Origin of the sequence: Lacrimispora amygdalina (genome assembly GCF_900205965.1) — a bacterium.
GTDB classification, from domain to species: Bacteria; Bacillota; Clostridia; order Lachnospirales; family Lachnospiraceae; genus Lacrimispora; species Lacrimispora amygdalina_A.
The window spans coordinates 57,672-173,014 of record NZ_OAOF01000001.1; the positions used below are offsets into that span (position 1 = coordinate 57,672).

The 115,343-nt window shown below is 42.1% G+C and carries 116 protein-coding genes, 5 pseudogenes and 1 riboswitch (2 of these 122 cut by a window edge); of the genes and pseudogenes, 47 read left to right on the plus strand and 74 right to left on the minus strand.

Annotated elements, in window-relative coordinates:
- The 9 genes from CRO04_RS00260 to modA form a co-directional block, all read right to left on the minus strand.
- Nucleotides 1–73, minus strand: the 5' portion of a protein-coding gene (locus CRO04_RS00260) for a nitrogenase component 1 (RefSeq protein WP_097002234.1). 1,301 nt of this gene lie to the left of the window's left edge; the window shows 73 of its 1,374 coding nt (coding positions 1–73); its start codon is at nucleotides 71–73; its stop codon lies beyond the left edge, outside the window.
- The gene (locus CRO04_RS00265) at nucleotides 73–1,671 is read right to left on the minus strand and encodes a nitrogenase component I subunit alpha (RefSeq protein ID WP_097002235.1); all 1,599 of its coding nucleotides are present in this window, start codon (nucleotides 1,669–1,671) and stop codon (nucleotides 73–75) included. The genes CRO04_RS00260 and CRO04_RS00265 overlap by 1 nt, the downstream gene beginning before the upstream one ends.
- Before the next feature lie 15 nt (nucleotides 1,672–1,686).
- Nucleotides 1,687–2,070 carry a P-II family nitrogen regulator gene (locus CRO04_RS00270; RefSeq protein WP_097002236.1) on the minus strand — a complete coding sequence of 128 codons (384 nt, stop codon included), beginning with the start codon at nucleotides 2,068–2,070 and terminating at the stop codon, nucleotides 1,687–1,689.
- A 14-nt stretch (nucleotides 2,071–2,084) separates the two neighbouring features.
- Nucleotides 2,085–2,408: a P-II family nitrogen regulator gene (locus tag CRO04_RS00275; protein ID WP_097002237.1), complete on the minus strand. Its 324-nt coding sequence runs from the start codon at nucleotides 2,406–2,408 to the stop codon at nucleotides 2,085–2,087.
- A 25-nt stretch (nucleotides 2,409–2,433) separates the two neighbouring features.
- Nucleotides 2,434–3,258, minus strand: a complete 825-nt coding sequence (nifH, locus tag CRO04_RS00280) for a nitrogenase iron protein (protein WP_346919204.1) — start codon at nucleotides 3,256–3,258, stop codon at nucleotides 2,434–2,436.
- A gap of 288 nt (nucleotides 3,259–3,546) precedes the next feature.
- Nucleotides 3,547–3,756 (minus strand): TOBE domain-containing protein, encoded by a 210-nt coding sequence (locus CRO04_RS00285; protein ID WP_097002239.1) that lies wholly within the window; start codon nucleotides 3,754–3,756, stop codon nucleotides 3,547–3,549.
- An 89-nt stretch (nucleotides 3,757–3,845) separates the two neighbouring features.
- Nucleotides 3,846–4,916 carry a sulfate/molybdate ABC transporter ATP-binding protein gene (locus CRO04_RS00290; RefSeq protein WP_242974295.1) on the minus strand — a complete coding sequence of 357 codons (1,071 nt, stop codon included), beginning with the start codon at nucleotides 4,914–4,916 and terminating at the stop codon, nucleotides 3,846–3,848.
- Nucleotides 4,897–5,595 carry a molybdate ABC transporter permease subunit gene (modB, locus tag CRO04_RS00295; RefSeq protein ID WP_242974296.1) on the minus strand — a complete coding sequence of 233 codons (699 nt, stop codon included), beginning with the start codon at nucleotides 5,593–5,595 and terminating at the stop codon, nucleotides 4,897–4,899. Before modB ends, CRO04_RS00290 begins: the two co-directional genes overlap by 20 nt.
- Nucleotides 5,596–5,623: 28 nt before the next feature.
- Nucleotides 5,624–6,481 carry a molybdate ABC transporter substrate-binding protein gene (gene modA, locus CRO04_RS00300; protein ID WP_097002242.1) on the minus strand — a complete coding sequence of 286 codons (858 nt, stop codon included), beginning with the start codon at nucleotides 6,479–6,481 and terminating at the stop codon, nucleotides 5,624–5,626.
- Nucleotides 6,482–6,759: 278 nt separating this feature from the next.
- Here modA and CRO04_RS00305 point away from each other — a divergent pair, with 278 nt between their 5' ends.
- Nucleotides 6,760–7,737: a helix-turn-helix transcriptional regulator gene (locus CRO04_RS00305; RefSeq protein ID WP_097002243.1), complete on the plus strand. Its 978-nt coding sequence runs from the start codon at nucleotides 6,760–6,762 to the stop codon at nucleotides 7,735–7,737.
- On the opposite strand, the gene CRO04_RS00310 is transcribed toward CRO04_RS00305, so the two are convergent.
- Complete coding sequence (locus CRO04_RS00310) at nucleotides 7,734–8,888, minus strand: MFS transporter (RefSeq protein WP_097002244.1); 1,155 nt, start codon at nucleotides 8,886–8,888, stop codon at nucleotides 7,734–7,736. The two genes, CRO04_RS00305 and CRO04_RS00310, sit on opposite strands and share 4 nt — an antisense overlap.
- Nucleotides 8,889–9,181: 293 nt before the next feature.
- On the opposite strand from CRO04_RS00310, the gene CRO04_RS00315 reads away from it, so the two are divergent.
- The 5 genes from CRO04_RS00315 (at nucleotide 9,182) to CRO04_RS00335 (ending at nucleotide 15,020) form a co-directional block, all read left to right on the plus strand.
- On the plus strand, nucleotides 9,182–10,423 hold the full coding sequence (locus CRO04_RS00315; protein WP_097002245.1) for a cation:proton antiporter: 1,242 nt from the start codon (nucleotides 9,182–9,184) through the stop codon (nucleotides 10,421–10,423).
- 112 nt (nucleotides 10,424–10,535) lie between these two features.
- Nucleotides 10,536–12,080: a DUF1538 domain-containing protein gene (locus tag CRO04_RS00320; RefSeq protein WP_097002246.1), complete on the plus strand. Its 1,545-nt coding sequence runs from the start codon at nucleotides 10,536–10,538 to the stop codon at nucleotides 12,078–12,080.
- The gene (locus CRO04_RS00325; protein ID WP_097002247.1) at nucleotides 12,064–12,774 is read left to right on the plus strand and encodes a P-II family nitrogen regulator; all 711 of its coding nucleotides are present in this window, start codon (nucleotides 12,064–12,066) and stop codon (nucleotides 12,772–12,774) included. Before CRO04_RS00320 ends, CRO04_RS00325 begins: the two co-directional genes overlap by 17 nt.
- Nucleotides 12,775–12,852: 78 nt before the next feature.
- A complete protein-coding gene (locus CRO04_RS00330) occupies nucleotides 12,853–13,236 on the plus strand; it encodes a BlaI/MecI/CopY family transcriptional regulator (protein ID WP_097002248.1) in 384 nt (127 codons plus the stop codon).
- On the plus strand, nucleotides 13,233–15,020 hold the full coding sequence (locus tag CRO04_RS00335; protein WP_097002249.1) for a BlaR1 family beta-lactam sensor/signal transducer: 1,788 nt from the start codon (nucleotides 13,233–13,235) through the stop codon (nucleotides 15,018–15,020). Before CRO04_RS00330 ends, CRO04_RS00335 begins: the two co-directional genes overlap by 4 nt.
- 52 nt (nucleotides 15,021–15,072) lie before the next feature.
- Here CRO04_RS00335 and CRO04_RS00340 read toward each other — a convergent pair whose 3' ends face one another.
- From CRO04_RS00340 to CRO04_RS00355, 4 genes are all read right to left on the minus strand, one after another.
- Nucleotides 15,073–17,196, minus strand: coding sequence for a penicillin-binding transpeptidase domain-containing protein (locus tag CRO04_RS00340; RefSeq protein ID WP_097002250.1), 2,124 nt, complete (start codon nucleotides 17,194–17,196; stop codon nucleotides 15,073–15,075).
- 12 nt (nucleotides 17,197–17,208) lie between these two features.
- Nucleotides 17,209–20,067 carry a penicillin-binding transpeptidase domain-containing protein gene (locus CRO04_RS00345; RefSeq protein ID WP_097002251.1) on the minus strand — a complete coding sequence of 953 codons (2,859 nt, stop codon included), beginning with the start codon at nucleotides 20,065–20,067 and terminating at the stop codon, nucleotides 17,209–17,211.
- Between the two features lie 145 nt (nucleotides 20,068–20,212).
- Nucleotides 20,213–20,848, minus strand: coding sequence for an ABC transporter ATP-binding protein (locus tag CRO04_RS00350; RefSeq protein ID WP_097002252.1), 636 nt, complete (start codon nucleotides 20,846–20,848; stop codon nucleotides 20,213–20,215).
- 478 nt (nucleotides 20,849–21,326) lie between these two features.
- Nucleotides 21,327–22,691 (minus strand): alanine/glycine:cation symporter family protein, encoded by a 1,365-nt coding sequence (locus CRO04_RS00355; RefSeq protein ID WP_097002253.1) that lies wholly within the window; start codon nucleotides 22,689–22,691, stop codon nucleotides 21,327–21,329.
- 101 nt (nucleotides 22,692–22,792) lie between these two features.
- A riboswitch (glycine riboswitch) is annotated at nucleotides 22,793–22,887 on the minus strand.
- Nucleotides 22,888–23,188: 301 nt separating this feature from the next.
- Here CRO04_RS00355 and CRO04_RS00360 point away from each other — a divergent pair.
- Entirely contained in the window at nucleotides 23,189–24,088 is a 900-nt protein-coding gene (locus tag CRO04_RS00360; protein ID WP_166432433.1) for an alpha/beta hydrolase, read from the plus strand.
- 58 nt (nucleotides 24,089–24,146) lie between these two features.
- Here the strand turns inward: CRO04_RS00360 and CRO04_RS00365 are convergent, their stop codons facing one another.
- Together CRO04_RS00365 and CRO04_RS00370 are read right to left on the minus strand one after the other, a co-directional pair.
- Entirely contained in the window at nucleotides 24,147–25,097 is a 951-nt protein-coding gene (locus tag CRO04_RS00365; protein WP_097002255.1) for a 4Fe-4S binding protein, read from the minus strand.
- 26 nt (nucleotides 25,098–25,123) lie between these two features.
- Nucleotides 25,124–26,749 carry an FAD-dependent oxidoreductase gene (locus CRO04_RS00370; protein ID WP_097002256.1) on the minus strand — a complete coding sequence of 542 codons (1,626 nt, stop codon included), beginning with the start codon at nucleotides 26,747–26,749 and terminating at the stop codon, nucleotides 25,124–25,126.
- A gap of 137 nt (nucleotides 26,750–26,886) precedes the next feature.
- On the opposite strand from CRO04_RS00370, the gene CRO04_RS00375 reads away from it, so the two are divergent.
- Nucleotides 26,887–27,765: a LysR family transcriptional regulator gene (locus tag CRO04_RS00375; RefSeq protein WP_097002257.1), complete on the plus strand. Its 879-nt coding sequence runs from the start codon at nucleotides 26,887–26,889 to the stop codon at nucleotides 27,763–27,765.
- Nucleotides 27,766–27,789: 24 nt separating this feature from the next.
- On the opposite strand, the gene CRO04_RS00380 is transcribed toward CRO04_RS00375, so the two are convergent.
- Nucleotides 27,790–28,644, minus strand: a complete 855-nt coding sequence (locus CRO04_RS00380) for an MBL fold metallo-hydrolase (protein ID WP_097002258.1) — start codon at nucleotides 28,642–28,644, stop codon at nucleotides 27,790–27,792.
- 121 nt (nucleotides 28,645–28,765) lie between these two features.
- Here CRO04_RS00380 and CRO04_RS00385 point away from each other — a divergent pair, with 121 nt between their 5' ends.
- Nucleotides 28,766–28,957 (plus strand): 4Fe-4S binding protein, encoded by a 192-nt coding sequence (locus tag CRO04_RS00385; RefSeq protein WP_097002259.1) that lies wholly within the window; start codon nucleotides 28,766–28,768, stop codon nucleotides 28,955–28,957.
- Between the two features lie 140 nt (nucleotides 28,958–29,097).
- Here CRO04_RS00385 and CRO04_RS00390 read toward each other — a convergent pair whose 3' ends face one another.
- From CRO04_RS00390 to bcp, 5 genes are all read right to left on the minus strand, one after another.
- Nucleotides 29,098–30,084 (minus strand): helix-turn-helix domain-containing protein, encoded by a 987-nt coding sequence (locus tag CRO04_RS00390; RefSeq protein ID WP_166432434.1) that lies wholly within the window; start codon nucleotides 30,082–30,084, stop codon nucleotides 29,098–29,100.
- 208 nt (nucleotides 30,085–30,292) lie between these two features.
- A complete protein-coding gene (locus CRO04_RS00395; protein WP_141400926.1) occupies nucleotides 30,293–31,051 on the minus strand; it encodes a DUF3307 domain-containing protein in 759 nt (252 codons plus the stop codon).
- A gap of 7 nt (nucleotides 31,052–31,058) precedes the next feature.
- Nucleotides 31,059–31,733 (minus strand): SatD family protein, encoded by a 675-nt coding sequence (locus CRO04_RS00400; RefSeq protein ID WP_097002262.1) that lies wholly within the window; start codon nucleotides 31,731–31,733, stop codon nucleotides 31,059–31,061.
- A gap of 80 nt (nucleotides 31,734–31,813) precedes the next feature.
- The gene (gene yaaA, locus CRO04_RS00405; RefSeq protein ID WP_097002263.1) at nucleotides 31,814–32,560 is read right to left on the minus strand and encodes a peroxide stress protein YaaA; all 747 of its coding nucleotides are present in this window, start codon (nucleotides 32,558–32,560) and stop codon (nucleotides 31,814–31,816) included.
- Nucleotides 32,561–33,013, minus strand: coding sequence for a thioredoxin-dependent thiol peroxidase (gene bcp / locus CRO04_RS00410; protein WP_097002264.1), 453 nt, complete (start codon nucleotides 33,011–33,013; stop codon nucleotides 32,561–32,563). It lies immediately after the preceding gene.
- 329 nt (nucleotides 33,014–33,342) lie between these two features.
- On the opposite strand from bcp, the gene CRO04_RS00415 reads away from it, so the two are divergent.
- Together CRO04_RS00415 and CRO04_RS00420 are read left to right on the plus strand one after the other, a co-directional pair.
- Complete coding sequence (locus tag CRO04_RS00415) at nucleotides 33,343–33,804, plus strand: LytTR family DNA-binding domain-containing protein (RefSeq protein ID WP_097002265.1); 462 nt, start codon at nucleotides 33,343–33,345, stop codon at nucleotides 33,802–33,804.
- Between the two features lie 18 nt (nucleotides 33,805–33,822).
- A complete protein-coding gene (locus tag CRO04_RS00420; RefSeq protein ID WP_097002266.1) occupies nucleotides 33,823–34,536 on the plus strand; it encodes a LiaF transmembrane domain-containing protein in 714 nt (237 codons plus the stop codon).
- A gap of 59 nt (nucleotides 34,537–34,595) precedes the next feature.
- On the opposite strand, the gene CRO04_RS00425 is transcribed toward CRO04_RS00420, so the two are convergent.
- The 9 genes from CRO04_RS00425 to trxA all read right to left on the minus strand — a co-directional run bounded on the left by CRO04_RS00425 (nucleotide 34,596) and on the right by trxA (nucleotide 41,686).
- The gene (locus tag CRO04_RS00425; protein ID WP_097002267.1) at nucleotides 34,596–35,540 is read right to left on the minus strand and encodes an MOSC domain-containing protein; all 945 of its coding nucleotides are present in this window, start codon (nucleotides 35,538–35,540) and stop codon (nucleotides 34,596–34,598) included.
- Between the two features lie 13 nt (nucleotides 35,541–35,553).
- Nucleotides 35,554–36,534, minus strand: a complete 981-nt coding sequence (gene moaA / locus CRO04_RS00430; protein WP_097002268.1) for a GTP 3',8-cyclase MoaA — start codon at nucleotides 36,532–36,534, stop codon at nucleotides 35,554–35,556.
- On the minus strand, nucleotides 36,531–37,019 hold the full coding sequence (gene moaC, locus CRO04_RS00435; RefSeq protein WP_097002269.1) for a cyclic pyranopterin monophosphate synthase MoaC: 489 nt from the start codon (nucleotides 37,017–37,019) through the stop codon (nucleotides 36,531–36,533). Before moaC ends, moaA begins: the two co-directional genes overlap by 4 nt.
- A gap of 113 nt (nucleotides 37,020–37,132) precedes the next feature.
- Nucleotides 37,133–37,444 (minus strand): nucleoside triphosphate pyrophosphohydrolase, encoded by a 312-nt coding sequence (locus CRO04_RS00440; RefSeq protein WP_097002270.1) that lies wholly within the window; start codon nucleotides 37,442–37,444, stop codon nucleotides 37,133–37,135.
- A gap of 140 nt (nucleotides 37,445–37,584) precedes the next feature.
- On the minus strand, nucleotides 37,585–38,436 hold the full coding sequence (locus CRO04_RS00445) for an Mrp/NBP35 family ATP-binding protein (RefSeq protein ID WP_097002271.1): 852 nt from the start codon (nucleotides 38,434–38,436) through the stop codon (nucleotides 37,585–37,587).
- 115 nt (nucleotides 38,437–38,551) lie between these two features.
- Entirely contained in the window at nucleotides 38,552–39,028 is a 477-nt protein-coding gene (locus tag CRO04_RS00450) for a DUF134 domain-containing protein (protein WP_097002272.1), read from the minus strand.
- A 120-nt stretch (nucleotides 39,029–39,148) separates the two neighbouring features.
- On the minus strand, nucleotides 39,149–39,733 hold the full coding sequence (locus CRO04_RS00455; RefSeq protein ID WP_097002273.1) for a class I SAM-dependent methyltransferase: 585 nt from the start codon (nucleotides 39,731–39,733) through the stop codon (nucleotides 39,149–39,151).
- Nucleotides 39,730–41,301, minus strand: a complete 1,572-nt coding sequence (locus tag CRO04_RS00460) for a putative bifunctional diguanylate cyclase/phosphodiesterase (RefSeq protein ID WP_166432435.1) — start codon at nucleotides 41,299–41,301, stop codon at nucleotides 39,730–39,732. The genes CRO04_RS00455 and CRO04_RS00460 overlap by 4 nt, the downstream gene beginning before the upstream one ends.
- Nucleotides 41,302–41,374: 73 nt before the next feature.
- Nucleotides 41,375–41,686, minus strand: a complete 312-nt coding sequence (gene trxA / locus CRO04_RS00465; RefSeq protein ID WP_097002275.1) for a thioredoxin — start codon at nucleotides 41,684–41,686, stop codon at nucleotides 41,375–41,377.
- A gap of 194 nt (nucleotides 41,687–41,880) precedes the next feature.
- Here trxA and CRO04_RS00470 point away from each other — a divergent pair, with 194 nt between their 5' ends.
- The 4 genes from CRO04_RS00470 to CRO04_RS00485 are packed head-to-tail and all read left to right on the plus strand — an operon-like array spanning nucleotide 41,881 to nucleotide 43,937.
- Nucleotides 41,881–42,189, plus strand: coding sequence for a PadR family transcriptional regulator (locus tag CRO04_RS00470; RefSeq protein ID WP_097002276.1), 309 nt, complete (start codon nucleotides 41,881–41,883; stop codon nucleotides 42,187–42,189).
- A 20-nt stretch (nucleotides 42,190–42,209) separates the two neighbouring features.
- Nucleotides 42,210–42,848: an ABC transporter ATP-binding protein gene (locus tag CRO04_RS00475; protein ID WP_097002277.1), complete on the plus strand. Its 639-nt coding sequence runs from the start codon at nucleotides 42,210–42,212 to the stop codon at nucleotides 42,846–42,848.
- A gap of 3 nt (nucleotides 42,849–42,851) precedes the next feature.
- Nucleotides 42,852–43,637, plus strand: coding sequence for an ABC transporter permease (locus CRO04_RS00480; protein ID WP_097002278.1), 786 nt, complete (start codon nucleotides 42,852–42,854; stop codon nucleotides 43,635–43,637).
- 48 nt (nucleotides 43,638–43,685) lie between these two features.
- Nucleotides 43,686–43,937 carry a hypothetical protein gene (locus CRO04_RS00485; RefSeq protein ID WP_097002279.1) on the plus strand — a complete coding sequence of 84 codons (252 nt, stop codon included), beginning with the start codon at nucleotides 43,686–43,688 and terminating at the stop codon, nucleotides 43,935–43,937.
- Here CRO04_RS00485 and CRO04_RS00490 read toward each other — a convergent pair.
- From CRO04_RS00490 to CRO04_RS00570, 17 genes are all read right to left on the minus strand, one after another.
- Nucleotides 43,923–45,146: a nitrogenase component 1 gene (locus tag CRO04_RS00490; RefSeq protein WP_097002280.1), complete on the minus strand. Its 1,224-nt coding sequence runs from the start codon at nucleotides 45,144–45,146 to the stop codon at nucleotides 43,923–43,925. The two genes, CRO04_RS00485 and CRO04_RS00490, sit on opposite strands and share 15 nt — an antisense overlap.
- Nucleotides 45,133–46,416 carry a nitrogenase component 1 gene (locus tag CRO04_RS00495; RefSeq protein WP_097002281.1) on the minus strand — a complete coding sequence of 428 codons (1,284 nt, stop codon included), beginning with the start codon at nucleotides 46,414–46,416 and terminating at the stop codon, nucleotides 45,133–45,135. Before CRO04_RS00495 ends, CRO04_RS00490 begins: the two co-directional genes overlap by 14 nt.
- Nucleotides 46,413–47,168: an AAA family ATPase gene (locus CRO04_RS00500; RefSeq protein ID WP_097002282.1), complete on the minus strand. Its 756-nt coding sequence runs from the start codon at nucleotides 47,166–47,168 to the stop codon at nucleotides 46,413–46,415. Before CRO04_RS00500 ends, CRO04_RS00495 begins: the two co-directional genes overlap by 4 nt.
- A gap of 15 nt (nucleotides 47,169–47,183) precedes the next feature.
- A complete protein-coding gene (locus tag CRO04_RS00505) occupies nucleotides 47,184–47,966 on the minus strand; it encodes an ABC transporter ATP-binding protein (protein WP_097002283.1) in 783 nt (260 codons plus the stop codon).
- A 64-nt stretch (nucleotides 47,967–48,030) separates the two neighbouring features.
- Entirely contained in the window at nucleotides 48,031–49,074 is a 1,044-nt protein-coding gene (locus CRO04_RS00510) for a FecCD family ABC transporter permease (RefSeq protein ID WP_097002284.1), read from the minus strand.
- A complete protein-coding gene (locus tag CRO04_RS00515) occupies nucleotides 49,074–50,108 on the minus strand; it encodes a FecCD family ABC transporter permease (protein WP_097002285.1) in 1,035 nt (344 codons plus the stop codon). Before CRO04_RS00515 ends, CRO04_RS00510 begins: the two co-directional genes overlap by 1 nt.
- Entirely contained in the window at nucleotides 50,105–51,073 is a 969-nt protein-coding gene (locus CRO04_RS00520) for an ABC transporter substrate-binding protein (RefSeq protein ID WP_097002286.1), read from the minus strand. The genes CRO04_RS00515 and CRO04_RS00520 overlap by 4 nt, the downstream gene beginning before the upstream one ends.
- A 174-nt stretch (nucleotides 51,074–51,247) precedes the next feature.
- Nucleotides 51,248–52,069: an AraC family transcriptional regulator gene (locus CRO04_RS00525; RefSeq protein ID WP_166432436.1), complete on the minus strand. Its 822-nt coding sequence runs from the start codon at nucleotides 52,067–52,069 to the stop codon at nucleotides 51,248–51,250.
- A 186-nt stretch (nucleotides 52,070–52,255) separates the two neighbouring features.
- The gene (locus tag CRO04_RS00530) at nucleotides 52,256–52,711 is read right to left on the minus strand and encodes a hypothetical protein (protein WP_097002287.1); all 456 of its coding nucleotides are present in this window, start codon (nucleotides 52,709–52,711) and stop codon (nucleotides 52,256–52,258) included.
- A 159-nt stretch (nucleotides 52,712–52,870) separates the two neighbouring features.
- Complete coding sequence (locus tag CRO04_RS00535) at nucleotides 52,871–53,665, minus strand: SDR family NAD(P)-dependent oxidoreductase (RefSeq protein ID WP_097002288.1); 795 nt, start codon at nucleotides 53,663–53,665, stop codon at nucleotides 52,871–52,873.
- 33 nt (nucleotides 53,666–53,698) lie between these two features.
- The gene (locus tag CRO04_RS00540) at nucleotides 53,699–54,262 is read right to left on the minus strand and encodes a class I SAM-dependent methyltransferase (RefSeq protein WP_166432437.1); all 564 of its coding nucleotides are present in this window, start codon (nucleotides 54,260–54,262) and stop codon (nucleotides 53,699–53,701) included.
- A 94-nt stretch (nucleotides 54,263–54,356) separates the two neighbouring features.
- On the minus strand, nucleotides 54,357–54,920 hold the full coding sequence (locus CRO04_RS00545; protein ID WP_166432438.1) for a TetR/AcrR family transcriptional regulator: 564 nt from the start codon (nucleotides 54,918–54,920) through the stop codon (nucleotides 54,357–54,359).
- Between the two features lie 136 nt (nucleotides 54,921–55,056).
- Complete coding sequence (locus CRO04_RS00550) at nucleotides 55,057–56,079, minus strand: FkbM family methyltransferase (protein ID WP_097002291.1); 1,023 nt, start codon at nucleotides 56,077–56,079, stop codon at nucleotides 55,057–55,059.
- Nucleotides 56,080–56,168: 89 nt separating this feature from the next.
- Nucleotides 56,169–57,614, minus strand: coding sequence for a sensor domain-containing diguanylate cyclase (locus CRO04_RS00555; RefSeq protein WP_097002292.1), 1,446 nt, complete (start codon nucleotides 57,612–57,614; stop codon nucleotides 56,169–56,171).
- A gap of 849 nt (nucleotides 57,615–58,463) precedes the next feature.
- Nucleotides 58,464–59,369, minus strand: a complete 906-nt coding sequence (gene metA / locus CRO04_RS00560) for a homoserine O-acetyltransferase MetA (RefSeq protein ID WP_097002293.1) — start codon at nucleotides 59,367–59,369, stop codon at nucleotides 58,464–58,466.
- 3 nt (nucleotides 59,370–59,372) lie between these two features.
- Complete coding sequence (gene ligA / locus CRO04_RS00565; RefSeq protein WP_097002294.1) at nucleotides 59,373–61,331, minus strand: NAD-dependent DNA ligase LigA; 1,959 nt, start codon at nucleotides 61,329–61,331, stop codon at nucleotides 59,373–59,375.
- Nucleotides 61,321–62,109 carry a pseudouridine synthase gene (locus CRO04_RS00570; RefSeq protein ID WP_097002295.1) on the minus strand — a complete coding sequence of 263 codons (789 nt, stop codon included), beginning with the start codon at nucleotides 62,107–62,109 and terminating at the stop codon, nucleotides 61,321–61,323. Before CRO04_RS00570 ends, ligA begins: the two co-directional genes overlap by 11 nt.
- A gap of 184 nt (nucleotides 62,110–62,293) precedes the next feature.
- Here CRO04_RS00570 and CRO04_RS00575 point away from each other — a divergent pair, with 184 nt between their 5' ends.
- Nucleotides 62,294–62,692: a bacteriohemerythrin gene (locus CRO04_RS00575; protein WP_097002296.1), complete on the plus strand. Its 399-nt coding sequence runs from the start codon at nucleotides 62,294–62,296 to the stop codon at nucleotides 62,690–62,692.
- Nucleotides 62,693–62,744: 52 nt separating this feature from the next.
- On the opposite strand, the gene CRO04_RS00580 is transcribed toward CRO04_RS00575, so the two are convergent.
- The 4 genes and pseudogenes from CRO04_RS00580 to CRO04_RS00595 all read right to left on the minus strand — a co-directional run bounded on the left by CRO04_RS00580 (nucleotide 62,745) and on the right by CRO04_RS00595 (nucleotide 65,618).
- A complete protein-coding gene (locus CRO04_RS00580) occupies nucleotides 62,745–62,972 on the minus strand; it encodes a hypothetical protein (RefSeq protein ID WP_097002297.1) in 228 nt (75 codons plus the stop codon).
- Nucleotides 62,973–63,036: 64 nt separating this feature from the next.
- Nucleotides 63,037–63,789: pseudogene (locus tag CRO04_RS00585) on the minus strand (nucleoside recognition domain-containing protein); the annotation flags it as partial.
- Nucleotides 63,790–63,824: 35 nt separating this feature from the next.
- Entirely contained in the window at nucleotides 63,825–65,450 is a 1,626-nt protein-coding gene (locus CRO04_RS00590) for a recombinase family protein (protein ID WP_097002299.1), read from the minus strand.
- A gap of 3 nt (nucleotides 65,451–65,453) precedes the next feature.
- On the minus strand, nucleotides 65,454–65,618 hold the full coding sequence (locus tag CRO04_RS00595; RefSeq protein WP_242974297.1) for a ribbon-helix-helix domain-containing protein: 165 nt from the start codon (nucleotides 65,616–65,618) through the stop codon (nucleotides 65,454–65,456).
- A gap of 93 nt (nucleotides 65,619–65,711) precedes the next feature.
- On the opposite strand from CRO04_RS00595, the gene CRO04_RS00600 reads away from it, so the two are divergent.
- The 25 genes and pseudogenes from CRO04_RS00600 (at nucleotide 65,712) to CRO04_RS00725 (ending at nucleotide 89,064) form a co-directional block, all read left to right on the plus strand.
- Complete coding sequence (locus CRO04_RS00600; RefSeq protein WP_097002301.1) at nucleotides 65,712–66,248, plus strand: MT-A70 family methyltransferase; 537 nt, start codon at nucleotides 65,712–65,714, stop codon at nucleotides 66,246–66,248.
- A 7-nt stretch (nucleotides 66,249–66,255) separates the two neighbouring features.
- Nucleotides 66,256–66,549 carry a hypothetical protein gene (locus tag CRO04_RS00605; RefSeq protein WP_141400927.1) on the plus strand — a complete coding sequence of 98 codons (294 nt, stop codon included), beginning with the start codon at nucleotides 66,256–66,258 and terminating at the stop codon, nucleotides 66,547–66,549.
- Between the two features lie 168 nt (nucleotides 66,550–66,717).
- On the plus strand, nucleotides 66,718–67,926 hold the full coding sequence (locus tag CRO04_RS00610) for an SIR2 family protein (RefSeq protein WP_097002303.1): 1,209 nt from the start codon (nucleotides 66,718–66,720) through the stop codon (nucleotides 67,924–67,926).
- Nucleotide 67,927: 1 nt separating this feature from the next.
- Nucleotides 67,928–69,544, plus strand: a complete 1,617-nt coding sequence (locus CRO04_RS00615) for an ATP-binding protein (RefSeq protein WP_097002304.1) — start codon at nucleotides 67,928–67,930, stop codon at nucleotides 69,542–69,544.
- Nucleotides 69,545–69,830: 286 nt separating this feature from the next.
- On the plus strand, nucleotides 69,831–70,712 hold the full coding sequence (locus CRO04_RS00620; RefSeq protein ID WP_097002305.1) for a hypothetical protein: 882 nt from the start codon (nucleotides 69,831–69,833) through the stop codon (nucleotides 70,710–70,712).
- Between the two features lie 317 nt (nucleotides 70,713–71,029).
- Nucleotides 71,030–71,344: a YdcP family protein gene (locus CRO04_RS00625; RefSeq protein WP_097002306.1), complete on the plus strand. Its 315-nt coding sequence runs from the start codon at nucleotides 71,030–71,032 to the stop codon at nucleotides 71,342–71,344.
- 20 nt (nucleotides 71,345–71,364) lie between these two features.
- Nucleotides 71,365–71,748, plus strand: coding sequence for a YdcP family protein (locus tag CRO04_RS00630; RefSeq protein WP_097002307.1), 384 nt, complete (start codon nucleotides 71,365–71,367; stop codon nucleotides 71,746–71,748).
- Nucleotides 71,749–71,800: 52 nt separating this feature from the next.
- Nucleotides 71,801–73,204 (plus strand): FtsK/SpoIIIE domain-containing protein, encoded by a 1,404-nt coding sequence (locus tag CRO04_RS00635; protein WP_097002308.1) that lies wholly within the window; start codon nucleotides 71,801–71,803, stop codon nucleotides 73,202–73,204.
- Nucleotides 73,205–73,208: 4 nt separating this feature from the next.
- A pseudogene (locus tag CRO04_RS00640) lies at nucleotides 73,209–73,283 on the plus strand (conjugal transfer protein); the annotation flags it as partial.
- Nucleotides 73,284–73,378: 95 nt separating this feature from the next.
- On the plus strand, nucleotides 73,379–74,596 hold the full coding sequence (gene mobT, locus CRO04_RS00645; RefSeq protein WP_097002309.1) for a MobT family relaxase: 1,218 nt from the start codon (nucleotides 73,379–73,381) through the stop codon (nucleotides 74,594–74,596).
- Nucleotides 74,597–74,625: 29 nt separating this feature from the next.
- Entirely contained in the window at nucleotides 74,626–74,847 is a 222-nt protein-coding gene (locus CRO04_RS00650; RefSeq protein WP_097002310.1) for a hypothetical protein, read from the plus strand.
- Nucleotides 74,848–74,910: 63 nt separating this feature from the next.
- Complete coding sequence (locus CRO04_RS00655; RefSeq protein WP_097002311.1) at nucleotides 74,911–75,819, plus strand: DUF4238 domain-containing protein; 909 nt, start codon at nucleotides 74,911–74,913, stop codon at nucleotides 75,817–75,819.
- Nucleotides 75,820–75,907: 88 nt separating this feature from the next.
- A complete protein-coding gene (locus CRO04_RS00660; protein WP_097002312.1) occupies nucleotides 75,908–76,408 on the plus strand; it encodes an antirestriction protein ArdA in 501 nt (166 codons plus the stop codon).
- Nucleotides 76,409–76,493: 85 nt separating this feature from the next.
- Nucleotides 76,494–76,886, plus strand: a complete 393-nt coding sequence (locus CRO04_RS00665) for a conjugal transfer protein (RefSeq protein ID WP_097002313.1) — start codon at nucleotides 76,494–76,496, stop codon at nucleotides 76,884–76,886.
- Nucleotides 76,870–79,323, plus strand: coding sequence for an ATP-binding protein (locus tag CRO04_RS00670; RefSeq protein ID WP_097002314.1), 2,454 nt, complete (start codon nucleotides 76,870–76,872; stop codon nucleotides 79,321–79,323). The genes CRO04_RS00665 and CRO04_RS00670 overlap by 17 nt, the downstream gene beginning before the upstream one ends.
- On the plus strand, nucleotides 79,320–81,620 hold the full coding sequence (locus CRO04_RS00675; protein WP_097002315.1) for a CD3337/EF1877 family mobilome membrane protein: 2,301 nt from the start codon (nucleotides 79,320–79,322) through the stop codon (nucleotides 81,618–81,620). Before CRO04_RS00670 ends, CRO04_RS00675 begins: the two co-directional genes overlap by 4 nt.
- A complete protein-coding gene (locus CRO04_RS00680) occupies nucleotides 81,617–82,615 on the plus strand; it encodes a lysozyme family protein (RefSeq protein WP_097002316.1) in 999 nt (332 codons plus the stop codon). The genes CRO04_RS00675 and CRO04_RS00680 overlap by 4 nt, the downstream gene beginning before the upstream one ends.
- Before the next feature lie 16 nt (nucleotides 82,616–82,631).
- On the plus strand, nucleotides 82,632–83,537 hold the full coding sequence (locus CRO04_RS00685) for a conjugal transfer protein (protein WP_097002317.1): 906 nt from the start codon (nucleotides 82,632–82,634) through the stop codon (nucleotides 83,535–83,537).
- A gap of 85 nt (nucleotides 83,538–83,622) precedes the next feature.
- Nucleotides 83,623–83,991, plus strand: a complete 369-nt coding sequence (locus CRO04_RS00690; RefSeq protein WP_166432439.1) for a BlaI/MecI/CopY family transcriptional regulator — start codon at nucleotides 83,623–83,625, stop codon at nucleotides 83,989–83,991.
- Entirely contained in the window at nucleotides 83,984–85,396 is a 1,413-nt protein-coding gene (locus CRO04_RS00695; protein WP_097002319.1) for a M56 family metallopeptidase, read from the plus strand. Before CRO04_RS00690 ends, CRO04_RS00695 begins: the two co-directional genes overlap by 8 nt.
- Before the next feature lie 388 nt (nucleotides 85,397–85,784).
- On the plus strand, nucleotides 85,785–86,591 hold the full coding sequence (locus tag CRO04_RS00700; RefSeq protein WP_097002320.1) for a hypothetical protein: 807 nt from the start codon (nucleotides 85,785–85,787) through the stop codon (nucleotides 86,589–86,591).
- Nucleotides 86,592–86,652: 61 nt separating this feature from the next.
- The gene (locus tag CRO04_RS00705; protein ID WP_097002321.1) at nucleotides 86,653–87,351 is read left to right on the plus strand and encodes a hypothetical protein; all 699 of its coding nucleotides are present in this window, start codon (nucleotides 86,653–86,655) and stop codon (nucleotides 87,349–87,351) included.
- Nucleotides 87,352–87,685: 334 nt separating this feature from the next.
- Nucleotides 87,686–88,108, plus strand: coding sequence for a sigma-70 family RNA polymerase sigma factor (locus tag CRO04_RS00710; RefSeq protein ID WP_097002322.1), 423 nt, complete (start codon nucleotides 87,686–87,688; stop codon nucleotides 88,106–88,108).
- Complete coding sequence (locus tag CRO04_RS00715; protein WP_097002323.1) at nucleotides 88,105–88,335, plus strand: helix-turn-helix domain-containing protein; 231 nt, start codon at nucleotides 88,105–88,107, stop codon at nucleotides 88,333–88,335. Before CRO04_RS00710 ends, CRO04_RS00715 begins: the two co-directional genes overlap by 4 nt.
- A gap of 519 nt (nucleotides 88,336–88,854) precedes the next feature.
- Entirely contained in the window at nucleotides 88,855–89,064 is a 210-nt protein-coding gene (locus CRO04_RS00725; RefSeq protein ID WP_097002325.1) for a hypothetical protein, read from the plus strand.
- Here CRO04_RS00725 and CRO04_RS27360 read toward each other — a convergent pair.
- The 8 genes and pseudogenes from CRO04_RS27360 to CRO04_RS26680 all read right to left on the minus strand — a co-directional run.
- On the minus strand, nucleotides 89,035–89,148 hold the full coding sequence (locus CRO04_RS27360; protein WP_420323204.1) for a hypothetical protein: 114 nt from the start codon (nucleotides 89,146–89,148) through the stop codon (nucleotides 89,035–89,037). The two genes, CRO04_RS00725 and CRO04_RS27360, sit on opposite strands and share 30 nt — an antisense overlap.
- Nucleotides 89,149–89,312: 164 nt before the next feature.
- Nucleotides 89,313–89,432: pseudogene (locus CRO04_RS27365) on the minus strand (ferrous iron transporter B); the annotation flags it as partial.
- Nucleotides 89,433–89,444: 12 nt separating this feature from the next.
- Nucleotides 89,445–91,064, minus strand: coding sequence for a recombinase family protein (locus tag CRO04_RS00740; protein WP_097002327.1), 1,620 nt, complete (start codon nucleotides 91,062–91,064; stop codon nucleotides 89,445–89,447).
- Nucleotides 91,061–91,216, minus strand: coding sequence for a hypothetical protein (locus CRO04_RS26040; RefSeq protein WP_166432440.1), 156 nt, complete (start codon nucleotides 91,214–91,216; stop codon nucleotides 91,061–91,063). The genes CRO04_RS00740 and CRO04_RS26040 overlap by 4 nt, the downstream gene beginning before the upstream one ends.
- Nucleotides 91,217–91,351: 135 nt before the next feature.
- Nucleotides 91,352–92,854, minus strand: coding sequence for a VanW family protein (locus tag CRO04_RS00745; RefSeq protein WP_242974298.1), 1,503 nt, complete (start codon nucleotides 92,852–92,854; stop codon nucleotides 91,352–91,354).
- Nucleotides 92,855–92,858: 4 nt separating this feature from the next.
- Nucleotides 92,859–94,190, minus strand: a complete 1,332-nt coding sequence (locus tag CRO04_RS00750; RefSeq protein WP_097002328.1) for a cytochrome c biogenesis protein/redoxin — start codon at nucleotides 94,188–94,190, stop codon at nucleotides 92,859–92,861.
- 171 nt (nucleotides 94,191–94,361) lie between these two features.
- Nucleotides 94,362–95,114 (minus strand): hypothetical protein, encoded by a 753-nt coding sequence (locus CRO04_RS26675; RefSeq protein WP_242974318.1) that lies wholly within the window; start codon nucleotides 95,112–95,114, stop codon nucleotides 94,362–94,364.
- A gap of 27 nt (nucleotides 95,115–95,141) precedes the next feature.
- A pseudogene (locus CRO04_RS26680) lies at nucleotides 95,142–95,510 on the minus strand (FeoB small GTPase domain-containing protein); the annotation flags it as partial.
- A 303-nt stretch (nucleotides 95,511–95,813) separates the two neighbouring features.
- On the opposite strand from CRO04_RS26680, the gene CRO04_RS00760 reads away from it, so the two are divergent.
- On the plus strand, nucleotides 95,814–96,161 hold the full coding sequence (locus tag CRO04_RS00760; RefSeq protein WP_097002329.1) for a hypothetical protein: 348 nt from the start codon (nucleotides 95,814–95,816) through the stop codon (nucleotides 96,159–96,161).
- 36 nt (nucleotides 96,162–96,197) lie between these two features.
- Here CRO04_RS00760 and CRO04_RS26045 read toward each other — a convergent pair whose 3' ends face one another.
- The gene (locus tag CRO04_RS26045) at nucleotides 96,198–96,365 is read right to left on the minus strand and encodes a hypothetical protein (protein WP_166432441.1); all 168 of its coding nucleotides are present in this window, start codon (nucleotides 96,363–96,365) and stop codon (nucleotides 96,198–96,200) included.
- 109 nt (nucleotides 96,366–96,474) lie between these two features.
- Here CRO04_RS26045 and CRO04_RS00765 point away from each other — a divergent pair, with 109 nt between their 5' ends.
- The gene (locus tag CRO04_RS00765) at nucleotides 96,475–97,872 is read left to right on the plus strand and encodes a recombinase family protein (protein ID WP_097002330.1); all 1,398 of its coding nucleotides are present in this window, start codon (nucleotides 96,475–96,477) and stop codon (nucleotides 97,870–97,872) included.
- A gap of 23 nt (nucleotides 97,873–97,895) precedes the next feature.
- Here CRO04_RS00765 and CRO04_RS00770 read toward each other — a convergent pair.
- Nucleotides 97,896–98,057: pseudogene (locus tag CRO04_RS00770) on the minus strand (FeoB small GTPase domain-containing protein); the annotation flags it as partial.
- Nucleotides 98,048–98,362, minus strand: coding sequence for a FeoA family protein (locus CRO04_RS00775; RefSeq protein WP_097002703.1), 315 nt, complete (start codon nucleotides 98,360–98,362; stop codon nucleotides 98,048–98,050). The gene CRO04_RS00775 and the pseudogene CRO04_RS00770, both read right to left, overlap by 10 nt.
- Nucleotides 98,363–98,517: 155 nt before the next feature.
- Here CRO04_RS00775 and CRO04_RS00780 point away from each other — a divergent pair, with 155 nt between their 5' ends.
- The 3 genes from CRO04_RS00780 (at nucleotide 98,518) to CRO04_RS00790 (ending at nucleotide 101,356) form a co-directional block, all read left to right on the plus strand.
- Complete coding sequence (locus CRO04_RS00780; protein WP_097002332.1) at nucleotides 98,518–98,937, plus strand: metal-dependent transcriptional regulator; 420 nt, start codon at nucleotides 98,518–98,520, stop codon at nucleotides 98,935–98,937.
- Between the two features lie 72 nt (nucleotides 98,938–99,009).
- Entirely contained in the window at nucleotides 99,010–100,206 is a 1,197-nt protein-coding gene (locus CRO04_RS00785; RefSeq protein WP_097002333.1) for an NADP-dependent isocitrate dehydrogenase, read from the plus strand.
- Between the two features lie 271 nt (nucleotides 100,207–100,477).
- The gene (locus tag CRO04_RS00790; protein WP_097002334.1) at nucleotides 100,478–101,356 is read left to right on the plus strand and encodes a LysR family transcriptional regulator; all 879 of its coding nucleotides are present in this window, start codon (nucleotides 100,478–100,480) and stop codon (nucleotides 101,354–101,356) included.
- 63 nt (nucleotides 101,357–101,419) lie between these two features.
- Here CRO04_RS00790 and CRO04_RS00795 read toward each other — a convergent pair whose 3' ends face one another.
- The 8 genes from CRO04_RS00795 to CRO04_RS00825 all read right to left on the minus strand — a co-directional run bounded on the left by CRO04_RS00795 (nucleotide 101,420) and on the right by CRO04_RS00825 (nucleotide 109,618).
- Nucleotides 101,420–102,709, minus strand: coding sequence for an aminotransferase (locus CRO04_RS00795; protein ID WP_097002335.1), 1,290 nt, complete (start codon nucleotides 102,707–102,709; stop codon nucleotides 101,420–101,422).
- Between the two features lie 28 nt (nucleotides 102,710–102,737).
- Entirely contained in the window at nucleotides 102,738–104,171 is a 1,434-nt protein-coding gene (gatB, locus tag CRO04_RS00800) for an Asp-tRNA(Asn)/Glu-tRNA(Gln) amidotransferase subunit GatB (protein ID WP_097002336.1), read from the minus strand.
- On the minus strand, nucleotides 104,172–105,668 hold the full coding sequence (gene gatA / locus CRO04_RS00805) for an Asp-tRNA(Asn)/Glu-tRNA(Gln) amidotransferase subunit GatA (protein ID WP_097002337.1): 1,497 nt from the start codon (nucleotides 105,666–105,668) through the stop codon (nucleotides 104,172–104,174).
- A gap of 11 nt (nucleotides 105,669–105,679) precedes the next feature.
- Nucleotides 105,680–105,973, minus strand: a complete 294-nt coding sequence (gatC, locus tag CRO04_RS00810; RefSeq protein WP_097002338.1) for an Asp-tRNA(Asn)/Glu-tRNA(Gln) amidotransferase subunit GatC — start codon at nucleotides 105,971–105,973, stop codon at nucleotides 105,680–105,682.
- 26 nt (nucleotides 105,974–105,999) lie between these two features.
- Nucleotides 106,000–107,331: an aspartate--tRNA(Asn) ligase gene (aspS, locus tag CRO04_RS00815; protein WP_097002339.1), complete on the minus strand. Its 1,332-nt coding sequence runs from the start codon at nucleotides 107,329–107,331 to the stop codon at nucleotides 106,000–106,002.
- Nucleotides 107,332–107,813: 482 nt separating this feature from the next.
- Nucleotides 107,814–108,953 carry an MFS transporter gene (locus tag CRO04_RS00820; RefSeq protein ID WP_330400742.1) on the minus strand — a complete coding sequence of 380 codons (1,140 nt, stop codon included), beginning with the start codon at nucleotides 108,951–108,953 and terminating at the stop codon, nucleotides 107,814–107,816.
- Nucleotides 108,883–109,170, minus strand: coding sequence for a hypothetical protein (locus tag CRO04_RS27090; protein ID WP_330400743.1), 288 nt, complete (start codon nucleotides 109,168–109,170; stop codon nucleotides 108,883–108,885). Before CRO04_RS27090 ends, CRO04_RS00820 begins: the two co-directional genes overlap by 71 nt.
- Before the next feature lie 13 nt (nucleotides 109,171–109,183).
- Nucleotides 109,184–109,618 carry a MarR family winged helix-turn-helix transcriptional regulator gene (locus CRO04_RS00825; protein ID WP_166432442.1) on the minus strand — a complete coding sequence of 145 codons (435 nt, stop codon included), beginning with the start codon at nucleotides 109,616–109,618 and terminating at the stop codon, nucleotides 109,184–109,186.
- A 392-nt stretch (nucleotides 109,619–110,010) separates the two neighbouring features.
- Between CRO04_RS00825 and CRO04_RS00830 the strand changes: the two genes are divergently transcribed.
- The gene (locus tag CRO04_RS00830; RefSeq protein ID WP_097002340.1) at nucleotides 110,011–110,574 is read left to right on the plus strand and encodes a manganese efflux pump MntP family protein; all 564 of its coding nucleotides are present in this window, start codon (nucleotides 110,011–110,013) and stop codon (nucleotides 110,572–110,574) included.
- A gap of 13 nt (nucleotides 110,575–110,587) precedes the next feature.
- Here CRO04_RS00830 and CRO04_RS00835 read toward each other — a convergent pair whose 3' ends face one another.
- The 3 genes in view from CRO04_RS00835 to CRO04_RS00845 are tightly spaced (at most 41 nt apart) and all read right to left on the minus strand, a layout consistent with a single transcriptional unit that may run on beyond the window.
- Nucleotides 110,588–111,397, minus strand: coding sequence for a polysaccharide deacetylase family protein (locus CRO04_RS00835; protein WP_097002341.1), 810 nt, complete (start codon nucleotides 111,395–111,397; stop codon nucleotides 110,588–110,590).
- Nucleotides 111,394–112,443, minus strand: coding sequence for a glycoside hydrolase family 88/105 protein (locus tag CRO04_RS00840; RefSeq protein ID WP_097002342.1), 1,050 nt, complete (start codon nucleotides 112,441–112,443; stop codon nucleotides 111,394–111,396). The genes CRO04_RS00835 and CRO04_RS00840 overlap by 4 nt, the downstream gene beginning before the upstream one ends.
- 41 nt (nucleotides 112,444–112,484) lie before the next feature.
- Nucleotides 112,485–115,343 carry the 3' portion of an SGNH/GDSL hydrolase family protein gene (locus CRO04_RS00845; protein ID WP_097002343.1) on the minus strand. The gene runs 270 nt beyond the window's last position, so only the last 2,859 of its 3,129 coding nucleotides appear in the window; its start codon lies off the right edge, out of view; its stop codon occupies nucleotides 112,485–112,487.

Genomic DNA, 115,343 nt, shown 5'->3' on the forward strand with positions numbered 1-115,343 from the left:
GTTCACAGGTCTTACAGGGATTGATGGTCATGTGGCGGTTTTCCATAATTTCTTTTGGTGTTAATTCAAGCATCAGCCAGCACCTCCTAACGTTCCTTCTAGCATCGGCATGGTTTTCCACGGCGGTTTCACCAGTGACCAGGCGTTTGTATAAAGACTCATGGTTATATCTCTTCCAAAATTCACTGCTCCCCGAAAGCCTGCATACGGTCCGGAGTAATCATAGGAATGCATCTGACGGGATACAACTCCGCTATGCTGTATCGCATATTTATCTTTAATTCCGGAAAAGAATATGTCTGGTTTAAACGCTTCAATCAGCTGGTCTGTTTCAAACATGTTATAGTCATCCACCACCATGTAACCTTCTTTCATATCTTTTATCATTCCCCTGTAGGTATCCAGCTCCACGCCTTCCTTCCGCAGAATATCCAGCTCTTCCACAGTGTATCTGTCTTCATACCCCACGGCTCTCTCCACCGTAATCTCCTCGATGTTTTTAGAATCAGCATCTGCTTTAATCTGAGGAATAATTTCCCGTCCCTCATAATCATCCCGGTGGGCAAATTCATAGCCTGCAATGGTTGTTTCCATACCAAAATCCTTTAAAAGCATCTGATAATGATGGGAACGGGAGCCTCCTACAAAGATTCCGGCTGTTTTACCCTTTAATTTTGATTTGTAATACTCCATATCCTCACTGATTTCCGCCAGTTCCTCTGCAATCACCTCTTCCGTGCGTCTGGTAAGCTCCGGATCATTGAAGTATTTTGCCATCATGCGCAGTGATTTGGACGTAGCCCCTATTCCAATAAAATTCACCTTCAGCCAGTCAATTCCATATTTGGTTTTCATCATCTGTGCTATGTAATTGATGGACCGGTGGCACATAACCAGATTCAAATCCGCCAGATGGGAATTTTTTAAAGTCTCGTAAGATCCGTCACCGGTAAATACGGAAACCACTTCATAACCAATCTTTTTAAGGATCCGTTCCTGTTCCCAGCCGTCACCTCCGATGTTGTACTCACCTAAAATATTTACACTGTATTTACCCTTGGGCGCCTCTTCCCCTTTTCCGATTACATAACGCATCAGTCCGTTGTTGGCAATGTGGTGACCGGATGACTGGGAAACCCCCTTATATCCCTCGCAGGAATATCCAATGGCTGTAATGCCGTATTTTTCTTCCACTCTTCTTGCCACAGCCTGCACATCATCACCAATCAGACCGATGGGGCAGGTTGAGCAGATGAAAATACACTTGGGATGGAACAGCTGCATAATCTCATCGATTCCAGCTTCTAACTTCTTCTCGCCTCCAAATACAATATCCGATGCCCTCATATCCGTGCAAAAGGAATAAGGTACAAAATTTTGCTCGCCTTCATAGGAAGGTTTTGCTTTATTCCTTCTGGTTGCCCAGGAATAGAAGGCACAGCCAATGGGTCCGTGTGTAATAACAACGGTATCCTTCACAGGTCCTACCACAACGCCTTTGCAGCCTGCATAGCAGCAGCCTCTTGCAGTGATAATTCCCGGTATCGCCCTGGTATTAGCCGCAATCTCATCCGGATTTTCACCAAATTCCAGCTGAGTGATGTGACTTTTTCTATTTTTAAATACTCTGGATGAATATTTATCCAACAATGAATCTCGTTCCTTTGACATCTCCCTCACCTCCTGTCAATATGCTTCTTTTGTGCATTCTCCGCTTCTGACCGTATAAGCTTCATAAATGGGAAGCACAAATATTTTTCCGTCCCCGGGATTTCCTGTCTGGTTGGTTTTTATCAGTATATCCACCACATCTTTTACCTGCTGATCTTCTACAATCAGGGTGACCAGCCGTTTTGGAATCCAGCGGAAAGACTCTGTTAAATATTCTCCTTTGGGAGTCATGGGAAGCTCTCCGGATTCCAGAACCAGCGTCAGAAGCTCCGGATCAATCCGTTTCTTTCCTCTTCCTAATACCGGTCTGCAGGTTAATGCAGGGAATCCGCCTTCTGCCAGAGCTTTCTTCGTGGGGTTTATTTTATTTACCCGGATAAATGCCATTACCTCTTTCATAGCAATCGTTCCTCCTAAAGTCCCTGCTTACCTGTACTGATCGTATAGGCATCCTCTACGGGAGATACAAAAATACGTCCATCTCCATAATTACCCTCTCCAGTTCTGGCGGTTCTCATAATCACTCTCACCAGATCCTCCTTATCTTCATCATTACAGAAAAATAACAGCATTTCTTTTGGAATCTCATCGTAATGGACATCTCCTACCGTGATTCCTTTTTGTTTGCCCCGTCCATATACATCCATCTTGGTCACTGCCTGAAATCCAGCTTCTGAGGCTTCCTTCATAACAATATCCGCTTTTTCCGGCCTGATAATCGCTCTCACCAATAACATAATATTTTCTCCTCTCCCTGACTGCTTAGTCCATCACTCCGTACTGCATCAAAATTTCTTCCAGCTCATCAATCTTCATAGGATTGGGAATGACAAACATCTCATTGGAATCCACTTTTCTTGCCAGAGTACGGTATTCATCTGCCTGAGGCTCATCAGGAGAAAAATCAATCACCGTTCTTTTTCTGATCTCTGCCCTCTGCACCGCATTGTCACGAGGTACAAAATGTATCATCTGGGTGCCGATTTTCGCTGCCACAGCTTCTACAAGATCCTGCTCCTTATCTACCTTTCTGGAGTTGCAGATCAGACCGCCAAGCCGGACACCTCCGGTCTTTGCATATTTGGTAATTCCTTTGGAAATGTTATTTGCTGCATAAAGCGCCATCATCTCGCCGGAGCAGACAATGTAGATTTCCTGTGCTTTTCCTTCCCGGATCGGCATTGCAAACCCTCCGCATACTACATCACCAAGAACATCATAGAATACATAATCCAGATCGTCGGTATAGGCTCCCAGCTGTTCTAACAGATTAATGGAAGTGATAATTCCGCGGCCTGCACAGCCAACGCCTGGTTCCGGTCCCCCGGATTCCACTCCCTTGATATTGCCGTAGCCTTCCTTTAAAACTGCATCCAGCTCAATGTCATCGCCTTCATCACGAAGCGTATCAAGTACCGTCTTCTGTGCCAGACCTCCCAAAACCAGTCTGGTGGAATCTGCTTTCGGATCACACCCTACGATCATGATGTGCTTTCCCATCTCTGCCAGACCTGCCGTTAGATTCTGTGTCGTTGTGGATTTTCCTATACCGCCTTTTCCATAGATTGCAACCTGTCTCATAGCCAATTCCTCCTTACATGAAAAAAGAGGCGGAAGGCAGATCTCTCGCAGATCCTGCCATTCCACCTCTTTGTGAATAGAAAATGAAAAAGTAACACTGAAGTTTTGTCGACGACTTCGGTTGCTATCACTATATATGCTTTTACAGTTGAATTCAATACAACACAATGCACAAATATTAAAAGCTGAAACTCCATATTTGCAGTATTTTAATACAAATCAATCGTTTTATCTAAAAATTATACTGGATAAGTAAAAAAGAGCCGTATTTCCGGCTCCCTCATTTGTTCTGTCTTAATCAATTCCAACCATAACAGACGTTGCCTTTATAATGGCATATGCATCCGACCCTACTTCCAGCTTCAGATTCTTTACTGAGGCCATGGATATTGTAGCAGATATGAAATTCCCCCCTCCAATGTCTATGGTCACAATCCCGTTCACTGCACCGGTTTCAATCTCTACCACTTTTCCCTTTAACTGATTTCTGGCACTTATTTTCATACGATCAGCCTCCCCCTCAATGTCTTATTTTAATTATAATAATTTTTTGTCCGGTATTTGTCAATTTATTTCATTAATACCTTATAAAATTAAGACAAAAGTAACAGATCTTCTTTGGGAAATTTTAAATATAATGGAATCGACTCTGATTCTTCCGTATCGTATTTGCTTTTTTCCCTGATCCACCAGATCTTTGCAGACGATCCTTTTGCATTCTGAACTAAATACTGGTGCTGAAAGGTTGTATGGGCACTTCCTGCCAGAGAAACCTTCATTGTATTCTCTTCTCCGAATTTCTCTGCCGGCACTAGATTGTGACCTCTGATTCCGATATAACGAATGGAATCTCCAATCAGTTCATCTGTTTTCAGTTTTATGTTCCAGTCAAGTGCAAAAAGTTCATGATCACTGATTCGTTCTATAGGGGAGATATTCTTACACCCAGTCAGTCTGGCAGCCTCCAGCTTTTCCGGTTTCCTGAAAATTTCCTTAGTAAATCCATTTACAACACGTTCCCCATTCGCCAGCAGGATCATACGGTCACAGAACCGGAAAATCTCATCTCTGGAATGGGAAACAAACAGCACATCCTGGTTAAGTTCGTTTAACAGTTCCAGCATTTCCAACTGAAGAGTGTCTTTTAAAAATCCGTCCAGAGCAGAAAAAGGTTCATCAAGTAAAATCATCTCTGGTTTACATAAAAGCATCCGTGCCAGGGCCACGCGCTGCTGCTGGCCTCCTGACAGCTGGGACGGAAGACGTTTTTCCAGCCCCTTAAGCTGAAACCGACTGATCTGTTCTAAAACCTGACTGCCAGTTTCCTTTCCCTTTCCTGTCAGGGCTATTTTCAGATTTTCCTCCACTGTCATGGTGGGAAACAGTGCATAATTCTGAAAGAGATACCCGACGTGGCGGTCTCTTGCCGGCAGATTGATTCCTTTTTCTGAATCAAACAGCACTCTTTCGTTATGAATGATCCTGCCGCTGTCCGGTTTTTCAATGCCTGCCACACATTTTAATGTCATGCTTTTTCCGCAGCCGGAAGCCCCTAGTATTCCCATACAGCCGCCGTTTGTTTCAAATTCCACATTGAGATGAAAACCGTGAAATTTTTTGTCTATCTTCACCTTCAGGGCCATATTACATCCACCCGCTTCCATTCTTTCTATTTTTCCCTGCAATCAGGTTCATAACAGCTACGATTACAAATGATAAAAGAATAATAACCACAACCCAGAATCCTGCTTTGTCCCAGTTTCCGGCTGTCACCTCCGTGGCAATGGCCACTGATACCGTTCTCGTCTTTCCCAGAATATTTCCTGCCAGCATGGTGGTGGCTCCGTACTCTCCAATGGCTCTTGCAAAGGAGAGCACAGTTCCGGACGCCAGCCCGGGGGCTGCGATGGGAACCACAATTTTCCAGAAGATGGTTCTTTCCGACAGCCCCAGCGTTCGTCCTGCGTAAATCATTGTTATATCTACCTGCTCAAATGCAGCTCTGGCGTTGCGGTACATAAGGGGAAAGGCTATGACAAATGCTGCCATAACACAGCCGGGCCAGGTCTGCACCAGCTTGATATCAAACCCTTCCAGAAGATACCTTCCAAACGGTCTTCGAAGGCTGAAAATTAAGAGAAGAAAAAATCCCGCCACAGTTGGAGGCAGCACGAGAGGGAGTGTAAGAATCCCATCTGCAATGGCTTTTGCCGTATTATTTAACTTCATAATCTGCCTGGCTGCCCCCACACCTAAAAAGAAAGTAAGTACAGTAGCCACAATTCCTGTTTTTATGGACAGATAAAGAGGACTCCAATCGATAGTTCTAACTAATTCCCCCAATGGTTCCCACCTCCTTTTTGCCAATCTTCTATTGTGTATATTTAGAGAATCCCGCATCTGTAAAAAGCTTCATGACGCTCTCATCCTGCGTTAAATATTCCTTAAATTCTGCTGCCGCTTTCTTCTGATCTTCACTGGCTTCCTGATCTTTGATTAAACCTACCGGATAAACAGCCGGATCAATCTTTGCTTTGTCCGCTTCTGCTATAATCTCCACTTTGTCCGCCATGGAAGCAGCATCAGTGGCATAAACCACTCCCACCTCATTGCTGCCTTCCGCAACTGCGGTTAAAACTGCGGTAACATTCGTACCTTCGTTAATCTCCATTTTCATCACCTGATCCAGGATTCCCATATTTGTAAAGAGCTTTCTGGCATACTGTCCCACCGGTACATCTTCTCCTGCCAGTGCAAGGCTGGAAGCTGCCGTGATGTTGTCAAAACCTGTAACTGCTGTTTTTTCTCCCTTTGGTTTAATTAGAACAATCCGGTTCATAAGAAGGCTGGTATCGGAACCGTCCTCTACAAATCCTCCGTCTTTTAAAGCATTCATCTGTTTTGGTGCGGCGGAAAAGAAAACATCACACTGGGCACCTTCCTCAATCTGTTTCTGGAGCGTGCCTGAGCTGTCTGCATTGTAAATAATTGTTACACCTGGGTGTCCGCTTTCATAACTCTCTTTTACTTTATCCATAGTGTTTTTCAGACTGGCCGCAATAAATACGTACACATCAACAGACTCTGAATCCCCTGACTTAGTGCTCTGAACCGCAGCGACCGGTTCACCGGAAGCCGATTTGTCTCCTGCCGGACTGCATCCTGACAGGATTCCAGCCATCAGTGACGCTGCCACCAGAACCTGCAGCATGTTTTTTCCTCTTTTCATATTTTTTCCTCCTATTTTTAAGACAGACAATCCACAAAGGGATTCCCTGATTCTTTAGTGCTCTGTTTTGTTCTGTTTCGTTCGGTTTTGTAATTATTTGTATATTTTAAACGAACCATAATTAAAAGTCAATATCCCACATTCTTTAGATTATTTCTTATTTTCCATATATTATTAGATAATTTTTTTAAACATATCAACTCTTCATCATGATTGACAAAAAATTAGTCCTGTTATAACATATCAAATAATGAGTACAGAAAAAAAGAGGTTCAGGCATGGAAAAAATATACAGGCCACAGGAAGTGGCGGATCAGCTGAAAATCAAGAAAACAACCGTATACGAATTAATAAAACGGGGAGAATTAAAATCTTCAAAAGTGGGCAAACAGATCCGCATCAGCCAGGAACAGTTAGATGAATATCTCACAAGAACAACCCAGTCCGGTCAGGACTCCGGCCTTACCGCCGTGCTTCCTCCCGTCATGGACATCCCCAGATTCCACGCCGACCAGGCCAGCAGACAGGTGGATTACCTTCTTAACTCAAACGGGCTGATTATAAACAGCCAGGAATCCAGAATGGTAGAACTGCTCCGCAGTCTGTTAACCAGTAAGGTAAACAGCCTTCCACTCCTTCATTCCTATATGAATGATTACAACAGCCTGTATTCCCTGTATTATGGGAAAACCCATATGGCACTGACCTGCGTTTGTTTTCAGCAGTTCGAGGAACGAATCAGCCAGATCAGTCATTTTCTGCCCGGTACCGAGGCTGCTGTTATTCATATCTGCACGTTAAAAACAGGCTTTTATGTTCAAAAAGGTAACCCGAAAAATATAAAAAGCGAAATGGATTTATGCCGACCTGACATCAGATTTTTAAACCGTGAGAAGGGCAACGGCTTACGGATTTATCTGGATCAGCTTTTGTCAGAGCAAAAAACAGACAGGTCCTTCAATCCGGATTCCCGAGATGAAAGCCTGTCCCATATGTCTTCTGCCAATGCTGTTGCTTCCGGACTTTATGATATCAGCATGGGAGATCTTTCCCATCTGACTTCCTATCCGCAGCTGGATTTTATACCGTTCAAGGATGCATCCATGGATCTTGTAATCGTTAAGTCCTCGTTAGAGCAGCCGGCATTTTCAGCTATCCTTGAAACAATTAATTCCAGGGAATTTAAAGACAGTCTCCTGCATTTTAACGGTTATGAAAACAGACACACAGGAGACATCCTTTTTACAACCCCTTAGACCGATGCTTTCTTTAATCGGAAGATCACAAAGAATACGCCTCCCAGGGCACACAGTCCCCCGCCCCAGAGCATGGCGCTGGAAAGACTGGCTGCTGCTGCCTTTCCAAATATAAGGTTCGTTCCTACTCCACAGGCCTCTCCTATTACTGCATAGATGCTCAGTACCGTGGCACGGTCTGCCAACGTGACCTGGCGGTTTTGCAGCTCTGCCTTAAACGGTCCGAAAAGAGAAGAAGCAAGCCTTAGAAGAATAATGCAGAGAACGGAAAGAACACCGCTCCTGGTCCCGGAAAGAATCAGGCAGGAGATCCCACCGCCAAAAAACAGGGTGATAGCAAATGAAAGGATTCCCATTTTCCTGTTCAGCCAGAACGACCATACACCGCCTGCCATTCCTGCCAATGTAACCAGGATATAGACGATGCCCATTGTCTTTGGTTCCATCCTGCATTTTACATACTGCAGCTGATTTAGAAATACAGTAATTGTCTGATTCGTCTCCTCAAGGAGTGTAATCCCCACCATCCCCAGCAGAAAATACCGGTCTTTTATCACTTCCAGAAAGACAGGAATAAAACGGGTTCTGCTTCTTCTCTCTCTCTCCTGCTCTTTCACCTCTTTTAATCCAAATACAAGTACGGCTGCCGCACCATAAGCAGCCATGGTAAGAAAGCCTGCCAGTCTGTAATTCGTTCCAATGAAAAGTGAGTAGGAAAGAGAGGCAGTCAGAAGCCCTGCCATGCCAAAAGACTGATAAATACCAAATACCTTCTGGCTTTCCCCTTCCCGGCTGGAAAGATAAAGGATACTTATGTCACAGCCTGACATCCCTGCCATAACAACACTGAGCAGCACCCTCTCAAGCAAAAATCCCCCGAATCCATCCGCTTTCCAGAACACCACCTTGGAAACAAAATAAACAGCACAGGTGATAATCATGGTTTTTCTATAGCCGATCCGGTCCGCCAACACTCCCCATGGCATCTCCAGTGCGATACAAAGAGCAAGGGAAATGCTTTCAATAATAGTAATCTCAAATACACTGACACCCGCTGCCTGTCTGTAAAGAGTTGCCACGGGTCCATAAAATACCAGTCCCTGTAAAAAGGAAATGGCATAAAGCAAATATATATTCTGTCTATATTTCATATTTTCTCCAATAATCCATATTTAGTAGTTAAAAGCATTAAAAATAAGCTCTGCCTGGACAGCGCCTTTTTAATCAATATTTATTCAACTTTTTCTACGTGGGATCATATGATGAGAAAATAGATAACGGCATATACATGCCCTCCGGCTTTCGTGAATTTTAATTGCAGACAGTATATCATAAAACCTGATTACTGTAAAGAATCTGCCGTCTTTATTGACATTTGACAGTAATGTAAAACAGGAGTAATATGTTTTTGTTAATCTTATATAAATTATAAGGAGGGGTTTGTATGAATTACAGTTTCTTACTGAATCTAACCATGATTCTTTTAAGCACAAAGGTTTTAGGTCTTGTTACAAGGAAATTCCATATGCCTCAGGTGGTGGGTGCACTCTTAGCCGGAGTCATTCTTGGACCTGCCATGCTGGGCACGCTTCATGAAACCGAATTTCTTGATAAACTGGCAGAAATCGGTGTAATTGTTCTCATGTTTTGTGCCGGTCTGGAGACAGATACCAAAGAATTAATGAAAAGTGGAAAATCAGCATTTATCATCGCACTTATTGGCGTCATCGTGCCTTTGATCGGTGGCTTTTGGGTGGCTGAATACTTTAACCGGCCCGACAGAATCCCTTCCGATGCCTCCTGCCCGCTTTTTTTGCAAAATATGTTTATCGGGGTCATTCTGACTGCCACTTCCGTAAGCATTACAGCCGAAACCCTAAAAGAGATCGGTAAAATTAAAACTCATTCAGGCAATGCCATACTGGGAGCAGCCATCATTGATGATGTGCTGGGAATTATTGCACTCACCATTATTTCCAGTACAACTGATCCGAACGTCAATCTGTTTGCTGTTTTATTTAAAATTGCCGCATTCTTTGTCTTTTCTGCTGTTGGCGGTGCACTGATCTTTCATGTTTATTCCCGCTGGAGCAACCATGCCGAACGCGGGTTACAGCGTCATGTCATAGCCGCTTTTTCTCTCTGTCTTCTCATGTCTTACATAGCGGAACACTTTTTTGGTGTCGCTGATATTACAGGCGCCTATATCGCAGGCATTATCATTTCCAACACCCAGAAATCCCACTTTTTGACTTCAAAATTTGACACTTTATCCTATCTTCTGCTCTCACCGGTATTCTTTGCCAGCATTGGTCTGAAGGTAGAACTTCCTCCCATGACACCTGCTATCGTTCTTTTTGCTATATTTCTTACCCTTACTGCTATTTTAACAAAAGTAATCGGCTGCGGAATCGGGGCAAAAATTGGCGGGTATAAGAATTATCAGAGCATCCGGATCGGAGTGGGAATGATCTCCAGAGGGGAAGTTGCCCTCATTGTGGCAGGAAAAGGACAGCAGCTTGGTCTTTTAAGCGGAGATTTTATTGGCCCGGTAGTTCTTGTTGTCATTATCACTACTGTTATCACTCCGATCTTGTTAAAACCGGTCTTTCAGATTGGACCCTCAGTCCCCTTTACAGAAACACGGCTGGGCGAAAGTTACGAAGAAGTTTCTAAATACCGGTGAATGATTTTCACCGCTTTGGCCGATTTTAGTTGCAATCGCAACTATCTTTATGATACACTTAATATGGTCTGACCAAAAAGGTCAAATAAAACGGTCAACAGGAGGTATTCACTTGAATCAAAAATTAAAGGAAAAAATTATTGAATCCCTTTCATCTGTACTGCCCGTTACATGCATTGTGCTGATTTTGTGTATAACAATTACACCTATGCCGCTTGATCCGCTGATGCTGTTTCTGGTAGGTGCAGCCTTACTCATTGTCGGAATGGGCTTATTTACACTGGGTGTGGATATGTCCATGATGATCATTGGAGAGAAAGCAGGAAACCAGCTGGCAAAATCAAAAAAAATTCCCCTGATTATTTTCGCATGCTTTATGATTGGTTTTATCATTACAATCGCGGAACCAGACCTACAGATTCTGGCAGGACAGACTCCTGCCGTGCCTGATCTGGTGCTGGTTGTTTGTGTAGCAGCCGGTGTGGGACTTTTCCTTGCTCTGGCTTTTTTAAGAACCTTGTTCGGATGGAATTTATCCAGACTTCTTTTGATTTGCTATGGAATCCTGTTTATTATGGTATTCTTTGTTCCCAAGGATTTTCTGGCCGTAGCCTTTGACTCTGGAGGGGTAACCACCGGGCCAATTACCGTTCCATTTATCATGGCTCTGGGAGTGGGACTTTCCTCCATCGGCAGAAGCAGTAAGAATTCAGGCAGTAACAGCTTTGGACTGGTGGCACTCTGCTCAATAGGTCCAATTCTCTCCGTGATGATACTGGGGATATTCTATGGCTCCTCAGCCAGCAGTTATGAGCCTGCGGTAATCCCTGCCATCAGCAATTCCCAGGATTTGTGGCTGGCTTTCCAGCATGAATTTCCTGATTATGCAAAAGAAGTTTTTCTGGCCCTGTTACCTGTATTTGCTTTTTTTATGATCTTCCAGATATTCCTTTTAAAGCTCAGGAGGAGACAGATGATTAAAATACTGATGGGAATGATGTATTCCTATCTTGGACTCACACTTTTTTTAACCGGCGTTAACGTAGGATTTATGCCGGCAGGAAATTACCTGGGAAAACAGCTTGCCGCTCTTACCTATAACTGGATTATGGTTCCCATCGGCATGCTCATCGGTTACTATATTGTCAAAGCAGAACCCGCTGTTCTAGTATTAAATAAACAGGTAGAGGAAGTAACAGGAGGCGCCATTTCCGAAAAAACCATGATGACCGGATTATCCATGGGTATGGCTATTTCCCTTGGATTATCCGTTATCCGAATTTTAACAGGACTTCCCCTTCTTGCAGTTTTAATTCCCGGATATGCATTGGCTTTAGGTCTTTCCTTTGTTGTACCGCCTATCTTTACATCAATTGCATTTGACTCAGGAGGTGTGGCTTCCGGTCCCATGACAGCCACCTTCCTGCTGCCCTTTGCAATGGGTGCATGTGAAGCAACCGGCGGAAATATCGTGACGGATGCGTTTGGTATCGTTGCCATGATCGCCATGACACCATTAATTACCATTCAATTAATCGGCGTAATGTATTATTTTAAAACCAAAAGATCCAATTCTCTTGCTGATACTCCAGCCATTGATATGGATCTGGAATTTATAGAACTGGGAAAGGAGGAGGCAGATGACTTCCAATCATAAAGTTTACTGGATTACTGCTATTGTGGACCGTGGAAAAGGGGAAAAAGCAGCTTCCGTTTTTAAAGAATATCAACAGGAACTGCTCCTTCATGTCCGTGGACACGGAACAGCAAGCTCTGCAATTAAAGATTGTCTGGGACTTGACGAACCCGAGAAAGATCTGATAATCGGGATAGTTGATCAATCAGCAGCCGGAGCACTGTTACCCAAGCTTCATAAAAAAATGGATCTTGATAAACCGGGTGCCGGCATTGTATTTACCCTCTCTCTTTCCGGAATCAGCGCCGCGGCTTCTGCTCTTTTAACGTCCAGTGAAGCCGGCAGCACAAACCATTTATCTACAGAATATTACAAGGAGGAACATCCGATGTCAGATACAAACGCATATGAATTAATTGCATCCGTCATTCAGGCAGACCTTTCAAATCCCATTATGGATGCAGCCCGGAATGCAGGCTGTAAAGGTGGTACACTCATCAAAGCAAGAGAACTTGGCAGCGATTCCAGCAAAAGGCTGTTTGGATTAACCTTATCAAATGAGAAAGAGATTCTTCTTATGCTGGTACCTAAAAAAGACAAACAGGCGATACTGAAATCCATATGCGAAACTGTGTTAAAGGAAACAGGAGAACATGCCATCGCATTCTCTCTCCCCGTCGATACGGTGGCAGGAATCAACACTCTGATGAAATAACAGTCCTCCATTTCTTGACACTGCGGCTTTCTGCTTTTATAATATATGTATTACATTTGTAAGAACAGGAGAATGAGTATGAACCGCCTTCCGCAAATTTCTGAAGCAGAATATGAAGTGATGAAGGTACTTTGGAGGTATGCTCCAATCAGCACCAACGAAGTAACCGAAAAGCTGACCCAGACAACTGACTGGAATCCCAAGACGATTCACACGCTGTTGAAAAGGCTGGTTCAAAAGGGGGCTGCTACCTATACCAAAGAAAGCCGTGTGTTTATTTATACCCCTCTTATTCAGGAAAAGGACTATCTGAAAAAGGAAAACAACCATTTTTTAAACCGGTTTTACAATGGCAAACTATCCGGTATGGTTTCCAGCTACATTAATAGCAATCATTTATCTGAAGAGGACCTGGCGGAGCTTAAAAAGCTTCTTTTTAAAGAACAGGAGGAAGAATCATGATGCTGCTGTCTTCCCTTATGGAACGCCTGATGATTAACAGCATTGTCATATTCGCATTAACCGGAATCATTGCGCTGATAAAACGGCTTTTAAAAAATCATCTTACCTACAAAGCCCAGCACAGAATCTGGTATTTGCTGTTGTTCGTACTGGCCATTCCATTTCTCCCCCTTCCCCTCCTCGAAGCCGGACACGGACTGGGGCTGTTTGGCAGGCTGGGCGGCGCCTTCACTCCGGCAAATGCCCCGGCGTCATCTCCCTCATATGGAACAGGAATCACCGGTCTTTTAGAAGATTTTTCTATCTCGGTCAGCCGCAGGACTTCCCTGCCTTTTCAATGGTGCCTTCCATATCTATGGGTGCTTGGGATTGGTGTCACATCCCTTGTGAATATAATCTCTGAGATTAGAATCAGACAAGTCCGGCAGGTTTCTCTTCCCCTTCAGAACAGGCAGATAAAAGCAGTATTTGACAGCTGCCTCAGGGAGATGGGTATAAAAAAGGAAATTCCGGTTTACAGCAGTGCCTGTTTAAGTTCCCCTGTAGCTGCCGGTTTTATAAAACCGGTGATCATAATTCCCATGCATATGCTGTCGGAATTTACAGAAAGAGAAATACGCTATATTCTTCTTCATGAGCTGACTCACATTAAACACAGGGACCTTTACCTCAACCGGCTGCTGGCTCTTGCCCAGGTCCTGTACTGGTTTCACCCTGCCGTATGGCTGGGTCTTAGAGAGATGCGTAAAGACCTGGAAGTTTCCTGTGATTTATCGGTTCTGTCCATGCTGGAAGAGAGCAGCTATCTGGATTATGGCAAAACCCTGATCCGGTTTGCTGAAAAAGTGAACAGTCTCTTCTCTCCTGCTGCTGGAATCGGTGGTACCAAAAAGGAGATTTTCAAGAGAATCCTCTGTATCGCAGCTTACCGGAAAGAATCCGTATGGGTGCAGTGGAAAAGCCGCATTATTCTGGTCCTTTGCGGAGTACTGCTTCTTGCTATTACGCCTGTTATATCTTCTCATGCAGCTGGCAGTTCTTATCAGTTTCATTCCGATCATGTGACGCAATTGGATTTAAACCCGTATTTTTACGGATACAATGGAAGTTTTGTTCTGTATGAAATCCATTCCGGGAAGTACTATATCTATAATCAGGAGGCCGCAGCAACCAGAGTTTCTCCTGACTCCACCTATAAAATTTACAGTGCTTTGTGTGCCCTGGATCATGGAATCATTACTCCTGATTCGTCAAATCTGAAGTGGGATGGATCACCTTACCCCTTTAAGGCCTGGAACAGAGATCAGACTCTGGATACAGCCATGAGCCACTCTGTAAACTGGTACTTTAAAGCTCTGGACGAGAAAAACGGAATCACTTCCTTAAAGAACTGCATCGCAGGATTAAACTACGGGAATCAGGATTTATCCGGCGGACTGGGAAACTACTGGCTGGAATCTTCTCTGAAAATTTCGCCGGTGGAACAGGCAGAGTTATTAACACGCCTTTACCAGGGAACACTTCCCTTTAAACCAGACCATATAAAAGCAGTAAAGGACTCCCTTTACTTATCCTCCAGCCAGGGCGTTTCTCTATATGGCAAAACCGGAACCGGAACCATAAACGGAAAGAACAGAAACGGCTGGTTTATCGGCTTTGCAGAATCCGGGGAAGAGACCTATATATTTGCCACCAACATACTAAATGACCACTCTGCCAACGGTCCTGCCGCTGCTGCGATTACACTGAATATTTTAAAGGACCAGAATATCTACCAACAGTAAAACAGAGCCAGAGGATTAAGAATTTTCTTAAGCCTCTGGCTCTGTTTTTTACTTATTGAACCGGAATATAGGAATCAAGTACCAGTTTATCTTTTCTCACCACATACCCGCTCCCGCCACGGTTCTTCACATCCTCCACCATACTGACCAGTAAAATGGGAGTCTTTGCAGCGGGGTCTGCCGTAAATACTGAAAACCAGCCAAGCTCCGTTCCTGTGGTATCACCTTTGGAGGCTTTGATTTCTGCTGTTCCTGTCTTTCCTGCAAGCACCAGATCCGATCTCTTAATGGCACGGCCAGTTCCATGTTCTGAGCTGACAACCTTTATTAAATCATCCCGGACCAGATTGGCATGTTCCAAAGAACAGGCTCCGGAAAACCATACCTTTGCTGCCAGATTTTCTTCTTTTCGCATTACCGGCTGAATAACATTTCCTTCATTGGAAAACATCGTGTAAAGTGCTGCTAAATGAATGGGATTTACAAGCATCTGTCCCTGTCCATAACCACTGTCAGCCAGCTGCACTTCCGACTCAATCCGGTCTGAATTGGAATACTGGGACTTGGCAACAGCAATTTCAAAAGGAAGGGCCTGGTTAAATCCCAGTTTATCCATTCCTGCCATAAAATCATCGTAACCAATCTTTAAGGCTGCTTTAGCAAAATAGATATTGTTGGAATAAATAAAGGCATTTTCCAAATTGAGCGGGCTGCTGTCATGAAGGGTCGTTATGTAATAATTTCCCCAGCTCTCATCCTTTCTCCAGCTTAAACCGGTGCTTATGTAATCCTCATTGGGATCTATGGCACCGCTTTCAAGTCCAATCACCGCAGTAATAGGTTTAAAGGAGGAACCGGGAGCAAACTTCTGGCGGAAACGGTTAAAAAGCGGTTTCCTCTCGTCGTTATTTAACGAGTTCCATTGATCCGCCGGCATTCCCAGAATAAAATCATTGTCATCATAGGAAGGTGTGCTTACAAGAGCCAGAATCTCTCCTGTATTTGGATTCATGGCTACGCTGCAGCTTTTGTCTTCCTGAAATGCATCATAGATCATACCCTGAAGCTTGCTGTCAATGGTAAGTGTGATATCCGTTCCGTCGGATCTCGGTTTTACTGCAAGGGCTTTCTTTTTATTCCCTGATGAATCCGCTATGAGAATAGTCCTGCCGTTCGTTCCCTTTAATTCCTTTTCAAAAAGCGCTTCCATACCGCTTCTTCCAATGACACTGTCTGTTAAATAATCTTCTCCCTCATGTTTTTGAAGATCTTCAGACGTCACATTCTGGACATATCCGATGAGATGGGCTCCCTTTTCTCCCAACGGGTAAAATCGCACAGAAGTATCTGTAATCAGCACTCCCGGAATGGTAAGCAGCTGATCCTGAAGCTCTTTGTTCTTTCTGTCTTCCTCACGGACATCGTCTGACTGCAGCTGGAACTCATCCACCTTTTTTAAGGTTTTTAACGGAACAAAGGAATCCTCCTTTACCCAGCCTGCAGACAATTTTTTTTGTATTGTCTCCGGAGACATGGAAAGAAGCTCTCCCAGCTTTTCCACATCCTGACCGGAATCCTGGCTCATTTTCCCCGGAACCAGTCCAACTGAGGAAGCAGTTCCTTTTCCGGCCAGCATCAGACCGTTCCGGTCATAGATGGATCCCCGGCTGGCCTTGTCTGTTAAGACTCTCACTTTATCTGTCTTCGTAAGCTCCGGGAAAATCATGCCGTCATTCCATTCCAGCTTATAACCGGTTTTATCTTCTTTGTTAAAAACTGCATGACTGGTAAAGCTGATTTCTCCTGCCAGACTGTTTAAACTCATCTGATAGGCAACGTCTGCTTCCTCATCCTTTAAATCTACACCTGTTACTTCGGTCTTTATGGCCTCAGCTTCGATTCCTTCGTAAATATTCTTATTTCTGGCAGTAAAATCCTCCAGACTGATATTTAACTGGCTTTGCTGGTCCAGCAGCCCGTACATGGCTTCATAGTCTCCTTTTTGTAAAGAGGACACATAATCCGTCCAGAGCTCTTCCGGCTTCTTCTGAGCCGGCACCTTCTTCCCCAGCCGGAGATATAAGAATCCTCCGGCCAGACCGATGATCAGTATCAATAAGGTGCAGGCAGTGCTGAACAAAAAACGCTTCATTCCCCGTCTTGCTCCCCGTCTCATTGCATTCCTCCTTTAATCAGTACGCAGATTGTTGGATACACCGGAAGCCTTACCGGTCAGAATCTGATCCGTATCTTCCAGATGGAAATAGTAATTAAATATACCTTTTCCCACCCCTACTACATTACCGGAGCTGTACCCGTTTGCAATCCTTACCGTGATGGCAATCTGGGGATTGACTAACGGAGCGTATCCAATAAACAGTCCATGGTTGGGCTTGGTTTTTGACTCCTCTGCAGTACCGGTCTTCCCTGCTGCATCTATTTTTATGTCTTTTAATGTGGCATTGGACTTCACCAGCTCATTCATGCCTTTGGCAACATCATTCCAGACAAACTCCGGTAAATCAACCGAACTGCTTAAAGAAGGAGTAAAGGATTTCACTACGGTGCCGTTACTGTCTGTGATCTTACCGATCATGGACAACTGATAGCTTTGTCCATGGTTTGCCAGAGTGGCCGTATAACGGGCAATCTGGGAGGTGGTATAGTTATGGGTTCCCTGGCCGATGGATGAAGGAATCGCAAACTGGTCGGTTACATGGGGCTTCGCCTCTCCGATCTCTATTCCGGTGTTCTTATCCAGATCCAGAAGTTCTGCATATTTGATTAAGGTATTTAAGCCCTTATCCTCGGAAAAGCTTCCGTCCGCCCCTGATCCCAGCCGGTAGGTAATTTCTGATAAATAAACATTACAGGAGTTTTTAAGTGCATCTGCACTGGAAGAAATCACTCCATGCCCTGCCCGCTTCCAGCAGCGCAGTGGCGGTTCCACCTTATCGAAAATACCGGTACATAATACACTGGTATCGGTCTGAATCACGCCTTCCGTAAGGCCTGCAATCACGGTAACAGGTTTAAATGTGGAGCCAGGCGCCGTCAGCTGGCTGGTCGCCCGGTTAAAAAGCGGAAGGGATAAATCCTGCTCCAGCTGCTGGTAATAGGACGTATCCATCTGGTTTGCCAGCCGGTTGTTATCATAGCCCGGATAACTGACACAGGCAATCACCTCCCCGTTCTGGGGGTTGACCACAACTGCAGAGCCGGAACATGGATTTAAAGCCAGCTGCGCCGGTGTGATCTCCAGATTGCCGATTTTCCTGCGGATAAACTGCCAGGCACTTAACTGGCCATTCATCAGAAGCGGATAATCCGGATCATTCTTCGAAAGAACTCCCTGCTCGTAAAGGAGCTCCTCAATCTCCTTCCCGCTTAAGGACCCCTCTCCGATCATTGCCTGATAGATCTTCTCTTCAAACTCACGGTTTTCTGCAATATCCTTTAACATCTTATCTTCTGCAAGACGCTCTGCATCCTGGATCTCCGTATACTTTTCATTATTGTCCAGACGGCTTAAATCCATTTGGCCTGCAGCAATGGATTCGGTCAGATACTGTCTCAGGCTCTTTTCCTTCCAGTCCCATGTGCCGCTGCCGTTAAGCAGAAACTGGTCCTTGCGTGCCTGGCTGACCAGGAAATCCAAATATCCCTGTACTTCCGGACCAAGTGCCTGATAAGCAGCACCAGTCGCATCAAAGGCACCGGAAATCTGGCTGGTCACGGTCTCCTTTTTCTGCTTGAACGCTTCGTAGACACGCTTTTCTAACTCCGACGCATTCTCCCCCTTTAACCGCTCCGTATCGATGACATGGTTCTGAATCAGCGCATAATACACTTCGTCAGATGAAATACGGATCTGGGAGGCATCGTTGGCTTTTGGCATCTCCGCCCTTCTGGTCTCCACCATATTAGCCAGCAGGATTCCTGCAATCTGCTGCTTTAACATCTGATAAACCGCATCCTGCAGCCCTTTGTCCAGGGTTAAATAAACGTTTTCCCCTGTCCCCGGGCTGCTGGTGATTACCGGGTCTGTTTTGGGATTTCCAACCACATCGGTATAGAATTGCTGGGTTCCGTCCTTTCCCCTCAGCCATTCTTCCATGGACTTTTCAATCCCGCTTTTTCCAATCACCGACTGATTAGAGTAAATATCGTTATTCTCACCTAACGCTTCCAGCTCTTCAGCAGAAATACCGCCTGTATATCCCAGAATGGAAGACATGCTCTCCCCTCCATAATATACACGGATACTGCTGTTCTCCACATCGGCTCCCTGGAGACTGTGCTTTTGCTCCATTACACCTACCATGGCCTTGTCCGATACGTCAGAAGCAACCAGATATGGGAGGTATTTCCGGTATGAGTTCAAAGAGAGACCGTAACGTATATTGGCAACCTGTAAGATCTCTTTGGGAGACAAGGACTCCGGAAGACCGTACGTTTTCTGGTCTTCTTCTGAATAGGATGAATCTATCATGAATTTTTTCTTTCCGCAAAGATCCTCCATCAGCTCTCCCGCTGTCTTTTGAGACTGTTCCTGGGTTAAATCCGTCACCTGGCTCTTCCCATAGAAATCTGCTTTAAACCGGCTTAACTTCCATCCGTCTGCCGTATATTCATAGTTTCCTTCCTCATCCGCTGTGATGGGCAGACTGACATTTAACTTATCATCATCTCCCACAAGGCGGATCAGCTGATAGGCAATTCCATTCAATGTTTTCTGTTTTTCCTTCTGATTCTTATAATTCCCGGAATCTTCCAGAGTGATGTTGTAGGACAGACGGTTGGAAGCCAGAAGCGTTCCATTCCTGTCATAAATATTTCCCCTGTTTCCAGGAAGCCTCTGGGTCTTAATAATGGAGGAGATAAATTCCTCCTGACTGGCCTCCCCTTCCATGATCTGTAAATGATATAATCGTACAATCAGTACCGTAAGCAAAAATCCGAAAAACATTCCTAATATCATTAACCGGGGAATCTGAAAGGAAATGTCCGGAAAGCTCTTATTCTTAAAAAAATGACTGCGGCGCATAATTCTCCTTATTCTTACGCTTGTAATATTTATAATATGAAAGGAACAGGGACCCCTTTTATAACCTCCCTGCAGAAAAACAAATTACTACGTATGTAAGATTTGATTATACACCTGATTGCTTCAGATGTAAACCATTTTTTCCTTATCTCAAAGCCATCTGGAGCCGTTCCATCTCATAGAATTCCCCTTTTAACTCCATCAGTGTCTGATAGCTTCCTTCTTCCCGGATTTTTCCCTGGTCTAAAACCACGATCCGGTCCGCTCCCCTTACGGTAGAAAGCCTGTGGGCAACAATAAAAGTGGTCCTGCCTTTAATCAGCTGATCCAGAGCATCCTGGATCTCCTTCTCTGAAATCGTATCGAGAGCAGAGGTGGCTTCATCCAGAATGATTACCCGGGGATCTCTGATAATTGCTCTTGCAATGGAAATCCTCTGTCTTTGTCCCCCGCTTAAATTGGCACCGTGCTCTCCGATCATGGTATCCAGACCTTTGGGAAGCTTTGCAATTACTGATTTTAAATTTGCTGCCTCCACAGCATGGTTTACTTCTTCCTCTGATACACCCGAAAGACCATACGTAATATTCTCCCTCACTGTACCGGTAAAAAGAACCGGTGACTGGGGTACTACAGAAATAAATCTCCGGTAGCTTCTTAAATTAATATCATTGATGTCAGTACCGTCAATGAACAGCCTGCCGTCACCTGGTGTAATAAAACCGATTAAAAGATTAAGTATTGCTTCATAAATAATTATAGCTGAACGGTTTCTCTCAATAGATAAAAAAGATCAGGGAAAAGTATTTTTTAAACTACTCCGTTTTTGAATAATGACTTGATAAATAAAAACATAGGCGTTTAGATATGTTAACAAGTAGAAATATATGGATGAACTAGATTTTTTTAAAGATGTATCTATGATAAAAATTCCGTTTGGAGGCGAAATGGGAGGATCAGGCCTGACGGCCTTTCCCAGAGAATTATAGAAGATTGGCAGATTCTGTATTAATACAATCCGTCAGGGAAACAGGTTTTTTACAGATTATTTAAGAGATGCAGTTTCCGTTCAGATACCCAAAACTTCCGGGTTGGACAACCGGACATTCTGGATATCATTCATGATGAGAGGCAGGGAGTTTTCAGTTCTTGCAGGATGCATCTCCTACCACTGCTGCCCCAACGCCAGGCATTTGACCTTCTTTCCCCTTCTCACCCACCCAAAAGGCGGTATAATCGTAGAGATGAATCGGGCGAAGCTACTCCATGATATCCTCTCCCCTTGCTGCTTTTGCCACAATTCCAACGGAGGATAAAAGAGCAATCAGGTTTGGAAATACCATCAGTGCGTTAAACAAATCCGATAAATTCCAGACAAGCTGAACTTTTAAAAAGGACCCAAGGATGAGAAACAATACAACAATCAAAGCATACCCCTTTGTCGCTTTTACCCCAAAAAGAGCTTTCACATTCACCTCGCCGAAGAAATACCAGCCGATGATTGTGGAAAACGCGAAGAACAAAAGGCAGACTGCAACAAATGTGCTTCCAAGGGATCCGAATGTATTGCTGAATGCCGCCTGCGCAAGAGCGGTTCCCTGAGGTGCTCCCTCCACTCCCGGAGTGAGCTGTCCGGAGGTGAGAATCACCAGCGCGGTCAGATTCAAAACCACAAACGTATCAATAAACACTGCCATGATTGCCATAACCCCCTGATCCTGGGGCTTTTCTACCTTTGCAATCGCATGGGCGTGAGGAGTTGAGCCCATACCGGCCTCATTGGAAAAAAGTCCTCTCGCAACTCCATAACGCATGGCTTTCTGAACTCCGATTCCTGCTGCACCGCCAAACAGTGCCTGGGGGCGGAATGCGCCAACTACGATGGATTCAAGTGCCGGCAAAAGTGCACTGTGATTCATAATCAGCACAATCACACAGCCTATCATATAAAAACCCGCCATAACCGGTATCAGCTTCTCCGTAAGAGAAGCAATTCTCTTTACGCCTCCCATAAAGGTAAACGCAGCTGCTGCTGCAATCAGAAACCCGACGATCATCGGATCTACCCCAAACGCCGTATGAAAAGCCTGACCTATGGAATTAGCCTGAACCATATTACCGGTAAATCCCAGTGCAAAGATAATAGCCAGAGAGAAAAATGCCGCCATAACCCTGCCGAAGGTTCCCTGAAAACGTGCTTTTATATAATAAACCGGACCACCCGTAACTTCTCCCTGTGAATTGACCGTTTTATATTTCTGTGCAAGAACTGCTTCTCCGTAGTTTGTTGCCATTCCAAAAAAAGCGCTTACCCACATCCAGAAAATTGCTCCGGGTCCTCCGGAATAAAGCGCTGTCGCACAGCCTGCAATATTGCCTGTACCTACCTGAGCGGCAATAGCTGTGGTTAACGCCTGAAAAGAGGACATTCCATCCTTACCGGCATTCTCGCCGTTCAGCTTAAAACTGCCGAACATCCGCTTCAAGCCTTCCCTGAATTTTCTGATCTGTACAAACCGGGTGCGGACCGTAAATAAAATTCCCGTTCCCACCAGCAGATACAGTAAAATGCTGTTCCAGATAATACCGCTGACTTTATCAACCAGCTGTGTAAATAGTTCCATGTGACAGACCTCTCTTTTTTTTACTGAAAAAAGCCAAATCATGCGGGATGATCTGGCTCTGAAAGTAAACAAATAAGGGCATCACTGCCACTAAACATTTGAACTTATACTCTGTCCTTTTGCCTGAGAGATTAACGCGGTATTTCGCGCCTTGCACCTTCGGCACCCATTCATGAGATTCTCCAGAGCCACATCCATTCATAGTCCTTATCCGGTATTTCGGATGCCTGAGAGTGTTACTCCTTCGGCAGACAATTGTCATTTTCCTACGAACTTCGCTTGTTGATATGGTACTTTTATACTGTATCACATTAGCACAGGAACTTTATAATGTCAAGTCATTACTTTATTTTCTTTTCTCTATACACTTCATTTTTTTCGTTCTGTACCGTTCACCACTGTCTTTCCATTATAATTTAATTATTATAAACTGGTGATTGTGTATAAAATTTGGTACAATGAACTTAACTATATTTATAATGGAAGGAGTTGTCATTTTGATTATCCAAACCCATAAATTGAATGAAAATGAATCCGCCGGATTTTTTACAGCTTATCTGATCGAGGATTCCAAAGAGCTTTTGCCTGGTAAAAAACGTCCTGTGATGGTTATTGCGCCTGGCGGGGGATATCTGTTTACCTCCGACCGGGAAGCAGAACCGATTGCTTTCCAGTTTTTATCCATGGGATATCACGCAGTTGTTTTAAGATATACAACTGGCGATCCAGAAGGAAAACGAACAGGAGTTGCCAGCACCGCACTAAAAGAACTGGCTCAGACTGTCCGGTACTTAAGAGAAAATTGCGGACGTCTGTTTATTGACCCTGATAAAATTGGAATCTGCGGTTTTTCTGCAGGCGCTCATCTGGCTGCAAGCCTTGGCGTGCACTGGCAGGAAAAGGAACTGGGAGAATCCCTTTTCCCCTCTCCATGCAGTACTGATAAGATCCGCCCAAATGCGCTGATCCTTGCCTATGGTCTGCTGGATTATCAGGTGATGAAGAAGAAATCAGCCGAAGATGCCGGAGATGCTTCAAAAAAAGAGATGTTTGCTTTCATGGACCGGGCAAATGCCGCTCTGACCGGAGAGACTGAACTTACGGAGGATGTCATTCATACCTTCAGTCCCAGCCGCTTCGTCTCCTCAATGACTCCGCCTGCATTTCTATGGCATACATCAAAGGATGGACTGGTATATGCCGAGAATTCTCTGGTCTTTGCCCTTGAAATGGCCAGACACCATGTCCCCTATGAACTCCATATCTTTCAGGATGGCGAACATGGACTGGCTTTGGCGAATCAAGTAACAGCCAATTCCCAAAACCAGATATCTCCCGAGGTTGAAGCCTGGGTTCAGCTTGCCGGTGCGTGGCTGAAAAAACAGCTCCCGTTCTGACAAAACGCAGGGAGCTGTTAAAATTAATTATGGAGCAGGAGGCATGGAAACCAAATGCTTAGCAGGTAGCACCACCCACCAGATGCAGCTTTGCATCCAGGATCTCCTGCTTCCTGTTTAATATATCATCGGAAAGGAGCTGCGCTTCCACGTTCTCAAAACCAATCCGCTCGATGGTATCAGCAAACCGCTCTCCGGTATGCCCCTGCTCACGGAACAGAAGAATGGTCTTTTCAACTACCGATAGCACTTCCTCTTCACTTTTAAATATTCTAGTAAGAGCTTTCCCATGATTTATCTTTTTCCCCCATCTTCCGCCGATATACACAATAAACCCAGGTGTTCCCTCTTCAATTACGTCAAAGGGACATTTTCCTATACAGCGTCCGCAGTTGTTGCAGATCTCCGGATCAATTTCAATCAGACCATCGGAAAGCTTTGCAGCCTTCATTGGGCATGATGTCTCCACCTGGCATTTCTTACAGCCGTTACACATATCCTCCTCTACACAGGGAATCATCTGCCCTACGATACCAAGATCATTTAGATTTGGTTTTACACAGTTATTGGGACAGCCGCCTGTGGCTATCTTGAATTTGTGAGGCAGCTTTACCGTATGATACCCCTTATAGAACCGTTCATGGATCTTTTCCGACAAATCAAAGGTATCATAAAGTCCATACTGACAGGTGGTTCCCTTGCAGGATACGACCGGGCGCACCACAGATCCGGTTCCTCCGGTTTCCAGTCCTGCTTCTGCCAGGCGGCTGCGGAATGCTTCGATATCATTAAAATGAATTCCTCTCACCTCCACGGTTAAGCGGGAAGTAAACTCCACATCTCCGTTGCCGAATGTTCTTGCTGCATCTGCAATGGCAGCAGTCTGATCTGCCGTTATCTTGCCATTTACAGTAATTACACGTCCGTTAAATAAATCGGTTCCCTTGTTATTTAAAAAACCCAGTGCTTTCACTCTCTTGATTTCATCTGGTTTTAATGTGCATGCCATAATTAACGCTCCTGTTTTCTATTTTGTTATGAACCTTCCACTTCTGTAAAGGTAATGCCGCCTTCCAGTACCCTGGTATGTTTGTAGCCATAGTAATCCAGCCGGTTTTGAAGCAGATAGGCGCGCTTCCCCCTGTTGCACACAAGGAGAATGTGATCTTCCTTATCAAGACCGTTCAACTGCCCGTCAACTTCCGTTAATTCTACGTGCACGGCTCCCGGAACAGAAGGTACCTGCCCTGCATCTACCACCTTATAACCTTCCGCCATTCCCTTTGCATATTCTGCAGGAGTCATGGTTTTGAGACTGCCGTTTATTTTATTTAACAGAATATTTAAAGTATGTACGAACGGATGGATCGCAGTTGAAAATGGAGGAGCATAAGCAAGATCCATATCTGCAAGATCATTTAAATCTGCCTTGCACATGATGGCAGTGACTGCTATATCCACAATCTTATCAACTGCACCAATACCGGCTGCCTGAACTCCCAGAAGGCGGAGTGTTTTTTTATCTGCAATCATCTTAATTATAAAGAAGGAAGCACCTGGCATATAATGAGCCTTATCATCCACCACTGCAATCACACTGACCGCATCAAACCCTTCCTCAATGGCCTGTGCTTCTGTCAGTCCGGTTCTGCCCGCATTCAGTCCTGGAAGCTTACAGACTGCCGTCCCTAAAACCCCACGGCCAGAGCGTTCCCCTCCTGCTATATTCTGTGCAATGAGGCGTCCGTTTATATTAGCCGTTGAACCCATGGGCGACCAGGCAGGTTTGCCTGTGATGGCATTTCTCACCATCGCACAATCTCCAGCGCTATAGATGTCCTTATCATTGGTTCTTCCCTGGGGATCTGTAATAATTGTTCCCTTGAACATTTCAATTCCGGTTCCCTCAAGGAAATCCGTATTTGGTCTGATTCCTGCACAGAAAACAACCATATCTGCTTTATAGGCACGTTTATCAGTTACTACCTTCTCAACTCTACCATCGCCTTCCAGAGCAGTTACCTTCACCCCTGTCACAACAGGAATTCCTGCATCAGCAAGTTTTCGTTCCAGATAATCAGAAACCTCCGGATCAAAACCAGGAAGAATCTGAGGCGCCATATCCACTACAAATGCCTTAATTCCTTCTGCTGCCAGATTCTCTGCGAGCTCCAGACCGATATAGCCAGCTCCAACTACAACAGCCTTCTTTATTCCTCCATTTGCGGCAAGTTCCTTAATCTCAATGGCATCCTCAGGCGTCCTCATGGTAAATACATTCTTAAGATCCCTTCCCTCAACAGGTGGAATTACCGGACTTGCTCCGGTTGCAATTACAAGCTTATCATACGGATAAACCTTCTCCTCACCGGTCATCAGATCTACGGCGGTCACTGTTTTTTCTTCACGGTCTACCTTTTTTGCCTCTGTGCGGATTAAAACCTTTGCACCTGTGAGCTTCTCAAACTTCTGGGGAGTATTCACGATCAGCTGCTCCTTATGTGGAATCACATCACCTACAAAGTACGGGAGTCCGCAGCCTGCATAAGATATGTTTTCTCCTTTGTTTAAAATAATCACTTCATTCTCTCTGTCTTCCCGCATCAGCTTTGCCGCTGTTTTTGTGCCTGCAGCAACACCGCCAAGTACAATCACCCTCATTGTTTTTCTCCTTATCTTATATCAGTATATTTGACTATTTATTATCAATATCATAGCACTTGTTTTTCAGACCGTAAAATAGTATTATCTAAAGTATGATATTGATTTTTTCTATACCAGAAGAAAGGGGATCGTAAATGGCAACCTTAAAGCAGCTAAGAACTTTTATCGCAGTGGCGGAAACATTGAAGATGAGTGAAGCAGCCAAACGCCTCTACCTGTCACAGCCTACGGTAAGCCAGATTATTGCAGAACTGGAGAAAGAATATGAAACCACATTTTTTAAAAGATATCCCAAACATCTGGAACTGACACCTATGGGAAAACTTTTCTGGGACAGGGCTTTAAATGTACTAAACAGCTACGAGACGTTAAACCAATCCATGAAAAGCACTACGGTCATCCGTCCTCTCCGGGTTGGCGCCACATTAACCATCGGAGATACTATGATCAGTGACATCATACAGAAGCTGCAGGAAAACCACCCGGATATCTCCTGTTCGGTTCTGATAGAAAATACGAAAATACTGGAAAACCGCCTGATTCACAATGAGATTGATCTGGCACTTGTAGAAGGTGTAATCCTGAACGATAAGATACATACAGAACCAATTATGGAAGACGAGCTGCAGCTTGTCTGCAGCAAGGATCATCCCTTTTCAGGCAGGGATACAATCAAAGCCAGTGATTTATGCAACTGCGAATTTATTCTGCGGGAAGTCGGCAGCGGAACACGTTCCATCTTTGAAAATCTCATGCAGACCCACCATATTCCCTATACAGTAAAATGGGAATCCTACAGCGCTTCTGCCATTCTTGACAGTGTTGCGCGTAACCTTGGCATCGGGGTAATCTCCACCCGCTATGTAAAGAATAATTCCAGGGCAGACGTTCTAAAGACCCGCCCCATTAAGGACATGCCTATGAACCGGTACTTTTATCTCTGCTATAATGAGTGTCACTCCTTTAACTCACAGATGGCTGATTTCAAGGATGCAGCAAAGTCCATGGAATAGTGAGCCTGCTGGAATTCCTGCTTACTACGGGGTGGGAAGCAGGATTTTCATGCCATCAAAGGCAAATTCGATCCCCTCATACTGCTTTTGCAGCCTTAAGTAGTCGTCGTAGGATTTTCCCCAGTCTTCTTCTAAATGGGTAATTATGACTTTTCCTATCTGAAATTTGTCCTTTAATTCAACAATCTCTTTCATAACAAATAGTTCTTTACGCAGATCATTTGTTTCATCAAGCACAAACCCATCCTTTAACTGATCTCCCACAATGGTATTGCCAATAATTAAAACATCGGCTTTATAAAAAATGAGGTGCTCCGGAAATGGCTTCACATCGCAGGGTGCATAAATCACTTTCTGGTGTTGATTTCCTATTACAAAAACCGTTACTGTCCCGCTTTCATCAACCGGAACGAACTCAATATGAATATCATTTTTGTCCATATGGTTCATATTCTCAACTTTTGCAAGACCCATGTCTTCATAATATTCCAGCATGGAACCATACTTGCTGCACTGGCGCCTCAGTTCCTTTGTAATCTCAGGCAGCGCCCCTACTGTCAGAGGCTGGCTGCAGGTTATACCCACAGACCGGGCCAGCCAGTCCATCCTTAACTGTTCAATCACCCGGATTCCCATGGTATGATCCGGATCTGCGTGACTGAACAATATGGTATCAATCTCTTTCACATCTGCATGGTTTAATGCTGCATTGATATCTTCCGGCGTATCAATTAATAAATTTAAATCTTCTAAATACAGGCTGCAACCGCATCTTGCATAGGGAACTCCTTTTATTCTGGCTTCTCTGCATATTCTGCATTGGCATAATGGTCTTGGAATGCTGACACAGCCGCCTGAACCGATTATTTTTATTTTCATACGTTCTCCTCTCGTGTATTGAAAAATTTTCTCATTTCGTGTGACGTTGTTACAGACATCATGCTTCACTTTACTTATAATACAGACATAAACAACCCACTCATGGAAAGAAGGAAATACAATGAATGCACAAACCCTTGTTGTTATAAAAGAAAACTGCCCCCAGAATCACCCCTGCCCCTCTGTCCGGATCTGTCCGGTCGGTGCCTTAAAGCAAAACGGTTTCCAGGCTCCCACCGTGGATATGGATGCCTGCATCCGCTGCGGCAAATGTACCAGATTTTGTCCAATGAAAGCGCTGCGATTAGTCTGATTTTCTCATTTAAAATCATTTGGACTTAAGGGCAAATTCTCTGGAAAGAAACTTTCCCCCGCATCAGAAGATGCGAGTTTCAATTATGAGAGTCTGCTCTTAAGTCCTTCTGATATTTACGATGTTAATTTATATTACCCCTATTCAACATGTTTAAATGCTCCGGTAATTCCCCACACAGCTCCAAACAAAACCGCTGCACAGGGCCAGATAATCCAGGTCCTGCCCCAGTCCTGAGTAAAAAAGCTGATCCCCAGATAAACAGCAGTCACAATACACCAGTAAATGGCCGGAACACGTTCTGTTTTTTTCTTTTCCAGTTTTTTTGCTTCCGTGTAATCTCCCTCCTGAAGAAGAATCTGAAAACAGGATTTCTTCTCTCCCGCCAGAATCAGCAGGTAAACAGCTGCTGCTACAATAACAAACAATACTTCCAGGCAGATGGTCTGTATGAATTCAGAAGCATCTAAGGAAGATGCAATCAGAAGCGGGCATACGGAAATAATACACAGAAACACACCTGTGACCGTATAGATCCGGTTGAGCCCTTCATACTCTGCCATTTTTTTACGAACAATTGCTTCTACTCCATATTCCAGCCGGAACGCTTCTTTTTCCAGATCTCCAAATCGTTCCATTTTCATCCCATTTAATATGAAAAACACGGTAGAAAGTCCAACAATCAGAAGCAGAACAATGACACCAACACCCCCTGCCATTCCTTCACTGATCACATTTTCTTTATATTCCGCCAATGCGCCAAGATAAATAAGAACAGCCGGCGACAGGATACAGGCTGAAACAGCCCCAGCTACCTGCTTCGATGCTTTGATCTTATTCTCCATAAATTCGCCTGCAACTTCCATGGTAATTCGTTTCATCCCGTTTTCACAATCAGGAACCTCTGACGAAACTGCCGGCAAATCTTCCAGCTCCTCCTTCAGCAGATAATCCGTTGATACACCAAATAACTGGCTGAGCTTTAAGATCCGCTCCAGATCTGGAATAGAAGCCCCTGATTCCCATTTGGATACTGACTGTCTGGACACATCCATCTGGAAGGCAAGTTCCTCCTGGGACCACCCGTTTTTCTTTCTGAGTTCCATAATTTTTTCTGCTAAAATCACAATTATCCATCCTCTCATCATTCATTTTGGTCACCCTGCCCACCCTTTGCTTCATGGTTTTATTATTGCCTCACCAAGAGCTGACGATGTCTGATGACTGCCTCTATTATAAGATTTTCACCGGTTGTCAACTACCAAGTGCACTGTATGATCTGACAACCAGCGGTTGCAATTGGCAAAAAGCGGAGGTTAAATAGATAATTAAGACTCAGATGATAAGAAAACGGGAACATAATATGGCTCCTGCCGTACTCATTAAGGTTCCAAGCAGATAATATTCTGCAAAATCCTGATCTTTGGATATCCGGTCATATCTGGCTATGGATTTGGCTGTTAAAACAAGCCCCGCTGCGGAATACTGGCCTCTGGATATCAAAATCAACATGATCATTCGTTCCAGTGTGCCGATCAGTCTTCCTGCATTGCGGTTTCGTTTCATCTCCCCCGGCCTGTCCATGGGTTTATAGATCAGAAGCATTTTCTGAATCATTAAATTCATGGGTTTATGTACAATAAGCAAAGCTAGAATCCAGGCTGCAGTCACCTCAAAAGAAATGTGTGCTGTATCAAAAAAATCGGTAATTATCTGCCACTTCAAGGACTGGATATGTTGGGAAGCCAGGATATAAGAAATCACCAAAAGACTGGAAAAATGCAAAATCTGATCCACGCAAAAAATAATCCGTTCCTTTTCCGGTGTTTTTTTCTTTTTACTGGTCAATGACTCCAGATAAAAGAACTTTCCTGTATCAATGACAAAATGGCAGAAAGCCGCAGTCAGACTTAAATAAATCGCATTTCCCGGTAAAATCATCAAACTGATTGACGCCATGGTTCCCAGATAGCTGAAACTATGAATCAAAACCCAAAGGAACCTGCTCTCTTTCTTTTTTGCAGTCTCCTCTGTCTGTGTATAAAAATCCCCCAAAACGTGCCCTAAAAGGAGCACTATCATATATTGTTTCAAATTCTAATCACCCAATTTCCCCTAATGCCTTTTCTACAGTATCAAAAGCTTCTTTATAAGCATAGTAATTTCCGGCCACCAGAACCCTGTTAACGGTTGGCTGTTTAATATTCAGTCTTTCAGCTGTGTCTGTCTGGTTATCCCTATGCTCCAGCATATCCTGGATAATCTCTCTCTGGCGCATTGTCCATGAAGATTTTAAGGCTGTCATCAGGCTGAATATGGTGTTTATGAATGTCTGGGATTCCTGATTTTCTCCATCTACCTCCAGCCTGATATCGGAAACACTGGTCTGCTTCTTTTTTTCATTTTCCTTTAAATATTCAATGGCTGCTCTCGCCCTGTAGTACCCCGGTCCATCCGCACCGATAGCCATATGCGGATTAATTTCTGTAGTAATCTCTCCCACACCGATTCCGAACCGGAGTTTAACGGGATGCATCCTGCTTTCTATTCTTGATATAATTTGTATTATTCTGGTTCCATTTGTTAGTAAGCCCTGAAATTCATCACCCAGAGTAATCATAAATCTGGACGCGATATCCTCTGAATATTGATCATTAATCTCACTCAGCACCAATGCCAGATTTTCCTGTACTTCTTTTCTTCTTTCAATTGCTTTGGATCCCTTTATATCACCTATAATTGCGATATAAGGGTGATAATTTATTAAAAAATGCATTCCGATACCTCCAATGACTATAATTATATTATATAGCTTATTATAGCTATAATCAACAATTATTCATCAGATAAGCTATATTATCCGCCAACAACAAAGGTCAGTTCCGTATCAGAGGAAAACTCTTCTGTATACCGGTACCCCAACGCGTTAAATTCCTTTAACTGTCCAATCTCAGTAATGTGATTCTCGGCCATAAACTTAACCATCTCTCCCCTTGCCATCTTGGCCAATGTTCCCTTTTGTTTTATTCTTCCATGATCCAGTTCTCCAAATATACATGTGACGAATGTATCTCTGGATGACAGATATGGCTTTACTGCCTGGGAATACTCCCTGGAGGCAAGATTTACCACAGTATGATCTTCTCTGGTCAGTTCTTTATAAATTTTGTTGTCCCAGAAGCCGTATAAATCCCTGCTGCTTAAAACTGCCATACGCGCCTGCATCTCCAGGCGGTATGGCACCACTCCGTCAAATGGAGATAAAATCCCGTAAAATCCGGAGAGAATCCGCAGATGGGTCCCAATATAATCAAGCGCCTGGTCAGTCAGTATATGAGGTGCCATATACTGGTATTGAAGGCCTTCATAAGCAAGAACTGCCGGGGTGAGATTATGTTCCAGATCCATATCAGCAAACCGCTTATAATTTAGCCCTGCCAGCTGATCGTTGCACCCCCACAATTTCTTTACCTCATCATAGGACATCTTTCGGATACCTTCCCGAAGGATTCTGGTCTGCTCTAATAAAACAGGTAGTCCGGCTGCCGGAAGGGAATCGGTATCCACATTCATCTTTTTTGCTGGTGAGATTATGATCTTCATTTAAATTTCCTTTAACATCTGCGCTGGATTTTCAGCCGCCTTTACTTTTCCCAATACCTTTTGAATCACTCCCTGTTCATCAATTAAATACGTAGTACGTACAACACCCATAGTCTTTTTTCCATACATATTCTTTTCCTGCCACACATCATAGGCCTGTATCGCAGTCAGTTCTGTATCAGATAAAAGGGTAAAAGGCAGTCCATTCTTTTCTTCAAATTCCTTATGAGAAGCCACACTGTCCTTGCTGATGCCGATGACAACCGCATCCTTTTCAAGAAACTGGGGATAAAGCTTTGCAAACCCGCAAGCCTGGCTGGTGCAGCCCGGCGTCTGGTCCTTGGGGTAAAAATAAAGAATCACTTTCTTTCCCCTGTATTCTTCTAATGTATGGATTACTCCATTCTGGTCCGGCAATTGAAATGACGGTGCTTTTTTTCCTGTTTCTAACATCTTTCTTCCCCTTTCCGTCTGTCTGTTCTTATTATTCTAACAACGAGACAATCCATTTTATGTATTTATATTATCATGAACAGGGGATTTTGGGGATATAAAATCAGAATCAATCCGACAAAAAACTGGGCCCGCTATTTTCCAGCAGAAAACCAATTACATATGATATTGCCTCTGACCGTGTTAAAACACACCTGTTACCATTGATACCCTACCTCTTACCGAAAACATATTTACAATGCTGATGTTTTCAGATAGAATTAGCGCATATTAGGAATCAGGCGCAGGCAGCTGAATAGAAAGAACAGGAGGATTGATATCATTTTATTATGAAAATAAAAATAGAAATTGATACAGCGTTACAGGAAAGTGAATTACGGATCCGCTGTCCTGAAATCAATGAGGAAATCACTCTTGTTCAGAAAATGATATCTGAACTGGAAAACAACCAGAAGCAGATGGTTTTTTATCAGAATGATACGGAGTTTTATTTCCACGTAAGCAGAGTCCTGTTTTTTGAAACTGCAGACAAGGGCATCTTCGCCCATACTGCCGACGACCAGTTTCAGATAGACTATAAGCTTTATGAGCTGGAAGAGCTTCTCCCACCATATTTTATGAGAATCTCCAAATCCACCATTTTAAATACCACTAAAGTTTACAGCATCACACGCAGCCCCACCTCCTCCAGCAGGGTGGAATTTCAAAATTCTTATAAAAAAGTTTACGTATCAAGAAATTATTATAAGCTTTTAAAATCGAAGCTGGATCACCAGCACATGGAACGATAAAAAAGAGAGGTAAATCATATGCAAAAAAACAGATTATTCTGGGGAATCATGTTTCTCCTTGCAGCCGCATTTGTAATAGTTGGAAAGCTGGGTTATCTGGGTAACTTCAGCCCGTTTTCTCTAATCTTTACTGTATTTATGCTGGCTGTTATTGCCAAAAGTATCCCACGATTAAACTTTGCGGGAATCTTATTTCCAATTGCGTTTCTATGCATCACCTATGATAAGGTTCTTAATATAGAGAATCTGACTCCCTGGACAGTTCTTGCAGTAGCACTCCTTGGAAGTATCGGATTATCTCTTTTGTTTCACAGGAAAAATGATTCCTGGTATTCTTATCATCATAAGTATCATAGCTATAACCACCCCCATGTTGAAGTAATTGATGTGGAAGACAATGACCATGTAAAACAAAGCACCCGGTTTGGATCAAGCACAAAATACATTAATACGGATAATTTTAAACAGGCTGATTTAGAGTGCAGTTTTGGCTCCATACAGGTTTATTTTAATAAAGCACATGTGGAAACAGAGGCCATTGTCCGTATTAGCGGCAGCTTCTGCGGCATAGAGCTTTATGTTCCTAAGGAATGGCATGTGGAGAATCAGATAGAATCCATCGTGGGAGGAGTCAGTGAAAAAGGGAAAGGTTATGTTACCAGTGAAAGCGCGCCCGTTTTAAAACTGGTGGGTGAGCTGAATTTCTCAGGTGTGGAAATTATCTATATTTAACAACAAAACCGCTCCGGTCATGCCAAAGACCGGAGCGGTTTTGTATTGATTGCTAACTTTTATCTGGCACAATTCCCTTCCGTCCCAATCAGGATTTTAAGACCATGCTCCAGTTGTGGAATCACATAGGTAAGGCATTCTTCCACCGCTTTGGGGCTGCCTGGCAGATTCAGGATTAACGTGGATTTTCGGATACCGCAAGCTGCCCTTGATAACATTGCCCGCTTCGTGATCTGCATACTATAAGCCCGCATTGCCTCCGGGATTCCCGGAACCATGCGCTGTGCAACCTTCTGCGTAGCTTCAGGCATACAATCTCTCAGGGAGAATCCGGTCCCGCCTGTTGTCAGAATGAGATCTGCTGTATGATTGTCACAGATATACTTCATCTCGTCACATAACATGGTCATATCATCTGGGAGAATGGTCTGATGAACAACTTCATAGCCATATTCTTCTGCAATCCGGCAAATCACAGGACCGCTTTTATCCTCTCTTTCTCCAGCAAATCCGGAATCGCTGGAGGTGATTACTGCCACCCGTAATTTACCATTCTCCGTTTTTACAACAGATTCTTCCAAAACGGTCATCTCATCCCCTTCCCGGATAATACCGCCTTGTATCACACGGGTAAATACACCTTCTCTTGGCATGATACAATCTCCCATTTTCTTATAGATCTCACATCCGTTATGGCACTCTTTTCCAATCTGGGTAAGCTCCAGAATGACGTCTCCGCATTGAAATCTGGTACCTGGCGGAAATGTGCCAAAATCGATTCCTTCCACGATGAGATTTTCACCAAATGCACCTTCTGCCACCTCAGCCCCCCTGTTTTTAAATGCTTCTATCTTTTCATTGGACAGAAGGCTGACCTGTCTGTGCCATTTCCCTGCGTGAGCATCCCCTGCAATTCCATATTCCTTTATAAACTCTGCTTCATGTACATTTTTCTTCTGAGTTCCTTTTTTTTCACTGATGCAGACCGCGATTATTTTTCCCATAAGTATTCTTTTCTTATCCTCCTATTCTTGACATACCATCAAGTTCATATGCTCCCTGAGGATTGTCTCCTTTAAAATTATGACTCACCGGCTTTTCATAAATCGTCTTCTCTATCATCTGTTCCAGATAAGAATCTTCCCTGTCCCCTCTTAAAATAGCTTTTAAGTCCGTTCCCTGCTCATAATGCAGGCAGGTTTTTAAATACCCCTCAGACGTAAGTCTTACCCGGTTGCATTCGTTGCAGAATTTATGGGAAAGAGCACTGATAAAGCCAACTTTTCCTTTAAACCCGGGTAACGAATAATAATGGGCCGGACCGTTTCCAAGCACAGTATTAACCGGTTCAAAGGCTCCATAAACTTCTTCCAGTATTGCAATAATTGCTTCTTCGCTGTAATAAGTAAAACTTTTGCCCAATCCAATCGGCATCATCTCTATGAAACGGACCACCAGTCTGGAATTCTTTGCCAGACCGGCAATATCAATCAGATCCTTCTGGTCTGTATCCGAAAAAGGCACACAGTTTATTTTAACCTTTAACTTCTCATAATTTAGCGCCTTCCCTATCGCAGAATAAACTTCCATGAAAGCATCTTTTTTAGTAATCTGCTGATATTTCAAAGGATCCAGCGTATCCAGGCTGATGTTAACTCCATCAAGTCCTGAGGAAATCAGATCCGGAAGATACTGTTCCAGTAACATTCCATTGGTGGTTAACGTTACCTCTTTCATCCCCTCCAATGCTTTCAGCTGTCCAATGAGAAATGCAATATCCTTTCTTACCAGCGGTTCACCGCCCGTTATCTTTATTTTATTAATTCCAAATTTTAAAAAACAACGGCATAATCTGATTATCTCATCATAGGTCAGGATTTCTTCATGAGGACGGGCTTCAATACCTTCCTGTGGCATACAGTAAATGCAGCGAAGATTGCATCTGTCTGTTACGGAAATCCGGATATAATCAATGGTTCTGTTCCATCTGTCAATCATTCCATGTCCTTTCCATTAAAAATATCGCCGCTTTTCCCTCCGCTTTTTTTCTCAAGGAATATATCTGTAATCTCCATGCTCTTATCAATTGCTTTGCACATGTCATACACCGTAAGCAAAGTTACCGTCACGCCGGTGAGAGCTTCCATCTCGACGCCGGTTTTTCCTTCAGACCGGACAAGACAGATTGCTTTTATACTCCCGGTTTCCTTATTGACTTCAAAATCGATCTGACACTTATTTATAGCAAGCGGATGACACATAGGGATGAGGGAAGATGTGTTTTTAACCGCCATGATTCCTGCAACTCTTGCTACCCCTAAAACATCTCCCTTTTTTACGGTATGATCTAAAACTGCGTCCATTACTTCTGGATTTACCAGGATCTTACCTTTTGCAACTGCTGTACGTATCGTGATATCCTTATTAGATACATCAACCATAATCGCATTGCCATGATCGTCAAAATGTGTCAATTCTCCCATACGCCTACCACCTTGTCTTTCGATTTTAATAAATATATATAAAATAACTATATATTACAATCACTTTTTTGTCAATTTTTTAGCACTAAATTGGAATAGTAATCCTTTTAGTCTTATTCTGTACTATATTCTAAAAATAATTTTCTTTCAAAGCCGCCCCGCTTAAAAAGCTTCTCTTTTCTCTTTGCCTCCAGATCTTCCATGGTATATCCCCGGGCTGTGCATATTGCGTACAGCACTTCCAGAATATCGGCCATTTCCTCCAGATTTTTGTCAGCCTGATATTCTTCCACTTCTTCTAACAATTTTTGGTCCAGAGCTGTTAAGTATTCATTCTCTGACAGAAAATGATATTGAGCTCTGCGCCCACTGTTCTCAATGATCTCCGGAATCTTATCTCTTACCAGTTTATTTTGTATATCCAAATGTGTATCCCTTCCTTCTATTATTTTCAACTTTGTATTATACTACCATAAAAATCCCCTGTAATCATCTTTTTTCAGGAAAAAAGCCGCTGCAATACAGGTGATCTGGCACCCATATAGCAGCGGTTTCATAGTTATCCTTATTTAGCTGATCCATACATCTTTTCGATCCGGTCTGCTGCATCCTTTAAATAATCACAGGAAAAACGTTCAAATTCTCCCTGATCCACCAGGCTTGCCAGAGCAGGATCAATCGGTATTCTCCCCAGTACATCAACTCCGGTTTCTTTTGCGATCTCATCAAGTCCGCTCTTACCAAAAAGAGGTATTTCTTTTCCACAATCCGGACATTTCACGTAGCTCATATTTTCCACATATCCAAGAATAGGAATATTCATTAATTTCGCCATGTTATAGGCTTTTTTCACAATGAGTGAAACCAGATCCTGGGGTGAAGATACAATCACAATTCCATCTAGCGGGATGGATTGAAAAACTGTTAATGGAACGTCTCCGGTACCAGGCGGCATATCAATGAGAAGATAGTCTAATTCTTCCCATACAACCTCAGTCCAGAACTGCTTCACTGTACCTGCAAGAATGGGACCTCTCCATACCACGGGAGAATCTTCTTTATCCAGCAGAAGATTAACAGACATTATCTTTATGTTATTTACCGTCAATTCCGGAATAATTCCCATCTCATTGGCGGAAGCTTTCCTGTTTATTCCAAACATCCGGGGAATGGAAGGGCCGGTAATATCCGCATCTAAGATTCCCACACGGTATCCCTTTCTGTTTAACAGGACTGCCAGCATGGCTGTTACAAATGATTTTCCTACACCGCCTTTTCCGCTTACTACACCAATTACATTCTTTATGGAACTGTACTGGTTTAATTGTTCCATCATACTTTCATTGCTGTGTTCGCATCCTTCACAGGATTCTTTTGTACAGGTGCTGTCAGAACAGCCCTTTGTATTTTCGCTCATATTCTTTGCTCCTTTGATTTATGATCTTATGCCCAAAAACATTTTAATCCCATTTTGGACATATGTCAATATAATCAAAAAAAGTGTCTGCCAGCATCAGCTGTATGATGTGGTTTTATTCCTCATGATCTCTGTGACGCCAGCAATTCTTACGGCAGAACTTATTCCTGCATCCAGCCTGGCAGATCACATTGACAGAACCACAGTCCGGACATACATAAGATCCATTTTTAATAGCGTCAAGGTTCTCGAAGCTTTCCTTCCACTCTTTCCCGCAGTCCTTGCAGATAATAGGACAGATATTGCGCGTAAAATTACCGCCTTCAATCCGGATCATCTTCCCATGAATCAGACTGTCCGCAACTTTTTCCCTGGCAGAAAGTAAAATACGCTGAAATGTAGGCCTTGAGACTTCCATTCTCTGTGCGCACTCCTCCTGTTCCAGCCCCTCTAAATCCTTAAGCCGGATTGCTTCCAGTTCCTCTAATTTCAAAATATTTTCAGCCAGCTGTTCTACTTCTGTTTCGGAAGGAACAAAATACGGAACCGCCGGAACGTGTTCTATTTTTCTCCACTTTGTTGGTCTTGCCATTGAATCACCATTCTTTCACACCCGTTTACAGGCTTAATTCATTACCTATAATAATATCGGATTTCTTAAAAATGTCAACAAACGAATCAAGACCTGATGCGGGCATGGCATAAAAGTGTCTCAGCTTTCTGCTGTCTTTTTTGCAGTAGCTAAATAAAAATAATCGTTGAAATCCATGATTTGGATATCCTCAAAACCGCTGCGGTAAAGATTTCTCTTCAGTACACCTTTATCCAGACGATGATCGGCGGGTGGTCCGAAATCACTGTCTTTCTTAATCCATTCAACAATAACAATACGTCCCTCAGAAAGCAGAATACGGTTTGCTTCCTTTAAAAACTTTTCCCGCATCTTCACTTCATGCATGACTGTACATAAAAAGGCAACATCAACACTTTCATCTTCTAAAACCAGTTTATATTCCTGTGTAACAACGGGGCGTATATTTTTAATATTTTGCTCCAGCATTCCTGCCTCCACATCTTCAAGCATCTCTTTTTCTATATCCAGCGCATAAACAATTCCTTCATCCCCAACTGCCTCAGACAGCGGAAATGTAAAAAATCCAATCCCGCAGCCAATGTCTGCAACAATTTCCCCAGGATTAATCCCAACTGCAGAAAGAATCTTTTTTGCAGGCAGTACTTCTCTGCGTTTCGGACTGTTTAACTTACTCTTATTTATTACCTTAAATTTATGTGTCATAGTTTTTCTCCAATCGAAATAGTATGGTCTTTATTTAAAAATATTTGTTCAAACTCTTCTTTATGTACCGGTTTACCGAAAAGGAATCCCTGGAACATGTCGCACTCCATATCCTTTAATATGCTTAGCTGAGCCTCATTTTCAATTCCTTCTGCTATTACTTTAAGCTGAAACCCATGTGCCAGATGAATGATATTTTCCAGAAGTATTTTATCCTTTTCATTGTAGCTGACAGAGTTAATAAATGATTTATCAATCTTTATAATATCAATCGGCAATGTCTTTAAATAATTTAAGGAGGAATACCCTGTGCCAAAATCATCCATACTCACCCTGATCCCATAAGATTTCAACAATGCGACATTTTCAACCGCCTTTTGAAAATCTTCTATTACCATTGACTCTGTAATTTCAAATTCCAGATATTCTGCCGGTACATGCAGAAATTCAATTTGTTCTATTAAATTACGGATTAGTTTCCTGTTTGTAATGTGCTGAGAAGTGATGTTGATGGAAATGATAAAATCACGTTCTCCCTTTTCAGTCCAGGAAAGAATATCCTTGCATACCTCTTCCAGAATCAAATCCGTAATTGCCACTATGAGCCCATTTTTTTCTGCAAATTCAATAAATTCTGACGGCGGTACCACTGTCCCGTCTGGCCTCACCCATCGGGCCAGTGCCTCTGCACCTGCAAGCTGTCCGTTTTGGGAATATTTCGGCTGATAATAAACCGTAAATTCCTTCTGTCTGATTCCATCTTTTATTTCCTTTTTTTTAATTGTCTCCTCATAGAGATTCAGACTCATATTCTTATCATAGAACGTGTAGCTGCTTTTGCCAAGTTTTTTTGACATATACATGGCATCATCACTGCAATTATATAACGTCTGGAAATCTGTTCCGTGCTCTGGCATCAGTGCAATGCCAAGACTTGCGCTCACATAATCCACTTTGCTTCCATTCACATAAAATGGATCAGTAAATAAACCCAGTATCTTCTTTGCCATCAGCTCAGTCTGGGCCTTATTGTTGACGGACTTAATAAAAAACAGGAACTCATCCCCTCCAATATGGCACACACAATCCTGCTCCCCAAGCACATGCTCAAACCTCTCCCCTGCCAGTCTTAATAATTCATCACCTGCCAGGTGCCCCAGTGTATCGTTGACAGCCTTGAAATCATCCATATCCAGGCTGATTAATGCCGCAAACTCTTTATCCTGGGAAATCTCATTAATCAAATTATTCATCATATAATTTTTATTTGGCAGACCTGTTGTGCAGCTATAAAAAGCATAATTATTTATTTTCTTAAATATTTTTGATACCAGCAGCACAATAAGCCCGAAGAGCAAAATCATGCTGATGTTAATAAACACAATTTTGCTTATAAACAACTGTATGTTTTCATTCTCCGGGCTGATATTTAATTTTTTCAAAAGATTCATGATTATAAACGATACGGAGATAAACTCTGCCATCGCAGCAATAATCAATAAAAGCAATACCATCTGAATTGGTAAGTGTTTTATTATTAAGTTTAACTTCTTCTTAAACAGCACCATAGTATACTTCCGTTCTTCCATGTTAAGCGTATATAACAAAAGACAGAGTTTATATCCTCTGTCTTTTTATTAATTACTGCAGCATTGATAAAAGCGTCTGTTTGGACTGGACACCCACTGTGCTTTTTACCACTTTTCCTTCCTTCATCACCACTAACGTTGGAATGCTCATCACCTTGAATGCCTGGGCCAGCTCCTGCTCCTCATCTACGTTAATCTTGCCTACTCTGGCTACATCAGCTGTCTCTTTGGCAACCTGCTCCACAACGGGTCCTACCATCTTGCATGGTCCGCACCAGGAAGCCCAGAAGTCCAGTAATATCGGCTTATCTGACTGCATTACCTCTTTTTCAAAATTGTCCTTCGTTATCTTTAATACACTCATCGTATATGCTCCTTTCCATTGATACCAAATATCTTCTTGATGGTGTTATTTTAACTCAAAATTATATTTATTTCTGTGATGATGTCACGGAGAAAATTGAACATGTTCTTGCATTCTGTATGAAATGATGGTAATATAATATCGTAATTCGATATCGCATTTCAATATCGTTTATTTATATAGGAGGTCTAAGAATGAAAGACAAAATAATGAGGAAATTTTTTCTTGGTTTTATTCAGATTCACATACTTCATCATGCAAAAAAAGAGCCATTTTATGGTGTTTGGATGATAGAAGAGCTTAAAAACCATGGATACGATATGAGTCCGGGAACCCTTTATCCCCTTCTTCACAGCATGGAATCAAGCGGTCTTCTGGAAATGGAAGAAAAAACGGTTGAGGGAAAAATCAGAAAATATTATAAAATAACCAGTTTAGGCGCCGACGTATTAGAAGAAGCCCGAAAAAAGGCCCATGAACTCTTTAAAGAAATAAAGGATTAATGAAAGGAGGCAGGATATTTATGTTTTCACTCACGGAAGTAAAATATAAACATATTCTTGACATTGAAGAACTGAATATCGAAAAATCCAAAGTTACGTGCATTATCGGAGAGAGCGGCAGCGGAAAGTCCACACTTTTACGTCTCCTGAACAAACTGATCAGCTGTGACAGCGGAGAAATCATGTATAACGGACAGGATTTGAACTCCTGTAATTCTGTTGATTTAAGAAGAAGTGTTGTCATGCTTTCGCAGGTTCCCGCCATTTTTCCGGGAACGATAAGAGATAACCTGCTGATTGGTCTTAGATTTGCAGAAAAGCCTGCTGCCAGTGATGATAAGCTTCTCCAGATTTTAAATATGGTCCATTTAAATAAGAAACTCGATGATGAAAGCGGTCTGTTATCCGGCGGTGAAAAGCAAAGACTGGCGTTAGGCCGGGTAATTTTGCTTGATCCGGAAGTGTTTTTACTGGATGAGCCCTCTTCTTCACTGGATGAAGAAACAGAGCGGTTCATTATTGAAAATCTGGTTGCATACGCAAAAGAAACCAACAAAACTTTAATTATGGTTACTCATTCAAAGAAAGTTGCACAGACTTATTCAGAAAATACCATAGAACTTTCTCAGGGTAAAATCGTAAGAACCAGGGAGGTGTAGGATATGAATCAGGTCATTGATCTGCAGACATGGCAAATGCTTGCCGCATATATCTTTGTACTTATAGTAATGCTGATTGTTAAATTAAAAGGAATTCCAAGGGAAAAGGAGCTGTTTATTTCTTCCATAAGAATGACATTTCAACTTATTCTCACCGGGTATCTGTTGTTATATCTTTTTGACAGCTCATCTCCTCTGTATACAATCCTGGTATTAATTGGGATGGAGATATTCGCTGTTCATAATATTATAAAGAGAACAAAACAAAAGTTTTCATCACGGCTGACCCGGATCATTGCATTTTCAATGGCTGCAGGCACCATTTCCTGCCTGTTATATTTCCTGCTTGTAGTCGTACGGATAACGCCCTGGTATAATCCCCGTTATTTCATACCAATAGCAGGAATGCTGATCGGCAATTCCATGACGGGCATTTCCTTAGGAGTCAGCCGTTTAACTGAGGGCATGGTAACACAGAAAAGTCTGGTCGAAGGTGCGTTGATGCTGGGCGCAACTCCGAAAATGGCAGCAAAGCAAATCGTCGATCATGCGTTTGACTCAGCAATCCTGCCTACCATAAATTCAATGGTTGGTATGGGAATTGTATTTCTGCCGGGCATGATGACCGGTCAGATCTTATCTGGGGCCTCACCGATCACAGCGATTGAATACCAGATAGCAATTATGCTGGGAATACTGGGCAGCGTGGCTTTATCTGTTATTATATTTGTGCAGATGGGGTATCAGACATTTTTTAATGAGCAAGGTCAGTTAACCGTTGATATTTAACAAATCTTTTAGCTGCCGGACAGGCAGCTGATCAGAAAGGGGAAATTAATGAAAAGTAAAGCGATGATAATGATTGTCTGCAGTTGTCTTATTCTTTCCGGCTGCGAAAAAACCAATACCAGCCAGACAGAGGACATCAATAGTGCTCAAACAAAAGTGTCGGCTGCAGACAAGAAACCGGAAGTTGAGAGCAAAACCGACGTAACGGCAGTTTCACAAACAAAAACCCAAAATTATGAAGGATATACCGGTCTTTGTTTTAATCATGAACGCTCTCCTCATCCATTAATCTTTTCTTAACATTTCATTCGCCCACGCAGAAACCAGATTCACTGCTCCACGGAAGCCCACAAGGGGTGGCTCATATGCATGCCTCCATATATTGTCAGGCATTGCGATTTGAAGACTCTGGTCTTTGCCGGCCATTTTAAGCAGCTCACCGCTGCCCATCAAAAAACCTCTGGAATCTTCTGCAATATTCTCTTTAGCGGCTTCATCCAGATAAGCAATATCAGCATCTTTCATTTCCGGACAATCACAGTAACCTTCCACATGGCTAAATCCCAAAAATTCTTTCCCAAATTTGGATATCCCCGATACCACATCTGCATGTCCGGCGAGAATTAATCTGCTCTCTTCTGTATGGACACGCTGATACCGGGACAGCACAACCTGCATTGGTTCGATTTGTTTTGCTGTAATGACTTTTTCATGACAAACAAAGGATTGGTCGTACTCCTTCCCACAAATTGCCGCAATCTGTTCCAGCCACTGAATGGTCCCATCTATTCCGTAAGGACGTGCCATGAGAAACGGTGTGCCAAACCGGTTCTCAAGATATTTAGCGCAGGCTTCCCCCTCCCGCCGGATAACAATATTCAAGTGAGCAGCTCCCAGTTTTTCCATATCGGATATGCTTGTGGCAGATGTCAGCGTACATAGCGGTTCCATATGAAAGGCACCTGATACCAGGCGGGATATCTCAGCTGCATCTCCATGAAAATTAAACATATCTGCACAGGAACCGATAATATTGAAAGTTGGCAGCTCTGTCCTTTTTATATCCTGTGGAAATGTTTTGCAAAGCTTTAGAAGTGTCAATTCTATTCCTTTGTTTCCACTGATATCAAATCCTCCTGAAGTTATTGGAATCAGACGTGTATCAGGCAGACTGGGAGATAATTCCTGTGCAATGGCTTTGATGTCTATCCCAATAACCTCCGGTACAGAGGACGGAAGCAGGAATATATTTTTGATCCCCTGTGTTTCCGATACCCATTCCACTGCACGTGTAAGACGGCTTGTATCCCCCATAGCAATATCTGTTTCACCAATATGAGTTGAATAGAGATTGCTGCCAAACGCCCCCATACGATGCAGAAAAGTTCTTCCATATGCCATGTGTCCCATACACCCAAATTCAACGACTGCCGATTGTTGTATTCCGGATAAGCACCAAAGTGCCCCCATCCTCCCGGAGAGAGGCGGTGCAGTTTTAAGCAGTCCCATTGACAGTCCCCTCCTTTCCTGCTGCAAGAGCCTGGATGATACGGCTGAGCAGCGTAATTGTTCTTTCATAGCCAATGTGACCGTACAAATCCAATACAGAAACATTAGGAGGATTCTTTTGGAATCGTCCTCCCCAATCACCTATAACGATATCCGGGCACAATTCCTCAATTATCTGCCTGTCCATTTGTTCATTGAGCATCAGACAGACGATTGGATTTATATCCTGTTCCATTATTTTTTCTCTCCATATTATATCTGATGAATAAAATTCCGGCATATGTATCATCATTGGATCCATTCCCAGGGATAACAGGTATGACGAAAGCGGCAGAGGCTGTACTGTACCTATGTTTGCACTGATATACCGCAGATTTTCAAGCTGCACCCCCGCTGCCTTCCGGATCTTTTCTGCTTCCTTCCTCTGTTCTTCAAATTCCTGGTGGATTTCTAATCCCAATTGCTGTCCGATTTTGCTATAAGCACATTCTATATCCCCAATGCCATAAATATCATGCAGACTTACATACGGTATATTGTGCTCCTTATCCAGCCACTCAGCTAACGAATTCATAAATGGAGAAATTACAAGATTCAGCCTCGCATCTCCTGCTGAAATAAAATCTTCCAGTGAGGAATCCGGAGCCAAAAAACGTAATGGCACACCCTGATGATTTAAATAATCAATTAAATGAGGCATAGGTATATGTTCTTCCAATGCGCTGCGGCCCAGAATATTAACAATTTTCCCCTTTCTTACTGCCTTTTCAATTACTTGCCCCAGTGCAAGAAGCGTTTTCCAATATCCCTGTTCAAAACTGCCGCATTTAAAGTTGCCAAGTGGTAAATGGATCAGCTTTGCCTTTATTGCCGGCTTCATCTCAAAGCAGATGCTTTCTATATCCCCGCCAATTAACTCCGGCACACAGGTGGCAATTATGAGAATAAGCTTTGCACCTGCCGCATCCATTTCTTCTATCGCTTTAATCAGCCCTTTGCGAAAGCCGAATACGACCTCTTTGCTGTCTAAGAGGTAGGTCCAATGCAGTGCCTCATCCCCATAAGGGGAAGAAAGGACCACATTCCGGCTGTAATATCCACATTCCGGGGTACCGATCATAAGAGTGGACACTCCTCTGATTTTAGCAGCCAGTGACAGTGCTGTGTGCATCGGGCAGTGAACACCTGGAAAAGCTGCAGGGGTAAGCTGCCTGACCGCTGTCATACTCCTGACCGCAGAGAGGCACTTCAGATGCTTAATGTCATTCATTCCTGTTTTCCTCCTTCCAGCAATAAATTTGCCAGCTTTTGATATTTTTTTGCCATATCACTGTCAGGATATGCCTCAACCACTGTCTTTCCCTGTTCTTCCGCCTTTTGTACATAAGGGTCACGTGGAATATGGAAGAGTATCGGAGTATCTATTTCATCAGCGGTTTTTTGAACCTGTTCCGCTTCTCCTTCAAAGTTTTTCGCATTAAAGATGAGACCGCGCAGGCCGGCATAACCTCTGGGCACAAAACTTTTGACAGCATGGGCAATATTAGAGGCCGCATAAAGGCTCATCATTTCCCCTGAGGTAACCACACATACCTCGTCTGCATAACCACCACGAATAGGCATGGCAAACCCGCCGCAGACCACATCACCCAGTACATCATACAGCACCACATCAGGTTTATATACATTGTAAGCCTCCAATTCCTCCAGTTTTTCAAAGGCGGTAATAATGCCGCGGCCGGCACACCCTACTCCTGGTACCGGTCCGCCGGATTCTACACACAAGACACCAACACTGCTTTCATATACAATATCTTCAAGTTCTGCATCCCCCTTGTCACGAAGAATGTCCAATACAGTCGGTATGTTTTTTCCACCTGTCAGGTTGCGGGTGGAATCCGCCTTGGGATCGCATCCAATCTGCATTACGATAAGTCCTGATTTTGCCATAGCTGCCGCAATGTTAGATACTGTTGTTGACTTTCCTATGCCGCCTTTTCCATAAATTGCAATACGTTTCATTATTAAAGTCCTCCACTAAATCAAATGGTATGAATTACACACTGGTCTGCCAGTGCGAAGGTCTGCAGTGATTTCTGCATCAATATAAAAAGTATCACGCAATACACGGGGGGTCATGATTTCCTCCGGTGTTCCCTGTGCTATAATGCACCCCTCCCGGATAGCCACAAGAAAATCGGAAAAACGTGAGGCAAGGTTCAAATCATGCAATACCATAATTATGGTACTCCCACGCTCGCGGTTGAGTTTTTCCAAAAGTTCCAGTACCTCCAGCTGATAAGCCATATCCAGATAGGTGGTAGGTTCGTCCAGCAAAATCAGGCTGCTCTGCTGAGCCAGCGCCATGGCAATCCATACCCGCTGCCGCTGCCCACCGGAAAGCTTGTCAACTTCTGCTGTTTCTACATCGGACAGGCGGGTAATATCCAGTGCCCACTCAATAATTGCCTCATCCTCTTTCTTTTGTCTGCCAACCCCCTCCTGATGAGGAAAGCGCCCATAGGACACCAGCTCTCTTACAGTCAGCCCGGAAGGTGCTGCAGGTGTCTGTGGCAATATTGACATCCTCTTTGCAACCTCCCTGGTTGGAAGGCTTCTGATATCATCGCCGTTTAGCAAAACAGCGCCTTTTTGTGGTTTTAGTATACGGCCTGCAGCCTTGAGTATTGTTGATTTACCGCAGCCGTTAGGCCCAATGAGGGAAGTCACCTTTCCTTCCAGAATACACAGGTTCAGACCATTCACCACAATATGTTCATCATAGCTGAGTTTTAAATCTTTTAATGTTATTGAATTCATTTTTTACCCATCTGTATGCTTCTAGCATACGTTTATTATTTGACTTTTTAACCTGGTTACTTTTTTACCTGGTAACTTTTTCACGCCTTGACAGCAGGTATAGAAAGTATGGTGCACCAATCATTGACACTACCACACCGGTCGGTAATGATGAGGGCTGAATGACAACACGGGCTATCATGTCGCCCACCGATACCAGCAGTGCACCTAATGCAGCACACACAGGCAGCACAATGCGGTACCGGGGACCTGCAATACGGCGTGCCAGATGCGGTGCCATCAGCCCTATAAAACTGATGCTGCCACTCACACAAACACAGGCTCCTGCAAGCATCACCGCCATTACCAGCAGCTTTATCCGCTCCCTGTATACAAAAACTCCAAGTCCGGCAGCTGTTTCCTCACCAAGATTAAGTACATCAAGAATTCTTGCTTTCCCCAGTGCAATGGGTATCAAAATACAGATCCATGGAAGAAGCATAAAAACAAAGGGCCAATTTGCTCCCCATATGCTTCCGATCTGCCATGAGGAAACAAAGGCATATTGCGTATCATCAAGCTTAACTACCAGTAAAGTCGTCAGAGCGGATAAACCTGCCTGAATGGCAATACCAGTCATTACCATGCGCACAGGTGACAGCCCCTCCCCCTTTTTATAGGTAAACAGATATACCAGCAGAGCCGCGCTGCCGGCACCTATAAATGCAAGCAGCGGAAGGGTGATGAAGTCAAATACTGACTGTGTGCCCAAAAAAAGTACATACATTACCACCATCAGTCCGGCACCTGCATGAATACCAAGCAGCCCGGGGTCGGCAAGCGGATTATGTGTTACTCCCTGCAGAAGACAGCCGGATACCGCCAGTCCGGCACCCACCAGCATAGACAGAATAATGCGGGGAAGCCGGAAAGAAAAAAGAACCAGATTCTCTTTTTCACCGCCCTGTCCCAATATGGTATGTAAGGTATTTAAGAAGGGCAGTCGGCTGTAACCGGCATTCAGGCTGATAAGTGCCGATAGGATCAAAAGTATGATGATAACGGTTAATATCATTACGTTTTTCACTCTGATCCTTCTGTTATATTCATTTACTTTTTCCTTTGGCATTAGATACATCTCCTTGTTTTCCGTGATAAATAAAGAAAGAATGGAACGCCAATAAGTGAGGTAATAACGCCGATAGGAACCTCAAAAGGCGGGTTTATCATTCTTGCTCCCAGATCTGCCATAACCAACAAAATCCCTCCCATGACCGCCGCAGATGGAATGACATTTTTGTAGTCAACCCCTACCATGAATCTGGCTGCATGAGGTACAATAAGTCCTACAAATGATACCGCTCCCACAACCGATACGGAAACTCCTGCCAAAGCTACAACCACAACCGTACAAAGCGCTTGTATCAGGCTGTTGTTAAGACCAAGACCTTTTGCAATCCCCTCTCCCATATTTAGTATGGAAACATAGGGAGAAAGTAAAAACGCCCCCAGTAAGGCAGCTGAAATGACAGGTGCCAGAATATAAAACTGCTGCCATGTTATCCCTGCCACGCCCCCTACCGTCCAAAAAAGCACATCCTTTGCTACATGAAAAGCAAGTGCAATTCCCTGGCTTAAGGATGAAAGAAGCGCACTAATTGCCGCTCCTGCCAGCACCAGGTTCAAAGGGTAGGTCTCACCTTTTTGTCCTGCAGCTATACCGCTGATCAACAATGCACTTAACGCTGCACCCAGGAAAGCGAAAAAAATCAGCATGCCATAACCTGCACCTGGTAAAAATGCAAAACATACCGACATCGCAAGAGCTGCTCCTGCATTAATTCCCATAAGACCTGAATCAGCCATAGGGTTACGGGTTGTCCCCTGCATAATCGCACCTGCTGCGGCCAGAGCTGATCCAATCAATGCACTTGCAAGCACCCTGGGCAGCCGTAAATCTATAATCATAAGATGCTGTGTATTGCTTTTGTCAAAGTTCATAAATGCATCCATGACAGTACTGATAGAAATATCTGCAGTACCCTGGGTAATTGAAACGCATATGAGAATCACCAGAATCACAACTCCTGTAATTACAAGTACGTGTGAAGAGACAGTGTGCCTCTTTCCCTGTCGAACTGTTTTCTTATTGGGGTTTATCATTTGATTGTCTCCATCAATTTTTCTGCAGTTAATCGCATTGCCAGGGGCCCAAAGGTATTTAGTGAATCGTCGAAATAAACCACATTTCCATTTTTTACGGCCTCCATATTCCTCCAGACAGAAGAGGCTTCCTGTGATTTAACAAATCCTTTGGCAATGTCTGTGTAATCCATAAAAATCAAGTAATCGGGATTCATATCTGCCACGGCTTCCAGTGAAAAAGTCTCGTAGCCAAACGTATATCCCTGGGGCGCGGTAATACCAAAGGCTGCGTAAAAGTCACTGCTACCGCGTGCAACAAAGGCCCTGCCTCCGTTTGTGCGGAAAATTGCTACGTTTTTGTCCTGTGCACTTAATTCCTCATGCGCGAATGCTATTGCTTCCTCGGTTTCTTTAATAATCTGCTCCGCTGCCTCCTTTTTCCCTACAATCTCAGCACAGGCACGCGTTTGATTCTGCCATGTATCTTTAAAGTCCAGTAAAATAACAGGCGCGATCTGATTCAGCTGGTCGTATATTTCATCCAAACCACTATGCCCCTCAAAAGTTATAATCACGTCGGGCTGTGCTTCCAAAACCGCTTCCAGATTAATTTCTCTCGCACTTCCAAGATCTATGATTTTTTCCCCCATTCGATAGGGGATCAAAGTTTCGTAGGTTTCCACCGCCTGCTGGGCAGTTCCTACTGAGGCTCCTGCCGAAGCAATAACAGGGACACCCAGTGAGTAAAAATATTCCAGATAATTGGAATGGAGGATAGCAATACGCTGAGGCTGTCCTGCCAGAGTTATTTTATTTCCACCAGCATCTACAAACTCGTGTGGCCAAACCGTAGTTTCTAAAGTATGAATACTTTCTGATGATTCCGATGTGACCGAACTATTAATTTGTGATCCATTGGAACAAGCAGACAAAAATCCTGTTGATAAAACAACAGCAAATAAAAAAGAGAGAATTTTTTTCATAATTGTGCCTCCTGATTTATTAGTTAGATACAACTAACCCGCAATTAAGCATATCAATACAGGGGGCTTATGTGAATAGCTTTATCCATAATTTATATGGACATATCCTGAATTAAGTTAACAAATTAAAAATGCCCATGTTAAAACATCGGCACTTTCATCACACAAATAGCTTTATTCTTCCCAAAATTTACTTGGAGGCACTCCAAAATGTTTTTTAAATATACGGCTGAAGTACAACGCATCTGGGTAGCCGATTTGCTCCGCAATTTCACCAATAGGGCTGGATGTTGTTACAAGCAGATCCCGTGCCCGATTCAGGCGATATGTACGCAGATAATCTGCCGGACCCATACCGGCACATTTTTGAAAAATATAGAACAGGCGGTTTTCATTAACTCCATGTTGCTCTGCCAGAGAACTTATAGTTAAATCATCCATATAATGTGCATGAATGTACTCTGATACTGAGTCAAAAAGTTCCTGTGCACCATATTTTGTCTGATTCCTGACACATAAAAAAGTTTCTTCCAGCACTTGCCGAAACAGTGTTTCCGTTTGAAAAGCCGAAAGCCCTCCAGGACGATCGGATACCGTATAGAGCCGGTGAAGTAAATCATATAGCTTCACGCTTTGCCCAACTGTCAGGCTAAAATGCGTATTAGACAATCTAATTGGGGATGGCTCGTTATAGGTTTCATACAGAACAGAAATAAACTCCCAGTCCCCATCTCCAATCACACTCTTACGCATAGTTGCATCAGCAAGACCATGCAATACTACCCCTGGTTTGACTAAATAAGGAGTATTATTAAATTGATATTCGGCGCAGCCGGAAAGGGGAAATACAAATCCTGGATAAGGCGCTGTTTTCTGAGTTCCTTTGCTCCCAGCTGAAATCTTATAGCGGTAGACACCGCGTATTTGAAAAAGAGTAACTGCAAAATGCTCTACAATCTTATTAAATTCTATTGCCAAAGTTTCTCCTCTTTTCATTAATTAAATATTGAGATTGATTGTTTGATTATATCATATATAGGAGCAAAACCCCAGTAAAATCAATGGCTTCAGAAGATTGTTCCAGTTTCAGTATGGTTGCCTGCTATACTAAAAAATACCCTGCACAGCCGCTCTAATGGCCTGCAGGGTATTTTCTAAATAAAGTAATTTCAATAATTAAATTTAATGAACACCAAATTTTTTGCCCCGTTTGATGGTACCATCACTGTTCCATTGTGTATAGACATATGGCCCCCCGTCCGTGGTTCCGTTTTCAGTATAATAATTTCTGTCATTATTATAGTCGTAAGGTCCGGTTACCATTTGCAGAGTACTGGTGTTAAAGTAGTAGACATTACCATTGATTTTCATAATTCCGCCTTGAAGTTCTCCGGAATCCGCTGCATAATACCACGTATCATCTCTTTGAATCCAGCCGGTACGCATAAGCTGATCATCGCCAAAGTAAAACCAGTGGCTTTTATAATTAACCCAGTTATTCGTACAATAATCGCCAGATCCCCATTTGTACTTCACTCCCTGGGGAGTGGTTTCGAAACCGGCAGCAAACACTGGCATCGCAGTTCCTAATGCTATAGCCATAGATAATACTGTAGCTGCCAAATACTTTATTTTCATAGATATCTACCTCCTTATAATTATAATAACTATTTTTGATTCGCCAACATTATATCTTTGGATATAACTGTAAGTCAATGAAAGTTATGGTATTGTAAAGATAAGTAAGGTATTTGTAAAAATATTGGAATTTATTGTTATAAAAGTAAATTTTTATTTCTATCTGTGCAGTTTTTTATTTCTTTTTCTTGTGAAATCAATTATTATTTTATACAATGTGTTTCTCGGGAGAAATTTTTGCATAATTTGTATTATTTTTACATCCAGGCCTGGCAAACTTACCACCCTCCCCTTCTTTAAATCTCTCATTGCCAATTGAACAATTTTATCAGGATCCATAAATTTCATAAATCCTGTTTTCTTCTTAACTACATTCATTCCTGCACTTTCGTGAAAATCCGAATCTATAAAGCCAGGGCATACCACCTGCACACGTATAGCGGAATCTATCAGTTCCATGTAAAGACCTTCTGTAAAATTCAGTATAAATAATTTTGTTGAAGAATATAAGATATTTCTTGGCATCACTGCAAATGCGCCTTCGGAAGATATATTAATCATTGTTCCCCTGTTTCTGACCAGCATTTGTTTTAATATATACTGGCTTAATATAACGACTGCATTTATTTGAAGAAATATAATACGCTCCATATCTTCTTGGGGCACTTCTGAAAATAAAGGCTTCAATCCAAATCCTGCATTGTTAATTAAAACTTCAATCTCATCATCCCTGATCTCATTAAGCAGAAAATTTACCCCCTCTGCATTTGCCAGATCCACAATAACTGCTTTTACCTTTACGTTGTACATATTCTCTATATTTATTGCATTTGCTTTTATCTTATCTTCCCTTCTGCCGGTTATAATAAGATTATATCCTTTTTTCGCATATTCCTTCGCATAAGCCAGACCGAGTCCGCTGGTTGCACCTGTTATTAATGTCACATTCTTCATTGTTTTCTCCTGAATTCACTTATTAGATTTTATTTACTTCTTTTTATATACTGCGCTATATGTATCACCAGATAAAATACAGCTTTCTCTGTAAAATCCATTACTTATCATTAATTCTTCTATCTCATTAACAGGCATACCATCATCTTCTCTTTGTGGCTCTTTAATAAGTAATCTCCCATCGTCTTTTAAAACTCTGAAAAATTCACTTACGATTCCGCTTCTTAACTTCTTTGAAACCTCGTGCAAAGCATAAAAAATATATATGATATCAAATGATTTTTCATTCAATTGCAGTTCTGGAAGCTGTCCAATAAAAAAATCAACATTATTATAATTTCTCATTCGTAATTTTGCTTTATTCATCCAGAACTCTGATATATCCACACAAGTCAAATGTCCATTTGATTTATATAGTTTTTTTGCCAAATGTCTGGATCCGGCACCCGAACCACTTCCAAAATCCAAAATAGTTTCATTTCCTTTAATTCCTAATTGATTGATATACTTTTTATAAATAAAACTAAATGCTCTGTTGTTTCCTAATTCGTCAATAAATCTGTATAAAACTGACGCTTTTTTATAACTTAAATCCATTTTAATTACCTCCATGGTTCCAATGAACCTAATTCATTGACACTTATTCATTAGATAAGTATTTTTTTACCCCGGAAATTTACCGAGGTAACTGTCATTTCAATATTTTTTTAACAATCGACATTACTTTTTCTGCTTTTTCTTCTGGTGTCAGGGTATCATCATTTACAATCGGGGATTGCCCATATACAATGAACCTTGATGCACTTTTAGGATCTTCAACTTTTAACTGTCCTTTTTTGTTAAGACAGACAATAAAGTTTTCTATATATGGCTGAATCTTATCATTCATTACAATTTCTAACTGCTTGTGAAATAATTGATTCCCATCTTTATGAAAAAACTCGTGATACTTTTCTTTTCCATCACTTCGGATAAAAGCAGTCACTATTTTTTCATAGTATGCATCCGGTGATTCTTCCTCTGTTTTAAGAATCTCAATTAAAGGGGTAAGGCACTCATCGGCATACAAAGTAATGGCATATTCATATAATTCATATTTTGACTTAAAATAGTTGTAGCAAAGTCCTGGTACGACATTGACTGCTTTTGCAATGTCCTTCATGGAAGTTGCCTCATAACCTTTTTCACAAAATAATCTCATAGCATTATCTGCTATTTCACGCTTACGGACTTCTGGTTCTTTTGATATTCTCATTTGCATCCTCCTAAAATCAAATTATAGTCCTCGAATGAATAACTGTCAATGAATTTCCATCAATATCACCTTCAGGCTGAGTAAAATTATTTACAACAGTCTGAAGGTTTTCTCATAGTCTGGAATTGTCTGAGTTCTATAATGCATATAATACATATTCCGTAGGCACAAGCGGAAATCCATAATAGCGCAGATAAAACTGATAAGACGGATCAATTTCATTAATAATACGTGCCAGCTTCCATAGGTCTTTATGATTATGATAAGCGCTCAATGCCATTTTAGGATGATACTGGGCAATCTTATTCCTGCATCCTAATAATGCACCCTCTTCTCCGCCCTCGATATCCATCTTAATAAACGTGACTTCCCCCTTAATATCATCATCTATGGTAACGGTTGGTGTCTTGATCGATCCATCCTTTAAAAGTTGGCGTACAGAGGAAACGCCATCTTCCTCTAAATACATAAATCCTTTTTTATCACTTACGCCCTTCTCACGCACTACCACATTTTCCAGTTTAAACATTTCGATGTTTTTATAAATAGATTGTACGTTTGCGGGTACAATTTCATAACAATATATCTTCTTATAGCAGCTTTTACCATACATATTTGTATATTGTATCAAAGTATCCCCTATATAAGCTCCAATATCCACAAAAACCTCATTATTGGTGCAGTGAATCAAATCAAAATCAAAATACTGGCTAAAGCACTTATCACAGATATCTCCAATCAATGTTTTATCAGTTTTAAGCCAATATGAAAGGATATTTAACAATATCTTCTTAGACCTGTAATCACCAAGCCGCTCATACAGCCATTCAAAGTCCTGTTTATGATTTACTAATGCATCTGCACGGTTATCCACCAGATCATATATTTCCTTATCAGGATTATAACCACCCCACAGACTGCTGTAGTGGTTATAATAACTAATAATTGCGTTATATGATGGACCATCTTTTTTCTGACAAAATTGTAAATTCTGTTTAATTCCTGCTTTAATGTCTTCCAGATTACGTTCTCCTATAAAATCCATCAGCCGTCCAAAATATTTATCAACCTGAATCGACATTGTCTCATCCTTTACAGGATATCCTTTGTCCAGTAATGCATTATCTATTATTTTAGAAGAAGCACTTTGTTTTGACATCTTCTCTCCTTTTCATTATTATTGCCTCTACTATATTATTCAAATTTTAATAAAAAGTGCATTTAATGGTGTTTGCCGCTTCTTAGTGTTTATAAAATTGTAATCCGGTTCCGTCCGCTTTCTTTCGAATGATAGAGCGCCTCATCAACTTTTTTAACCATCTGCTCCATGCTAAGGTCTTCCTCCACCTCTGAAATCCCCACACTGATAGTCACATGGTAATTTTCATTCTTTTCCCCACTTTTTAATGTGTCCATAAAACGTTCCATGATTTGCTTTGCTTCATCAGGTCCCACTAATAAGATACCGAAAAACTCATCTCCACCCCATCGAGCTGCGATTCCATATTCGTTAATTGCATTTTGTAAGTCCTGCCCGACCATTTTAATGACGGAATTTCCAAATATGTGGCCATATGAATCGTTAATATTCTTAAAATGGTCAATGTCGAACATGAACAACGTTTTTTTCCTCTTCCCATTCTTTCGTAGAATTGTCGAATACCGTCTGGAAAATTCCTTTCGATTGGGAAGTCCCGTTAACTCATCTGTATTCTCAATCTTAACAATACGCAGATTGCAATTGATAAAAACTGATGTGGAAACCACAATACATGCAGCCAGGGCAACAAGCATAAAAAACACATTACTTTTTACACGTTCCTGAAATACCTGACTGATGGAACTGGTATCCATCTCAAGTACCAGATACCAGCCAAGCATTCTATCATACTGAGTGATTAAACATTTTCGCTTCCCTTCCGATGTGTACCATTGCATAATCGGGGTTTCAGATTCTTTTAACTGAAGGCTGTCTGTAATTCCAACCCGTTTTTGCAATTCTTCTTCACTGATAAAAATATCGGTACTCCCTTTAAAAGAAGTTTCAGCTCCCATGACATTAATGATATGAACCGACAAGCCATAATCTCTTTCATAAGAATAGATCGTATCTCCCAGTGAATCAACCTGTAATCCCACTCCTATCACACCCAGAAGTGATCCATCACTGCCTTCTACACGAAAATTTACAAAGACCGTAATATAATCATTCTTCGTCTCGTTGGTGTCTACCTCAAGATCATATTCATTACCTGATTTGATAAAATTATAATACCAGACATCATGTTCATCTGATTCTGATATTGTCTTATTAAAGCCGCCCTGATAGTAATAATTTCCTGTTTCTGCTGAAATACAAAATACCGTTGTATATCCATATTTATTCCGGTACGCATTCAAATAATTATATAACTGTTTCAGGTATGTATCATTCCCAGCATTTTGAGGCTCCTGTGAAAGCCATTTTTTCAGAAATTCATCATTCGCCATTGTCTTGGAAACCATCACCGGCTTAGTCATAGAGTCTTCCACATGGCTGGAAATATCTTTATTGGCCAGACTTAAGATGTTTTCCAGATGTTTTTCAGCCAGATCCTGATACGCTGTGGTATCTCTATAAACGATACCGATAAAACCAATTATAATGGAAATGATGATAATAAGATTACTAAGTAGTAGTATATGCTTTTTCACATTTGCTCCTCTTGGTCATAGCCTGGATCTGTTTTTTACGGTTTATTCCAAAATCCATTTTAGCTACCGATATAGATATTTTATATAAAAATTTGAATATCCCTCTCATTATATATGATAACCAACGTCATTTCTATATTATAATCATATGCTTACGAAAATTAAGTTAAGAAGCAATTGTATAAGAAAATCAGTCCTAAATCCACAGATATCCATGCGTTTTTGTAGCTGAGGCGGAGAATATGAAAATTTTTCAGTGCTTGTGGCCATTGGTGAAGAAGGTTAAGTTAAAATTTAAATTGTGCAAAACGATTAACAGTTTCTCTAAGTCCCACCTTCATAGCTGATTCACCTACATCGCTGCGTTGACGAATGTTAGTTTCTAATAGATCTTGTAGGATTTGGGGTGCGTCGTTGTGCTGATCTGCGTTGTTCATGGCATTATTATCACTCCTGACAGTGAAATATACATTGAAATTTACAAGAAATTTTCCATTTGTTAACAACTGGTATTAGTGCATTATAACGCACCAGAACGTTCATATAGACGTTTGATGGTATGGGGTGGGGATTTATTTACATGTAATTTAAGGCACTAAAATAAGCCCATATACTCATATTTTTCATACATGCATACGGACTTATTTACATTTCCAAATACTATTATTATACAGATCTTTTCTTCACTTATTTTTGTACCCCAATTTGTTTTAAACCGTACCCCAATCGTACCCCCAATTTTTCACTAAAGCATAATATTTGACTATACTTTACGATAGTCTTATCTATTCCGTATTTACCGTAAAATGTCTGAAATACCCTTATATAGCGCACGTTCTGTACCATTTCCTAAAGTTCATAAGGCGTCACCTGATATACATAATAATTCAACCAATTCCCATAAATCGTATTCGTTGCATTCCTCCAGCACAATACTGGCCTCGTATCCGGATCATCGTCCTCATAATAATTACATGGAATCTCCGGATTCAGTCCCTTATCCAGATCCCTGTGATACTCCCCATTGAGCGTCATGCGGTCATATTCCGGATGTCCCTGTATAAAAACCTGTTTTCCATCCTCACTCATCACCATCAGGATGCCTGCCTCTTTTGACTCCGCCAGAATCTCCAGCCCCGGATGCTTCTCAATATCCCCTCTCCTCACTTCCGTATACCGTGAGTGTGGTGCCATCACATAATCATCAAGACTACGTACCAGCGGCACTTTCCTGTTCAGCACCCTATGTCTGTAAATACCGGAAAGCTTTTTATCCCTCTTATACTTCGGCACTCCATAATGATAATAAAGCCCTGCCTGGGCTCCCCAGCAGATATGAAGGGAGCTGGTTACATTTGTTTTGCTCCACTCCATAATCTTTGTCAGTTCCTCCCAGTAGTTCACCTCTTCGAATTCCATATTCTCAACCGGTGCTCCGGTAATAATCATTCCATCGAATTTTTTCTCCTTAACCTCATCAAAATACACATAAAACTTATTCAAATGACTGGCAGAGGTATTCTTTGATGTGTGACTCTCCAGCATCAAAAATGTACAATCCACCTGCAGCGGAGTATTGGACAATGCACGCAGAAGCTGCGTTTCTGTCTCTTCTTTAATTGGCATTAAATTAATAATCAGGATTTCAAGGGGACGGATGTCCTGGCTTAAGGCCCGGTCCTCGTCCATGATAAATATGTTCTCTGTTTCCAGTATGGCCTTCGCAGGTAAATCCTTTTGTACTTTAATTGGCATAATTTATCCCTCCAGCAGTTTTATGAAATCCTCTTCTGAAATAATGGGCACTCCCAGTTCCTTTGCCTTTTTATTTTTCGATGAATTGGATGTGGTATCGTTGTTGATTAAATAGGTTGTTTTGGAAGTTACCGATCCGGCAGCTTTGCCTCCCTGTGCCTCGATGGCTTCCTGAAGGGCTTTCCGGTTCTCGAACCGCTCCACAGATCCGGTAATAACAAATGTCATTCCTTCCAGCCGCTTTTCTCCCGCTGTCTCTGCTTCCTGCTCAATGGTTACCTCCGCTAACAGATGGTCTGTGATCTCATTGTTCTTTTCGTCCTTAAAATAGGTAATCCACGCATCTGCCAACACCTTTCCAATGCCTGAAACAGCAATCAGCTCCTCTTCCTCTGCATGTCGCATTCGATCAAAATCGTAGCGGAACTCCCGGCAGAGCATCTTCGCATTGGCAACGCCGATTCCGGCAATTCCAAGTCCGTATATCAGACGGGGCAGAGTCGTATGGGACGCTGTTTTTACTGCCTGCATTAAATTATCATAGGATTTTCTGCCGAAACCCTCCATCTGGGTAATGACTTCCTCATGCTGGTCCAAATGAAAGATATCAGCAAATTCCTTAATAAATCCGGCACCGATAAACTTTTCCAGTGTGGCTTCTGATAATCCATCAATATTTAAAGCATCCCGGCTTACAAACAGGGAAAATCTCTTGATCCGCTTCGCCTGGCAGTCCGGGTTCGTGCAGTATAAACTTTTTACGTCATTGGTTTTTCGGATCTCCGTCCTGCCGTCACATACCGGACAGTGGTCCGGAATCTTTATTGTTCCGCTTCTGGTTAAGTTGTCGGCAATCTGGGGGATAATCATATTCGCCTTGTAAACCGTGATCTGGTCCCCTTCTCCAAGCTCCAGAGCTTCCATAATGCTTAAGTTATGCACGCTGGCACGGCTTACTGTGGTGCCCTCTAACTCCACCGGCTCAAAGATGGCTACCGGGTTAATCAGACCTGTTCTTGATGCACTCCATTCAATTTCTTTCAGTGTCGTTTCCCTGATCTCATCAGCCCATTTAAATGCAATGGCGTTGCGTGGGAATTTGGCTGTCCGTCCAAGGGACTCTCCGTAAGCGATATCATCATACAAAAGCACAAGACCATCTGATGGAATGTCATATTCCGGCACGGTCTTTGCAAACTCCTCCACTGCATCACCTATGGTATCCTTCGTCACCATCTTATAATCCACCACATCAAACCCCTGGGCTTTCAGCCACTGAAACTGCTCATTTCTGGAGTTTTTAAAATCAACACCTGCTGCTGAAACCAGAGCGAATGCCTTATAATTCACATTTCGGCGGGCGGTGATCTGATTGTTTAACTGTCTGACGGAACCACTGCATAGATTTCTCGGATTCTTATACTTTGCGGCAACATCTTCAATCCCGTCATTAATCCGGTGAAAGTCAGAATACTTGATTACAGCCTCTCCTCTTATAACCAGCTCTCCCTGATAGGAAATAGTAAGAGGGATGTTGGCAAATACCCTGGCATTGCTGGTAATTACCTCTCCGATCTCACCATTGCCCCGGGTAACTGCTTTTTGAAGCGTTCCATCCCGGTAGACTAAGACAACGGTCAGACCGTCCAGCTTCCAGGAAAGAATGCCTCTCTGATCCCCCAGCCAGTCCGCCAGATCATCTCTGCTCTTTGTCTTGCCCAGAGAGAGCATGGGGGTTTCATGGGCTTCCTTCGGGAGCTCGCTTAAGACCTGATAGCCTACGTTCTGGGTTGGGCTGTTGGAAAGAACAATTCCGGTCTCTTCTTCCAGCGCCGCCAGTTCATCATAAAGACGGTCATACTCAAAATTACTCATGATCTCCCGGCTTTCCTGGTAGTAAGCTTTCCCTGCTTCCTGCAACAGGACAATCAGCTCTTTGATTCGATTTAATTTATCGTCCATCAGATTTCTCCTTTTTCTGTTCTTGATAGGAAAGACTGGTCGAGCCTTTTAAAGACTCCTTCATCTGGTGGTATTCACGCCGGGAAAGTTCACGGTAAGCACCCGGCTTTAAATCTCCTAATTCAATATTCATGATCCGCATCCGTTTTAACATGCGTACCTCAAAACCAAGCTGGCTGCACATTCGCCGGATCTGACGGTTTAATCCCTGGGTTAATACAATGCGGAATGCTTTTTCTCCTGCTTTTTCCGCAAAACAGGGCTTAGTCGTTACGTTTAATTCGGAAAGAGTGACACCCTTTCGCATCTTTCTGATGAAATCATCGGTAACAGGGCGGTTCACCTTAACTAAATATTCCTTTTCATGAGCATTACCGCTGCGCATGATTTTATTCACTAAATCTCCCTGGTTAGTCATAAGAATCAGCCCTTCGGATTCCTTGTCCAGACGGCCGATGGGATAAATCCGCACAGGATAGTTTACCAGATCCACGATATTGGGAGCCCGGTCCTTGTCTGAGGTGGTACATACCACTCCCCGGGGTTTATGGACTGCTAAAAAAACAGGCTCTGCCTTATGGCCTGCTTCCCCTTTGGCTGCACGGACAGCACGGCCCTTCACGATAACCGACTGTCCCGGAAGTACCTTCTGCCCCGGTACTGCAGCCTGTCCGTCGATTTTGACCTTTCCTGCCTCTATGAGCCGGTCTGCCTCCCTGCGGGAACAGACACCTGCCTCACTTAAATATTTATTCAGACGGATTCCATTTGCATCCATAGTTGTTCTCCCTTACTGTTTGCTAGATAAAAATTATATCATTGCAAAAGAGGAACGTCAAATTTTTATCTTCCATATGACCTGGATTTTTTTTCTTCTCTCTCTGGAGAAATATGGTTTGCTTTTTTAGGAAAGAAGTATTATAATGATAATAAATACTATTATTACAAAGGAGGAATTGGTTATGCCATGGACACAGAATTTATCTGTAGGAATAACAATGATTGATGATCAGCATAAGATGTGGTTTGAGAAAGCGGAGGCACTGTTCGACGCAGGAAAGAATAATAAGGCTAAGGAATATGTGGGGGAGCTGTTAGATTTTCTTGATGATTACACAAAGAAGCATTTTGCAGACGAGGAAGTTTACATGCAGAAGATCCATTATCCGGGTTATGCAGAGCAGAAACAGGCTCACACCGCTTTTATCGCCCGGCTGACCAAGCTTAGAAATGATTATAAAACTTCAGGCGGCAATTTACTTGTGATTTTAAATGCGAACCAGATGGTGCTGGAATGGCTGACAAAACACATTTCAAATATGGACAAAAAGATAGGCGAATACGCAAAGACCGCCCATTAAATGCACAAGAGGACTTAAATGCAGATCCATTCAAGCCCTCTTTTTATTATTTTTACGTAAACTTATAATGCACTTCACAGCCGTTAGAAATGCGGTTGCAGATATTTACCACCCGCTCCATGACAGCCGTAATCTTGCTGTTCTCCATCTCAATGTTCATTAATTTCAAGTCTTTTGAGATCTTTATCAACTTTACCCCATCAACCTTCGCAATCTCCCGTTCAATTTTTCTGGCCTTCAGTCGGTCTGACAGGGCGTAAACGTGGTAACTCCTGTTCACGCTTCTCCCTCCTTTCTATGAGTGTCTTACCCCTATTGTAGACAATCAGAAGGGATTTTAAACATTACAGGAACGCCCTTGCAGCAGTTGTAAACAAAAAGCAGACAATCACTCCCGTTACAGTTGGTACAAGCCAGGACAGAAGAGTCCATTTCACACTCCCGGTCTCCTTCCTAATGGTCAGACAGGTGGTGGAACATGGCCAGTGCATCAGGGAAAAAAGCAGGGTGCTGACAGCTGTTATCCAGGTCCAGCCATTGGTGGTTAAAAGATCCCTTAATACAGATAAATCATTGATCTCCCGAATGCTTCCTTCCGAAAGATAAGCCATGATAATAATTGGAACAACAATCTCATTGGCAGGAAAACCAAGGATAAATGCCAGAAGAATTACTCCGTCAAGTCCGATAGCTCTGGCAAAGGGATCTAAAAATCCGGAACAAATGGATAACAGTGTCATGTCTCCCACTGTGATATTGGCCATCAGCCAGATGATTAATCCTGCCGGAGCAGCCACTGCAGCAGCTCTGCCAAGAACGAAGAGTGTTCTGTCAAATATAGACCGGACGATGACCTTTCCGATCTGGGGTCTGCGGTACGGGGGCAGCTCCAGGGTAAAGGATGACGGAATTCCTTTCAGTATAGTTACTGAGAGGATTTTGGATATTACCAGGGTCATCAGGATTCCAAGGATAATGATACCTGATAAAATTCCCGCAGATAATACGGTGGAAAATGATCCCGTTGCTCCTCCGATAAAAAACATGGTAATGATTGCAATCATGGTTGGAAATGCGCCACCACCCAAAAGGTAATTTTGCTCCGTACGACGAATAAAGGGCTGACAGTTCCTTACTCGCCGTCGATAAAAATATGGAGGTCTTGTCCGTCCCAGACAATTTTTTTGACCATCAGTTTGATTAACGCTCTCTTTTCTTCCATAGACAGCGTGTTAAAATTGTTCTTGAAACTTGCTAATACCGTGGACAGCATATCCACCTGAATTTCTCTGTCGGCTATAATATTGGTATCCTTTTGCAAACGAATTTGTTCTTCTTTTAAGGAAGACAGCTCTTTGTCAAGCTCCGTTATTCTGGTGTTCACTCGTTCAATGAAAGCTGCTCCTAAATTTCCATGTGATAGTGTGTTGACCAAATTCTCAATCTCACTGTTACATTTTTTTATTTTATCCTCTATGATTGCAAGCGGACTTTTCTGTGTCTGTCCTTGCAAGTCATGTTTCAGCTTTTCCAACAGCTTGTAGATACCGGAATTTTCATTGGTGTATTGCATGAGGTACTCACACACTAAATCATCTGCCTGCTGACCATTGATATTTTGACAGTCGCATAAATCCAGACCACCACGAAGTTTATTGTTACAAATATAATCATATAACTCATTGTTCGCACGTTTGCCGCCACGCTGTTTTGCAAACATACGACTTTTACATTTATCACAATAGATTAAGCCAGAAAGCAAAGAATAGTCATTGTGCATGATAGCAGGTTTTGTACCTGTTGGAATGTTATCTTTTAAGATATTCTGAATGGCTACCCACTTTTTACCGGATACACGCCCTTTGTGTTTTCCGATTGCAACAATCCACTTGTCCATTCCCTGGCGTGGAGCGTTCTTCTTTCTGTAATCACGCTTATTATAGGCTAATAACGCATATTTACTGGAACATTCGGGTTTGTCAAAGCAAATATCTGCATGATGTTCCGTAAAGTAGTCCCATGCGTCTTCATCAGCAATGCAGTAGACCGGATTTTGAAGAATTTCTTTGATTCCCAGCAGAGAGAGCATTTTTCCGGTACGGGACTGGATTCCCTGTTTAATTAAATATTTGCTTACACCTGACACACTGCGAAGCTCTATGAATTTTTCAAAAATACAATCCACTACTTTTAGTTCTTCTGGATTGTCTTTTAACTTGCAGGCAGTTTTGATTTTACCATCGATAACGATTTCCTGTACCTTTTCAGAAGTAAATCCTGTGGGAGTAGTGCCGCCCAGCCAACGTCCGGTTCTTGCCAGCATGAGCATGTTGTCACGGACACGCTCCGCTATGGTCTCCCGTTCCAGTTGGGCGAAAACGGAAGCTATGTACATCATGGCTTTTCCCATAGGCTTTGATGTGTCAAATTCTTCTTTGATACAAATGAAAGAAATATTGTGATTGTTCAAGTCTTCAATTAGAGAAGAAAAATCGCTTACATTACGACTGATACGGTCAAGGCGGTAGCAAACAATGTACTCCGGCTTGTTCAATTTGATGTCACGGAGCATTTGCTGAAACTGCGGTCTGTCCGTGTTCTTTGCAGAGAAGCCCTCGTCTTCATAAACGGTTATCTCTGCTTTATCGGCTAGAGAAAGTTTGGTTGCAATATATTCCCTGCACATTTCGATTTGATTTTCAACACTTTCACCCTTGCCGGTATAAACCGATTTACGGCTGTAAATAAAGATTCTCAAAGACTATTCACCGTCCTTTTTCTGGCTTACATAGTCAGATAAGATTTTAGCACAAAGGTTGGAAAAGGTTCGCTTGTCCTCCTTTGCCAGTTCATCTAACTGTTCTTTTAGTTCTTTTGAAAGAGTAATGATTACTCTTGTATTATTTTCAGAAACAGCCAACTTCATCACCTCATATATATTATATCACAGTGAATCACTTTTATCAAGACGTTCAGAAATGAGCGTCTTTTTTTCTTAGAAAAATAGAAAGGGCGTGACATATTGAAATATAACATTATCTATGCAGATCCTCCTTGGCAATACCGTCAAAGCAAGGGACAGGGCGTGGCGGAAAATCACTACCCTACCATGCAGCTTAATGATATATGCAATCTTCCTGTTGGCTCCATCGCTCATAAAGATAGTGTTTTGTTTTTATGGACAACATTCCCTCAACTTTCAGAAGCATTGGAAGTAATAAAATCATGGGGATTTACTTATAAGACAGTTGCTTTTGTATGGGTAAAGCAGAATAAATCATGCAATGACTTCTTTTTCGGACTTGGCTACTGGACACGGTCTAACGCTGAAATCTGTCTGCTAGGTGTTAAGGGACATCCGAAAAGAATTTCAAAAAAGGTACATCAGCTCATTATTAATCCAATAGAACAGCATAGTAAAAAACCGGATATTACAAGAGAAAAAATCATTGAACTTATGGGGGATTTGCCTCGTATTGAATTATTTGCCAGACAGAAAATCACTGGTTGGGATGCCTGGGGAAACGAAGTAACAAACAATATTTCGTTAGTGTGATTTGATCATGAAACTGTTGTCATACCGCAGTGAGCGGATTTGCACAACGGACAAGGATTTAGGATTTCACTTTACTATTACTGCACTACTTCCGGTCTTTTTACTGATTGATTTGCTGTTTCATGGCATGTGGTATCGTGTTGATACAACGAGCAGATACGTAGAAATTCTTTGTTTTAGGCACTTTTTCAAGCATATCGTCTTCACAGGTGAGGGTGATAAAACCAGAAATAAGGTCATAAAAAATTATATCAATGTTTCTGTGGTGGTTGATATAGAGTGTGGGGATACAAGAAAGTAAAGATGAAGGAGTACTGTGAAAATGGTACTCCTATTCTGATGATAAGAACAGGGAAATCAGAATTAATTATTTAATCAATCGACAATTTTCTATCTATAATCACTTTCCCTAGTTTTCAGTATGTAATTATGGTATAATTTTCATAATTACATATATGGGGGTGATTTAATGTTAAACAAAGAGGATTATTATATTTCATCAAATGTAATATTAACTTCACAAGAAGATACAAAATTCTTTAAGAACGACCAAATATTAATAAACTCTGAAACTACCACTGAAATCTCTTTGAGTGAGTTTAAAGCTCTAATAAAACAGGAGGTTTCCAACTTCATTCATCGTTCATTTGACAATATTATTATCCTTGCTGGTGCAGGGGCTTCTGTTGTCTCTACTGAAAAAGGTATTGACAAGAATTTTGGGAAAACAGTATTTATGCTTGCCCAAGATATTAAAACCGAGTTAGACAGTGACAATAACTTATTTTCACTACAAGAATTAGCCGAACAAAGTAAATATGATGTTTCTGTGGAAATTGACAGTGACAGTGAAACAAGAGTTTTTAACCCTGATTTTAATCTTGAAGATTTTTTATCAAATTTAATAACATTTGAAAAATATGTACCTGATGTCATAAATGAGAAATATCAAAAATCCAAGCAGAAAATTTTTCAACTTATTAGAAAAAACACTAGTTATGACTTTGATAAAGAAAAGCTTCAGCATGCAGCGTTTATCAATACACTTGCAAAAAAAGTGAAGTCTCCAAGCAAGTTAACAATTGTGACGACTAATTATGATACTCTTTTTGAAGATGCTGCTGAAAGCATAGGTTTTACTGTCATGGACGGTTTTTCTTTTTCTCATAAGCCTTACTTTGATAGTAATATGTTTGAATGGAATCTGGTCAAAGATATTGAAAATGTAAAAACGAAGGAACTTGAATATAAAAGAAATATATTAAACCTTTTAAAGATTCATGGCTCATTGACATGGGAGCGAGATGAGTTAGGAATACGGAGAATAGACAAAAATACTATTTGTACACCTATTATGATTTTTCCAAGTTCAAATAAATATATGCAAAGCTATCAAGAACCTTATTTTGAACTTTTTACAAAATTTCAAGATTTGTTAAAACGACCAAACACACTATTAATCACAACTGGTTTTAGCTTTCTGGATACACATATATCTAAAATGATAACTCAAGCAATTACGCATAACAAGGGACTGTCCACTTTAGTAAGCGATTTTAATATTAAACAAAATACTGGCAATTGGAATCAATTGGTTACTTTAATGAAACAAAATTACCAGATTGCTTTTTTGAAAGCTACTATGAATACTAATTTGACAGAATATTTAGGTGATTGATATGGTGATTGATAATTTTTACAACACGATTGATAAAAATAATTTTTATCTTGGCAGAATTTCTCAAGTTTATCGTGGTAATAGTGTTATACAAGTTGAAAATTTATCGTTATTGTCTCATCGAAAAATTAAGAATGAATCATTAACGCCGAGTACAATTAATTATTTTGTAGTAATTGATTCTACACAAGGTTTATTTTTAGGAGAAGTTTTTCAATCTAAAATTTCAAATACTGTAAATATGCACGATTCCATAAATGAGGGGAAACCTGAAAGTGTTTATCCAGAAATATGTGTTGATATTATCGGTTTAATGAAATATGGAGATACCACATTTAGATTACCTGAATTTTTGACAGTAGGAATTACAGATAAAACCTATCTTGCAAATGAAGTTATTATTCAAAAATATCTGCAATCTATTGAAATAAGAAAGAATGAAGAGAAGAGTTTACCTCCCTTTGCTACATTTTTAAATCTTAGTGGACAGACAGTTGCACTGAAAGCAAGCACTCTATTTGACAGACACTTAATGGCTGTTGGTACTACTAATAGTGGGAAATCGACGTCTGCATTATCAATACTTGATAAATTAGTAAAAAGCAAAAAGAAACTATTGATTATTGACCCCACTGGAGAATACGATGAAGCATTTAACAATCAAGAAGTTAAAAAATTAAATCTAGGGATTGATACTGTACTGTCGGTTGGTAAAATTTCCATGCAGCAATGGTCAATATTATTTGAAACAAATGGGAACACCCAAAGTGCTGTATTGTCAGAAGCAATACGTTCACTGCGCTATCAGAATAAAATTTCCACCAAGACAATCTATAAAAAAGATGGAGAAAATATTCAGTGTGTTCAACAAGACTTATCAACAATTACAGCCCAAGATACGGACTTTGATATATCATTATTGCCAGAGCAAATAGTAGCTGAATCTGTTGTAGAATCTTCTAATAGAGCTACTCAAGGTCAGTATGTTTATGACACATTCAGGGCAAATACAAACAGCTATTTGGTTCAGAAGGTAAATTACCAGTTAGCGAATACAAGCTTTCTGGATTTTTTTAGCGGGGTTCCTGGTACTTTGAATCTTCTTGCAGAAATTGATGCCTTCTTGACAACGCCTACTAGCAGTTTGTATATTAACACTTCTCAAATAGGAACTGGCGATGGAATCGGCGGTATGATTATCGATTTAATTAGTAATTACGTTCTTAATCAAAAAGATAATCTACCTTTTGTATTGTTTATTGATGAGGTTCATCGTTATACTCGCTCACCATACGCTGAAACCGAATATCATAGTGGATTAACAATGGTTGCGAGAGAAGGACGAAAAAAAGGGATTTTCTTATTCTTGACAACTCAAAATCCTCAAGATGTTTCCCCCATTCTTCTTGGACAACTAGGTACATTACTAATTCATAGACTTACACATAATGATGAGTTACGAACAATCCAAAATCACTTAGATGAACATGCTATTAAGCAAGTCAAAAAGCTTAATCAAGGTGAATCAATATTAACAAGCATTAATTTATTACAAAATATTTATATACACGTCGATAAATGTTCTCGAAAACATAAAAATGAAACGCCTAGACTATAACCACTTTTATTAAACGTCTTTCAAATTGAAAGGCGTTTTTTACCCTAAAAATGGCAAGCAAGTAATAGTTATGCCGCAGCAAAAAACAGCGGGAGCGTCTACTGCCCCATTATTATTTTTGAGAGCAAGCCAGATAAGAATTAAATATAGTATAATGAAGTATATTTAGTTTGATTTCCGCTCTAAATTAAATTCTTATCTTTTATTATCAAGAACTTCTTTATTTGTGTAGTAAATTACTCTATACTTAATGCAGTAAATTACTACAAGAAAGGAATCGATTGCATTGGAAAGTTTTTTTACACTTATAGATAAAATATTACCTTTATTATCCACATTGTTAGGTGCTTATATAACTTATTATGTTACTGTATCCAGTAAAAAAAGCGAATTAAAAGTAGCTGCCCAAACTAAAGCAAGAGATGAGTACTGGATACCATGTTCCATGGCAATTACAACTTTGCAAGAAAAAATAATTGAATTAACGAAAGACGAAACTTGTTATGTTAGTTTTCAAGGGACGGACAGTTGCGAACTGGAAACTTCTAATTTACTAGAATACTTTCGAGCAGATAAAAGAATTTACTTTTATGAAAGAACCAGAAATATATTAGGCTTATTGTCCCATAGTATACAAGATTATGAAGATGCTTTAAATGTTGATGTGCAATCTATTATAAAAAATTTTCGTGAGCAGTATTATTTAATGCTTGAAGAATTTCCAGTTTACATATTCAACAACTGTACTGATTGTGGAATATCTTTAAAAAAGAGCTTTCATGAAGAAATAAAAACCGGGTTATTAACACACAAGAATGTAATCTGGTTCGGACAGGTAAATAGTGTTAATTTTATAAGGGGCGATTATTCCCTTGCTAATACTATTTCTACTGATATGTCATATTCTTCTGGTGATTTCTATTTTGATGTTTGGTGTCAAATAAAAGAATATGGTAGCCAACGAAGCGACTTTGGATTATCGCCGGAACAAGAATTAGGGTTAGACATTCTTGATTATGAATACGAGAATATCGGGAAACTTGCAAATTCATTGAACCAATCTATGAAACAAATGAGCTACCAAAACAAATATACAAAAATTTTTGAAACCATATCTTTACTACAAGAAGAACTTTTAGGTAACATTGATAAAGCCACAATATTATAAAACCTTACACGGACGTTCAGCAATGAGCGTCTTTTTTCTTGCTCAAAATCAGAAAGGAAGTGATACCGTGTCACAATCAAAACAGCAGGAGCGTCCACCGCCCTAAATATTATCTCGAAACCAGCCAGATAAGACTGGCAGGAATATTCCTTATTCTGCTTAATTGCGCCCTTGCCTGTCTGAATGGGATTTGTCAAGGGTGCGAAGCACAACGCCTGCCCTTGATAAATCACAGACAGATAGGTATTCTCCGCAAAGCAGAATAAGGATATGCGTCACATGAAAACATTCATTTTCAGAAAGGAAAGGAAAAAAATATGGAACTGAAATTTGTTATCCCAAACGTAGAAAAAACATTCGGCAGTCTGGAATTTGCCGGAGAAAGCAAAGTGGAACAGCGAAGAATCAACGGAAAAATGACCCTGCTGTCACGCAGCTTTAATCTGTACTCGGACATTCAGAGGGCAGACGATATTCTTGTGGTACTTCCGGCAGAAGCAGGGGAAAAGCATTTTGACTTTGAAGAAAAAGTGAAGCTGCTCAACCCACGTATTACCGCAGAGGGCTATAAAATCGGCACTCGTGGTTTCACAAATTATATTCTGCACGCTGACGATTTGGTAAAGGCATAAGGAAAGAGAGGGATTATTCTATGAGATTAGCAAACGGGATTATAATTGATAAAGACGCAACCTTTGGTATGTTAAAGTTTTCTGCTCTCCGCCGTGAGGTTCGTATCCAGAATGAGGACGGAACCGTTTCAGACGAAATTAAGGAGCGCACCTATGATTTGAAATCAAAAGGTCAGGGCTGCATGATTCAGGTCAGTATCCCTGCTACAGTGCCACTGAAAGAGTTTGATTATAACGCAGAAGTGGAGCTTGTAAATCCAGTGGCGGATACGGTGGCAACGGCTACCTTTCAAGGTGCAACTGTGGACTGGTATATCAAAGCTGAGGATATTGTTTTGAAAAAAGGTGCTGCTTCTACTGGAAATCCGCAGCCGTCGAAAAAAGAGATTCCTGCCGGAAAATAAAAGTTCCTATTAGTCAGGCGCTTTCAAATGAAAGAAAAGGAGTGATTCAGACATGAAACAGTTTTTCTTCCGTGGGAAGCGGATTCACCCCACGGATAAAGATTTAGTTTTCCATGTTACCATTGCTGCCCTACTTCCGGTCTTTCTGCTGATTGTTCTGCTGTTTCATGGCAAGGCAATCATGCAGATAGACTGGAAGAACAGCTCTCTTTCACAGATAAGCAAAATCAATCTCCCTTATCTGCTTATCAGCGTGGGTGTAGCAGGAATGGTGTGTCTGGCATTGGCGATGTTGTTTTATCGTTATCGTCGTGATGAGGTAAAACAGCTCTATCACCGACAAAAGCTGGCGAAGATGATTCTGGAAAACAAGTGGTATGAAGTGGATCAGGTACCGTCTGAAGGCTTCTTTAAAGACTTGTCTTCCAGCCACTCCAAAGAGAAAATCACCTATTTCCCCAAGCTGTATTATCAGCTTCAAAACGGGCTGATTCACATTCGGGTGGAAATCACGATGGGAAAATATCAAGACCAGCTTTTGCATTTGGAAAAGAAGCTGGAAAGTGGATTGTACTGTGAGCTGACCGACAAGGAATTAAAGGATTCCTATGTGGAATACACCTTGCTCTATGATACCATTGCAAACCGGATTTCTATAGAGAACGTACAGGCACAAGGAGGAAAGCTCCGATTGATGAAAAATGTATGGTGGGAGTATGACAAGCTCCCTCATATGCTCATTGCTGGTGGAACGGGCGGCGGCAAAACATACTTTATACTGACACTGATTGAAGCCCTGCTCCGTACCAATGCCGTCCTTTTTATCTTAGATCCAAAGTACGCTGACCTTGCAGATTTACAAGCCGTTATGCCAAATGTCTATTACAAAAAAGAGGCTATGCTTGCCTGTATTGATTCGTTCTATGAGGAAATGATGAAGCGCAGCGAAAACATGAAGCAAATGGAGGACTACAAAACAGGAGAAAACTATGCTTACTTGGGACTTCCAGCCCATTTTCTTATCTTTGATGAATACGTTGCATTCATGGAAATGCTGGGAACCAAAGAAAATGCTGCTGTTTTGAATAAACTGAAACAGATTGTTATGCTGGGGAGACAGGCTGGCTTCTTTCTCATTCTTGCCTGTCAGCGTCCAGACGCAAAGTATTTAGGGGACGGAATCCGTGACCAGTTCAACTTCCGTGTCGCTCTGGGGCGTATGTCCGAAATGGGCTACGGTATGATGTTTGGAGAAACCAACAAGGACTTTTTTCTCAAACAGATAAAAGGACGTGGCTATGTAGATACGGGAACCAGTGTCATATCGGAGTTTTACACACCCCTTGTACCAAAAGGGCATGACTTTTTAAAAGAAATAAAAGCTCTGATAGACAGCAGGCAGGCGGCGCAGGCGGCACAGGCGGCGTGCGAAGCGAAAGCCGCAGGTGCAGACTGACTAGCTGGCTGGTGTGGCGCAAGCCACGCCAGCACATAACCCCCCGTATCTAACAGGGGGGTACAAATCAACTGAAAACTGAAAATAAAAAGGCGAAAATCCTTTGTGGCATAAGGGTTTTCTATAAAAATGGCGTATGTCGGCTTGGTATGAAAAGTTGACATACGTTTTTTGATGGGAGGGATTTTACTGAATATTGATACATGGATACAGGAATTACGGGATAAACGTTCCGCTTACGGCGTTTCCCAAAGAAGACTGGCGGTAGCCGCCGGAATCACACGCCAGTATTTAAGCGATATGGAAACTGGAAAGATAGTTCCATCAGAGGAATTGCAAGCGTCAATTCTGGAAGCATTGGAACGGTTCAATCCTGATTCACCACTGGAAATGCTCTTTGACTATGTGCGGATTCGCTTTCCTACACTGGACGTAAAGCACATTGTTCAGGACGTTTTGAAGTTGAAGCTGTCCTATCTGCTCCATGAGGATTACGGTTTTTATTCCTATGCAGAGCATTATTCGCTGGGCGATATTTTTGTACTGGTATCCCCCGAACAGGAAAAAGGTGTTCTCTTGGAACTGAAAGGGCGTGGCTGCCGCCAATTTGAAAGCTATCTGCTGGCGCAGGAACGAAGCTGGTATGAATTTTTCATGGATTGTCTGGTTGAGGGTGGCGTGATGAAGCGTCTTGACCTTGCCATTAATGACAAGGCAGGCATTTTAAATATCCCCAACCTGACGGAGAAGTGCCGAAAAGAAGAATGTATCTCGGTCTTTCGCAGCTTTAAAAGTTACCGCAGCGGAGAACTGGTACGGCGTGAGGAAAAAGAATGTATGGGAAATACGCTTTATATCGGCTCTTTGCAAAGTGAAGTATACTTTTGCATTTATGAAAAGGATTATGAACAGTACAAGAAAAATAATATTCCCATAGAAGAAGCCGAAGTCAAGAACCGCTTTGAAATCCGGTTGAAAAATAAACGTGCCTATCATGCCTTACGTGACTTGCTTTATTATGACAATCCAGAGCGCACCGCTTTTAAGATTATTAATAGGTACGTCAGGTTTGTGGACAGAGATAATACAAAGCCCCGTTCCGATTGGCAGCTCAATGAAGAATGGGCGTGGTTTATCGGGGAGAATCGGGAAAGCATGAAGCTGACCACAAAGGCGGAGCCGTATTCCTTTCAGCGTACCTTAAACTGGCTTTCCCATCAGGTAGCCCCAACTTTAAAGGTCGCCATGAAATTAGATGAACTCAATCATACGGAGGTGGTAAAGGACATTATCACCCATGCAAAGTTGACGGAACGGCACAGAACCATTTTAAAACAGCAAGCCGCTTCTGCAAAGGAACTGATAGTAAAAGAAACTGACACTGCCCTGTAATTCGGGCGAAAAAAGAAAGGAGATTTTTTATGAATTTTGGACAGAACTTATACAACTGGTTTTTAACCAATGCACAATCCCTGGTATTGCTGGCAATTGTAGTCATTGGATTGTACTTAGGCTTCAAGCGTGAATTTTCCAAACTAATTGGATTTTTGGTGATTGCTTTAATTGCAGTTGGACTGGTGTTCAATGCTTCTGGTGTAAAAGATATTTTGCTGGAGCTGTTCAATAAGATTATTGGGGCATAACTAAGATTTAACTTTGTCTATGTTGATGGTATAATTAAATAAACGAAAGAAAAGGAGAAAACAATGTGTAATCCGATTCGACACCATCATGTGCCACAAACTTATCTAAAAAATTTTTCCTTTAAGAAAAAGGAGCAATCTAAAATATATACTTTTGACAGAAATTCCAAGAAAATATTTGAGGCAAATGTCCTTGATGTAGCAGTAGAAAAGAACTTTTACACTGTTAAGAAATGCAAAGATAATTATGCTTGGGAAAATTTCTACGCTCAAAGCATAGAACCAATAATGGGAAATGTCATTTCAAAAATAATTGGAATGGCTGAAAACTGTCTGATTCAAGAAAATACACATATTTTAGATATTGAAGTAAAAAGTAAATTGGCAATTATTATGGTAAGTCAATTACTCCGTGGCAAACAAGGCAGAGAATTTGAGCAGAAAATCTTTGACAATGTTGCTCCAGAAATTATTCATGATGTTAAAAGTAAGTTTATTGGAAAGGGGAACGATGAATTAGACGCAACTCTTGAAAATTATAAGATTAGCGAAGACATTTTTAAAATTTCAGCAATGCAGGCAACCTTAGATATCGAAAGATTAAATAGAATCTCATCAATTATATTTAATCGCTGTTGGGTTGTTTATAAAATCATTGGAAAAAGAGAGTTTGTTACCAGCGACAATCCTGTCATGTTTATGAATGGTAGTTCTTTAGATGTAACCCCATTTCATAATGGCATTACAGATAATAAGACTATTGTATTTTTTCCAATTTCTCCAAAACTTATGATTGGCGTATATGCTTATGATTTTTATTTAGGAGCACTTAACTATTGTGAAGGCTGCTTACTATTTATAGATAGCGAAAAAGATAAACATTTTATTGATAATGCTAACCAAAAGCAATCGGAACAATGTCATAGGCAGGCTTTTAGTCATTCTCAAGAAACATTAAAAGGATTATTTTAATACAAAATTATAAATTTTGTGTAGCAGTAGATTTTAATAGTCTACTGCTTTTTCATACCCATTTTTAGAAAGGACGTGAGAATTTCAAATGGAAATGCAGGTTTATATTTCAAACCTCGGCAAATACAATGAGGGCGAATTGGTCGGTGCATGGTTCACCCCTCCCATTGACCCCGAAGACGTAAAAGAAAAAATCGGGCTGAACAGCGAATATGAGGAATACGCTATCCATGATTATGAGCTGCCCTTTGACATTCAAGAATATACGTCCATTGAGGACGTTAATCGCCTGTGTTCGTTGGCAGAAGAACTCTCCGGCTCACCGATTGAATCGGAAATGAAAGAGATTCAGCAAGCCTTTTTTAGCAGCTTTGAAGAAATGGCAGAACACGCAGACGATATTCTCTGCTATCCCGATTGTGACGATATGGCAGACGTGGCACGCTACTTTATTGAAGAAACAGGAGCCTTGGGTGAAATTCCTGTCCGTCTTCAAAACTACATTGACTATGAAGCCTATGGACGTGACTTGGAGCTGGACGGCAACTTTCTAGTTACCGCTCACGGCGTATTTGTGTACGCCGGATAACCACATAACGTAACTTTGAGGGCAGTTCTTTTTCTAGGGACTGCCCTTTTTTCATGCAAATTTCAAAAAGAAAGGACAGGTTTTCATGAAGAAAATACGAAGCTATACCAGTATCTGGTCGGTGGAAAAAGTGCTCTATTCCATCAATGACTTTAAGCTGCCGTTTCCCATCACCTTTACCCAAATGACATGGTTTGTGGTGTCACTGTTTGTGGTGATACTCTTTGGCAATCTGCCGCCGCTTTCCCTGATAGACGGAGCTTTTCTCAAATACTTTGGGATTCCTCTTGCCCTCACTTGGTTCATGAGCCAGAAGACCTTTGACGGAAAGAAGCCATACGGTTTTCTAAAATCGGTCATGACCTATTTGGCACGTCCCAAAATCACCTATGCCGGAAATCCTGTGAAGCTGCAAACGAAGCGGCATACCGAAGCCATAACAGTTGTTAGGAGTGAAATCTATGACGTATCCAATTAAATATATCGAAAACAATCTAGTCTGGAACCATGACGGGGAGTGCTTTGCCTACTATGAGCTGATTCCCTACAATTACTCATTCCTAAGTCCGGAACAGAAATTTCAGGTACACGATTCGTTCCGTCAGCTCATAGCACAAAATCGTGATGGGAAAATTCATGCCCTGCAAATCAGTACGGAATCCAGCATACGGGCGGCGCAGGAACGATCCAAACAGGAAGTGACCGGAAGATTAAAGGACATTGCCTATGAAAAGATTGACCAACAGACAGAAGCCCTTGTTTCCATGATTGGAGAAAATCAGGTGGATTACCGCTTCTTTCTTGGGTTTAAGCTGCTCTTAAATGAACAGGAAGTCACGGTAAAAAATATTGGAAAAGACATGGCAAACACCTTTTCTGATTTTATTCATGAGGTGAACCACAAGCTCATGGGGGATTTTGTTTCCATGAGCAATGATGAAATTGGGCGTTTCTCTAAGATGGAAAAGCTACTGGAAAATAAGATTTCCAGACGCTTCAAGATTCGCCGCTTGGATAAAGATGATTTTGGCTATCTGCTTGAACATTTACATGGTCAGTCCGGCACTGCCTATGAGGATTACGAATATTCATTGCCAAAGAAAAAGCTCAAAGAAAAAACGCTGGTAAAGCGTTATGACCTGATTAAGCCGACCCGTTGTCTGATAGAAGAAAATCAGCGGTATTTGAAAATCGAGCAGGAGGATTCCACCACCTATGCCGCTTATTTTACAATTAACTCCATTGTGGGAGAACTCGATTTCCCCTCTTCTGAAATCTTCTATTATCAGCAACAGCAATTCACCTTTCCCATTGATACCAGCATGAATGTGGAGATTGTAGCAAATAAAAAAGCCCTCTCCACTGTCCGCAATAAGAAAAAGGAACTGAAAGACCTTGATAACCATGCATGGGAAAGTGATAACGAAACCAGCAACAATGTGATGGAAGCCTTGGATACGGTCAATGAGCTGGAAACGAACCTAGACCAGTCAAAGGAAGCTATGTATAAGCTCTCTTATGTGATACGGGTATCGGCTCCTGATTTGGAAGAACTGAAACGTCGCTGCAATGAGGTCAAAGACTTCTACGACGATTTAAGTGTTAAATTGGTTCGCCCTTTCGGGGATATGCTGGGGTTACACGGCGAATTTCTTCCTGCCAGCAAGCGGTACATGAATGATTATATCCAGTATGTGACTTCTGATTTTCTGGCAGGCTTAGGTTTTGGAGCAACGCAAATGTTAGGTGAAAATGAGGGTATCTATGTTGGCTACAGTCTGGATACGGGGAGAAATGTATACTTAAAGCCTGCCCTTGCCAGTCAGGGTGTCAAAGGTTCCGTCACCAATGCTCTTGCTGCCGCTTTTGTGGGTTCTTTGGGCGGCGGTAAATCCTTTTCCAACAACATGATTGTGTACTATTCGGTATTATTTGGGGCGCAGGCGGTCATTGTAGACCCCAAGGCAGAACGTGGGAACTGGAAAGAAACCCTGTCGGAGATTGCAGAAGAAATCAATATTGTTAATCTCACCAGTGAATACAGAAACAAAGGCTTGCTAGACCCTTATGTAATTATGAAAAATCCAAAGGATTCCGAAAGCCTAGCCATTGATATTTTAACCTTTCTTACGGGTATTTCCTCCCGTGATGGCGAACGCTTCCCTGTTCTTAGAAAAGCCATTCGTGCGGTAACAAACAGTGAAGAACGGGGATTATTGAAAGTCATTGAGGAATTAAGAGTAGAAAATACGCCTGTCAGTATCAGTATTGCAGACCATATCGAGAGCTTTACGGACTATGATTTTGCACAGCTTTTGTTTTCTAATGGAGAGGTCACACAGTCCATCAGTCTGGAAAAACAGTTGAATATCATACAGGTTGCGGATTTAGTGCTGCCGGACAAGGAAACCGGATTTGAGGAATATACCACAATAGAGCTGCTTTCCGTTGCCATGCTTATTGTTATCAGTACCTTTGCCCTTGATTTTATCCATACCGACCGGAGTATTTTTAAGATTGTAGACCTTGACGAAGCATGGAGCTTTTTACAGGTAGCTCAAGGGAAAACCTTATCTATGAAACTGGTGCGTGCCGGACGTGCCATGAACGCAGGCGTTTATTTCGTGACCCAGAATACGGACGATTTGTTGGACGAAAAGCTGAAGAACAATTTAGGGCTGAAATTTGCATTTCGCTCCACGGACATCAATGAGATTAAGAAGACACTAACTTTTTTTGGCGTGGACGCAGAGGACGAAAATAATCAGAAACGGTTACGTAACCTGGAAAACGGTCAATGCCTGATTAGTGATTTATATGGTCGTGTAGGCGTGATTCAGTTTCACCCGATTTTTGAAGATTTGCTTCATGCCTTTGATACTCGTCCTCCTGTCAGAAAAGAGGTGGAATCATGAATCAGCTTGTAACAGGCAGTGAAAAAAGGAAATGGAGCTGGCAGCGTACCGGAAAAGTGGTGATGACCGTATTTTTGATACTGGTAATCGCCCTTTTTCTTTTATCCGCATTGGGAACGGTGGCATATGCTGCCGGACTGGTTGACGATACGGTGAAAACCGGAAATGAATACAGCCGATACCCATTAGATAATTACCAGCTTGACTTCTATGTAGATAGCGGCTGGGACTGGCTTCCGTGGAACTGGCTGGACGGCATTGGGAAGCAGGTCATGTACGGGCTTTACGCCATTACGAATTTTATCTGGACAATCAGCCTGTACCTTTCCAATGCAACGGGCTATCTGGTACAGGAAGCCTATTCGCTGGATTTTATTTCCGATACGGCGGATTCCATTGGAAAGAACATACAGGCCATTGCCGGAGTGAGCACAAGCGGACTTTCCCCTGACGGCTTTTATAGCGGATTTTTACTGATTCTGATTTTAATCGTGGGGATTTACGTTGCCTATACGGGACTTATCAAACGGGAAACTACCAAAGCCATTCATGCGGTGATAAATTTTGTCGTGGTGTTTGTATTGTCGGCGGCGTTTATCGCCTATGCGCCGGACTATATCGGAAAAATCAATGACTTTTCCTCTGACATCAGCAACGCCAGTCTATCGTTAGGAACCAAAATTGTCATGCCTGATTCAGAAAGCAAAGGAAAAGACAGCGTTGACCTGATTCGTGACAGCCTGTTTTCCATACAGGTGAAACAGCCGTGGCTTTTATTACAGTTTGACAATTCAGATAGTGAAGAAATCGGAGAAGAACGAATTGGCAGCCTGCTCTCTACCAGCCCTGACGCAAACAACGGTAAGGATAGAGAGGAACTTGTCAAAGAAGAAATTGAGGACAGGGACAATACAAACCTCACCATAACAAAGACCATCAACCGCTTAGATATGGTGTTCTTTCTGTTTCTCTTTAATATCGGGATTTCTGTTTTTGTATTTCTGCTTACTGGCATTTTGATTTTCTCGCAGGTGCTTTTTATTATCTATGCAATGTTCCTGCCTGTCAGCTTTTTACTAAGCATGATTCCTACCTTTGAGGGTATGACGAAGCATGCCATTACAAAGCTGTTTAATACCATTCTTACAAGAGCAGGCATTACACTGATTATTACTACGGCGTTTAGTATTTCCACCATGCTCTATACCTTGTCTACAGGATATCCATTCTTTATGGTGGCATTTTTGCAGATCGTCACCTTTGCCGGAATCTATTTTAAGCTGGGGGATTTAATGAGTATGTTCTCCTTGCAAAGCGGCGATTCCCAAAGCGTAGGCAGGCAGATCATGAGAAGACCTCGAATGCTCATGCAGGCTCATATGCACCGCTTACAGTATAAGCTGGGGCGTTCCGTGGCAGCGATTGGAAAAGGTCAGAATACGGGCAAAAAGACCGAAACCAGCGCAGGAACTTCCGCTTCCAGAGCAACGCAGGCAGACCATACCCGACCAGACAGGGAATCTGCCAGCAGACCGGAGCAATCCTCTTTTGGGAAACGTGCCGGAGAAGTGGCAGGAAAAGTGATGGATACCAAAGACCGTATTCGGGATACCGCAGGACAACTAAAGGAGCAGGCAAAGGATTTCCCCGTCAATGCCAGATATGCCCTTTATCATGGAAGAACGCAGGTATCGGAGGGCATACAGGAATTTACTTCCGGCGTATCACAGACCAGAACTGCCACACAGGAAGAACAGCAGGAAAAAGCCCAAAAGCGGAGAAAAACCATTGCACAGCGTCGGTCAGAAATGGAACGGGCAAGGCAACAAACAGCTTCCAATATAGAAAAAACACCAAATGCGTCTAAAGTGGGCGGCTCGGTTTATGAAAGACCTGCTACTGCCCTAACCAGACAATCCCATCCGATTGTTGACAACCCGACACCAGCAACCAGACCCACCATACAGCCGGAACCTGCCAGAACCGTCCCCCAAAGATATGTTGTTTCTGCTAAGGGAGAACAACAAAGGCTCGATAGAGTACCCGACCATCAGACTGCACAACCAGAACAGCAGGGTTCTTCTGAAAAGCAAGCCGTACAAAGAGCTGCTTCTTCCAGTCAGAGGGAACGTGCCTTTCCGGTAGAACGACAAACGCAATCTGGCAGCTCCCCTGCTCCTGTTCAAAAACGGATTTTACGGCAATCTACACAAAAGCGCAGATTTACTGTAAAACGGGAACAGAAAATAAAAGGTTCCACTATTACTCCAACCAGAAAGGAGGAACCGAAATCATGAGAGGAAAGCATATCCTGATTGCTTTTTCCGGTGTGTTCCTCTTAATATTTTCTCTCCTTTTACTGGTGGTAATTCTTTTTTCGGAGGAAGAAGACGGAGGGCATGACCTGTTATACGGAGGTGTAAATGTGTCAGCGGAAGTGCTGGCACATAAGCCCATGCTGGAACAATACACCAGAGAATACGGCATAGAGGATTACATCAATGTACTACTTGCAATCATTCAGGTAGAATCTGGCGGTACGTTGGAGGACGTAATGCAGTCCTCGGAATCTATGGGCTTGCCGCCAAACACGTTGAGTACAGAGGAATCCATAAAACAGGGGTGCAAGTATTTTGCTTCTCTGCTGGAATCAGCAAAGGCAAAGGGCTGTGACCTAAATTCCGTTATCCAGTCCTATAACTATGGCGGTGGCTTCCTTGACTACGTGGCAAAGCGTGGGAAGAAATACACTTTCCAGCTTGCGGAGAATTTTTCAAAGATACAGTCAAATGGCGTGAAAGTCTCCTATTCCTATCCTATCGCTGTCCAGAAAAACGGCGGCTGGCGGTACAATTACGGAAATATGTTCTATGTATTGCTGGTGTGGGAATATCTGACAACGGCGCAGTTTGATGATGAAACGGTACAGGCAGTTATGACGGAAGCCCTAAAATATCAGGGTTGGCGGTATATATACGGAGGTTCTTCACCGACCACTTCCTTTGATTGCAGCGGTCTGATTCAGTGGTGTTATGGAAAAGCAGGAATTTCCCTGCCAAGAACCGCACAGGAGCAATACGACGTGACTCAGCATATCCCTTTATCCGAAGCAAAGGCTGGGGATTTGGTCTTTTTTCATTCCACCTATGACGCAGGTACTTACATTACTCATATCGGGATATATCAAGGAAATAACCGCATGTTCCATGCCGGTGACCCAATCGGTTATACCGATTTAACCAGTTCTTATTGGCAGCAACATTTAGTTGGTGCAGGAAGAATCAAACGATAGAAAGGACAATATTAATATGAATTTAAAGAAAAAGCAAGAACAACCAGAGCAGGTAAAAGAGAAAAAGTTACGTGTATATAAAGTAAATACCCACAAGAAAACGGTTATAGCCTTGTGGGTGCTTCTGGCAGTTAGCTTCTGTTTTGCGGTCTATAAAAATTTCACCGCAATCGACATACACACGCTTCACGAAACAAAGGTAGTAGAGGAAAAAATCGTGGATACTCATAGGATAGAAAATTTTGTAGAGGATTTCGCCAAAGCCTATTATTCTTGGGATCAGACGGCAGCTTCCCTTGATAACCGGAATCAATCCATCAAGAATTATCTGACCAAAGAGTTACAGGCACTCAACACGAATACAATCCGAAAAGATATTCCGGTTTCTTCTTCTGTCCGTGATGTACAGATTTGGACTGTGACAGACGACGGGGAAAACCAGTTCAACGTAACCTTTACAGTAGACCAGTTGATTACAGAGGGAGAAAATCAAAAGACGATACGTTCTGCTTATGAAGTGGCGGTTTATGTAGATGGTTCTGGAAATATGGTTATCACAAAGAATCCTACTATTTGCAGCATACCTGAAAAATCAAGCTATGAGCCAAAAGCAAAAGAAAGTGACGGAACGGTAGACGCGGCAACCACCAATGAAATTAATGAGTTTTTAACCACGTTCTTTAAGCTCTACCCTACCGCTACGGAAAAAGAGTTGTCCTATTATGTAAATGACCACGTATTAAAACCAATTGAAAAAGATTATGTGTTTTCAGAACTGATAAATCCCATTTATAACCGAAGCGGTAATCAGGTCACGGTTTCGCTGGCAGTCAAGTATCTGGATAATCAAACAAAAGCAACGCAAATATCACAATTTGAGCTGGTGCTGGAAAGGGTCGAAAACTGGAAGATTGTTAACTAATATTTTTTTAGATCGCAAAAAAATAATTTTCGCCCTTAACATTACTACATCATTGATGTATAATGTAGTAAGAAAGGAGGGACTGATGAATAATAAACTATCACCTACAGAATATCAATTCATGGAAATAATATGGGAACACCCAGATGGAGTTTCAAGTTTTGATATTTACAATCAATTTTCGCAGTCATTAAGTGCAAAAAGTACAATTTTATCAAGAATCGTTAAAAAGGGATATGCCAGGTGCGAACATAAAGGAAAGCAGGTGTATTATTATGCTAATCTAACAAAAAGAGATTATGAGAAATTGATAATACAAGAGGACATCAAACAAAAGATGGGATTTAATTCTTTTCAGAAACTATTTGCGGCTTTTTGTGGAAAAAAGGGTCTCACAGAAAATCAGGCCAATCAATTAAGGAAATTAATAGAAGAAATGGAGGACGATGAGTGATTTATTTGTAATACTGGTTTCAACATCTTTATGTGGAGATGTGATATTTGGACTAACCTTATCAATTAAATTTTTATTGGCGAACAAATATTCAGATTTTATCTATATTTTAATGAAAATTATTGGGATTTTCTTTTTACTACCTGTATTTGTCATAAGTAAGCATGTTATCAACGACAGCAGCACTTACTACAAAGTCAATTACCAGTCAGAAGATTTTAACTATATCCAGCAGATTGACGGATTTAAAAAATTAGATCTGCTTTCAGATAGTCCATATATCAGCATTGTTGGAATAATTATTCTTATATGGTTTGTTGTATTTGTCCTTTTTTACATGGTAGGTAGTATTCAGGGAATGTTACTGATAAATAAAATCATGAAAAGAACTACGTATTGTGGAGTTAATCAACAATCACTACTGGACGAATTAAAAGGGCAATTGAAAATCAAAAAAGATATTAAACTCTATAAGTCCGATATCGTACAAACCCCTTTCCTAACCGGAATTTTCTATCCAAAGATAATTCTTCCTAACGTATCTCTAACAGATGAAGACTGGAAATTATTAATGAAGCATGAACTTACACATTATAAAAACCATGATTTATTATTTAAAAATCTGATAGAATTAATTCAGAAAATTCATTGGTTTAATCCGTTTATATATTTTTATGCCAAGGTCTTTTTTGAATCAAGTGAGTTAGTATGCGACCAGTTTACGATTAAGTCTGCTACTGCAAAACAGCGGACAAAGTATGCAAACTTGTTAATACTATTAGCAGCAGAAACACCATCTAACAAAGCAATTGCATCTTTTTCAAACAGTGATTATAAAGTATTAGAGAGGAGAATACATAACATTATGAAAAAACCAAGTTCTAAGAAAAAATATGTGGTAGCATTAACCACAACATGTTTACTGTTATCCTGTCCAATTGTCTCCTATGCCTCTACCTGGGGAACCATGTATTTACAGGATAAACTGGTCACGAATATTGAAGAAAAAAATAGTATTGAAGAGAGTTCCTCCACGCTTTTTGTGGAAATGAATGACTATTCACCAGCAAGTTCTGACTATGTTTATGCAGGAGATATAGGATTAAGAGGAATCAATCAGGTTGATTATGTATTATCTGCTACCGGAGAAGCCCACTATCAAACGATAAACTTAAATTCTGGTTCTACAGTAAGGATCTCTTTGTCATCTGAAAATTCTTCAGATAAATACAGAGTTGGGATCATCAACGGAAGCGGCTCGAAACGTTATGTATCAGCGAACAAAGGAATGGTTAGCAAAGAGTTTAGTATAACCGAAGCTGGAGAATACACTATATATTTTCAGGGTAAAAATACGAATGGGCAAAGTATTCATTTAATGGGTACAATAAATATTAATTATTAAATTTGTAGAAATGGCTCTCGAATTTGCAAGAGTCATTTCTTTTATTATAAAAATCTTAATTTTATGGAAACGTCGTTGACATTACTACAAAAAGTGCTATCATTGTAGTATGAACAAAGGTAAAAAATTTTAAACTCTATTTTATACACTTACTGTATCAATTCTAAAAAGGTAAGCAAAGATAATGGCTTTATCAGTATCAAAACATTAAACTTTAATGCATAAAGCTAAAAAAACCATTATCATAACAAATATTTTTCTCAATATAAAAGAAAGAGAGGTGAATATTATGAGAAAAAACAGAAAGTCTTACTTGTATATGAGATGTTAAATTCTAAATCATTAATTAAGTGCACTTTTTAATCGACGTTAGAATGGAGGTAACTAAATGAAAAAAACGTTTAAAAAAACTTCGGCGTTTTTATTAGCTTCAATGATGTGTGTTACCATGGCAGGCACAGCGTTTGCTTATAGTCCGTCAGTAACCGTAGGCATATCCCCGTCAGGATCTAGCCTAAAATTTAGTGCTCAGGTTAAGACTGACGCTCCTGCAAATTATGTAGACAATATTTACTTGTCAACAGAATCAATTAACGAAGATACAGGATCAGTTCTTAGTGCATGGGATGGCTCAAAATCAGGACAGAAAAGCCTTTCATCAGGTTATACCTTAAAAAACCCTATAGCTACAGCGTATAGTAAATGGGCATATGGCGAGATTAATTACATTTCTGCTGTTCCAGATGATGGATTTTCAGATACTGTTAGTACATATTATCAGAACAAACGTAGTGCCAATAAAAGCTTAATTGCAAAACGAGATAATTCGATAGCTGACAGTTTTGATATTGATTTGAGTGGTTTCGAAATATTGAATCCACCAGATAAAGAATACTTTGCTAAAGGATTGTTACAGACAAGAAAACAGGCAAATGTTCAAGCTGGTGATACCGTTCCAGTTACGTATATAAATGAAGACGGTTCACAGGCATATGTAATTAAACAGGATGCTTATGGCACAAATTATATGTTTGAATTTGAAAATTCTGGTGATGATTGGACTTTAATTACCAGCGATCAGGTGAAGGGAAAAATAATGGAACCTACTAATCAAGCAGAAGCATTAAGCCATATAAATGAAGCAGAATCAGAAATGGAAATAGATATTTCGTCCTCTGAGTTTCTAGCTGAATAAAGAACAGGCTGTTATATTAATGTATTATTAGTACAAATACATAATTTGAGAGGAGAAAATTATGGTCAAGAAAATTATTTCAATTTTAACAGCAGCTATTATTATTTCGCTACCTTCAATCACCACCATGGCAGCTACCGTAGAAGCCGACGACGCCACTGGCTATACACAAAAAGTAGTGTCTCAGAATATTATTGGTAACCCATCGGGAAGTGCAGCACTTATAAGTGACGATGATCCATTGCTAGATGGACATTTTTATAATGGTGAACTGGTAAATGGCTCTATTTGCTATAGTAAAAATGAAGCTGAGCAAGTTCTGGCATATGATAGAGCACACCTCAATACAATCGATAGTTCTGACGCTGCTAATGAGGACACTGCTTCTGCTTCTAATGTCTATCCCGTAACTGGAAAATTTGTTGGTATTGACAACGATGGGAATTTCTTTTTCACGATTCATAGTAGCGGCTCCAATAGCGGAAGATATTCTGCTGCTTCTGAAATGCCCGTTCAAACTAAAGCACAGTTATACAATGAATCTAGTGATAATACATATACCAATGACAATCAAAGTTATATCGTCACACTTACCGGGCCAAATGGTGTGGTAGGAAGCTATAGAGGGTATGCAGACAATGTACGTGGTGGCCTTACCTTTTCAACCAGTGGTGCTGTTGGGGTTTATAACGTAAAAGTTACAGTGAGCGGCCTTAGTAAGAATGTATATTTAAATGGTTCCGGATCAATTGATTTTTAGGAACACTAAAACTTCTCTGTAATTAAGTTTCAAATAACAGGCCTTCGAAAAGATCGCCTGTTATTTTTTGTTAATAATTGAAACCTCATTATAATAATCCAGAAAACGTAGTACACATGTACTCAATGTAATCATGTCTACACTTAATCTTAGCCGTATAATGACTTTTATAACATAAAAAACACACATGCAGAAAAATATCTGTTTGTGTGTTTTTTGTTTCTAAAAATTTTTCTTCCAATGCAACTGGAATCCCTTTCGTGTCGGGACTTAGTGCGAAAGGGAGCAAAAAACATGTCTTACTCTCTTTCATGGCTAAAGGGGGTGAGAAATTATGAAGCCATCTTGTTTTCAGAAAACCATAGAAAATCAGTTTGATTATATATGCAAACGTGCTATGGAAGATGAACGGAAGGACTACCAGAGATACATTTCAAGATTATCCAAACATGAAATATCGTTTTCTGATATGGGGGATTATCTCATCAGTCAGTTTTCAACCGTAGATAACTATGCAACTGATTTTCACACTTTCATACTAAATGGCTCGACCATAGGTGTGGAAAATGATTTATTAAGTGAAGCATTAAAAAGTCTGGCAGAAAAGAAACGAGAAATTATTTTGCTCTACTACTTTATGGATATGAATGATACAGAAATAGCAGAAATTCTAAAACTGAACCGATCTACGGTCTATCGTCACAGAACCAGTGGACTAGCCTTTATTAAAGAATTTATGGAGGAGCATACGGAATGAAAACTACATATCCCATGGTTTCCTATTCTGTTATCACAGCAGCAACAGACGGTGATACGGAGGCTATCAATCAAATTGTGAAGCATTACAGGGGCTATATTGCCAAAAGATCTCTCCGCCCGATGAAAGACGAATATGGGAATCAGCATATGGTTGTTGATGAAACTTTGCGAAGCAGAATGGAAACCAGACTGATTACTAAGATTTTATCTTTTGAAATTAAATAACCATAATTCCTTTCGTGGAAGCGTGCTGATCCACGCTTCCCGAACGGTGAAGTTTGTCTTGTCATTCTGTCAAAGCATACTGCCGTCAGCGTGTTTTGACAGGCTGTCAAGTCTGCTGTTCTTTGAAAATCAAATAAAAGCAATCGAATACCTTTCAATAGGGAGAGAGCCGACGGACTGACACGCCATGACCCGAAAGGGGGAAAAGAAAGAGCGAATCCTGTCAGTGTCCCGTAAGCAGCCTTTGGCAAGGCTGCCGCCATGACTTCCCTATTGTGATAATGATACTCCCGTTCAGCCATAGCCCGAGCGTGAAAGAACCGTCGCAGGCAATGGGTACGGCTGCATGAGAACCATGCAGGGGTGAGATTCCCGTGAGCTTTGCCAGAGCTGTTCATTTGCTTCATAAATAACAGCGAATCCGCACTTGTAAAAGAAGCTGCACATACATGTATAGGACATACAGATATTTTCATAACATGAAGTATCTAACTTTACATTATCAAAGGGAGGGAGTGAATGAAAAAGAATTGTATTCAAAACGTCATAATTCATGTTCCTGACGGAATGGATCTTCACGCCCTCTCTGACAAAATAAATGAATTTCATATAGAAATCATAGAACGTAAACTGCATAGTTCTAATCTAACAAACCAAGAAAAGGTAGCTGTCATAGATAAAATACTGGAAAACTTAAAATTACGGGAACAAGATGGAACAATCAAATAAGTGTTTGTAGAGCCGCCATATATGATAAGGTGGCTTTGCTTTCTTTTGTTCCCAGCTCCGAAGCGTAAAGTGTTTCACACCCATAAGCTGTGCAAGCTCCTGTTGCGATAATCGGTTCTTTTTCCGATAGGCTTTCAACCTTTCGGCATAATTATCATAGCTGGTATCAGTTACTGGTATTACCAATTCGGCTGTTTCTTCATTGTCAGCACCAAGGAACAATTTTGTTTCCCTTTGTATGGTTGCGCAAAACGGCCGTTGCAGGGAACAAAGTTGTTGGTAATCATTGCAATAAGGCGTTCTCTGGGGGAATCAATGATACGGCAGCCTACAATCCCTGCCGCATTACAGCCGAAGCCCATGCACATGACAGAAAAAATCTATGCTTTTTTGCTGTCTGGGTACGCTGTACGGTAACAGATCCGAATGGTCTGAAACTGTTTATCTTTCTGATGGGGATCCTCCCCGGACTGAAAGATATCGATCCGGTCAATGAACTGGTGCAGCAGATCCAGAGAAGGAATCCTGTTATTTGTTATTTCATTCAGCAAAAGGTCCACATCATCTTTAGAATCTTCCCTGTTTTTCCACATAGGAGCATTGATCTTGCTCAGGGCAGCAGTCTCAGCCCGGACCTCACTCTGTTCCTGTTCATATGCTTTAAGAAGCTTGCAAAAACGCTCCTCCTCCAGAGTTCCATTCACCCGGTCCTCATATAGCGTACCAATGATCCGGTCAATCTCCCGTTCCCGTTTTTTTAAAGCTGCGGCAGCCCGCAGTTCTTCCGGTTTATTCTTACTTATTCCGTATTCCTCCAGTGCTGTTATAACCTCTCTCTTCTCTTCCTCTGTCACGTGGATAAGGGCTGTCAGTTCCTGTGAGACAATCTGACAAAGCAGGCAGTAATCCATGTAGTGATTGGTGCATACGCTTTTTCCAAACTGTTTATAACCGCTGCAGACCAGCTTTCTGTTTCCATTCTGACCTGCTCCGGTTGTAGTCATTGCCCGTTTACAGTCACCGCAATATACCACCCCGGAAAAAACATTGGAAAATCCTGGTGATTTAGATATTTTTCGTGAAATACACCGCCTCCCCGCAAGCTGAAACAATTCTCTGGATACGATAGGCTCATGCTTATTTTTTACAACGATCCAGTCCTTCTTCGGGGTACTTAAAGTAATCTTGCTTTTAAAAGAAAGTTTCGAGGACTTTCCCTGAACCATATCTCCTGTATAAACCGGATTGGATAGTATCTTACAGATAGTTCCGGAGGTCCAGCCCTTTTTTCCCTCTTCTGCTTCCGGAAACATTTCATGGCGTTTGAAATGCCGGTAACCGGACGGGGTTTTTATCCCCTTATTATTAAGAAGCTTTGCAATACTCCCTGGAGCTTCCCCCATGGATGCCCGTTCAAATATCTCCCGGATAACCGGTGCCGTCACCGGATCAGTCAAAAGGTGGTTTTTATCGGCGGGATCCTTTCTATATCCGTAAGGGGCAAAATTACCGATAAATGCCCCTGCTTCCATCTTAGTCTTTAATGCACTGCGGATTTTCTTTGATGTATCTCTGGCATACATCTCATTGACAATATTCTGAAAAGGAGCCAGGTCATTTCCCGGATTCTGGGAATCGTAGCCGTCATTTACTGCCACGTAGCGAACGCCTTTGGCAGGGAAATAGATTTCTGTATATTGCCCTGTGAGTATGTAATCCCTACCAAGCCTGGAAAGATCTCTGGTTATCACAAGATTTACCCGCCCTGCCTCTATATCGTCAATCAGACGTTTCCATGCGGGACGGTCATACGTAGTCCCGCTGTAGCCGTCATCGGCGTATTCTCCATATATAAAATAGCCATTCCGTGCGGCATAGGAACGAAGCATGCTCCGCTGGTTATTTATGCTTGCACTCTCCCCCGTTCCGTCATCTTTGGAAAGGCGCATGTAAAGAGCTGCTTTATAGTACCCGTTCTCTCCGTTTTTTTCCCCTGTCATATCTGACGCCGCTCTGCCTCCAGACGTTTTTTTAACAGGCTAAGAACCAGCGTCTTTACGGATTCCTCTCCCTGATAGCAGCGCTTAACTAAAACTGCCGTCTGCTTTTCTCCCCATTTTTTTTCATAGGTAATTTCTTTGAACAAATCCATGATTCTCACCTCCTGAAAAATCTTATTCAAAAGGGTTTGTACCATATACACAAGTTAATCCAGTAGTTAAAAGAAAGAACAAGACTGAAACCGCCAATGTATGGCCCTCTCAATCCTGTTCTTTTCAATGACTTATTATGGCTTACCTGGTCCTGTAACACCTGGACCTATCTCCTCTGCCTCATGGGTCTCACCCTGATCTTTTGCCGGAACCGGGCTGCTCTCTGTTTCTTCCGGCGTTTCCGGCACTGTTTCTTCCGGCTTTAAGGTAGTGTTTCTCTGAATGACTTCCGGCTTGCTTTTATAACTGCTGTTATGAAGAGGCTCTTCTTTTATTACAGTGCCTCCCTTTTCCAGTATACGGTAGCTTTTATAATATCCGCCCAGTGTTCCTTTATTCACCACCTTTTCTGTTCCATAAGGCAGTGCTGTATTTTCCTCATAGGTAACCGGAAGGGGATCAGCATCTCTGAGCTTTTCTGAACGAATGACCACCTTCACTCCATTCTCCAGAACCGGTATACCAACAATAGAAATCTTTAATGTAGTTCCCTCTAAGGAAGCCCTTAAAACAACGGAAGCATTTCCCGTATTGACAAATTTCAGATCCGGACCAGCATAACCATCAAAGCTTACCATGGCATCCTGTCCCTTTTCCACATAGGAAGGGGCGAAGCTGTGGGAATTGCGTTCCGTGGTTTTAAACCCGCTTTCAATAATGGCATGATAAAGCGTGGTGGAAACCTGGCATACGCCGCCTCCCGGCTCCTCAATCAGTACGCCATTCCGATATGCGCCTGCCGGCCGGTATCCCTTCTCTTTGGTACGGTTTCCAGTGGTATTATTAAAGGAAAATTCCTCGCCAGGCTTTAAGATCATACCATTGATTGCCTGTACTGCAAGGCTGATATTCTGATTACGGTTCTTATTCGAGGTGGTCTTTGTGGTAAACGTTCCTATAACCTTATACTGCTCCTTTGCCTGCGCCTGGGTTCTCTCCGGTACCTGATGGGTAAATTCTGCTGTTATCTCAGCCTGAAAGTTTTCAGCTTCTGCAGCATCCATAAGCTGTGAGACCAGCTTCTCCTGGTTTAACACTCTTGCGTTCTGCTCTTTTGTATAACTGTAAACCCCTGTTTTGGGATCAAAGGCTTCCACTTCTGAATTAACTCCGTCTTTGTTCCAGCGCTTTGCCAGGACTTCTGCCTGCTTTTCAAAAGCTTCTTTTATTAACGGATAATCAAGCTGGTAATCCTGAGGCTGGTCAGCCGGAGTTTCGTTCAGCTTTTTAAGGACCTCCTTTAGCTGTCCGCTTATCACATCATCAATCACAACCGCTTCTGTTCCGTCTGTGACAGTCATTCCCCACTGGAACTGTTCCTCTATGGTGTCTTTTGCTTCTTTCACAGTCAATCCGGATAGATTTGTCTTTCCCAGTCTGGCTGAAACCAGTGCTTTGTCCAAATCCTTATCTTTTGTTTCTGCGACGATTTCTCTGCTGTCAGAATCTTTGCTTTTTTTACTGTTTGCAAAACTATATAATATACCAATTGTCAACAGGGCAGCTAAAAGCAATGATCCATAAGCTATCTTTCTATTTCTTCTCTGACGTATTCTTCTGGCCCTGTTTTTATCCATAATATCAGTTTCGTTCTCCTTTCATTGTCTGCTCAATAATACTTTTCATCGTGTCTTCTGATAACTGCCCGCTTGCATAGCCGAATACATTACCATCCCGGTCAATCATAAATGTGGTTGGATAGGAATAAATCCCATAAGCCGAGAATAACTCTGCGTCTGTATCCATAAGCACCGGATAAGTATAACCATTCTCCTTTAAGAAGTTTTTTATTCCCTCTTCATCCTTTTCGTCCCCATAATTGGGAGCGGCTACTCCCAGAACAATCAGTGCATCGTCCCCTTCTGTATCGTAGGTTTCGTATAGTTTCTGAATATCCGGCATTTCTGCCCTGCAGGGCGGACACCAGGTCGCCCAAAAATTTAAAAATATCGTTTTCCCTTTATAATCAGAAAGGGAATGTGTCTTGCCAAACTGATCGGTCAGAGTGAAATCGATTGCTGGAAGAAGAGAGTCTTCTTCTCCGCTTTCGGCTTCATCTGATTGTGATTCATCAGTTGTCTCTTCTGCTGCCGTGGATTCCTGAACCTCTTTTGTAACAGGTTCCTCTGTTGACGGTTCTGTCTCTTCTTCCGATTCCTGTGACTCCTGGGTAAACGGTGACTTTACCGTAGAAAGATATCCGGTAACAGAATTCATCTTCCCGGTAAACATGAGTAATCCCAGGAGTACCATCAAAACTCCGCCGGCCTTAACTGCATTTTTGGCAATATTACGGTGTTTCTTAAAGAATTCAAGAACGGAAGTAGTGAAGAATCCCACCGCCAAAAACGGAAGAATAAATCCCAGTGTATATACTCCGATCAGCATGAATCCCAGTGTCTTGGTGGAAGCAGATGCAGCCATGATGAGTACGCTTGCCAGCGCAGGCCCCACGCAGGGGGTCCATGCAAAACTGAAGGTAAATCCCATAAGGAGAGCTGTAAACGGTGACATGGCGAGCTTGTCAAAAGAAAATGACAGCCTCCGCTCTTTCGCCAGTAACGAGGAACTGCCTAAGAACCCCAGCTGGTATAATCCAAACAATATAACAAGAATTCCGCCCAGTCTGGCAAATAAAAGCTGATTGGATCTGAAAAAGCTTCCCAGAGCTGAGACACCGATTCCCAGCAGGAAAAAAGTAAAACTGATTCCAATTACGAAACAAACGGTATGAATCATGACTTTGCTGCGCTTATAATAGATCCGCCCATCCTCACCTGTTACACCGGTTCCTCCTGACAGATAACCAATATACAGAGGAATTAAGGGCAGTACACAGGGGGAAAAGAAACTTAAAATTCCCTGTAAAAATACGGTTAAAACCGGAACACTCATATCAATCGAAAATCCCAATAGTCTACCTCCTGTAGTCGTTACATTCACTGCTCTGCTATTTACAGTTAGCGGGTGTATTTCTGTACTATTTTTGATTACAGTTTATAGTTGTAACTATATCATTCAGAGTAAAAAGTGTCAAGATAGTAATCCAGTATTTAACTATGAAAAAAGCATAGATTTCTTCTGTCACATGGTTAATGCCTGCTTTCCGCATGCAGAACACCGTTTAAAGCAGCGGTCTAAATTAAATGCAACTCTTGGCAGATATCCAAAATCTTCCAGAAGGGTAAACAGTGGGAAAAAGATCGCCATGGGAGGCAGCATAACCGATATTACCCATGCCAGAACCCGGTACGCACCATTAATGAAAAGTCCGGATACGAAAGCAGGAATACCTGCTGCGTCTGCAGCAATGGTCAGGCGGTCCTCCACTGCAAACAGTACTTTGCTTATCAGCTGGGACGGATAATTGGCACCTGTGATTGTCAGCCAGAAAACACCCAGGAGAACCAGAAACATAATTGGAAATCCTGTGGCCCTGCTGGTAAAGAGGCGGTCCAGTTTCCGGTCTTTCCCGTTATAGGTTTTATTTTCAAAAACCACTACACCCTTACATAACTCCTCTGCTTTCCGGATGAACACAGCTGCCATATCATCACTGACCATCTCCTGACTGATTCCCTCTTCATTCCATTCGTTCCATATCTGGGTAAGACAGTCCTCTACCTCTTTTGAGTCTGCCAGATGCTTTAAATATTTTCTTACTGCACCCATCAGATTTTCGTTGGCATCTAAGAGTCTGGCACAGAGCCAGCGCACCTTTGTTTTCCCATCTGAGCCTTTTTCCACTGCAGGAGCAAGCCTCTCAATCGCGTCTTCAATATAGGAGGGATACTGTATGGGTACGGGTCTCTCATAACCGTTTTCCCGTTCTTGCATGCAGCGCTTTAACCCCTGATAAATCTGATTCAGTCCCTTTTTACTTCTTGCGGTTGTTCCTACGACGGGAGCATGGAGCCGCTCGCCCAAAAGCTCCAGATTCAGGGAAATCCGTTTCTTCTTTGCTTCATCCAACAAATTAACACAGATTACCACACTGTCTGCCGCTTCCATGATCTGGAGCACAAGATTTAAATTCCGTTCCAGGCAGGTGGCATCGCAGACCGTTACCACTGCATCCGGATTTTCAAAACAGATAAAATCCCTGGCCACTTCCTCTTCTGTTGAATGAGCCATAAGAGAATAGCAGCCTGGAATATCTACCATTACATAGCCCTGGCTGCCGTCCTTGCACCAGCCCTGTGCATTGGCAACTGTTTTACCCGGCCAGTTTCCGGTGGGCTGATGTAATTACCCATAAAAACTGCCAGGCTGCAGTTATCCGGCTTTCAGCCGTAGTTGAAATACATGATTGTGATGGAATCTTGATCAAAATGTGAAAAGTTTGTGAATTTAATCTTAATTTTAATTAAATTCTATTTTCTTAATACAACTTAATTTTTTTTAAGAAATAAATAACAAAAACTCCATTGATTTTATTCAATTTCAGTGCTAAACTGAGTTCTGACTTCAGGGACATAGGACAACCGGAAGCCATACAACCAAAATACCTATGCAGTCTCAAGGAGGAAAATAATTATGAAGTTAACAACAAAGAAACTGTTACTGACGGGTGTTGCAGTATTGACAATGGCAGCCATTTCCGCTTGCGGAAATACCAAGAGTTCTGAAACAACTGCTGCTACAAAAGCAGAAGTGACAACCGAAGCTGCTACAAAACCGGCAGAAACAAAAAAAGAAGTAAAAGAAAGTTCCTTAGCAGAAACCAAAAAAGACGAAACTAAGAAAGATGAAACCAAGAAAGACGAAACCCAAAAAGAGGAAACTTCAGTCGGAGAATCCAAAACTGACAGCAAAGTAAAGGCAGATTCCCCAGCTGTAAAAGACAGTAAACCTGCTGCTGAAGCTGAAACAAAGAAAAACTAATTAATAAGATACCTACATAGCACATCATAAGGCAGATCAGGTCACCTGATCTGCCATTCCAGTTTTCTTATCTTTCTCTTCATACTTTTCCTCCACACTTTTTAAAGTAATTTCCACCCCCTCTTTTTCTCCGATAATTCTTGCCAAAGCCTCAAATACCAGGACCGGATCCGCCTGATTCACTGTTATGATAGTATCCTGCACCTTACCGCCCCCCTTTCTTGTAATATGTATGTACTACGGTTTGTACTTCTTTCCCTTAGAGGTTTTAATTTCCAATTACAGGGAGTAGATTATACCAGGAGATGATGCTATGAAGCGTACTCAGGAATCAGAAAAGCTGCTGCGTGTAGCGGTTTATATCCGGGTATCATCCGATGAGCAGGCAGAGCGGGGAGATTCCATCCGGGATCAAAAAGAACGGGGTCTGCATTATATAGAAGAACATCATAATATGATATTGCATGATATTTATCTGGATGACGGTGTTTCCGGGCAAAAAATTGACCGAGATGATTTTACAAGGCTGATGAATCATGTAAAAGAGGGATTTGTGGATCTTATTATCTTTACTAAGCTGGACCGCTGGTTCCGCAGCCTCCGCCATTATTTAAATACACAGGCAATTCTTGAAAAACATCATGCAGCATGGACAGCCATTGACCAGCCTTACTTTGACACCTCCACCCCTTACGGCCGGGCATTTGTAGCACAGTCTATGACCTTTGCAGAACTGGAGGCACAAAACGACGGTCTGCGTGTGACTGACGTCTTTCGGACAAAGGTTGCTCATGGGGAAGTCATAACCGGCAAATTCCCCAGAGGCTATCAGATCCAGGATAAGCATCTTGTACTGTCAGAGGAAGCTCCTGCCATATACGATACCCTTATGTATTTTTTAAAACATCAATCTATGAACAAGGCTGTTGAATATTTAAAAGAAACATATGGTATTATCATGACGCTGCAGAATTTTAAACAGTCTCTCCTCAGAAACGAGAAAATCACCGGACGCTACAGAGATAATGACTCTTATTGTCCCCGTTTGATTTCAGATAAAGACTTTTGTGAGATACAGCGTATTCTTGATTATAATACCAATATAAAATCCAGCCAGAAATACCCCTATATTTTCACAGGTCTTCTGATCTGTGGTGAGTGCGGCCGGAAAATGGGAGGATGTCAGATCAATACAGCCTCAAAGCGTAAGGATGGTACTGTAATCCGTTATAAGTACCCGGCCTATGAATGCAAACAACACCGTGCTTATAAAACCTGTGGCAATGGCGGACAAATCAGAGAAGTCCGGATTGAGGAATGCCTTTTAAAAAAACTCCGGGAACAATTGGGTTCTTACACTGCGGACTTTGAAACAAAAGGCAGAAAAACAGTTGATAACCGGTTTAAAAAGAACCAGCTTCGCAGGAAAATCAGCCGGTTAAAAGATTTGTATTTAAATGAAGCCATTACATTAGAAGAATATAAAACAGACAGGGCAGAGTTCGAGGCTGAATTGGAGAAAATCCCTGACATAGAACCGCCATCTGAGTATCCGGCTGCTTCGAACTGTATGGCTAATACAGATTTTGAAAGCATGTACCGGCACCTCGACAACCAGCAGAAGCGTCTCTTCTGGAGGTCGGTTATCAGGGAAATACGGTTAAGCGGGCGCACCGGCCAGCACCGGGAGTATACGGTTATTTTTCTGTGATTTTTTTACCCCTAAACGCATTAGCCGGTGTGCTGGTTCATACCGGTCAGCTGGTTAAACACAGTACTTTTCCCAACATTGGGATTACCAGCAAGAGCAATTACCAGATCATTTTCCTCACGCTTTTTTATCTCCAGCCCACAGTCCACTGATTTGATACCCATGGATTCTCTGCTTAGTCCCATATTTCTTCCTCCGCAGTGACACATGCGGCAGCAATCCCCTCTCCATAAATGGGATCATAGGACTCCTGCCCATTATCCTGAATAAGCACTCTGCCGGAATCTTCATTTCGCAGAGCAATTACAGCACCTCTTATTAAAAATGCAGTTGGATCCCCAAGAGGACTTTTACCTACACATTCCACTACAGTCCCCTCAATCAGTCCCATATCCTGTAATCTTCTTCTCATATCATCACAAGCGGTCAGACAGGAAATGACTCCCTTCTGACCTCTTTTTAAGTCCGTCAAGCATATATGTCCCAACATCTTTTTAACCTCCGGAAAGTTTCCATATCCTAACATATGCATAAAATAAAAATGAGGTTCCATTCTTACGGTACCCTTTGCAGCCTGATGATTCATAGTTTCTTCCGAAAATGAATAGATATAAATAACCTTATGTAAGCCAGGAGGAGTTGTTTATGCCTCAGTCAGATAATTTTTATACATTAAAAGGATATTCTCTTTTGGAACACAAAAAAATCACATCCTCAATGGAAGATTACCTGGAGATGATATACCGGTTATCTCAGGACAACCAGCCGGTCCGAATAAAAGAACTGGCAGAGCGCCTTCATGTCAAGCCATCCTCTGCTTCTAAAATGACCGGTAATTTAAAGAAACAGGGACTGGTACGCTTTGAAAAATATGGAACTGTTTATCTGACCAGTGACGGGAAGCATCTGGGAGAATACCTCCTTTTCAGGCATCAGGTACTCACCCGTTTTTTCAGTTACGTAAATCAGAAATCCAATAGTTTAGAGCAGGTTGAGAAGGTTGAACATTTTATGGATCCGGAAACAGTGTATAATATTCAAAAATGGTTGGATAAATTTGCATAGTTATGCTTGTGTGATTTGACAATTCGTCGTATACTATAGCATAACACGAACATTTCTAAGGAGGAGAAACACATGGATAAGATTAAGATGACAACCCCCATAGTCGAAATGGATGGCGACGAGATGACACGTATTCTCTGGCAGATGATTAAGGACAACCTTCTGCTGCCCTATATTGACTTAAAGACAGAATATTATGACCTGGGACTGGAATACCGGGATCAGACAGATGATAAAGTAACCACTGATTCTGCTTTTGCCACAAAAAAATATAAAGTAGCAGTTAAATGCGCGACCATTACTCCCAATGCTGCCCGTGTAAAGGAATATAACTTAAAAGAGATGTGGAAGAGTCCTAACGGTACCATCCGCGCCATCCTCGACGGAACTGTCTTTCGGGCACCTATTGTTGTTAAAGGAATCGATCCATGTGTTGTTAACTGGAAAAAACCAATCACCATTGCCAGACATGCTTACGGAGATGTCTACAAAGGCTCCGAAATGAAGATTCCGGGTGCAGGCAAAGTAGAACTGGTCTATACCTCCGCTGACGGAACAGAATCCCGGGAACTGGTTCATAATTTTGACAGTCCTGGAATCGTTCAGGGTATGCATAATATTAACGGCTCCATAGATAGCTTTGCAAGAAGCTGTTTTAATTATGCACTGGATACAAAACAGGATTTATGGTTTGCAACCAAGGATACCATTTCTAAAAAGTACGATCATACCTTTAAGGATATCTTCCAGGATATTTTTGATGCCGAGTATGAGAACCTCTTTAAGGAAGCCGGTATCGAATATTTCTACACATTAATCGATGATGCGGTGGCCAGAGTTATGAAGTCAGAAGGCGGTTATATCTGGGCATGCAAGAATTACGACGGAGATGTGATGAGTGATATGATTTCCTCCGCATTCGGATCTCTTGCCATGATGACTTCGGTTCTTGTATCTCCTGATGGCGACTTTGAATATGAAGCGGCCCACGGAACGGTTCAGAGACATTATTATAAACACTTAAAAGGGGAGGAAACTTCTACTAACTCTGTTGCTACTATTTTTGCATGGACCGGAGCTTTGAGGAAGCGTGGAGAACTTGATGATAATCAGGAACTGGCTGCATTTGCTGATAAGCTGGAGAAAGCTACCATTGATACCATTGAAGCCGGAGAGATGACAAAAGACCTTGCACTTATTACTACAATTAAAAAACCCACTGTTTTAAACAGTGAGGAGTTTATTAAGGCGATTGCAACACGGCTTTAATATTTTGAAAGGAGGGTATCGCAAAATCACTAAAATAAAGTGATGGTGTGACACCCTCCTTCCATGTAAGTAAAATATCAGAATGTAGAATTTAGTGCAACACTAAAATTTACTTTTCAAGTCAGCAGCAATATTTTTATATTGTATATGCAGTAACAAAATACGTTTCATGAAGTTCGACATTTTTTTCAAAATCTCTGTTCAACCCATTATCAAAATGATATAATGAAAGATATCATATGAATCACTGGTAATGGAAGGACCTATAAACATGAATCTACGACATCTAACAATCTTTAGAACAGTATGTGAGGAAGGAAGCATCACCGGAGCGGCAAAAGCATTGTCCATGACTCAGCCCGCAATCTCTCATGCCATCAATGAGCTGGAAGAATCCGTTGGATCACCCCTGTTTGACCGTGTATCCCGCAGGGTAATGATCAATGAAAACGGAAAATTTTATCTATCGAAAGTGATTCCTCTTCTGGAGTTATATCAGGATCTGGAGAACTACTCCGGTTCCCTGCACTTACAGGCACCTTTGCGGGTAGGATCCAGCGTAACTTTAGCCAGCTACTTACTTCCAAATGCTGTTTCCCGTTTCGCTCTGTCAAATCCTGACATACAGCTGAAGGTTACGGTGGACAACTCCGGTGAAATCATCAGCAGGCTGTTAAAGAATGAACTGGATCTGGCTTTGGTAGAGGGTGTCGTATCCGATGAGCAGCTGGAGAAAATCCCTTTCTCCTCCTATCCCATGGCAGTAATCTGTTCTCCAAACCACCCCTTTGCCAGCCGGACCGCACAGCCTGTGCCACTGGATAAGCTGATCAGGGAGCCATTGCTTTTAAGAGAGACCGGATGCACGATCAGGGATTCTTTCGACTGCGCACTGGAACTTAACAACTTATCCGCTGAGCCCTTGTGGACCAGTACCAATTCCGACGTAATCCTGCAGGCAGTTAAAGAAAATATCGGTATTGGCGTTGTTCCAAGAATCTTTGCTGATGAATCCATACATAAAGGGGAGGTTTTTGAAATAGAAGTAAAAGACATGGAGATCAGCTGCATGAACCATGTTGTATTCCATAAAGATAAATTTCAGACCGAAACCTTTCAGGCATTTATCAATCAGATTTTATTTGACTGATTCTCATATAAACAAACGCCGCACAGTACTCCTTAACAGGCAGCCTGTGCGGCGTTTTTATATTTATTGTTTTTCAGCCAGAATGTGGTCAATGCTAACAAGCTTCACACAGAGCGCAAATAACTCCATGGCCTGGTTTAAATCCGGCAAAGTCGGATATGACGGTGCGATTCTGATATTGCTGTCATGAGGATCCTTACCGTATGGATAAGTCGCTCCGGCACCTGTCATGACAAGCCCGGCTTTTTTACATTTTGCCACAATGGTTTTGGCACAGCCGTCCAGGCAGTCAAAGGAAATAAAATATCCTCCCTTTGGACTGGTCCATTCTCCGATCTGAAGACCGCCCAGCTCCTTTTCCAGAGTTTCAATCACCGCTTCAAATTTGGGTCTCATGATATCTGCATGCTTTCTCATATGCTCCACCATACCATGAATGTCCTTGAAGAAACGTACATGACGAAGCTGGTTTACCTTATCATGACCGATGGTCTGAATCTTTAACTGCTTCATGATATCCGTTAAGTTGTTCTCGCTGGCTGCTATGGCTGCGATACCGGAGCCAGGGAAGCTTACCTTTGAGGTGGAAGCGAATTTATAAACCATATCCGGGTTACCGGCTCTCTTGCATTCTGCCAGAATTTCAATTAGATGATCCTGATCGTTATCATATAAATGATGAATGGTATAAGCATTATCCCAGTAGATACGGAAATCGCTTGCAGCCGGTTTTAAGCGGGCAAAACGGCGCACTGTTTCATCGGAATAGGAAATACCCTGAGGATTGGAATACTTAGGTACACACCAGATACCCTTAATGGAGTCGTCAGATGCCACCAGCTGCTCTACCAGATCCATATCCGGGCCGGTTGGAGTCATGGGAACGTTAACCATCTCAATGCCAAAGTATTCCGTTATGGAAAAGTGTCTGTCATATCCAGGTACCGGACAGAGAAATTTTACTTTATCCAGCTTACACCAGGGTGTGCTTCCCATCACACCCTGAGTCATGGACCGGGAAACAGTATCATACATTACATTTAAACTGGAGTTACCGTAAATAATAATGTGATCCGGTGCAACTTCCATCATATCTGCAAGAAGTTCCTTTGCTTCCTTGATTCCGGCAAGAACGCCATAATTGCGGCAGTCCGTTCCGTCCTCACAGGTTAAATCATCGTTGCTGCTTAATACGTCCATCATTCCCATGGAGATATCCAGCTGCTCGGCACTTGGCTTTCCTCTTGACATATCCAGCTTTAAGTCTCTGCCCTGAAACTCCTTATACTGTGCAGAAAGTTCCTTTCTAAGCTCCTGTAACTCTTCCTTTGTCATCTCAACATATGGCTTCATAGATTTCTTCCTCCTCTTAAAGATTCCTTTAACCTAACAGTTCCTTCAGAATTCGGTTGACCGCTCCCGGATCAGCCTTTCCTTTCATAGAACGCATGGTCTGACCAACTAAAAAGCCCATGGCTTTCTCTTTTCCGTTCCGGTAATCCTCCACAGACTGGGGATTTGCAGCAAGAATTGCCTCAATGGCGGACTTAAGAGCACCTTCATCGCTCACTACTTTCAGTCCCTTTTCTTCCACATAACGCTCCGGGTCTATATCATTTAAGAAAATCTGCTCAAACACTTCTTTGGCAACCGTGCGGTTAATGGTTCCATTATCCACCAAAATAATCAGTTTTGCAAGATTTTCCGCAGAAATTGTCATATTTTCCAGTTCCATCTCATGCTCTTTTAACAGTCTCATTCCCTCAACCATAAGCCAGTTTGCGGCTTCTTTTGGCTTCTGGCAGATAGATGTAACCGCTTCAAATATATCCGCCATATGCTTGGAGCCGGTAATAATATCTGCATCGTATTCAGAAAGATTATATTCCTCCTGATACCTTGCCATTTTTTCCGTCCGCAGCTCCGGCTGTTTCTCCCTGATACTCTGTATCCATTCATCGCTTATGAAGATCGGAGGAAGATCGGGATCCGGAAAATAACGGTAATCCTTGGCATCCTCTTTGGAACGCATGGCATGGGAGGACTCCTTGTTGTCATCCCATCGTCTTGTTTCCTGAACAACTGTCTTCCCTTCCTCAATCAACTCGATCTGACGCTTTCTCTCCCCTTCAATGGCACGGGCAATTGCTTTAAAAGAATTTAAGTTCTTCATCTCAGTTCTGGTTCCGAACTGGGAAGCACCTGCTTCTCTTACCGATAAGTTTACATCGGCTCTCATGGAACCTTCCTGCAGCTTGCAGTCAGAAGCTCCCAAATACTGAATGATTAACCGCAGCTTCTCTAAATAAGCAATTACCTCATCCGCACTTCTCATATCCGGTTCTGAAACGATCTCAATCAGGGGAACTCCGCTTCGGTTAAAATCAACTAAGGAACAGTCCTCCCATTCATCGTGAATCAGCTTGCCTGCATCTTCTTCCATATGAATCTCGTGAATTCCCACCTTCTTCTTTCCTGCGGCTGTATCAATTTCCACATATCCGTCGTGGCAGATTGGAAGATAGAGCTGAGAGATCTGATAGTTCTGGGGATTGTCAGGATAAAAATAATTTTTACGGTCAAATTTACAATTCTGGTTAATCTGGCAGTTTGCAGCAAGACCAACTGCAAGGGCGTATTCCACCACCTGTTTGTTAAGGACCGGAAGGGATCCCGGCATACCGGTACAGACCGGACAGGTATGGGTATTGGGCGCTCCGCCGAATTCCGTGGAACAGGAGCAGAAGATTTTTGTTTTTGTAGCAAGCTCAACATGAACTTCCAGACCAATCACTGTCTCATACTGTTTGCTCATTTACTTCTCCTCCTTTTCTTTCATTGCCTTTACTGCCAGAGAAGGCATCTTAAAGGCTCTGCTTTGCTCCACTGCAAAACCGGCCCTTAAAATATTCTTCTCCTGGAAGCAGTCTGCAATCAGCTGAACGCCGATGGGAAGCCCTTTCTGATCCGTTCCAAACGGTATGGAAAGACCGGGGAGTCCGGCTAAGTTCACAGAGATTGTGTAGATATCTCCCAGATACATCTTTAATGGATCGCTTAAGCTCTCGCCCAGTTTTGGAGCTGTGGTCGGTGCAGCAGGCCCTAATATTACATCATATTTGGAAAATGCTTCATCAAAGGCTTTCTTAATCAGCGCTTTTGTCTTTAAAGCCTTCAGATAATATGCATCATAATAACCGGAACTGAGTACAAAAGACCCTAACATAATCCGCCGTTTCACTTCCGGACCGAAGCCCTCAGAACGGCTCTTTTTATACATGCCGTGAAGTCCATGATAATCCTTCGCCCGATATCCGTATTTTACACCGTCAAAACGAGAGAGATTGGAACTGGCTTCTGCAGAAGCTATGACATAGTATGCAGGAATGGCGTATTCCACCATGCCAAGATCAAAGGTTTCCACGATGGCACCCTTTTCTTCCAGCACTTTTGCAGCTTTTTGTACTGCCTCTTTTACTTCAGGTTCCAGACCTTCTCCCATGTAATCTGCAGGGATTCCCACCTTTAAACCAGTAACGTCACCGGTTAAATACCTGGTAAAATCATAATCCTTCCGCTGTACGGAAGTGCTGTCCATCTCATCATGGGATGCAAGAACTTCAAGAATCGCCGCGCAGTCGGTCACATCTTTTGCTACCGGTCCGATCTGATCCAGAGAGGAACCGTAGGCAATCAGACCATAGCGGGAAATCGTGCCATAAGTTGGCTTTAATCCCGTAACTCCGCAAAAAGAAGCTGGCTGTCTGATGGAACCGCCTGTATCAGATCCAAGAGCAAAAAAGCACTCTGCTGCTGCAACTGCCGCGCAGGAACCTCCGGAAGAACCGCCGGGAACATGTTCCGGATTCCAGGGATTTCTGGTAACGCCAAATGCGGAAGTTTCCGTCGTACTGCCCATCGCAAACTCATCCATGTTGGTCTTCCCGATGATTACAGCTCCAGCCTGTTTTAAATTCTCCACAGCCTTAGCATGATAGGCAGGTATAAAATCAGAAAGGATCTTAGAACTGCAGGTAGTTTTAAGGCCTTCGACGCAGATATTATCCTTCACTGCTGCCGGAACACCTGCCAGAGGACCCGTAAGCTCTCCGGACTCAATGCGCTTCTGGATCTCCTCTGCCTGTTTTAACGCCCCTTCTTCATCAATGGTTACATAACTGTTAAGCTCCGGTTCCATAGCCTTAATCTGGTCTAAAACCGCTTTTACAGCCTCCATGGAGGTAACCTCTCCGTCTTTTATTTTTTTCCCCAGCTGTACCGCTGTGAGGGACAATATTTCACTTGCTGTCATTTCAATTCCCCCTATTCCACTGTCTTCGGCACTTTGAAGGCACCATCTTTGCTTTCCGGTGCATTTCTTAAGATCTGGTCTCTGTCATCTCCGTTTTTCACTACGTCTTCCCGGAATACATTGTATACCGGAAATACATGTGACATGGGTTCCACCCCATCTGTGTCAAGTTCGTTTAATTTATCAATATAATCAAGCATACGGCCCATATCCTTTTTTGCCGCTTCCTTTTCTGCATCATCAAGTTCCAGCTTCGCAAGAATGCCTACATACTCAATTGTTTCATCATCAATGATGTGTGCCATTTTTTTAGTCTCCTTTCTGCTTTCTGTTACGGTTCCAGCCTTGTAACATCTCTTGGGAACAATGTGGTCTCTCTGACGTTTGACTCGTCAAGAAGTCGCATGGTTAAACGTTCCAGACCGATTCCCAGACCGCCGTGAGGAGGCATTCCATACTTAAATATCATTAAATAGGAAGAAATGTCTTCCGGATTCATTCCCCTGTCCTCCATCTTTTTTATGATGGTGTCATAATCGTGGATTCTCTGTCCTCCGGTTGTGATCTCAAGTCCCTTAAAGAGTAAGTCAAAGCTTAAGGTGAATTTGGAATCTGCCGGATCATCCATGGCATAGAACGGGCGCTTTTTGGAAGGATAATGAGTGACAAATACGAAATCACTGCCATACTCTTCCTTAAAGTAACGGCCGATTAAAACTTCCTCTTCCGGTTCCAGATCATAAGGGTTTTTAATCTTTCTGTTATATTTTTCAGATACCAGCTCTTTGGCCTTGTCGAAACGGACCTGCGGAATGTTTGTTACATCAGGAAGGCTGATCTTTAACATGGCTAGTTCCTGTGCATACTCCTCACAAAGCAGCTCAAAGACATATTGGAGCATGGCTGTTTCCATTTCCATGATTTCCTCAAAGCTGTCGATGTATCCCATTTCAAAATCCATGCTGGTATATTCATTCAAATGTCTGGTTGTATTGTGTTTCTCAGCGCGGAAAACGGGAGCTACCTCAAAAACCCGGTCATATACGCCAACCATGGTCTGCTTATAGAACTGGGGGCTCTGACCCAGCTCTGCTTTTTTATTAAAATAATCCAGTTTAAATACGTTGGATCCGCCTTCTGCGCCCCGGGCTACAATCTTTGGTGTACGGATTTCTGTAAAATTCTGGGAATGAAGAAAATCCCGGAAGCCTCTTACAATTCCTTCCTGTATACGGAACTTTGCCCGCTCCATGGGATTGCGTAAGGTGATTGGGCGCAGACCCAGCTTCGTCTCCAGGGAGGTATTTAACTTCCATTTGCTGATGGCGATGGGCAGTACCTCTGCCGGCTGTGACAGTACGGTTATTTCCTGAAGCCTGATTTCAAATCCATGAGGAGCGCGCTCCTCACCGCTTACCACACCGGTAACCCGGATTGCAGACTCTTCCTTTAACTGGCTTAAATCGAAAGCTGTCTTTCCTTCTTCGAATACGCACTGCACCAGTCCTTCGGCTTTCCGCAAAATGATAAAAGCCACTTCACCCATGTCACGAATGGTATGAACACTTCCTTCCATCCTGACAGTTTTTCCTGCATAATCACCAGATATAACTTCCTGGATTCCCATTGTTTCTTTCTGTTTTACACCACTGATAAATTCCATGACTGTTTTCTCCTTACCTGAATGTAATTGCTTTGATTCCGGAGAAATATTTTATGACAATAAAATATCCCGTCCCGGAATACAGTTACATATTCCGGGACGGGATTACTATGGCAATAGACTCCCGCGGTACCACCCGCATTGAGATAAAGATATCTCCACTCAAACATTTAACGCATGTATACGGATAAACCTACTCATGTCACCGGTACAAAACCCAGTTAGTACCAGCCGCTTCGATCTATCGGCTCCGGAGTGTTCCCATAGCCAAGTCTCTCGTGAAAGCGCTCTCAGTCGGTGACGCAATCTTCCTGTCCGGATCCATAGGCCAGAGTCTCCTTCTCTGCCTTTTTAAGTATTGATTTCATTCTGTAGCTTCATCCTGCCCTGTTTTTAACTTTTTTAAACAATTCAACACTTCACTACAATGAATTTCACTTATAATATCACAATATTTTTCGTGTTGCAATATTTTTTTTAATTTATTTCCCGGCCATGGCTGTTAAATTCTTTTTCTTTAATCTGAAAAATGTTAAAACAGCCCCAATTATACAAATGACAGATGCCGTGATATACACAATATTCATGCCATATAAAAATGCATCACTTCTCCCAGGAATATAGTCCGTTACACGGATTCCCAGCCGGCTGCTCATCATACCATAGAGTAGTGTTGTGGCAAGGGCAATTCCGCATACCATTCCCACATTTCTCACAAGTGCATTGATGCTTCCTGCCACTCCAAGCTTATCACGGGAGACGGTAGACATAATAAGGGAATTATTGGGAGACTGAAACAGTCCCATTCCAACTGACATTATTCCGATAAAGGAGACCATAGTAGTTACAGCTGAATTCTCATTTAAAAAGGACATGGAAAACAGGCCTATGCTGGTAAAAACAAGTCCAATAAAGGTGAGAATTTCAGAGCCTATTTTGTCAGAAAGATGGCCGCTCACAGGTGCTGCAACCATTAGTATTAGCGGATAGGCCATCATAATAAGCCCTGCCTTCTGAGGCGGATAATTCATGACATCCTGTAAATAAAAAGGTAGTATGATATTGTTGCAGAACATGGCAACAAAGCTGATAAAACCGCAGAAAATGCTCAAGGAAAACAGGCCGTTTTTAAAAATACCCAGCTGTATCATGGGATCTTTCCGTTTCTTTTCTACTAAAAGGAATGCTGCAAAACAGACTGCTGCAGCCAAAAATCCTGTTAAAATAAGGGGATGCCCGAATCCAAGATTCAGTCCTTCACTCAGTGCACCAAATAAAGAAACAATAGTCACAATAAATAAAACAGCTCCGTATAAATCCATTTTTCCATTGACCTTTGTTTTTGTTTTTGGCAGCAGGCAGAAAGCTCCTGCAACTGCAATGATTCCTATGGGAACATTAATGGTAAAAATATATTCCCAGCTTAAGACTCCTACAATCATACCTCCAAGTCCGGGACCCACAAGAGAACCCAGTGCGACTGCCGTTCCAAGAAGTCCAAGTGCTTTTCCTCTCTCCTGAACGGGAAATACTTCGGTTATAATTCCCTGGTTATTTGCCATGGTGCCGGCTGCCCCGATTGCCTGAACGGCCCGGGCAACGATTAAATTTGGTTTTTCCAAACATATCTCCCAGCTTTCCGAAGATCAGAACGGTACCCGAGATCACGATTAAATAGCTTGTGGCGACAAACTGGATACTTGCTGTCGTGACTTGTAACGAATCTGCCATACGGGGCAGAGCCACATTGACGATGCTGCTGTCTAACGTTGACATGAAGGTCGATAATACAACAATAATTAATACCGACCATTTATTATGTTTCCTCACTTTTTCCATGTTAAATCCCTTCTTATGTGTTAAGTTCAAGCGCTTTATTTAGAATTTTAACCAGCGAAGATAATGTAATTTCTTTTTCCTCTTCCGTCAAATCCTCCGTAATAAGTCCAGTTAATTTTTTTATTTCCTCTTTGATTTCAGGAAGAATCAGCCTTGCTTTATCAGTCAGAAAAAGCTTATATGCCCTGCTGTCCAGCTGATCCTCGATTCTTACTACATAACCTAGCTCGGTCAGCCTGTTGATCGTTCTGGCAGACATTGCCTTATCGTGACCAATCAGTTCACTGATCCTGCTCTGACATAACCCTTCATTTTTTTCCAGTATAAATAAATAGCGAAAAGACCCGCTGCTCAGATCATATTTTTTCAACGCTTTGTCTAAGTAACTCTGCGTATTTCTATATATTTTACTGTTTAGCATCAATAGATTCACAGGTTCATTTCCCATTCTCTCACCACCTTTTCAATTCAAAATTTTATATTATCAGGATTTAGTTGATTAGTCAACTATCAATTTTCAAAAAAGACAGGTAATCCTGATACAGGTCCATAATTTTCTGTTTTTGTAAAGATATCAATCTGATTTCTTCTTGACAGAATCACCCGCATCCGTTAGAATAGGCAAAAGATGAGGGAGTAGTCAGCACCTGGACGGGTCAGATAAGGTGCCTGCAAAGTCAACATACTGACAGAATTTCTGTCTGGCTTTGCTAATTTGCTTTCGACGCAAAAAGATGAGACTTATCTGTGTGTTTTTTTCGTACACACAGATAAGTCTCTTTTATTATCTGCTTCCTCTCAACATATAGAAATAAAGCACATACACAGGAGGAATATCACATGTCATTACCAGAGTTGTTCATCATTGCGGTGGGGCTGTCCATGGATGCGTTTGCCGTTTCCATCTGCAAAGGTCTTTGCATGCCCCGGATGAACTGGCGGAATGCAGTTATCGCCGGATTATACTTCGGAGGTTTCCAGGCGGGAATGCCGGTCATTGGTTACCTGCTGGGGTCCCAGTTCAAGGAAGCCATTACCTCCTACGATCACTGGATTGCTTTTTTACTTCTGGGAATTATAGGCATCAATATGATCAAGGAATCGTTCAGCAACGATGAGGTGGAATGCACGGACTGTTCTCTGGATCCTAAAAATATGTTTATGCTTGCCATTGCAACCAGCATCGATGCACTGGCTGTCGGTGTAACCTTCGCATTTTTAAAGGTTCTGATCATTCCTGCAGTTTCATTTATCGGAGTGACCACCTTTACTCTCTCTGTTGCCGGAATAAAGGTGGGAAATGTTTTCGGTACACGCTTTAAATCAAAAGCAGAATTCGCAGGCGGAGTCATTCTCATACTGATGGGAATCAAAATTCTGCTCCAGCACCTCTTTGGAATGTAACAAAAGCCAAAAATCAAATCATGATCTGGCTTCCGCCAGGCACTTTCACAATCGTTCCATCCACACTGATCCAGACAGCCTTTGCTGATGGATTGTACACAAGATCTCCGTCAATGGTATACTTAAGGGCAGCTGCCGCATTCATATAATCAACAATCTCTATATTGGTTGCATACCAGGTATCCTCCCGCTGCCCTGCCATACGGCAGAATTCTTCCATAAGCTCCCAGTTGTCATCTCTGGGAAATTCATAGCTGTGTCCCCATACATACATCATATAAAGATACTGGGTTTTATTAAGCTCAATGAAGCGTTTTCCATTTTCCAGCAGATTGTGGTTATGATGGCAGGTGGATTTCCATGTTAAATAGTTTTCAGGCATGTTAAAATCATCCGTGCTTCCAACCACCCTGCAGTATTCAATTCCCAGACCTGGAAGCAAATCCACAATTTCCTTTGTATACGAACCATTGGGATAAGACATTCCCCGTACAGGGCAGCCGGCTGCTCTCTCTAACGCCCTCCTGTCCTCCAGTACCTGAAGGGCCACCTGAGGAAGAGGACACCTGGAAATCGTAGGATGGAGTACGGTATGACAGGAAATCTCATGTCCCCTGTATAATTCTTTCCATTCCTCCGGTTTAGTCCGGTTTTCATCCTCCATGAGTCCGGAATTTAAATGAAAAGTACCTTTTATGCCATAATGATTAAAGATCTCAATAAGTCTCCGGTCCTCAATCCTGCCATCGTCATAGCTCATGGTAAGAACCTTATGCTTCCCTTCCGGAAAGCAGGTATAAATTCTTCTCAATTGATTCATCATAATGCACCATCCCCTGCTATGTTATCATAATTCAGTACTGCGGCAAAGAATGCAAGTGCCATGCCCTGTCCCCAGCCCTGAATCCACTTTTTTGATATATTCCGGTAACCGTCACGGTCTTTCATGACTGCGGTTCCGCCTGAAACCTCCGTAACTCTGCCATCAGCCGCCACATGGGACAATACACCTTCAATGGATTTTTCTATGAATTTGATATGGAGGGGATTCCCTTTTAAGGTCATGGCTGCAGCGATACCGGCAGAAGCGGATAGCTCCTCATAGGATTCGCCATCATTTAAGATGGTCCTCCACAGGCCTTTCTCCGTCTGCAGAAGCTTTAATGCGGAAAGCTGTTCATTTAAGCTTCCCACGATTTCTAAGTACTGGGGATAAAGGTAACACTCCGGCAGGATCAGCCCTACCTTGCTCATGGTATAAGCCGCCCAGCAGTTAGCTCTTCCCCAGTAGAATCCCGACATATGGTCCTTTGTAATATTGTTATAGCCATGATACCACAATCCGGTATTTTCATCCTGAAGATACTGGATATGCCAGTAATACTGGTTTAAAGCATCGCCTGTCAATTCCTCATCCTTTGTCAAAACACCGACCCGTAACAGGAAAAATGCTGCCATAAACAGTGTATCTGCCCAGCACTGCTCCGGGAAATCGTTGTTGGCAGAAACCGTATGCTGCAGCACATGATCGCCGAAACGCAGGGCATCCTTTCTTAAGTATTCCGTCTTGGAGCGGATGATGTCCATGTATTTTTCTTCCCCCGTGGCCTGGTATAATGTTATGAGGCAATGACCCATGGCACAGGTGTTTACAGTCCAGGCTGGAAGTCCCAGATCAATCAGTTCATCCACCCGCTCCTTTAAAAATTCCAGATATCCTTCCTTTTTCGTTATCTCATAAGCTTCTGCAAGTCCATAATATGCGACGCCGCAGGGCCAGTCCCAGGACATATCCATTCGTTTTGTCCGTTCCACGATGCGGTCCATAGCTTCTTCCAGCCTGCCCCTGTCATAATGAATCCTACCCATCTTACAATCCGCCTTCCTTCTCCGGTTTTGGCCGGTCAATTTTATTTATTATCAATTATAAGTGTTTTCCCTTCGTTTGCCAATAATCCGGCATAACAATCTGCCCCTTCTCTGCTCAAATGTACCAGATCGGGAATGTATAGTTTTCTCGAATCCGTTTCGCCTGCTGTTTCACAATGCTGTTTCGTCAGACGGTTCATATTTATATAACGGATGCCCTCTTTTTTTGCGAACATCTCCATCTGACGGCAATAACCTGGCATAAGACGGGCAATCTCACCCTTCTCCCCTTCCTGGTTCTCTTTGCACGGACATAAGCTGACTGGAGAAATCAGAACCGGAACCGCCCCCTCTTTTCTGGCTGTATCCACATACTGTTTCAGATACAAAGGAAAATCAGAAACTGTAACATATCGTTCTGCCCTGGAGACAGATGCATCGTTGTGACCGAACTGAATAAAAAGATAGTCTCCTTCCCTGATATGGCTCTGGATATCCTCCAGGCGTCCTTCTTCCAGAAACGTTCTTGTTGACCTGCCGGACATGGCGCAGTTATCCACAATTAAATGGCGGCTTTCATACCGCATTTCCTGTTTAAAGGGACAGTCATCCCTGTGATAAGTCTTATAGCAGTTCCCTTCATCCAGATGCTTTAGAAGCATTTCTCCAAGACCGTATCTGGGTCTGTCTTCTTCCTCTCCGGTCTGTGTAATTGAATCACCGGCCAGGTAGATAACAGGTTTTCGGTTCATATAAGGAAGGACCCTGCTAAATTCCATGTCAGATGCATAGTAAAATTCCGGATAGCAGGGCTGGTTATAGCAGTTGTTTTGCCATGCCACGCCGCACCGGTACTGGACATCATGCATCAGGGTAAACAGCTTGTGATCTGTCAGCTCCGTATTGGTATAAATGCGGATTGCCGAGCTGTCCTCCGTCCGAAGGAGTATCTCTTCCCTGAAATCTCCGAAGATATCAGCGGTCAGACAGGGATTTCCTTTTGTCCCGTTGTTGGTCAGGGTGTTTTCCGGCCGCAGCATGATTCCATGGGTAAAATCATTGATCACTCCTACTGGCTTCTGGCTTAAGTAGTCTGCCCCATCTGTGATCTGTGTAGTCAGATCACCTGCCCACCGGATGGACATGTTACTGCCTAATGTTTCTTTCTTAAGAAGCTTTCCATGGCAGTCATATGTACCCACTCCGTTGACCCAGCACTGCAGCCCCCGCTCACCGGGAACCACATCACCGATCATGCACCTGCCTAAATCTTTCCTGGCATACTCTCCGAACAGGACTTTTCCTGACAGCGCATCCCTGAGTGCATAACCGTAAGGTGCATGCTCTGCCCCTTCAAATACGTTAAATATCTCATAGCCCGGCCGGTCCGGGTCAATATCCGCCACGTGCATGGCATCTCCGTGGCCCAGCTTTGCGCTCCTGCCATCCGGAAGCTTATCCCTTGAGCTGTATAGCAGGCTTCCATCGTGATCAATACAGGCAGCTCCGTATAGGATCTCCATACAGCCATCCCCATCCACATCGGCTGTGGAAACGGAATGATTCCCCTGGCCTGCCAGTTCTCCGTAAACCGGATCAGTTCCGCATAAATCATGGGGATTGTCGCAAAATGGATTCTTCATAGGCACAAATCCGCTATCCACGGACCATGTCTCATGAAAACAATTATCAAAAAAATCATAAGCAGCAATTGCAGCTCTGGTATAATATCCGCGGCAGACCACCAGATAAGGCCGCTTTCCATCCAGATAGGCCACTGCAGACAAAAAACGGTCCACCCGGTTGCAGGGTTCGATCCGGTTCATGGCATAATCGCCCCAGACAAGACCGTCATCCACCCTTTCAAATGGAAACGGAACCGTCTGAAGTTCTCTCCCGTCCCCTCCGAACATAGTCAGGTACTCCGGTCCTTCAAAGATGAAACCCTCAAACTCCCGCAAATTATTTTTAGGGCTCCTGGATGGTGCATAAATATCCAGGAAATAATCTGCCAGACATTCTGAATCTTCCTGGCTTAATGGGTAAGAATACTTTTCTGGAATGCCAAAGCACTGTTCCAGGCTTTCCGGCCAATGCCCTGCCTTCACTTCCGGATGATCGTTCCATGAACGGAACACTTCCGTTAAATGCTTCCGGTAACTCTCAAAGCTGCAAACATAGGAATCATCATGGCTATACCCTTGGTCTGAGTCCTCCTTTGGCATGGTGATAAAGAATTCCTCTGCAGGCTTTCCCTCCGGCCTATAGACTGTCATTCTGGTACCCGGAGCAGTCTTTACCGCCATTTCAGCCTTCCCGTCTCCATTGAAGTCGAAGCACATAAACTGGGTATAATGAGCCCCTGCCCGTATGTTGGGTCCCATGTCCAGCCGCCATAAAAGGGTTCCATCCAGTTTATAGCAGTCTATGTAACAGCGGCCTGTATATCCTTTTATAGAAACATCATGGGAATTGGAAGGATCCCATTTTACGATGTATTCATATTCTCCGTCTCCATCCACATCTGCAACGGACATGTCGTTCGCAGAATAGGTAAAAGCTTCCCCGGAAGGTGTTACACCCGGCTCCGGCTTCATAAGCGGTATGTCCAGATACCCCTTATCCCATACCTTTACGGGCGGGCAGGCATCGTATTCCATCCCGTTTATTGCAGGAGCCACTCCATATTCTGAATGAACATCTCCCTCCGGGTCCAGATAGTTTGTACTGTCTTGCACTTTTGCAATTTTCGTTCCATTCCGATAGATATGAAAATGAACTCCTGTCAAACCACCTTTTTTATAGCCGGTCACTTCTGTTATAAACAATCTCCAGCTTAAAAATACCCCGTTCTTTGTCCTGACAGCTGTCAGTCCTCTGTTAAGTGTCTCCAGCTGTTC

Excerpts from the sequence above, each read along its gene's own strand:
- CRO04_RS00315 (WP_097002245.1), top strand. The coding sequence starts at position 9,182 with ATGAATTACAGTTTCTTACTGAATCTAACCATGATTCTTTTAAGCACA.
- CRO04_RS00325 (WP_097002247.1), top strand. The coding sequence starts at position 12,064 with ATGACTTCCAATCATAAAGTTTACTGGATTACTGCTATTGTGGACCGT.
- CRO04_RS00745 (WP_242974298.1), bottom strand. The coding sequence starts at position 92,854 with ATGGATAAAAACAGGGCCAGAAGAATACGTCAGAGAAGAAATAGAAAG.
- CRO04_RS00775 (WP_097002703.1), bottom strand. The coding sequence starts at position 98,362 with ATGTTGGGACATATATGCTTGACGGACTTAAAAAGAGGTCAGAAGGGA.
- yaaA (WP_097002263.1), bottom strand. The coding sequence starts at position 32,560 with ATGAAGATCATAATCTCACCAGCAAAAAAGATGAATGTGGATACCGAT.
- CRO04_RS00385 (WP_097002259.1), top strand. The coding sequence starts at position 28,766 with ATGAATGCACAAACCCTTGTTGTTATAAAAGAAAACTGCCCCCAGAAT.
- CRO04_RS00785 (WP_097002333.1), top strand. The coding sequence starts at position 99,010 with ATGGATAAGATTAAGATGACAACCCCCATAGTCGAAATGGATGGCGAC.
- CRO04_RS00765 (WP_097002330.1), top strand. The coding sequence starts at position 96,475 with ATGAAGCGTACTCAGGAATCAGAAAAGCTGCTGCGTGTAGCGGTTTAT.
- CRO04_RS00790 (WP_097002334.1), top strand. The coding sequence starts at position 100,478 with ATGAATCTACGACATCTAACAATCTTTAGAACAGTATGTGAGGAAGGA.
- CRO04_RS00535 (WP_097002288.1), bottom strand. The coding sequence starts at position 53,665 with ATGAAGAATGTGACATTAATAACAGGTGCAACCAGCGGACTCGGTCTG.
- CRO04_RS00675 (WP_097002315.1), top strand. The coding sequence starts at position 79,320 with ATGAATCAGCTTGTAACAGGCAGTGAAAAAAGGAAATGGAGCTGGCAG.
- CRO04_RS00725 (WP_097002325.1), top strand. The coding sequence starts at position 88,855 with ATGAAAAAGAATTGTATTCAAAACGTCATAATTCATGTTCCTGACGGA.
- CRO04_RS00605 (WP_141400927.1), top strand. The coding sequence starts at position 66,256 with ATGAAACTGTTGTCATACCGCAGTGAGCGGATTTGCACAACGGACAAG.
- CRO04_RS00355 (WP_097002253.1), bottom strand. The coding sequence starts at position 22,691 with ATGGAACTATTTACACAGCTGGTTGATAAAGTCAGCGGTATTATCTGG.
- CRO04_RS00655 (WP_097002311.1), top strand. The coding sequence starts at position 74,911 with ATGTGTAATCCGATTCGACACCATCATGTGCCACAAACTTATCTAAAA.
- CRO04_RS00270 (WP_097002236.1), bottom strand. The coding sequence starts at position 2,070 with ATGAAAGAGGTAATGGCATTTATCCGGGTAAATAAAATAAACCCCACG.
- CRO04_RS00780 (WP_097002332.1), top strand. The coding sequence starts at position 98,518 with ATGCCTCAGTCAGATAATTTTTATACATTAAAAGGATATTCTCTTTTG.
- moaA (WP_097002268.1), bottom strand. The coding sequence starts at position 36,534 with ATGATTGACAGATGGAACAGAACCATTGATTATATCCGGATTTCCGTA.
- CRO04_RS27090 (WP_330400743.1), bottom strand. The coding sequence starts at position 109,170 with ATGGAAAAAGTGAGGAAACATAATAAATGGTCGGTATTAATTATTGTT.
- metA (WP_097002293.1), bottom strand. The coding sequence starts at position 59,369 with ATGCCAATTAAAGTACAAAAGGATTTACCTGCGAAGGCCATACTGGAA.
- CRO04_RS00365 (WP_097002255.1), bottom strand. The coding sequence starts at position 25,097 with ATGGCATGCACATTAAAACCAGATGAAATCAAGAGAGTGAAAGCACTG.
- CRO04_RS00445 (WP_097002271.1), bottom strand. The coding sequence starts at position 38,436 with ATGAGCGAAAATACAAAGGGCTGTTCTGACAGCACCTGTACAAAAGAA.
- CRO04_RS00475 (WP_097002277.1), top strand. The coding sequence starts at position 42,210 with ATGTTTTCACTCACGGAAGTAAAATATAAACATATTCTTGACATTGAA.
- CRO04_RS00545 (WP_166432438.1), bottom strand. The coding sequence starts at position 54,920 with ATGAGAATATCAAAAGAACCAGAAGTCCGTAAGCGTGAAATAGCAGAT.
- trxA (WP_097002275.1), bottom strand. The coding sequence starts at position 41,686 with ATGAGTGTATTAAAGATAACGAAGGACAATTTTGAAAAAGAGGTAATG.
- CRO04_RS00515 (WP_097002285.1), bottom strand. The coding sequence starts at position 50,108 with ATGATAAACCCCAATAAGAAAACAGTTCGACAGGGAAAGAGGCACACT.
- CRO04_RS27360 (WP_420323204.1), bottom strand. The coding sequence starts at position 89,148 with ATGGGTGTGAAACACTTTACGCTTCGGAGCTGGGAACAAAAGAAAGCA.
- CRO04_RS00375 (WP_097002257.1), top strand. The coding sequence starts at position 26,887 with ATGGCAACCTTAAAGCAGCTAAGAACTTTTATCGCAGTGGCGGAAACA.
- CRO04_RS00635 (WP_097002308.1), top strand. The coding sequence starts at position 71,801 with ATGAAACAGTTTTTCTTCCGTGGGAAGCGGATTCACCCCACGGATAAA.
- aspS (WP_097002339.1), bottom strand. The coding sequence starts at position 107,331 with ATGGAATTTATCAGTGGTGTAAAACAGAAAGAAACAATGGGAATCCAG.
- CRO04_RS00575 (WP_097002296.1), top strand. The coding sequence starts at position 62,294 with ATGCCATGGACACAGAATTTATCTGTAGGAATAACAATGATTGATGAT.
- CRO04_RS00650 (WP_097002310.1), top strand. The coding sequence starts at position 74,626 with ATGAATTTTGGACAGAACTTATACAACTGGTTTTTAACCAATGCACAA.
- CRO04_RS00680 (WP_097002316.1), top strand. The coding sequence starts at position 81,617 with ATGAGAGGAAAGCATATCCTGATTGCTTTTTCCGGTGTGTTCCTCTTA.
- CRO04_RS00495 (WP_097002281.1), bottom strand. The coding sequence starts at position 46,416 with ATGAATGACATTAAGCATCTGAAGTGCCTCTCTGCGGTCAGGAGTATG.
- CRO04_RS00460 (WP_166432435.1), bottom strand. The coding sequence starts at position 41,301 with ATGGTGCTGTTTAAGAAGAAGTTAAACTTAATAATAAAACACTTACCA.
- CRO04_RS00290 (WP_242974295.1), bottom strand. The coding sequence starts at position 4,916 with ATGGAAGCGGGTGGATGTAATATGGCCCTGAAGGTGAAGATAGACAAA.
- CRO04_RS00625 (WP_097002306.1), top strand. The coding sequence starts at position 71,030 with ATGGAACTGAAATTTGTTATCCCAAACGTAGAAAAAACATTCGGCAGT.
- CRO04_RS00700 (WP_097002320.1), top strand. The coding sequence starts at position 85,785 with ATGAAAAAAACGTTTAAAAAAACTTCGGCGTTTTTATTAGCTTCAATG.
- CRO04_RS00500 (WP_097002282.1), bottom strand. The coding sequence starts at position 47,168 with ATGAAACGTATTGCAATTTATGGAAAAGGCGGCATAGGAAAGTCAACA.
- CRO04_RS00710 (WP_097002322.1), top strand. The coding sequence starts at position 87,686 with ATGAAGCCATCTTGTTTTCAGAAAACCATAGAAAATCAGTTTGATTAT.
- ligA (WP_097002294.1), bottom strand. The coding sequence starts at position 61,331 with ATGGACGATAAATTAAATCGAATCAAAGAGCTGATTGTCCTGTTGCAG.
- gatB (WP_097002336.1), bottom strand. The coding sequence starts at position 104,171 with ATGAGCAAACAGTATGAGACAGTGATTGGTCTGGAAGTTCATGTTGAG.
- CRO04_RS00450 (WP_097002272.1), bottom strand. The coding sequence starts at position 39,028 with ATGGCAAGACCAACAAAGTGGAGAAAAATAGAACACGTTCCGGCGGTT.
- CRO04_RS00275 (WP_097002237.1), bottom strand. The coding sequence starts at position 2,408 with ATGTTATTGGTGAGAGCGATTATCAGGCCGGAAAAAGCGGATATTGTT.
- CRO04_RS00705 (WP_097002321.1), top strand. The coding sequence starts at position 86,653 with ATGGTCAAGAAAATTATTTCAATTTTAACAGCAGCTATTATTATTTCG.
- CRO04_RS00595 (WP_242974297.1), bottom strand. The coding sequence starts at position 65,618 with ATGAAGTTGGCTGTTTCTGAAAATAATACAAGAGTAATCATTACTCTT.
- CRO04_RS00630 (WP_097002307.1), top strand. The coding sequence starts at position 71,365 with ATGAGATTAGCAAACGGGATTATAATTGATAAAGACGCAACCTTTGGT.
- CRO04_RS00530 (WP_097002287.1), bottom strand. The coding sequence starts at position 52,711 with ATGAAAATAAAGTATTTGGCAGCTACAGTATTATCTATGGCTATAGCA.
- CRO04_RS00760 (WP_097002329.1), top strand. The coding sequence starts at position 95,814 with ATGAAGTTAACAACAAAGAAACTGTTACTGACGGGTGTTGCAGTATTG.
- CRO04_RS00415 (WP_097002265.1), top strand. The coding sequence starts at position 33,343 with ATGAAAATAAAAATAGAAATTGATACAGCGTTACAGGAAAGTGAATTA.
- CRO04_RS00690 (WP_166432439.1), top strand. The coding sequence starts at position 83,623 with ATGAATAATAAACTATCACCTACAGAATATCAATTCATGGAAATAATA.
- CRO04_RS00335 (WP_097002249.1), top strand. The coding sequence starts at position 13,233 with ATGATGCTGCTGTCTTCCCTTATGGAACGCCTGATGATTAACAGCATT.
- CRO04_RS26675 (WP_242974318.1), bottom strand. The coding sequence starts at position 95,114 with ATGCAAGAACGGGAAAACGGTTATGAGAGACCCGTACCCATACAGTAT.
- gatC (WP_097002338.1), bottom strand. The coding sequence starts at position 105,973 with ATGGCACACATCATTGATGATGAAACAATTGAGTATGTAGGCATTCTT.
- CRO04_RS00380 (WP_097002258.1), bottom strand. The coding sequence starts at position 28,644 with ATGAAAATAAAAATAATCGGTTCAGGCGGCTGTGTCAGCATTCCAAGA.
- CRO04_RS00310 (WP_097002244.1), bottom strand. The coding sequence starts at position 8,888 with ATGAAATATAGACAGAATATATATTTGCTTTATGCCATTTCCTTTTTA.
- CRO04_RS00425 (WP_097002267.1), bottom strand. The coding sequence starts at position 35,540 with ATGGGAAAAATAATCGCGGTCTGCATCAGTGAAAAAAAAGGAACTCAG.
- CRO04_RS00400 (WP_097002262.1), bottom strand. The coding sequence starts at position 31,733 with ATGCATTTTTTAATAAATTATCACCCTTATATCGCAATTATAGGTGAT.
- CRO04_RS00330 (WP_097002248.1), top strand. The coding sequence starts at position 12,853 with ATGAACCGCCTTCCGCAAATTTCTGAAGCAGAATATGAAGTGATGAAG.
- CRO04_RS00610 (WP_097002303.1), top strand. The coding sequence starts at position 66,718 with ATGTTAAACAAAGAGGATTATTATATTTCATCAAATGTAATATTAACT.
- CRO04_RS00830 (WP_097002340.1), top strand. The coding sequence starts at position 110,011 with ATGTCATTACCAGAGTTGTTCATCATTGCGGTGGGGCTGTCCATGGAT.
- CRO04_RS00835 (WP_097002341.1), bottom strand. The coding sequence starts at position 111,397 with ATGATGAATCAATTGAGAAGAATTTATACCTGCTTTCCGGAAGGGAAG.
- bcp (WP_097002264.1), bottom strand. The coding sequence starts at position 33,013 with ATGTTAGAAACAGGAAAAAAAGCACCGTCATTTCAATTGCCGGACCAG.
- CRO04_RS00685 (WP_097002317.1), top strand. The coding sequence starts at position 82,632 with ATGAATTTAAAGAAAAAGCAAGAACAACCAGAGCAGGTAAAAGAGAAA.
- CRO04_RS00420 (WP_097002266.1), top strand. The coding sequence starts at position 33,823 with ATGCAAAAAAACAGATTATTCTGGGGAATCATGTTTCTCCTTGCAGCC.
- CRO04_RS00345 (WP_097002251.1), bottom strand. The coding sequence starts at position 20,067 with ATGCGCCGCAGTCATTTTTTTAAGAATAAGAGCTTTCCGGACATTTCC.
- modA (WP_097002242.1), bottom strand. The coding sequence starts at position 6,481 with ATGAAAAGAGGAAAAAACATGCTGCAGGTTCTGGTGGCAGCGTCACTG.
- CRO04_RS26040 (WP_166432440.1), bottom strand. The coding sequence starts at position 91,216 with ATGGATTTGTTCAAAGAAATTACCTATGAAAAAAAATGGGGAGAAAAG.
- CRO04_RS00305 (WP_097002243.1), top strand. The coding sequence starts at position 6,760 with ATGGAAAAAATATACAGGCCACAGGAAGTGGCGGATCAGCTGAAAATC.
- CRO04_RS00480 (WP_097002278.1), top strand. The coding sequence starts at position 42,852 with ATGAATCAGGTCATTGATCTGCAGACATGGCAAATGCTTGCCGCATAT.
- CRO04_RS00670 (WP_097002314.1), top strand. The coding sequence starts at position 76,870 with ATGACGTATCCAATTAAATATATCGAAAACAATCTAGTCTGGAACCAT.
- moaC (WP_097002269.1), bottom strand. The coding sequence starts at position 37,019 with ATGGGAGAATTGACACATTTTGACGATCATGGCAATGCGATTATGGTT.
- CRO04_RS00285 (WP_097002239.1), bottom strand. The coding sequence starts at position 3,756 with ATGAAAATAAGTGCCAGAAATCAGTTAAAGGGAAAAGTGGTAGAGATT.
- CRO04_RS00485 (WP_097002279.1), top strand. The coding sequence starts at position 43,686 with ATGAAAAGTAAAGCGATGATAATGATTGTCTGCAGTTGTCTTATTCTT.
- CRO04_RS00840 (WP_097002342.1), bottom strand. The coding sequence starts at position 112,443 with ATGGGTAGGATTCATTATGACAGGGGCAGGCTGGAAGAAGCTATGGAC.
- CRO04_RS00525 (WP_166432436.1), bottom strand. The coding sequence starts at position 52,069 with ATGAAAAGAGGAGAAACTTTGGCAATAGAATTTAATAAGATTGTAGAG.
- CRO04_RS00695 (WP_097002319.1), top strand. The coding sequence starts at position 83,984 with ATGAGTGATTTATTTGTAATACTGGTTTCAACATCTTTATGTGGAGAT.
- CRO04_RS00470 (WP_097002276.1), top strand. The coding sequence starts at position 41,881 with ATGAAAGACAAAATAATGAGGAAATTTTTTCTTGGTTTTATTCAGATT.
- CRO04_RS00490 (WP_097002280.1), bottom strand. The coding sequence starts at position 45,146 with ATGGGACTGCTTAAAACTGCACCGCCTCTCTCCGGGAGGATGGGGGCA.
- CRO04_RS00795 (WP_097002335.1), bottom strand. The coding sequence starts at position 102,709 with ATGAAGCCATATGTTGAGATGACAAAGGAAGAGTTACAGGAGCTTAGA.
- CRO04_RS00540 (WP_166432437.1), bottom strand. The coding sequence starts at position 54,262 with ATGGATTTAAGTTATAAAAAAGCGTCAGTTTTATACAGATTTATTGAC.
- CRO04_RS00340 (WP_097002250.1), bottom strand. The coding sequence starts at position 17,196 with ATGAGACGGGGAGCAAGACGGGGAATGAAGCGTTTTTTGTTCAGCACT.
- CRO04_RS00660 (WP_097002312.1), top strand. The coding sequence starts at position 75,908 with ATGGAAATGCAGGTTTATATTTCAAACCTCGGCAAATACAATGAGGGC.
- mobT (WP_097002309.1), top strand. The coding sequence starts at position 73,379 with ATGGGAGGGATTTTACTGAATATTGATACATGGATACAGGAATTACGG.
- CRO04_RS00665 (WP_097002313.1), top strand. The coding sequence starts at position 76,494 with ATGAAGAAAATACGAAGCTATACCAGTATCTGGTCGGTGGAAAAAGTG.
- CRO04_RS00510 (WP_097002284.1), bottom strand. The coding sequence starts at position 49,074 with ATGCCAAAGGAAAAAGTAAATGAATATAACAGAAGGATCAGAGTGAAA.
- CRO04_RS00505 (WP_097002283.1), bottom strand. The coding sequence starts at position 47,966 with ATGAATTCAATAACATTAAAAGATTTAAAACTCAGCTATGATGAACAT.
- CRO04_RS00520 (WP_097002286.1), bottom strand. The coding sequence starts at position 51,073 with ATGAAAAAAATTCTCTCTTTTTTATTTGCTGTTGTTTTATCAACAGGA.
- gatA (WP_097002337.1), bottom strand. The coding sequence starts at position 105,668 with ATGACAGCAAGTGAAATATTGTCCCTCACAGCGGTACAGCTGGGGAAA.
- CRO04_RS00370 (WP_097002256.1), bottom strand. The coding sequence starts at position 26,749 with ATGAGGGTGATTGTACTTGGCGGTGTTGCTGCAGGCACAAAAACAGCG.
- CRO04_RS00550 (WP_097002291.1), bottom strand. The coding sequence starts at position 56,079 with ATGTCAAAACAAAGTGCTTCTTCTAAAATAATAGATAATGCATTACTG.
- CRO04_RS00615 (WP_097002304.1), top strand. The coding sequence starts at position 67,928 with ATGGTGATTGATAATTTTTACAACACGATTGATAAAAATAATTTTTAT.
- CRO04_RS00740 (WP_097002327.1), bottom strand. The coding sequence starts at position 91,064 with ATGACAGGGGAAAAAAACGGAGAGAACGGGTACTATAAAGCAGCTCTT.
- CRO04_RS00825 (WP_166432442.1), bottom strand. The coding sequence starts at position 109,618 with ATGGGAAATGAACCTGTGAATCTATTGATGCTAAACAGTAAAATATAT.
- CRO04_RS00715 (WP_097002323.1), top strand. The coding sequence starts at position 88,105 with ATGAAAACTACATATCCCATGGTTTCCTATTCTGTTATCACAGCAGCA.
- CRO04_RS00265 (WP_097002235.1), bottom strand. The coding sequence starts at position 1,671 with ATGTCAAAGGAACGAGATTCATTGTTGGATAAATATTCATCCAGAGTA.
- CRO04_RS00455 (WP_097002273.1), bottom strand. The coding sequence starts at position 39,733 with ATGACACATAAATTTAAGGTAATAAATAAGAGTAAGTTAAACAGTCCG.
- CRO04_RS00570 (WP_097002295.1), bottom strand. The coding sequence starts at position 62,109 with ATGGATGCAAATGGAATCCGTCTGAATAAATATTTAAGTGAGGCAGGT.